The organism is Nocardia sp. NPDC047654, from assembly GCF_043205035.1.
GTDB lineage: Bacteria > Actinomycetota > Actinomycetes > Mycobacteriales > Mycobacteriaceae > Nocardia.
Window position 1 is genome coordinate 771,318 of record NZ_JBIDDF010000002.1, and the last position, 110,978, is coordinate 882,295.

Annotated in this window: 111 protein-coding genes, 1 pseudogene and 2 riboswitches (1 of these 114 only partly in view); of the genes and pseudogenes, 54 read left to right on the top strand and 58 right to left on the bottom strand. The window is 69.4% G+C overall.

The window, feature by feature from the left end:
• The first annotated feature begins 314 nt into the window (after window positions 1–314).
• From ACGF7Y_RS11925 to ACGF7Y_RS11935, 3 genes are all read left to right on the top strand, one after another.
• Window positions 315–764: a hypothetical protein gene (locus ACGF7Y_RS11925; protein WP_393232406.1), complete on the top strand. Its 450-nt coding sequence runs from the start codon at window positions 315–317 to the stop codon at window positions 762–764.
• 63 nt (window positions 765–827) lie between these two features.
• Window positions 828–944: riboswitch (SAM riboswitch) on the top strand.
• Window positions 945–958: 14 nt separating this feature from the next.
• Window positions 959–1,375 (top strand): rhodanese-like domain-containing protein, encoded by a 417-nt coding sequence (locus tag ACGF7Y_RS11930; protein WP_062968324.1) that lies wholly within the window; start codon window positions 959–961, stop codon window positions 1,373–1,375.
• The gene (locus tag ACGF7Y_RS11935) at window positions 1,372–2,586 is read left to right on the top strand and encodes an O-succinylhomoserine sulfhydrylase (protein WP_393232408.1); all 1,215 of its coding nucleotides are present in this window, start codon (window positions 1,372–1,374) and stop codon (window positions 2,584–2,586) included. Before ACGF7Y_RS11930 ends, ACGF7Y_RS11935 begins: the two co-directional genes overlap by 4 nt.
• 23 nt (window positions 2,587–2,609) lie before the next feature.
• On the opposite strand, the gene ACGF7Y_RS11940 is transcribed toward ACGF7Y_RS11935, so the two are convergent.
• On the bottom strand, window positions 2,610–4,142 hold the full coding sequence (locus ACGF7Y_RS11940) for a serine/threonine-protein kinase (protein ID WP_393232410.1): 1,533 nt from the start codon (window positions 4,140–4,142) through the stop codon (window positions 2,610–2,612).
• Window positions 4,143–4,239: 97 nt separating this feature from the next.
• Complete coding sequence (locus tag ACGF7Y_RS11945) at window positions 4,240–4,692, bottom strand: RpiB/LacA/LacB family sugar-phosphate isomerase (RefSeq protein WP_393232411.1); 453 nt, start codon at window positions 4,690–4,692, stop codon at window positions 4,240–4,242.
• Between the two features lie 83 nt (window positions 4,693–4,775).
• On the opposite strand from ACGF7Y_RS11945, the gene ACGF7Y_RS11950 reads away from it, so the two are divergent.
• Window positions 4,776–5,405 carry a type 1 glutamine amidotransferase family protein gene (locus ACGF7Y_RS11950; protein ID WP_393232413.1) on the top strand — a complete coding sequence of 210 codons (630 nt, stop codon included), beginning with the start codon at window positions 4,776–4,778 and terminating at the stop codon, window positions 5,403–5,405.
• A gap of 50 nt (window positions 5,406–5,455) precedes the next feature.
• Window positions 5,456–5,905, top strand: coding sequence for a MarR family winged helix-turn-helix transcriptional regulator (locus ACGF7Y_RS11955; RefSeq protein ID WP_393232416.1), 450 nt, complete (start codon window positions 5,456–5,458; stop codon window positions 5,903–5,905).
• A 115-nt stretch (window positions 5,906–6,020) separates the two neighbouring features.
• Here ACGF7Y_RS11955 and ACGF7Y_RS11960 read toward each other — a convergent pair whose 3' ends face one another.
• Window positions 6,021–6,779, bottom strand: coding sequence for an HAD-IIA family hydrolase (locus tag ACGF7Y_RS11960; RefSeq protein WP_393233148.1), 759 nt, complete (start codon window positions 6,777–6,779; stop codon window positions 6,021–6,023).
• 197 nt (window positions 6,780–6,976) lie between these two features.
• Here ACGF7Y_RS11960 and fgd point away from each other — a divergent pair, with 197 nt between their 5' ends.
• Window positions 6,977–7,987 carry a glucose-6-phosphate dehydrogenase (coenzyme-F420) gene (gene fgd, locus ACGF7Y_RS11965; RefSeq protein ID WP_040870708.1) on the top strand — a complete coding sequence of 337 codons (1,011 nt, stop codon included), beginning with the start codon at window positions 6,977–6,979 and terminating at the stop codon, window positions 7,985–7,987.
• A 68-nt stretch (window positions 7,988–8,055) separates the two neighbouring features.
• On the opposite strand, the gene ACGF7Y_RS11970 is transcribed toward fgd, so the two are convergent.
• Window positions 8,056–8,562: a nitroreductase/quinone reductase family protein gene (locus tag ACGF7Y_RS11970; RefSeq protein ID WP_393232419.1), complete on the bottom strand. Its 507-nt coding sequence runs from the start codon at window positions 8,560–8,562 to the stop codon at window positions 8,056–8,058.
• A 206-nt stretch (window positions 8,563–8,768) separates the two neighbouring features.
• On the opposite strand from ACGF7Y_RS11970, the gene pta reads away from it, so the two are divergent.
• Together pta and ACGF7Y_RS11980 are read left to right on the top strand one after the other, a co-directional pair.
• Window positions 8,769–10,841 (top strand): phosphate acetyltransferase, encoded by a 2,073-nt coding sequence (pta, locus tag ACGF7Y_RS11975; RefSeq protein WP_393232421.1) that lies wholly within the window; start codon window positions 8,769–8,771, stop codon window positions 10,839–10,841.
• A gap of 28 nt (window positions 10,842–10,869) precedes the next feature.
• Window positions 10,870–12,081: an acetate kinase gene (locus ACGF7Y_RS11980; RefSeq protein ID WP_393232423.1), complete on the top strand. Its 1,212-nt coding sequence runs from the start codon at window positions 10,870–10,872 to the stop codon at window positions 12,079–12,081.
• Here the strand turns inward: ACGF7Y_RS11980 and ACGF7Y_RS11985 are convergent.
• From ACGF7Y_RS11985 to ACGF7Y_RS11995, 3 genes are all read right to left on the bottom strand, one after another.
• The gene (locus ACGF7Y_RS11985; protein ID WP_393233151.1) at window positions 12,078–14,369 is read right to left on the bottom strand and encodes a tetratricopeptide repeat protein; all 2,292 of its coding nucleotides are present in this window, start codon (window positions 14,367–14,369) and stop codon (window positions 12,078–12,080) included. The genes ACGF7Y_RS11980 and ACGF7Y_RS11985 overlap by 4 nt on opposite strands.
• Window positions 14,370–15,066: 697 nt before the next feature.
• Window positions 15,067–16,050 carry a glutamate ABC transporter substrate-binding protein gene (locus tag ACGF7Y_RS11990; RefSeq protein WP_357034831.1) on the bottom strand — a complete coding sequence of 328 codons (984 nt, stop codon included), beginning with the start codon at window positions 16,048–16,050 and terminating at the stop codon, window positions 15,067–15,069.
• Window positions 16,047–17,426: a hypothetical protein gene (locus tag ACGF7Y_RS11995; RefSeq protein ID WP_393232425.1), complete on the bottom strand. Its 1,380-nt coding sequence runs from the start codon at window positions 17,424–17,426 to the stop codon at window positions 16,047–16,049. Before ACGF7Y_RS11995 ends, ACGF7Y_RS11990 begins: the two co-directional genes overlap by 4 nt.
• A gap of 184 nt (window positions 17,427–17,610) precedes the next feature.
• On the opposite strand from ACGF7Y_RS11995, the gene ACGF7Y_RS12000 reads away from it, so the two are divergent.
• Window positions 17,611–18,303, top strand: coding sequence for an NUDIX domain-containing protein (locus tag ACGF7Y_RS12000; protein ID WP_393232428.1), 693 nt, complete (start codon window positions 17,611–17,613; stop codon window positions 18,301–18,303).
• Window positions 18,304–18,312: 9 nt separating this feature from the next.
• Here the strand turns inward: ACGF7Y_RS12000 and thiE are convergent, their stop codons facing one another.
• Window positions 18,313–19,011: a thiamine phosphate synthase gene (gene thiE, locus ACGF7Y_RS12005; protein ID WP_393232431.1), complete on the bottom strand. Its 699-nt coding sequence runs from the start codon at window positions 19,009–19,011 to the stop codon at window positions 18,313–18,315.
• Window positions 19,012–19,069: 58 nt separating this feature from the next.
• On the opposite strand from thiE, the gene thiO reads away from it, so the two are divergent.
• The 3 genes from thiO to ACGF7Y_RS12020 are packed head-to-tail and all read left to right on the top strand — an operon-like array spanning window position 19,070 to window position 21,136.
• On the top strand, window positions 19,070–20,143 hold the full coding sequence (thiO, locus tag ACGF7Y_RS12010; RefSeq protein ID WP_393232433.1) for a glycine oxidase ThiO: 1,074 nt from the start codon (window positions 19,070–19,072) through the stop codon (window positions 20,141–20,143).
• Complete coding sequence (thiS, locus tag ACGF7Y_RS12015) at window positions 20,140–20,358, top strand: sulfur carrier protein ThiS (protein ID WP_040870696.1); 219 nt, start codon at window positions 20,140–20,142, stop codon at window positions 20,356–20,358. Before thiO ends, thiS begins: the two co-directional genes overlap by 4 nt.
• A complete protein-coding gene (locus ACGF7Y_RS12020) occupies window positions 20,351–21,136 on the top strand; it encodes a thiazole synthase (protein ID WP_393232436.1) in 786 nt (261 codons plus the stop codon). Before thiS ends, ACGF7Y_RS12020 begins: the two co-directional genes overlap by 8 nt.
• A gap of 235 nt (window positions 21,137–21,371) precedes the next feature.
• On the opposite strand, the gene ACGF7Y_RS12025 is transcribed toward ACGF7Y_RS12020, so the two are convergent.
• Entirely contained in the window at window positions 21,372–22,358 is a 987-nt protein-coding gene (locus ACGF7Y_RS12025) for an aldo/keto reductase (protein ID WP_393232439.1), read from the bottom strand.
• Window positions 22,359–22,507: 149 nt separating this feature from the next.
• Window positions 22,508–22,978, bottom strand: a complete 471-nt coding sequence (locus ACGF7Y_RS12030; protein WP_393232441.1) for a DUF6194 family protein — start codon at window positions 22,976–22,978, stop codon at window positions 22,508–22,510.
• A 63-nt stretch (window positions 22,979–23,041) separates the two neighbouring features.
• Between ACGF7Y_RS12030 and ACGF7Y_RS12035 the strand changes: the two genes are divergently transcribed.
• Entirely contained in the window at window positions 23,042–23,758 is a 717-nt protein-coding gene (locus ACGF7Y_RS12035) for a MerR family transcriptional regulator (protein WP_393232443.1), read from the top strand.
• A gap of 118 nt (window positions 23,759–23,876) precedes the next feature.
• Window positions 23,877–24,569, top strand: coding sequence for a hypothetical protein (locus ACGF7Y_RS12040; RefSeq protein WP_393232445.1), 693 nt, complete (start codon window positions 23,877–23,879; stop codon window positions 24,567–24,569).
• Window positions 24,570–24,811: 242 nt separating this feature from the next.
• Here ACGF7Y_RS12040 and ACGF7Y_RS12045 read toward each other — a convergent pair whose 3' ends face one another.
• The gene (locus ACGF7Y_RS12045) at window positions 24,812–24,979 is read right to left on the bottom strand and encodes a hypothetical protein (RefSeq protein ID WP_393232446.1); all 168 of its coding nucleotides are present in this window, start codon (window positions 24,977–24,979) and stop codon (window positions 24,812–24,814) included.
• Between the two features lie 78 nt (window positions 24,980–25,057).
• On the opposite strand from ACGF7Y_RS12045, the gene ACGF7Y_RS12050 reads away from it, so the two are divergent.
• From ACGF7Y_RS12050 to ACGF7Y_RS12065, 4 genes are all read left to right on the top strand, one after another.
• Window positions 25,058–26,074, top strand: a complete 1,017-nt coding sequence (locus ACGF7Y_RS12050) for a helix-turn-helix domain-containing protein (protein ID WP_393232449.1) — start codon at window positions 25,058–25,060, stop codon at window positions 26,072–26,074.
• A gap of 160 nt (window positions 26,075–26,234) precedes the next feature.
• Window positions 26,235–27,239, top strand: coding sequence for an ABC transporter ATP-binding protein (locus ACGF7Y_RS12055; protein ID WP_393232451.1), 1,005 nt, complete (start codon window positions 26,235–26,237; stop codon window positions 27,237–27,239).
• Window positions 27,239–28,000, top strand: a complete 762-nt coding sequence (locus tag ACGF7Y_RS12060) for an ABC transporter permease (RefSeq protein WP_393232454.1) — start codon at window positions 27,239–27,241, stop codon at window positions 27,998–28,000. Before ACGF7Y_RS12055 ends, ACGF7Y_RS12060 begins: the two co-directional genes overlap by 1 nt.
• 361 nt (window positions 28,001–28,361) lie before the next feature.
• Window positions 28,362–29,282, top strand: coding sequence for an adenylate/guanylate cyclase domain-containing protein (locus ACGF7Y_RS12065; protein WP_393232457.1), 921 nt, complete (start codon window positions 28,362–28,364; stop codon window positions 29,280–29,282).
• Here ACGF7Y_RS12065 and ACGF7Y_RS12070 read toward each other — a convergent pair.
• Entirely contained in the window at window positions 29,279–29,446 is a 168-nt protein-coding gene (locus tag ACGF7Y_RS12070; RefSeq protein WP_393232460.1) for a hypothetical protein, read from the bottom strand. The two genes, ACGF7Y_RS12065 and ACGF7Y_RS12070, sit on opposite strands and share 4 nt — an antisense overlap.
• A gap of 178 nt (window positions 29,447–29,624) precedes the next feature.
• Between ACGF7Y_RS12070 and ACGF7Y_RS12075 the strand changes: the two genes are divergently transcribed.
• The 7 genes from ACGF7Y_RS12075 (at window position 29,625) to ACGF7Y_RS12105 (ending at window position 38,758) form a co-directional block, all read left to right on the top strand.
• On the top strand, window positions 29,625–31,340 hold the full coding sequence (locus ACGF7Y_RS12075) for an acyclic terpene utilization AtuA family protein (RefSeq protein ID WP_393232463.1): 1,716 nt from the start codon (window positions 29,625–29,627) through the stop codon (window positions 31,338–31,340).
• Window positions 31,337–32,488: an acyl-CoA dehydrogenase family protein gene (locus ACGF7Y_RS12080; RefSeq protein WP_040870686.1), complete on the top strand. Its 1,152-nt coding sequence runs from the start codon at window positions 31,337–31,339 to the stop codon at window positions 32,486–32,488. Before ACGF7Y_RS12075 ends, ACGF7Y_RS12080 begins: the two co-directional genes overlap by 4 nt.
• The gene (locus tag ACGF7Y_RS12085; protein WP_393232466.1) at window positions 32,485–34,083 is read left to right on the top strand and encodes an acyl-CoA carboxylase subunit beta; all 1,599 of its coding nucleotides are present in this window, start codon (window positions 32,485–32,487) and stop codon (window positions 34,081–34,083) included. The genes ACGF7Y_RS12080 and ACGF7Y_RS12085 overlap by 4 nt, the downstream gene beginning before the upstream one ends.
• An 8-nt stretch (window positions 34,084–34,091) precedes the next feature.
• Window positions 34,092–36,119 (top strand): acetyl/propionyl/methylcrotonyl-CoA carboxylase subunit alpha, encoded by a 2,028-nt coding sequence (locus ACGF7Y_RS12090; protein ID WP_393232469.1) that lies wholly within the window; start codon window positions 34,092–34,094, stop codon window positions 36,117–36,119.
• A gap of 70 nt (window positions 36,120–36,189) precedes the next feature.
• On the top strand, window positions 36,190–37,350 hold the full coding sequence (locus ACGF7Y_RS12095; RefSeq protein WP_393232471.1) for an acyl-CoA dehydrogenase family protein: 1,161 nt from the start codon (window positions 36,190–36,192) through the stop codon (window positions 37,348–37,350).
• Between the two features lie 11 nt (window positions 37,351–37,361).
• Window positions 37,362–38,138 (top strand): enoyl-CoA hydratase family protein, encoded by a 777-nt coding sequence (locus ACGF7Y_RS12100; protein ID WP_393232474.1) that lies wholly within the window; start codon window positions 37,362–37,364, stop codon window positions 38,136–38,138.
• A gap of 5 nt (window positions 38,139–38,143) precedes the next feature.
• Window positions 38,144–38,758 carry a TetR/AcrR family transcriptional regulator gene (locus ACGF7Y_RS12105; RefSeq protein WP_357122630.1) on the top strand — a complete coding sequence of 205 codons (615 nt, stop codon included), beginning with the start codon at window positions 38,144–38,146 and terminating at the stop codon, window positions 38,756–38,758.
• On the opposite strand, the gene ACGF7Y_RS12110 is transcribed toward ACGF7Y_RS12105, so the two are convergent.
• Window positions 38,731–40,101 (bottom strand): glycosyltransferase 87 family protein, encoded by a 1,371-nt coding sequence (locus tag ACGF7Y_RS12110; protein WP_393232477.1) that lies wholly within the window; start codon window positions 40,099–40,101, stop codon window positions 38,731–38,733. The two genes, ACGF7Y_RS12105 and ACGF7Y_RS12110, sit on opposite strands and share 28 nt — an antisense overlap.
• A 178-nt stretch (window positions 40,102–40,279) precedes the next feature.
• Here ACGF7Y_RS12110 and ACGF7Y_RS12115 point away from each other — a divergent pair, with 178 nt between their 5' ends.
• The gene (locus ACGF7Y_RS12115) at window positions 40,280–40,837 is read left to right on the top strand and encodes a TetR/AcrR family transcriptional regulator (RefSeq protein ID WP_393232480.1); all 558 of its coding nucleotides are present in this window, start codon (window positions 40,280–40,282) and stop codon (window positions 40,835–40,837) included.
• A gap of 53 nt (window positions 40,838–40,890) precedes the next feature.
• Here ACGF7Y_RS12115 and ACGF7Y_RS12120 read toward each other — a convergent pair whose 3' ends face one another.
• The 3 genes from ACGF7Y_RS12120 to ACGF7Y_RS12130 all read right to left on the bottom strand — a co-directional run bounded on the left by ACGF7Y_RS12120 (window position 40,891) and on the right by ACGF7Y_RS12130 (window position 45,092).
• Window positions 40,891–41,256 (bottom strand): hypothetical protein, encoded by a 366-nt coding sequence (locus tag ACGF7Y_RS12120; RefSeq protein ID WP_393232482.1) that lies wholly within the window; start codon window positions 41,254–41,256, stop codon window positions 40,891–40,893.
• Between the two features lie 345 nt (window positions 41,257–41,601).
• A complete protein-coding gene (locus ACGF7Y_RS12125) occupies window positions 41,602–43,815 on the bottom strand; it encodes a glycosyltransferase family 39 protein (protein WP_393232485.1) in 2,214 nt (737 codons plus the stop codon).
• On the bottom strand, window positions 43,815–45,092 hold the full coding sequence (locus ACGF7Y_RS12130) for a glycosyltransferase (protein WP_393232488.1): 1,278 nt from the start codon (window positions 45,090–45,092) through the stop codon (window positions 43,815–43,817). The genes ACGF7Y_RS12125 and ACGF7Y_RS12130 overlap by 1 nt, the downstream gene beginning before the upstream one ends.
• A gap of 156 nt (window positions 45,093–45,248) precedes the next feature.
• Between ACGF7Y_RS12130 and ACGF7Y_RS12135 the strand changes: the two genes are divergently transcribed.
• Window positions 45,249–45,371 carry a hypothetical protein gene (locus ACGF7Y_RS12135; protein ID WP_281032571.1) on the top strand — a complete coding sequence of 41 codons (123 nt, stop codon included), beginning with the start codon at window positions 45,249–45,251 and terminating at the stop codon, window positions 45,369–45,371.
• A 70-nt stretch (window positions 45,372–45,441) separates the two neighbouring features.
• Window positions 45,442–46,164 (top strand): TetR/AcrR family transcriptional regulator, encoded by a 723-nt coding sequence (locus ACGF7Y_RS12140; protein WP_393233154.1) that lies wholly within the window; start codon window positions 45,442–45,444, stop codon window positions 46,162–46,164.
• Window positions 46,165–46,324: 160 nt separating this feature from the next.
• Here ACGF7Y_RS12140 and thiD read toward each other — a convergent pair whose 3' ends face one another.
• Window positions 46,325–47,170: a bifunctional hydroxymethylpyrimidine kinase/phosphomethylpyrimidine kinase gene (gene thiD / locus ACGF7Y_RS12145; RefSeq protein ID WP_393232491.1), complete on the bottom strand. Its 846-nt coding sequence runs from the start codon at window positions 47,168–47,170 to the stop codon at window positions 46,325–46,327.
• 90 nt (window positions 47,171–47,260) lie between these two features.
• Here thiD and ACGF7Y_RS12150 point away from each other — a divergent pair, with 90 nt between their 5' ends.
• Entirely contained in the window at window positions 47,261–48,397 is a 1,137-nt protein-coding gene (locus tag ACGF7Y_RS12150; RefSeq protein WP_393232494.1) for a GTP-binding protein, read from the top strand.
• A 63-nt stretch (window positions 48,398–48,460) separates the two neighbouring features.
• Here the strand turns inward: ACGF7Y_RS12150 and ACGF7Y_RS12155 are convergent, their stop codons facing one another.
• Together ACGF7Y_RS12155 and ACGF7Y_RS12160 are read right to left on the bottom strand one after the other, a co-directional pair.
• Entirely contained in the window at window positions 48,461–49,084 is a 624-nt protein-coding gene (locus tag ACGF7Y_RS12155) for an NAD(P)-dependent oxidoreductase (protein WP_393232497.1), read from the bottom strand.
• A gap of 107 nt (window positions 49,085–49,191) precedes the next feature.
• On the bottom strand, window positions 49,192–50,274 hold the full coding sequence (locus ACGF7Y_RS12160; RefSeq protein ID WP_393232500.1) for an epoxide hydrolase family protein: 1,083 nt from the start codon (window positions 50,272–50,274) through the stop codon (window positions 49,192–49,194).
• An 85-nt stretch (window positions 50,275–50,359) separates the two neighbouring features.
• On the opposite strand from ACGF7Y_RS12160, the gene ACGF7Y_RS12165 reads away from it, so the two are divergent.
• Window positions 50,360–51,004, top strand: a complete 645-nt coding sequence (locus ACGF7Y_RS12165; protein WP_393232503.1) for a TetR/AcrR family transcriptional regulator — start codon at window positions 50,360–50,362, stop codon at window positions 51,002–51,004.
• A gap of 64 nt (window positions 51,005–51,068) precedes the next feature.
• Window positions 51,069–51,476 carry a glyoxalase superfamily protein gene (locus ACGF7Y_RS12170; RefSeq protein WP_393232506.1) on the top strand — a complete coding sequence of 136 codons (408 nt, stop codon included), beginning with the start codon at window positions 51,069–51,071 and terminating at the stop codon, window positions 51,474–51,476.
• Window positions 51,477–51,513: 37 nt separating this feature from the next.
• Here ACGF7Y_RS12170 and ACGF7Y_RS12175 read toward each other — a convergent pair whose 3' ends face one another.
• Both ACGF7Y_RS12175 and ACGF7Y_RS12180 read right to left on the bottom strand, forming a co-directional pair.
• A complete protein-coding gene (locus tag ACGF7Y_RS12175) occupies window positions 51,514–52,353 on the bottom strand; it encodes a thioesterase family protein (protein ID WP_393232509.1) in 840 nt (279 codons plus the stop codon).
• A 105-nt stretch (window positions 52,354–52,458) separates the two neighbouring features.
• A complete protein-coding gene (locus tag ACGF7Y_RS12180; RefSeq protein WP_393232511.1) occupies window positions 52,459–53,703 on the bottom strand; it encodes a KasA/KasB family beta-ketoacyl-ACP synthase in 1,245 nt (414 codons plus the stop codon).
• Window positions 53,704–53,742: 39 nt separating this feature from the next.
• Here ACGF7Y_RS12180 and ACGF7Y_RS12185 point away from each other — a divergent pair, with 39 nt between their 5' ends.
• Window positions 53,743–54,300: a TetR/AcrR family transcriptional regulator gene (locus tag ACGF7Y_RS12185; RefSeq protein WP_393232514.1), complete on the top strand. Its 558-nt coding sequence runs from the start codon at window positions 53,743–53,745 to the stop codon at window positions 54,298–54,300.
• Between the two features lie 151 nt (window positions 54,301–54,451).
• On the opposite strand, the gene ACGF7Y_RS12190 is transcribed toward ACGF7Y_RS12185, so the two are convergent.
• Complete coding sequence (locus tag ACGF7Y_RS12190; RefSeq protein ID WP_393232516.1) at window positions 54,452–54,913, bottom strand: MarR family winged helix-turn-helix transcriptional regulator; 462 nt, start codon at window positions 54,911–54,913, stop codon at window positions 54,452–54,454.
• A gap of 56 nt (window positions 54,914–54,969) precedes the next feature.
• On the opposite strand from ACGF7Y_RS12190, the gene ACGF7Y_RS12195 reads away from it, so the two are divergent.
• A complete protein-coding gene (locus tag ACGF7Y_RS12195) occupies window positions 54,970–55,377 on the top strand; it encodes a VOC family protein (RefSeq protein ID WP_393232519.1) in 408 nt (135 codons plus the stop codon).
• Window positions 55,378–55,640: 263 nt separating this feature from the next.
• Here the strand turns inward: ACGF7Y_RS12195 and ACGF7Y_RS12200 are convergent, their stop codons facing one another.
• The 13 genes from ACGF7Y_RS12200 to ACGF7Y_RS12260 all read right to left on the bottom strand — a co-directional run bounded on the left by ACGF7Y_RS12200 (window position 55,641) and on the right by ACGF7Y_RS12260 (window position 66,932).
• Window positions 55,641–56,054, bottom strand: coding sequence for a VOC family protein (locus ACGF7Y_RS12200; protein WP_393232522.1), 414 nt, complete (start codon window positions 56,052–56,054; stop codon window positions 55,641–55,643).
• Window positions 56,055–56,366: 312 nt separating this feature from the next.
• Window positions 56,367–56,528, bottom strand: coding sequence for a hypothetical protein (locus ACGF7Y_RS12205; protein WP_393232525.1), 162 nt, complete (start codon window positions 56,526–56,528; stop codon window positions 56,367–56,369).
• Window positions 56,529–56,697: 169 nt separating this feature from the next.
• Entirely contained in the window at window positions 56,698–57,075 is a 378-nt protein-coding gene (locus tag ACGF7Y_RS12210) for a hypothetical protein (protein ID WP_393232527.1), read from the bottom strand.
• A gap of 40 nt (window positions 57,076–57,115) precedes the next feature.
• Window positions 57,116–58,006 (bottom strand): hypothetical protein, encoded by an 891-nt coding sequence (locus tag ACGF7Y_RS12215; protein WP_393232530.1) that lies wholly within the window; start codon window positions 58,004–58,006, stop codon window positions 57,116–57,118.
• Window positions 58,007–58,022: 16 nt separating this feature from the next.
• Complete coding sequence (locus ACGF7Y_RS12220; RefSeq protein ID WP_393232533.1) at window positions 58,023–58,340, bottom strand: hypothetical protein; 318 nt, start codon at window positions 58,338–58,340, stop codon at window positions 58,023–58,025.
• A 289-nt stretch (window positions 58,341–58,629) separates the two neighbouring features.
• Window positions 58,630–60,282, bottom strand: a complete 1,653-nt coding sequence (thiC, locus tag ACGF7Y_RS12225) for a phosphomethylpyrimidine synthase ThiC (protein ID WP_393232536.1) — start codon at window positions 60,280–60,282, stop codon at window positions 58,630–58,632.
• Window positions 60,273–60,395, bottom strand: a riboswitch (TPP riboswitch). It overlaps the preceding gene by 10 nt.
• A 300-nt stretch (window positions 60,396–60,695) precedes the next feature.
• A complete protein-coding gene (locus tag ACGF7Y_RS12230) occupies window positions 60,696–61,133 on the bottom strand; it encodes a hypothetical protein (RefSeq protein ID WP_393232538.1) in 438 nt (145 codons plus the stop codon).
• A gap of 217 nt (window positions 61,134–61,350) precedes the next feature.
• Window positions 61,351–62,529, bottom strand: a complete 1,179-nt coding sequence (gene fahA / locus ACGF7Y_RS12235; RefSeq protein WP_393232541.1) for a fumarylacetoacetase — start codon at window positions 62,527–62,529, stop codon at window positions 61,351–61,353.
• On the bottom strand, window positions 62,526–63,722 hold the full coding sequence (locus tag ACGF7Y_RS12240) for a homogentisate 1,2-dioxygenase (RefSeq protein WP_393232544.1): 1,197 nt from the start codon (window positions 63,720–63,722) through the stop codon (window positions 62,526–62,528). Before ACGF7Y_RS12240 ends, fahA begins: the two co-directional genes overlap by 4 nt.
• 65 nt (window positions 63,723–63,787) lie before the next feature.
• The gene (locus ACGF7Y_RS12245) at window positions 63,788–64,414 is read right to left on the bottom strand and encodes a TetR/AcrR family transcriptional regulator (protein ID WP_393232546.1); all 627 of its coding nucleotides are present in this window, start codon (window positions 64,412–64,414) and stop codon (window positions 63,788–63,790) included.
• A gap of 71 nt (window positions 64,415–64,485) precedes the next feature.
• Entirely contained in the window at window positions 64,486–65,316 is an 831-nt protein-coding gene (locus ACGF7Y_RS12250) for an exodeoxyribonuclease III (RefSeq protein ID WP_393232549.1), read from the bottom strand.
• 34 nt (window positions 65,317–65,350) lie between these two features.
• Window positions 65,351–66,352 (bottom strand): GNAT family N-acetyltransferase, encoded by a 1,002-nt coding sequence (locus ACGF7Y_RS12255; protein WP_393232552.1) that lies wholly within the window; start codon window positions 66,350–66,352, stop codon window positions 65,351–65,353.
• Window positions 66,342–66,932 (bottom strand): peptide deformylase, encoded by a 591-nt coding sequence (locus tag ACGF7Y_RS12260; RefSeq protein ID WP_357122565.1) that lies wholly within the window; start codon window positions 66,930–66,932, stop codon window positions 66,342–66,344. The genes ACGF7Y_RS12255 and ACGF7Y_RS12260 overlap by 11 nt, the downstream gene beginning before the upstream one ends.
• Before the next feature lie 170 nt (window positions 66,933–67,102).
• On the opposite strand from ACGF7Y_RS12260, the gene ACGF7Y_RS12265 reads away from it, so the two are divergent.
• Complete coding sequence (locus ACGF7Y_RS12265) at window positions 67,103–67,456, top strand: DUF3263 domain-containing protein (RefSeq protein WP_393232555.1); 354 nt, start codon at window positions 67,103–67,105, stop codon at window positions 67,454–67,456.
• A gap of 53 nt (window positions 67,457–67,509) precedes the next feature.
• Here the strand turns inward: ACGF7Y_RS12265 and ACGF7Y_RS12270 are convergent, their stop codons facing one another.
• On the bottom strand, window positions 67,510–67,833 hold the full coding sequence (locus ACGF7Y_RS12270) for a hypothetical protein (RefSeq protein WP_393232557.1): 324 nt from the start codon (window positions 67,831–67,833) through the stop codon (window positions 67,510–67,512).
• On the opposite strand from ACGF7Y_RS12270, the gene ACGF7Y_RS12275 reads away from it, so the two are divergent.
• The 4 genes from ACGF7Y_RS12275 to ACGF7Y_RS12290 all read left to right on the top strand — a co-directional run bounded on the left by ACGF7Y_RS12275 (window position 67,817) and on the right by ACGF7Y_RS12290 (window position 71,511).
• Complete coding sequence (locus tag ACGF7Y_RS12275; protein ID WP_393232560.1) at window positions 67,817–68,074, top strand: LytR C-terminal domain-containing protein; 258 nt, start codon at window positions 67,817–67,819, stop codon at window positions 68,072–68,074. The two genes, ACGF7Y_RS12270 and ACGF7Y_RS12275, sit on opposite strands and share 17 nt — an antisense overlap.
• 161 nt (window positions 68,075–68,235) lie before the next feature.
• On the top strand, window positions 68,236–68,919 hold the full coding sequence (gene sodC / locus ACGF7Y_RS12280) for a superoxide dismutase[Cu-Zn] (protein ID WP_393232562.1): 684 nt from the start codon (window positions 68,236–68,238) through the stop codon (window positions 68,917–68,919).
• An 11-nt stretch (window positions 68,920–68,930) separates the two neighbouring features.
• Entirely contained in the window at window positions 68,931–70,076 is a 1,146-nt protein-coding gene (locus ACGF7Y_RS12285) for a glutamate--cysteine ligase (RefSeq protein ID WP_393232565.1), read from the top strand.
• A 76-nt stretch (window positions 70,077–70,152) separates the two neighbouring features.
• Window positions 70,153–71,511: a DUF5933 domain-containing protein gene (locus tag ACGF7Y_RS12290; protein ID WP_393232567.1), complete on the top strand. Its 1,359-nt coding sequence runs from the start codon at window positions 70,153–70,155 to the stop codon at window positions 71,509–71,511.
• Window positions 71,512–71,567: 56 nt separating this feature from the next.
• Here ACGF7Y_RS12290 and mnhG read toward each other — a convergent pair whose 3' ends face one another.
• From mnhG to ACGF7Y_RS12355, 13 genes are all read right to left on the bottom strand, one after another.
• Window positions 71,568–71,903 carry a monovalent cation/H(+) antiporter subunit G gene (gene mnhG / locus ACGF7Y_RS12295; protein ID WP_393232570.1) on the bottom strand — a complete coding sequence of 112 codons (336 nt, stop codon included), beginning with the start codon at window positions 71,901–71,903 and terminating at the stop codon, window positions 71,568–71,570.
• Complete coding sequence (locus ACGF7Y_RS12300; RefSeq protein WP_393232573.1) at window positions 71,900–72,160, bottom strand: monovalent cation/H+ antiporter complex subunit F; 261 nt, start codon at window positions 72,158–72,160, stop codon at window positions 71,900–71,902. Before ACGF7Y_RS12300 ends, mnhG begins: the two co-directional genes overlap by 4 nt.
• Entirely contained in the window at window positions 72,157–72,732 is a 576-nt protein-coding gene (locus ACGF7Y_RS12305; RefSeq protein WP_393232575.1) for a Na+/H+ antiporter subunit E, read from the bottom strand. The genes ACGF7Y_RS12300 and ACGF7Y_RS12305 overlap by 4 nt, the downstream gene beginning before the upstream one ends.
• The gene (locus ACGF7Y_RS12310; protein WP_393232578.1) at window positions 72,729–74,342 is read right to left on the bottom strand and encodes a Na+/H+ antiporter subunit D; all 1,614 of its coding nucleotides are present in this window, start codon (window positions 74,340–74,342) and stop codon (window positions 72,729–72,731) included. The genes ACGF7Y_RS12305 and ACGF7Y_RS12310 overlap by 4 nt, the downstream gene beginning before the upstream one ends.
• Window positions 74,339–74,716 (bottom strand): Na(+)/H(+) antiporter subunit C, encoded by a 378-nt coding sequence (locus ACGF7Y_RS12315; protein WP_393232581.1) that lies wholly within the window; start codon window positions 74,714–74,716, stop codon window positions 74,339–74,341. The genes ACGF7Y_RS12310 and ACGF7Y_RS12315 overlap by 4 nt, the downstream gene beginning before the upstream one ends.
• Window positions 74,713–77,607: a Na+/H+ antiporter subunit A gene (locus tag ACGF7Y_RS12320; protein ID WP_393232583.1), complete on the bottom strand. Its 2,895-nt coding sequence runs from the start codon at window positions 77,605–77,607 to the stop codon at window positions 74,713–74,715. Before ACGF7Y_RS12320 ends, ACGF7Y_RS12315 begins: the two co-directional genes overlap by 4 nt.
• Window positions 77,608–77,717: 110 nt before the next feature.
• Complete coding sequence (locus ACGF7Y_RS12325) at window positions 77,718–79,019, bottom strand: hypothetical protein (protein ID WP_393232585.1); 1,302 nt, start codon at window positions 79,017–79,019, stop codon at window positions 77,718–77,720.
• Between the two features lie 135 nt (window positions 79,020–79,154).
• On the bottom strand, window positions 79,155–81,401 hold the full coding sequence (locus tag ACGF7Y_RS12330; RefSeq protein ID WP_393232588.1) for an AAA family ATPase: 2,247 nt from the start codon (window positions 81,399–81,401) through the stop codon (window positions 79,155–79,157).
• 63 nt (window positions 81,402–81,464) lie between these two features.
• On the bottom strand, window positions 81,465–81,905 hold the full coding sequence (locus ACGF7Y_RS12335) for a hypothetical protein (protein WP_393232590.1): 441 nt from the start codon (window positions 81,903–81,905) through the stop codon (window positions 81,465–81,467).
• A 72-nt stretch (window positions 81,906–81,977) separates the two neighbouring features.
• Complete coding sequence (locus ACGF7Y_RS12340) at window positions 81,978–82,331, bottom strand: UBP-type zinc finger domain-containing protein (protein WP_393232592.1); 354 nt, start codon at window positions 82,329–82,331, stop codon at window positions 81,978–81,980.
• On the bottom strand, window positions 82,328–83,821 hold the full coding sequence (locus ACGF7Y_RS12345) for an ATP-binding protein (protein ID WP_393232595.1): 1,494 nt from the start codon (window positions 83,819–83,821) through the stop codon (window positions 82,328–82,330). The genes ACGF7Y_RS12340 and ACGF7Y_RS12345 overlap by 4 nt, the downstream gene beginning before the upstream one ends.
• 14 nt (window positions 83,822–83,835) lie before the next feature.
• On the bottom strand, window positions 83,836–85,503 hold the full coding sequence (locus ACGF7Y_RS12350; protein ID WP_393232598.1) for an FAD-dependent oxidoreductase: 1,668 nt from the start codon (window positions 85,501–85,503) through the stop codon (window positions 83,836–83,838).
• Between the two features lie 53 nt (window positions 85,504–85,556).
• Window positions 85,557–85,754 carry a hypothetical protein gene (locus tag ACGF7Y_RS12355; protein WP_393232600.1) on the bottom strand — a complete coding sequence of 66 codons (198 nt, stop codon included), beginning with the start codon at window positions 85,752–85,754 and terminating at the stop codon, window positions 85,557–85,559.
• A 207-nt stretch (window positions 85,755–85,961) separates the two neighbouring features.
• Between ACGF7Y_RS12355 and ACGF7Y_RS12360 the strand changes: the two genes are divergently transcribed.
• The gene (locus ACGF7Y_RS12360; protein ID WP_393232603.1) at window positions 85,962–86,417 is read left to right on the top strand and encodes an SRPBCC family protein; all 456 of its coding nucleotides are present in this window, start codon (window positions 85,962–85,964) and stop codon (window positions 86,415–86,417) included.
• Between the two features lie 83 nt (window positions 86,418–86,500).
• On the opposite strand, the gene ACGF7Y_RS12365 is transcribed toward ACGF7Y_RS12360, so the two are convergent.
• On the bottom strand, window positions 86,501–87,529 hold the full coding sequence (locus ACGF7Y_RS12365) for a beta-ketoacyl-ACP synthase III (RefSeq protein WP_393232605.1): 1,029 nt from the start codon (window positions 87,527–87,529) through the stop codon (window positions 86,501–86,503).
• 221 nt (window positions 87,530–87,750) lie between these two features.
• Here ACGF7Y_RS12365 and ACGF7Y_RS12370 point away from each other — a divergent pair, with 221 nt between their 5' ends.
• The 7 genes from ACGF7Y_RS12370 (at window position 87,751) to ACGF7Y_RS12400 (ending at window position 93,036) form a co-directional block, all read left to right on the top strand.
• Window positions 87,751–88,023, top strand: coding sequence for a GlsB/YeaQ/YmgE family stress response membrane protein (locus ACGF7Y_RS12370; protein ID WP_393232608.1), 273 nt, complete (start codon window positions 87,751–87,753; stop codon window positions 88,021–88,023).
• A gap of 102 nt (window positions 88,024–88,125) precedes the next feature.
• Complete coding sequence (locus ACGF7Y_RS12375) at window positions 88,126–88,854, top strand: phosphatidylserine decarboxylase (RefSeq protein ID WP_393232611.1); 729 nt, start codon at window positions 88,126–88,128, stop codon at window positions 88,852–88,854.
• Window positions 88,854–89,780, top strand: a complete 927-nt coding sequence (locus tag ACGF7Y_RS12380; protein ID WP_393233157.1) for a CDP-alcohol phosphatidyltransferase family protein — start codon at window positions 88,854–88,856, stop codon at window positions 89,778–89,780. Before ACGF7Y_RS12375 ends, ACGF7Y_RS12380 begins: the two co-directional genes overlap by 1 nt.
• Before the next feature lie 142 nt (window positions 89,781–89,922).
• Window positions 89,923–90,843, top strand: a complete 921-nt coding sequence (locus tag ACGF7Y_RS12385) for an RNA polymerase sigma-70 factor (protein ID WP_393232613.1) — start codon at window positions 89,923–89,925, stop codon at window positions 90,841–90,843.
• 81 nt (window positions 90,844–90,924) lie between these two features.
• Window positions 90,925–92,013: an NAD(P)/FAD-dependent oxidoreductase gene (locus tag ACGF7Y_RS12390; protein WP_393232616.1), complete on the top strand. Its 1,089-nt coding sequence runs from the start codon at window positions 90,925–90,927 to the stop codon at window positions 92,011–92,013.
• A gap of 55 nt (window positions 92,014–92,068) precedes the next feature.
• Window positions 92,069–92,794: a Clp protease N-terminal domain-containing protein gene (locus ACGF7Y_RS12395; RefSeq protein ID WP_393232618.1), complete on the top strand. Its 726-nt coding sequence runs from the start codon at window positions 92,069–92,071 to the stop codon at window positions 92,792–92,794.
• 5 nt (window positions 92,795–92,799) lie between these two features.
• A complete protein-coding gene (locus ACGF7Y_RS12400; protein ID WP_393232620.1) occupies window positions 92,800–93,036 on the top strand; it encodes a hypothetical protein in 237 nt (78 codons plus the stop codon).
• On the opposite strand, the gene ACGF7Y_RS12405 is transcribed toward ACGF7Y_RS12400, so the two are convergent.
• Window positions 93,037–93,711, bottom strand: a complete 675-nt coding sequence (locus ACGF7Y_RS12405) for a suppressor of fused domain protein (protein WP_393232623.1) — start codon at window positions 93,709–93,711, stop codon at window positions 93,037–93,039.
• A 59-nt stretch (window positions 93,712–93,770) separates the two neighbouring features.
• Window positions 93,771–95,828: an NAD(+) synthase gene (locus ACGF7Y_RS12410; protein WP_393232625.1), complete on the bottom strand. Its 2,058-nt coding sequence runs from the start codon at window positions 95,826–95,828 to the stop codon at window positions 93,771–93,773.
• Window positions 95,829–96,017: 189 nt separating this feature from the next.
• Here ACGF7Y_RS12410 and ACGF7Y_RS12415 point away from each other — a divergent pair, with 189 nt between their 5' ends.
• Both ACGF7Y_RS12415 and groL read left to right on the top strand, forming a co-directional pair.
• On the top strand, window positions 96,018–96,311 hold the full coding sequence (locus ACGF7Y_RS12415) for a hypothetical protein (RefSeq protein ID WP_040870612.1): 294 nt from the start codon (window positions 96,018–96,020) through the stop codon (window positions 96,309–96,311).
• A gap of 213 nt (window positions 96,312–96,524) precedes the next feature.
• Complete coding sequence (groL, locus tag ACGF7Y_RS12420; RefSeq protein ID WP_393232628.1) at window positions 96,525–98,150, top strand: chaperonin GroEL; 1,626 nt, start codon at window positions 96,525–96,527, stop codon at window positions 98,148–98,150.
• Window positions 98,151–98,228: 78 nt separating this feature from the next.
• Here groL and ACGF7Y_RS12425 read toward each other — a convergent pair whose 3' ends face one another.
• The gene (locus ACGF7Y_RS12425) at window positions 98,229–99,224 is read right to left on the bottom strand and encodes an SMP-30/gluconolactonase/LRE family protein (RefSeq protein WP_393232631.1); all 996 of its coding nucleotides are present in this window, start codon (window positions 99,222–99,224) and stop codon (window positions 98,229–98,231) included.
• Window positions 99,225–99,347: 123 nt separating this feature from the next.
• Here ACGF7Y_RS12425 and ACGF7Y_RS12430 point away from each other — a divergent pair, with 123 nt between their 5' ends.
• A complete protein-coding gene (locus ACGF7Y_RS12430; protein ID WP_393232634.1) occupies window positions 99,348–99,800 on the top strand; it encodes a MarR family winged helix-turn-helix transcriptional regulator in 453 nt (150 codons plus the stop codon).
• 195 nt (window positions 99,801–99,995) lie between these two features.
• Here ACGF7Y_RS12430 and ACGF7Y_RS12435 read toward each other — a convergent pair whose 3' ends face one another.
• Window positions 99,996–101,141, bottom strand: coding sequence for an MFS transporter (locus tag ACGF7Y_RS12435; RefSeq protein WP_393232637.1), 1,146 nt, complete (start codon window positions 101,139–101,141; stop codon window positions 99,996–99,998).
• A gap of 73 nt (window positions 101,142–101,214) precedes the next feature.
• Here ACGF7Y_RS12435 and ACGF7Y_RS12440 point away from each other — a divergent pair, with 73 nt between their 5' ends.
• The 4 genes from ACGF7Y_RS12440 to ACGF7Y_RS12455 all read left to right on the top strand — a co-directional run bounded on the left by ACGF7Y_RS12440 (window position 101,215) and on the right by ACGF7Y_RS12455 (window position 104,586).
• Window positions 101,215–101,535 (top strand): helix-turn-helix transcriptional regulator, encoded by a 321-nt coding sequence (locus tag ACGF7Y_RS12440; RefSeq protein WP_201298008.1) that lies wholly within the window; start codon window positions 101,215–101,217, stop codon window positions 101,533–101,535.
• Between the two features lie 380 nt (window positions 101,536–101,915).
• Window positions 101,916–102,740, top strand: a complete 825-nt coding sequence (locus ACGF7Y_RS12445; RefSeq protein ID WP_393232641.1) for an HAD-IIA family hydrolase — start codon at window positions 101,916–101,918, stop codon at window positions 102,738–102,740.
• A 307-nt stretch (window positions 102,741–103,047) separates the two neighbouring features.
• Window positions 103,048–103,680, top strand: coding sequence for a TetR/AcrR family transcriptional regulator (locus tag ACGF7Y_RS12450; RefSeq protein ID WP_245659782.1), 633 nt, complete (start codon window positions 103,048–103,050; stop codon window positions 103,678–103,680).
• A 48-nt stretch (window positions 103,681–103,728) separates the two neighbouring features.
• Complete coding sequence (locus ACGF7Y_RS12455) at window positions 103,729–104,586, top strand: alpha/beta fold hydrolase (RefSeq protein ID WP_393232644.1); 858 nt, start codon at window positions 103,729–103,731, stop codon at window positions 104,584–104,586.
• Window positions 104,587–104,756: 170 nt separating this feature from the next.
• Here the strand turns inward: ACGF7Y_RS12455 and ACGF7Y_RS12460 are convergent.
• Together ACGF7Y_RS12460 and ACGF7Y_RS12465 are read right to left on the bottom strand one after the other, a co-directional pair.
• Window positions 104,757–106,826 (bottom strand): annotated as a pseudogene (locus tag ACGF7Y_RS12460) (prolyl oligopeptidase family protein); the annotation flags it as partial.
• 18 nt (window positions 106,827–106,844) lie between these two features.
• A complete protein-coding gene (locus tag ACGF7Y_RS12465; RefSeq protein ID WP_393232646.1) occupies window positions 106,845–107,387 on the bottom strand; it encodes a hypothetical protein in 543 nt (180 codons plus the stop codon).
• Window positions 107,388–107,609: 222 nt separating this feature from the next.
• Between ACGF7Y_RS12465 and ACGF7Y_RS12470 the strand changes: the two genes are divergently transcribed.
• Window positions 107,610–108,602, top strand: coding sequence for a dipeptidase (locus tag ACGF7Y_RS12470; RefSeq protein WP_393232649.1), 993 nt, complete (start codon window positions 107,610–107,612; stop codon window positions 108,600–108,602).
• A gap of 50 nt (window positions 108,603–108,652) precedes the next feature.
• On the opposite strand, the gene ACGF7Y_RS12475 is transcribed toward ACGF7Y_RS12470, so the two are convergent.
• Complete coding sequence (locus tag ACGF7Y_RS12475) at window positions 108,653–109,675, bottom strand: NADP-dependent oxidoreductase (RefSeq protein ID WP_393232652.1); 1,023 nt, start codon at window positions 109,673–109,675, stop codon at window positions 108,653–108,655.
• A gap of 311 nt (window positions 109,676–109,986) precedes the next feature.
• Window positions 109,987–110,978: the 3' portion of an AraC family transcriptional regulator ligand-binding domain-containing protein gene (locus tag ACGF7Y_RS12480; RefSeq protein WP_393232655.1), read on the bottom strand. The gene runs 76 nt beyond the window's last position; the window shows 992 of its 1,068 coding nt (coding positions 77–1,068); the start codon falls outside the window, past its right edge — the gene reads right to left on this strand; the stop codon is at window positions 109,987–109,989.

A 110,978-nucleotide genomic window follows, 5' to 3' on the forward strand; every position in this document is an offset into this window, starting at 1 on the left:
TGACGCACCGGCTCGGTCGCGCCCTCGGGGCGCACGCCTGCGTTGCCGGCTCGTGGCTGCACGGTGCTCCGTTCGCCGCGGCGTGGAGCTGCCGATTCGCTATGACAGCAGGCCGCCGTCCCGCGATTCTATCGGGATGGCCGATGCCACCCCGCGTCGGTGCGTGAACTCGGCGGCTGCCGTCGAAAGCCACAATCGTCGCTTACCCGCTCGCGCGCGGCCTATCGCGGACGCCCGGACCCGGCCGGCGCCACCCCGGTCCGCAGCCGGGGGTCGAGCGCTCGATACCCGCGCCGACCAGGGATCATCGAGCCATGACCGAACAGCAGCCGACCCCGGGCGAGGACGAGATCATCCGGGTCGATCAGACCGACAAGCGCTCGGCGGCCCCGTTCATCGCGGCCGCGGTGGTCGCGGCGATCGTGCTGATCGCGATCGTGCTCGGCGGCGTGCTGTCGCCCGCTGAGAAAAATGTCACAGAAGCCGACCGCATCGCGGCGGCCGTCCGCAACTTCGTCGACGGCTCCAACCGCAGCGACGCCGTGCCGCCGCCCGGCACCGCGTGCCAGGGTTTCGACGCGACCCGCTCGCCGCTGGCGGGGCAGGACGGCGCCGGAAAGCTGGTCGAGATCACGAAAATCGACAGTCCGATCATGGACGGCGACCGAGGGAAGGCGACCGTGACCACGAAGGTGGACGGGCAGGAGCGGACCTCGACCTGGAATCTCACCCGATCCGGCGGTAAGTGGCTGGTCTGCACCTGAGCGTTCGCGCAGTGTGCGCCACCGTTTGACAGGGTGACCCGGGTCGGTGCAATCTCAGTCGAAGGTCATGAGAACCAGTGTCAAGCCCCGGCATTACTGGTCGGCAACCCTCCTCCGCGGTGGGGTGCTCCGGGTGACGACCTGGCGGCGCCCTGGTCCCGGGCGCGGCAAGTGCGGATTCGCAGGAGGTGCACATGAGTTATGCCGGTGACATCACCCCACAGCAGGCTTGGGAGCTGTTGCGGGACGATCCCGAGGCCGTCCTCGTGGACGTGCGGACGGAAGCGGAGTGGAAGTTCGTCGGCGTCCCCGACACCAGTTCGATCGAACGGCCGACCGTGCTGATCGAGTGGGTCGATTCCACGGGCGCGCGCAACGAGACGTTCGTCGAGCAGTTGAAGCAAGCGCTCGACGGCCACGATCCCGAGGCTCCCGTCGTCTTCCTCTGTCGCTCCGGTCAGCGTTCGATCGGTGCGGCGATCGCCGCCACCTCAGCGGGTTACCGCACCTCCTACAACGTGCTCGAGGGCTTCGAAGGCCCGCTCGACGAATTCGGGCATCGCGGCGGCGCGGGCTGGCGTGCCCTCGGATTGCCCTGGCGGCAGTCGTGATCACCGGCGGCGCGTTCGACAAGCCGCTGCCCGACGGCGTCGGTCCCGCGACGCTGGGCGTGCGCGGCGGGCTGCGGCGCTCCGGTTTCGAGGAAACCGCCGAAGCGCTCTATCTGACCTCCGGCTTCGTCTACGAGAGCGCCGAGGCCGCCGAGGCCGCGTTCACCGGCGAGGTCGAGCACTTCGTCTACTCCCGCTACGGCAACCCCACGGTGGCCATGTTCGAGGAGCGGATGCGCCTGATCGACGGCGCCGAGGCGTGCTTCGCCACCGCCAGCGGCATGTCCGCGGTGTTCACCGCGCTGGGCGCGCTGCTGAAGGCGGGTGACCGGCTCGTCGCCGCGCGCAGCCTGTTCGGCTCGTGCTTCGTGGTGTGCAACGAGATCCTGCCGCGCTGGGGCGTGGAGACCGTCTTCGTCGACGGCGAGGATCTCGATCAGTGGGAGCAGGCGCTGTCGGTGCCGACCCAGGCGGTGTTCTTCGAGACGCCCGCCAATCCGATGCAGACCTTGGTCGACGTGCGCCGGGTGACCGAGCTGGCGCACGCGGCGGGTGCGAAAGTGGTGCTGGACAACGTGTTCGCCACTCCGCTGCTGCAACGTGGCTTCGAACTCGGCGCCGACGTGGTGGTCTACTCGGGCACCAAGCACATCGATGGGCAGGGCCGCGTGCTCGGCGGCGCGATCCTCGGCGCCCAGGACTACATCGACGGCCCGGTGAAAACGCTGATGCGCCATACCGGTCCGGCGCTGAGCCCGTTCAACGCGTGGACCCTGCTCAAGGGCCTGGAGACGATGCCGCTGCGGGTACGCCACTCGGCGGAGTCCGCCTTGCGCATCGCCCGTTTCTTGGAGGACAACCCGGCCGTCAGCTGGGTGCGGTACCCGTTCCTGGAATCTCATCCGCAGCACGCGCTGGCCACCAGTCAGATGAGCGCGGGCGGCACCGTGATCACCTTCGAGCTGAGCGCACCCGAGAACGAGGCGAAGAAGCGCGCTTTCGAAGTCCTCAACCGGTTGCGCATCGTCGACATCTCCAACAACCTCGGTGACGCGAAGACCCTGATCACGCACCCGGCCACCACGACCCACCGCGCCATGGGGCCCGAAGGCCGGGCCACCATCGGCCTGACCGACGGCGTCGTGCGTATCTCGGTGGGGCTGGAAGACGTCGAAGACCTCCTCGCCGACTTGGACACCGCCCTCTCCTGAGCCGCGAACGGTCGCACGATCGGTCAGCCGATCGGCACGGTGACGCCGGGTGACGACGGTGCGCCGTGCAGGATCAGATGACTCGGTGCCTCGTCCTTCTTGTCGTTCTTCTTGCCGTTCTTGTTCTTGCCGGGCAGGTCGAAGGCCAGCCGGACGGTGCTGACACGGCCACCGGCGATGCGCGTGAAGTCCTCGCCGGGCGAATTGAGTTTCGCGGTGACCGCCGCGTCGGGTGCGACGGAGCGGCCGCCAGTGGTGACCAGCCGTTGATCGGCGACGGCGAGAACTTGTTCGTCGCCGGACACATTGGTGACCGTCAGCGTCACGACCGTGTGGGAATCGCCGGTGCTCGCCGGGTCGGTGGCGCGTACATCGATCACGGTGAAAGCGAGGTTCCCGTCGCGCACCGCGGGACCCGGCCCGGGTTGCCCGTCGCTCGGCGGCAGCGAAGTATCGGCCGGCGTAGGGGCATCGGTGGTTGTCGGGCCCGCGACGGGTCCGGACCCGATGTCGATGCCGCCGCCGAACAGCCACAGCGCTGCCACCGCGACGAGCGCCGCCCCGGCGGCGACGGGCAGCCACCGGCGCTCGTGTCGGCGAGCGAGTTGCCCGGCCGGAGTGGGTGAACCGGCCTCGGGCGTCGTCCGCGCCGGGAGGGCGGAAGTCATGATCCGGGTGGATGTGCGGCCTGCCGGTGCCGGAGCAGGTGCGACCGGCGGGGTCGGTCGCGCGGACGCGGACCGGAGAAGGGCCGCCGACGCCGCCGCGGCGAATTGTCCCGCGCTGCGGTAGCGCGCGTCCGGCTCTTTGGCCATTCCCCGGGCGATGACGGCGTCGAGTGCGGGCGGGACGTCACGGGCGGCCAGCGAGGCGCGCGGCGGTTCGGTCATGAGGTGGGCCCGCATCTGCTGTGCCGGATCGCCCGCACCATAGGGCGGCTTTCCGGTAAGGGACTCGTAGAGCACGCAGGCAAGCGAATAGACATCGGACCGGGCATCGGCGGCGCCGGTGAATCGCTCCGGCGCCATGTAGCCGAGCGTGCCGACCACCAGCCCGGTGGCGGTGAGCGCGGTGCCGTCGGCGGCGCGGGCGATACCGAAGTCGATCAGATACACGAAACCGCTGGTGTGCAGGAGGATATTGCCCGGCTTCACATCGCGGTGCACGAGCCCGGCCGCGTGGGCGGCATCCAGCGCCTCGGCGGCCTGGGCGATGACGTCCACGGCCCGATCCGGCCGCAGCGCGCCCGATCTCAGCCGCGTGCCGAGGTCTACGCCCTCGATGTAGGCCATCTCCAGGAACAGATGACCGTCGACCTCGCCGAACGTGTGGATGGGCACGATGTGCGGGTTGCGGGCCCGGGTTCCCAGCCGCGCCTCCCGCTCGAAACGCTGCCGATAGAGCGAATCGGCGGTATATGCCGCGGACAGCACCTTCAATGCGACGGCATGCCCGGCGCCGTCGTGCGCCAGCCACACCTCACCCATGCCGCCACGACCCAGCAAGCGTTCGAGGGAATAGTTCCCGAACGTGCCACCTGGCCTCTGCATGGACATGCCTCGACCGTATCGCCGGGTTTCGTCGCCGTCGCGGGCGGGAGGCTGCGCGCTCGCTCTCGACGCCGTGCGCCGCACGGAGTGCGCGGAGGCTTCCTCAGGCGTCGGCGGCGCGTTCGATGTCGGCGAGATGGGTGATGTTCGCCTGGTCGTCCGGGGACGAACTCGGTTCGGTGGTGAACCAGGCGTCGAGGATCTCCCGGAGTTCGGCGCTGGAGGTCGAACGCAGGCTCAGGGCGAGGACGTTGGCGTCGTTCCAGGTGCGGGCGCCCGCCGCGGTCGAAGCGTCGGCGCAGAGCGCGGCGCGCACCCCGGGGACCTTGTTGGCCGCGATCGAGGCGCCGGTGCCGGTCCAGCAGCAGACGATCGCCTGGTCTGCCGCGCCGGAGGCGACGTCCCGGGCCGCCGCCTCGCTGGCCCATGCCCAGTCGTCGCGTTCCGTGTCGCACAGCGCGCCGTGCGGCACGATCTCGTGGCCGCGCTCGCGCAGCTCGTCGATCAGTTCCTGGGCCACTCCGGCCCGCTCGTCCGCCGCCACCGAGATCCGCATGCTCCCAGCGTAGTTGCCGGTTCATCGAGGGGGCCGACTCTTCGCTATTGACAGCATCCTGTCAAACATGACAGCATACTGTCATGCCTACGAAGACCGTGCACATGGCCGTTTACGACACGCTCGCCGATTGGGAGGTGGGCGCGGCCACCGCGCACATCAACAAGCCGAGCTGGCACCGGGAGCCGGGAACATGGCAGGTGAAGACGGTCGGCCCGAGCGCGGAGCCGATCACCACCATGGGCGGCATGCGCATCGTGCCGGACGTCGTGCTCGCCGATCTCACGCCCGCCGACAGCGCGATGCTGATCCTGCCCGGGGCGGAGACCTGGGAAGGGTCGGAGCTGGACCCGTTCACGCACAAGGCGCGCGATTTCGTCGACGCGGGCGTGCCGGTCGCCGCGATCTGCGGCGCGACGTTCGGACTGGCCAAGTCCGGCCTGCTCGACAACCGCAAACACACCAGCAATGTCGCGGAATTCCTGCGCTACAGCGGATATTCGGGCGCGGACCACTATGTCGAGGCCCCGGCCGTCACCGACGGTGACGTGATCACCGCCAGTGCGAGCGCGCCGTTCGAATTCGCCCGCGAGGTGCTCGGCAGGCTCGGCGTGTACGAGCCGCACGTGCTGGACGGCTGGTACCGGTTGTTCGCACACGCCGATCCCGCCGGCTGGGCGGTGCTCGCGGAGTACGACGCGCAGCACGCGTAAGCGAGAATTGCCGGTGATCCGGCCGGATCGCCGACATCGGGAGGTGCCGCATGACCCCTGAACAGGAGTTGTTCGCCACGGCGGCGATCACGTCGTTCCGCCTGAACGGTCAATTCCTGGCGGTGGCCGAGGAACTGGCCCGACCGGCGGGTCTGACCGCCGCTTGGTGGCAGGTGCTCGGTGCGGTGACGCGCGCGCCGCTGCCTGTCGCAGGCATCGCCCGCGAAATGGGCATCACCCGGCAGAGCGTCCAGCGCATCGCGGATCTGTTGGTGGACAAGGGACTCGCCGAATACCGACCCAATCCCGCGCACCGCCGCGCGAAACTCGTCGCCGTCACCGAGGCGGGGCTGGCCGCGGTACGCCGCATCAACCCGCGGCACAAGGTGATGGCCGAACGGCTCGTGGACGAGCTCGGCTACGAGCAGCTCGCGCGCGCGGTCGAGGCGCTCACCGCGTTGTCCGCCGCGATAGAGGCGATCACCACGGACGGCGACTGACTGCGGCAGTCATCGGCGATCGCGTTCGGCGCGCTCGCGGCGATATACGGGGTCCGCCTGCCGAGTCCCTGCGCGCCCTCCGGCAGTGCGTCGTCTGCCCCGGAGACGCACCCTCTCATTCGGTGAACGGGGACCCGGTCTTCCCGATCAGGTCGGCGACGGAGTCCACCACCATCGTTGGGCGGTAGGGGAAGGCTTCGAAGGACCCACGGGTGGAGATGCCGGAAGTGACCAGGATGGTGCGCATGCCCGCCTCCAGGCCGGAGATGACGTCGGTGTCCATCCGGTCGCCGATCATCACCGTCGACTGGGAATGGGCGCCGATGCGACGCAGCGCGGAGCGCATCATCAGCGGGTTCGGCTTGCCGACGTAGTACGGGTCGCGGCCGGTGGCGCGGGTGATCAGCGCGGCCACCGAGCCGGTCGCGGGCAGCGAGCCGTCCCGGGACGGACCGGTCGGGTCCGGATTGGTCGCGATGAAGCGGGCGCCTCGCTCGACCAGCCGGATCGCGGTGGTGATCGCCTCGAAGGAGTACGTGCGGGTCTCGCCGAGCACGACGTAATCGGGATCGCTGTCGGTCAGCACGTAGCCGATCTCGTGCAAGGCGGTGGTGAGCCCGGATTCGCCCACCACGTACGCGGTGCCGTTGGGCCGCTGTTCGTTCAGGAAGGTGGCGGTGGCCAGCGCCGAGGTCCAGATCGCTTCTTCCGGGATGTCGAGCCCGGTGTGCCGCAGCCGCGCCTGTAGATCGCGTGGCGTGCGGATCGAGTTGTTGGTCAATACCAGGAACGGGGTGTCGTTGGCGCGCAGTTCGGCGAGGAACTTGTCGGCGCCCGGGATCAGATGGTCCTCGTGCACCAGCACGCCGTCCATATCGGTCAAGTAGGACAGGATCGGCTCGTCTGCGGTCACGCGGGCCATTATCCGCTATCGCCCCGCGACCGGAACGGCCACGACCGGCAGGCTGCGCAGATCATCCGCGCCAGGCCGTCGGCGCGGCGGCGGCAGCGTTGACTACTGTCGAGAACGGATCGCGATGGCGGCGAAACGAAACGCGAGGAGCGTGGCAGATGAGCGGACTCAAGCTCGGATACAAGGCATCGGCGGAGCAGTTCGGCCCCCGTGAACTCGTCGAGATCGCGGTGCTGGCCGAGCAACACGGCTTGGACAGCGCCACGGTGAGCGACCATTTCCAGCCCTGGCGGCACAAAGGCGGGCACGCGCCCTTCTCGCTGGCCTGGTTGGCCGCGGTCGGCGAGCGCACCCAGCGCATCCAGCTCGGCACCTCGGTGCTCACCCCGACCTTCCGCTACAACCCCGCGGTGATCGCGCAGTCCTTCGCCACTCTGGGCTGTCTGTACCCGGATCGCGTCATGCTGGGGGTCGGCACCGGTGAGGCGCTCAACGAGATCGCCACCGGATACACCGGCGAATGGCCCGAGTTCAAGGAGCGTTTCGCACGGCTGCGCGAGGCGGTCGACCTGATGCGCGCACTGTGGACCGGCGACCGCGTCGACTACGACGGCGAGTACTACAAGACCGTCGGCGCCTCCATCTACGACGTGCCCAAGGGCGGCATCCCGATCTACATCGCCGCGGGCGGCCCGTTGGTCGCGCGGTACGCCGGACGCGCGGGCGACGGCTTCATCTGCACGTCGGGCAAGGGCATGGATCTCTACACCGAGAAGTTGATGCCCGCCGTCGCCGAGGGCGCCGCGAAGGCCGGGCGCAGCGTGGAGGTCATCGACCGGATGATCGAGATCAAGCTGTCCTACGACACCGATCCCGAACTGGCCAGGGAGAACACCCGGTTCTGGGCCCCGCTCTCGCTCACCGCGGAGCAGAAGCACAGCATCACCGACCCGATCGAGATGGAGGCCGCCGCCGACGCGCTGCCCATCGAACAGATCGCCAAGCGCTGGATCGTCGCGAGCGATCCCGACGAGGCGGTTGCCCAGATCAAGCCCTACCTCGACGCCGGCCTCAACCACCTGGTCTTCCACGCCCCCGGCCACGACCAGCGCCGCTTCCTCGACCTCTTCCAGCGCGACCTCGCCCCTCGCCTGCGCGCCCTCGCCTGACGTTCACGAGTGGCACACCACGCCGGAGGTCCTTTCGGCCGAGCCGCGGTGGTGTGCCACTCGCGGCGCTATGCCCGGCGGAGGGCGAAGATGCGGAGGTCGCGGGTGGTGCGGGAGCGGTAGGCCGCGTAGGCGCCGGTGATGTCGACGAAGCGTTGGAAGATGCGGGTTTTGTCGGGGTCTTCGAGAGGCGTGGCGGTTACGGGGATGCGTTCGCCGGCTATCGCTACCGTGGCGGTGGGGTTCGCCAGGAGGTTGGCGGTCCAGGCGGGGTGGTGTGCCTGGCCGAAGTTGCTGCCGATCACGTAGAGCGTGTCGCCGTCGTGCACGTAGAGCAACGGCTGGGTGCGCGGCTGCCCGGATTTGCGTCCGATGGTGGTGAGCAAGATGACCGGCGCGCCGATCGGGCCGAGCACGGTGTACTTGGCGCCGGTGCGCTCCAGGACCGCCCGGTCCAGCGGGGTGAGGGCGCGGACCAGGCGGGAGCCTGGCTTGGTGGCCGCGAATCTGCCTGCCGCGCGGGCGAACAGATTGGTGCGCGAACCCCACTGCCGATCCGGAAATTGCTCAGCCATGCCCGGACTATAGCGGGGCGGAAACCGACCGGCGAGGCGCCACCGATACCGCTGAACCTTCGCTATCGCCGGGCCGGCGGACCGGTTGCCGTCGCGGCCTGGAGTGTTCCGGGACGGCCCTGCGGCGGGCCGCGCTCGCTTGCCCGGCGAGTGATCACCGTCGCGCGGCGCGGCCCGGTTGCCCTCGGTTCACTAAGCTCTCCGGCATGGCCGACAACGCTCTATCCGCCGTGTACATCGCCTCTCCCGAGGGCGACACCGGCAAGTCGACGGTGGCCCTCGGGGTGCTGCAGATGCTGTGTGCGACGACCGCGCGGGTCGGCGTGTTCCGGCCGATCACGCGCTCGACCACCGAGCCCGACTACATCCTCGAACTGCTGCTCGAGCACAGCACGGCGGACATCGACTACGCGCAGGCGATCGGCACCACCTACGAGCAGGTGCACGCCGACCCGGACGCCGCGATCAGCGAGATCGTGCTGCGCTTCCACGAGGTCGCCAAGATGTGCGACGCGGTGGTCGTGGTCGGCAGCGACTACACCGACGTGGCGAGCCCGAGCGAGTTGCGCTTCAACGCCAGGATCGCGGTCAATCTGGGCGCGCCGGTGCTGCTGGTGCTGCGCGGCGCCGGCCGCACCCCGGACGAGGTGAAGCAGCTGGCCGACCTGTGCGCGGCCGAGCTGGCCCACGAGCACGCGCAGCTGGTCGCCGTCATCGCCAATCGCTGCGACCCGCAGGGGCTGGACGAGGTGGCCGCGGCGCTGCGCGGCTTCGGCGTCCCCTCCTGGACACTGCCCGAGGTCCCGCTGTTGATCGCGCCGACCATGGCCGAGCTGTGCGCCGCCATCGGCGGCGAGATGTACAGCGGCGATCCGGAATTGCTGCACCGTGAGGCGCTGAAGATCATGGTCGGCGGCATGACGGCGGAGCACATCCTGGAACGGCTGGTCGAGGGCGTAGTGGTGATCGCGCCGGGCGATCGGTCGGACGTGCTGCTCAGCGTCGTGAACGCGCACGAAGCGGAGGGCTTTCCGTCGCTGTCGGGCATCATCATGAACGGTGGCCTGCTGCCGCATCCCGCGGTGGCGCGGCTGATGACCGGGCTCAAGCCCAAGCTGCCGATCCTCACCACCGAACTCGGCACCTACGACACGGCAGGGGCCGCCTACCGCACCCGCGGCCGGATGTCCGCGGGCAATCCGCGCAAGGTGGACACCGCGCTGGCGCTGATGGAAGAACGCGTGGACGCCGTGGAACTGTTGCGGCGCATCGATGTTCCGCCCAGTCCGGTGGTCACGCCGCAGATGTTCGAATACCAGCTCATCGAGCGCGCACGAGCCGATCGCAAGCGCATCGTGCTGCCCGAGGGCGACGACGACCGTATCCTGCGCGCCGCGGGCCGGGTGTTGCAGCGCAAGATCGCCGACCTGGTCATCCTGGGCGACGAGACGACGGTGCGCGCGCGTGCCGCCGAACTCGGGGTGGACATCTCCGCCGCGCAGGTGCTCGACCCGCGCACCTCCGGTTACCTGGACGAGTTCGCCGCCGAGTACGCCGAACTGCGCAGACACAAGGGCATGACAGTGGAGCGGGCCCGCGAAACCGTCGCCGACATCTCGTATTTCGGCACCATGATGGTGTACAAGGGGATCGCCGACGGCATGGTCTCCGGCGCGGCGCACACCACGGCGCACACCATCCGGCCCTCGCTGGAGATCATCAAGACGGTGGAAGGGGTCTCCACCGTCTCCAGCGTGTTCCTCATGTGCCTGGCCGACCGGGTGCTCGCCTACGGTGACTGCGCGGTCGTGCCGGACCCGACGGCACAACAGCTGGCCGATATCGCGATCTCCTCAGCGGCGACCGCCGAACGCTTCGGCATCGAACCCCGGGTCGCGATGCTGTCGTATTCGACGGGCGAATCGGGCAGCGGGGCCGACGTGGACAAGGTGCGCGTGGCGACCAAGCTGGCGCGTGAACGCGCGCCGGAGCTGCCGGTGGAGGGCCCGATCCAATACGACGCGGCGATCGAACCGACCGTCGCCGACGCCAAGCTGCCCGATTCCGAAGTGGCCGGCCGCGCGACGGTGTTCGTGTTTCCCGACCTCAATACCGGCAACAACACCTACAAGGCGGTGCAGCGCAGCGCGGGGGCGATCGCGATCGGACCGGTGCTGCAAGGTCTGCGCAAGCCGGTCAACGACCTGTCGCGCGGCGCACTGGTGGCCGACATCGTCAACACCGTGGCGATCACCGCCATTCAGGCGCAGGAGAGTTGATGCGGGCGCGCGGGACGCGGGAGGTTCGATGAGCGAGACGGCCGAGAACATGGTGCTGGTGATCAACTCCGGCTCCTCGTCCATCAAATATCAACTGCTGGATCCCGATTCGGGTGTGGTCGCGGCCTCCGGCATGGTGGAGCGGATCGGGGAGGACGAGGGCGGGCTCGAGCACCGCGTCGACGGCGAGACCACCGAGCGCCGCGAGCCGATCGCCGACCACGCCGCCGGGTTGCGGCTGGTCTTCGACACCTTCGCCGCTACGGGCCATGATCTGGTACGCGAGGGCGTGCGGGCGGTCGGGCACCGGGTGGTGCACGGCGGCGAGGTGTTCTACCGGCCCACCCTGATCGACGACGACGTGGTGGCCTCGATCGCCGAACTCGCCGCGCTGGCGCCGCTGCACAATCCGGCCAACGTCGCGGGGATCGAGAGCGCGCGGGCGCTGTTGCCGGGAGTGCCGCAGGTCGCCGTGTTCGACACGGCGTTCTTCCACGGCTTGCCCGCCGCCGCCAAGACCTACGCCATCGACGCCAAGGTGGCCGCCGCGCACGGCATCCGGAAGTACGGCTTCCACGGCACCTCGCACGAGTACGTGTCCGGCCGCGCGGCCGAGCTGCTCGGCCGCGAACCCGCCGAGCTGAACCAGATCGTCTTCCATCTCGGTAACGGCGCGTCGGCGTCGGCCATCCGGGGGGGTCGGCCGGTCGACACCAGCATGGGCCTCACCCCGCTGGAAGGGCTGGTGATGGGTACCAGGTCCGGCGACCTCGATCCCGGCATCGTCGCGCATCTGGCGCGGTCGGCACACCTGGACATCGACCAGATCGACGCCCTGCTCAACCGGGATTCCGGCATCAAGGGTCTGTCCGGCGTGAACGATTTCCGCGAACTGCGGCGCCTCATCGCGAGCGGGGACGAGGCCGCGCGGCTGGCCTACGACGTGTACATCCATCGGCTGCGGCGTTACCTCGGGGCGTATCTGATCGAACTAGGCGGGGTCGACGCGATCACCTTCACCGCCGGAGTCGGGGAGAACAGTCCGCAGGTGCGCGCCGACGCCCTGGCCGGGCTCAGCCGGTTCGGCATCGAAGTCGATCCGGTGGCCAACACCGCGGAAAGCCGTGCCGCGCGACTCATCTCCCCGTCCGGCGCGCCGGTAGCGGTGCTCGTGGTGCCGACCAACGAGGAGCTGGCCATCGCCCGCGCCGCACGGCAACTGGTCGAGCGGCGCGGCTAGATCCAGGTCTTCGCGCGAATAGCGTTCGCCAGGTCGACGAGCGCGTAGCGATGCTTGCGATCGGGCGCTCCGCGGGCCAGCGAGCGCAGCCCCGCCTCGGTGCCGGTCCGCAGTTCGCGTTCGGTGAACGGCGCGCCGAACAGTGTGGCATCGGGACGTTTCGGCGTGTTGCCCGCTTGTAGCCAGGCCAAGGCCGCACCGAGCACCAGCACCCGCATCTGCACCGCCCGACTCTCGCCCGTGGGCAGGCTCAGCACCCGGGACGCCGAGATGTGCAGGGTCGCCTCGTCGAGATCGGCCACCGGCGCGGCCGTGAGCAGGAACAGCACGGCGGTCATCCGCGCGGCGGTGAAATGCCGCGACGCGGCGGGCACGGCGTCCAGCGCCCGCACGGCCTCGTCCACCCGCCCGTCCGCGGCCAGCTGCCTGGCCAGCCCGAAGGCAGCGCTCACCACGGTGCGGTCGGTGCGCCACACGGTCTCGTACGCCTTCTCGGCGTACGCGCGCCATTGCTCGGGATCCGGCGAATCCCAATGCTGGAGAATGAGTTCGGCAGTGGCGGCGAGGGCGAGCTGAGGAGCCAGCTCGCCGGGGAGCACACGGAGGACCTCGTCGAAATTCGAGAAGGCGCGCTCGTACTCCCGATCGAGCAACTCGGCCATACCGCGATACCAGCTCACCCGCCACTCGCGCTCGGGCAACCGCGCGAGCAGGTTCAGGACGGTGGCCGACTCCCGCAGATCGAGCCGCACGCGCGCCTCGGCGAGGGTGAGTTCCAGATCGAGCGTCTCCGGGGCGTTGCCGGGATCGGCCTCGGCTCGTTCGCGGACGGTGCGCAGCGCCTCCAGCGCGTGGTCCGGCTCGGGATGCACCGCGGCCGAGAGCAGGGATGCGGACGGATCGGCTGGATCGAGCAGCGGGATCGGCAACCCGGCCACTACGTCGCGTGCGTCGAGCGTGCTGCTGCGCGGACGGCCGTCGGTGTAGGCGTCGGTCTGGCTGATCAGCTCCTCGGTGCCGAAACTGGTCCGCGGCGGCGCGAAGACGGTGGACAACTGCGGGTGCTCGGTGTCGGTCTCCAACGCGAGGATCTCCCGCAGCACGCCGGACAACTGCGCGGACATCACACGGGCGGAGGGGAAGCGCCGCCCTGGGTCCGGGTCGGTGGCACACAGCAGCAGTCGATGGAAGAACTCGTAGCGCGCCAGCACCGGCTCGTCGGCGGGATCGGGGAGCCCGTCGAGGTAGCGTCCGTGCTCCGAAGGCATGCGCAGGGTCAGCACGGCCAGCGTGCGTCCCACGGTGTAGATGTCGGAGGCGACGGTCGGGCCGGTTCGCGCGATCTCCGGGGCCTGGAAACCCCGGGTGCCATAGAGGTTTCCGTACGCCTCGATGGTGGCGACGGCGCCGAGGTCGATCAGTTTGACCTGGTCCTCGGTGACCATGACGTTGTCGGGCTTGAGGTCGTTGTAGGTCAGGCCGGTCGAGTGCAGATACTCCAGCGCGGGCAGGATCTCCAGCAGATAGGCGATCGCCTCGGCGACCGGCATGCGCTTCGGGCGTTCGTAGGAGTCGAGGATGTCGCGCAGCGACCGGCCGCCCACGTACTCCATGACGATGTAGCCGACCGGTGTGCCATCGGCGCCGGTGTGCTCGACGAAGTTGTAGATCTTGACAATGCTCGGGTGCGCCACCTCGGCCAGGAACTGGCGTTCGGCCATGGCCACCGCCTGCGCTTCGCCGTCACCGCTGTGCAGCAGGCCCTTCAACACGACCCAGCGATCGCTGACATTGCGGTCGATCGCCAGGTAGATCCAGCCGAGTCCGCCGTGGGCGATGCAGCCCTGCACCTCGTACTGCCCCGCCACCATGTCGCCCGCGTGCAGCGTGGGGCGGAAGTCGAAGGGCGCCTCGCAGGTCGCGCACGTGCCCGCCGTGGTCGCGGGCCGGGTCGCCGTCGCCCGGCCGACCGGTTTGCCGCAGCGCCAGCAGAATCGCCTGCCCTCGGAGACCACCGCGTCGGTGAGGACGGCGTCGCGGGGATCGGCGGGCGTCACCGTCGGGATCGGCACCAGTCCCGCGCCGAGCCGCCGCACCGCCGGACGGGTGCGCGCGCTGCGCACGCTGCGTCCGGAGGTGCGCAGCGGCGACGACGTGGGCTCGGATGCGGTGCGGCGCGTTTCGTCGGGTCCCGCCGCCGCGGTCAACGGCTGGTCGCCCACCTTTTCCGTGCCGGGGATTTCGTCCGGCGCGAACGCCGGGGGCTTTTCCGGTCCGGAGTCGCGCATCCACGCGACAGTGCCCGACGGCGTGTCCGGCTGGTCGACCTGTACCCGGTTCGCGATCGAATCGTGCTCGGCCGCTGTTTGTTCCGCCGTGCCCGATGGCGTGTCCGGACGGTTGACCTGCATGCGGGTCGCGTCCGAGTCTTGTTCGGCGGCTGTCTGTGCCGATGTGTCCGGACGGTCGACCTGCGTGCGGGTTGCGTCCGAGTCTTGCTCCGTCGCCGGCTGTGGCGATTTCGCGGACGATGCTTCTCGCCCGGCGCCCGCGGTCGGAGTCGATGCGGCGTGCTGGTCTCCACCGGTGCCGGGCGGTGCTGCGCCGGAGGCGGCTCGCGGGGTGTCCGGAGCGACCGATGGATCCTGCGCCGCACCTGGCGGGTCCGCGTCCTCGGCACGGTGCCAGGCGACCGTGCCCGGCGAGACAGCCGTACGGTCGACCGGCGTGTGGACCGTGTGCTGAAGCTCCTCGGCCACAGGCGATTCCGGATCGATCGAGCCCACCCGCCTACCGGTTGCCGGCGAGTGAGCATCCAGCTGTCGTTGGCCCGCGTGGTCTCCGCGCGGCGGTTTGGCCGCCGCGCCCGGATGACGCCCGGCCGCTCCGGTGCACCCGTCCTCGAACACCTCGGCCGGGCCGGGCCGCCCCGGGGCGGTTTCGTCCGGGTCGGGCTCGGGGGCGGGCCGTGTGCTCATCGGCCGGTCAATCCTGATAGGTAGGGGCGGGTGGGGCGGGAACGGGACCTAGGACGGTGAGATATTTCTGGTACAACCCGACCCACGTGCCGTCGTTACGGATGCGTTCCAGCGTGCCGTTGACGAATCGCACGAGATCGTCGTTGCCTTTGGTGATGCCGATGCCGTACGGCTCTTCGCTGATGCTGCCGCCGACCAGCTCGGTGTACGGGTCCTGCGCGGCCAGGCCTGCGAGGACGGCGTCGTCGGTGCTCACCGCGTCCACCTGGCGCTGTTGCAGGACGACCAGGCAATCGGCCCAGCTCGGTACGGTGAGGATGGTCGCGGCGGGTTGGTCGCGGCGCATGTGCTCCAGCGACGTGGTGCCGGAGACGATGCACACCCGTCGGCCCGCCAGATCGGCCAGACTCCGGATCCCGGAGTTCTTCACCGCGAGCACCCGTTGGTTGGCGTGCAGGTAGACGGTGGAGAACGCGACCTTCTCGCGCCGCTCACAGTTGATCGTCATGGTTTTGGCGACCAGGTCCACGGTGCGGTTCTGCAACGCGGTCTCGCGCTCGGCGGAGCCGAGACTGCGGAATTCGATCAGATCCGGGCTGCCGAGCAGGTCGCGGGCCACCTCCCTGGCGATGTCGGCGTCGAAGCCGACGATGGCGCCGGAGATCGGGTCACGGTAGCTGAACAGATTGCTGCCGGTGTCCAGGCCGACGAGCAGCCTGCCGCGCGCCCGGATCGCATCGATCGTCGGTCCGCGCGCGCCCGCCCCCGCGCCGCTCGGGCGCAGACTGGCGGTCGGGTCTCCGCATCGCGGTGTGCCCGGCGGCGGCGGGACCGGCGAATCGGTCAGCACCGGAACGGCTCTGGCGGGAAACGGGGAATCGGTGTACTTCGGCGTCTTGGTCGACACCGGCGCGCTGGAATCGCTCGCACAGCCGCCCGTCAGCGCGACCACGAGGACGGCGGCCACCAGAATGCCGCGGGCGGATCTCATCGGTACTCCCGAAGCCGGGGCCATATGCCCAGTCCGACATAGCCTGCCGCCAGGACGCCGAGCACCATCGCTCCCGCGCCCAAGAAGTCCAGGACGCGTGCGGCCTGGGAGATCTCGTCGCGCAGCGTGTTCCTGGTCGCGGCGATACCTTGCTCGAGCGAACGATCCAGCGCCTCCACCTGCACGGTGGCGTCGGCGGAGCCGGGACCGGTCGCCACCACGGCCGCGCTGTTGAAATCGCCCTTGGCCAGGGCGTCGTTCATCCGCTGATGCGCCACCCGCCAGCGCGCCAGCGCCGGAACGGCGTTGCGCACCTCGCCCGCCGCGGGCGCGGAGCCGGGATAGTTGCCGATCAGATCGGCCAGCCGTTCGATGTCCGCGTCGTAGGTGCGGTCGTAGTCACCGGTCGCGTCCCGGCGCACCAGCTTCAACGTCTCCGCGGCGCGCGCCTGCTGCGCCAGGATCCGGCTCTCGGTCAGACGCGAGGAAGGTACCGCGCCGTCGTCGCGGGCGCTGATCATCGACGCCGCCGACACCGAACCCGCGATCACCGTCCACGCCAGCAGGATCAGCATGGCCACCGACGCGAGCAGCAGGCCGGGATTGAGCACCCGCCGCCAGCGTCGCGCCAGATCCCGCTGTACCCAGACCAGCACGCCGAGGGTGAGGATCAGCAGGCCGATGGCGGCCCACGGCGGGCGCACGTGGTTGCGCTGCGCGTCGGTCACCGCTGCCGAGCGATGGTTGTGCAGCTCCTCGGCCATCGGTAGCAGCGTCGTCTGCATCTGGTTGGACGCCTCGCTCAAATACGCGGCGCCGACCGGATATCCGCTGCGATTGTTCGTCCGTGCGGTTTCCACCAGACCTGAGTACACCGGCAGGCCGGTGACTATGCCGGTGCGCAGCCTGGCATCCGGATCGATCGCCGCCCCCGGCCCCGCCCGGTCGGATTGGGTCACCAATTCCGCGGCCGCTTCGCCCAGTGCCTGCGTGTAGCGATCCCGCACCGCCTGCGGCTCCAGCCCGCCCGCGATGAAGGCGGTGCTCGCCGCGGCGTCGGCGATCGACAGCGAGGTGTAGAGCCGATGCGCGGAATCGGCGTCCGGTTCGGTGTCGTAGAGCAGCACGTCCAGGCTCTGCTGCCGGTCACCGACCGTCGCGGCGGTCATCGAACCCGCGGCCAGGCACAACCCGATGAGCAGCAGCCCGAGCGCGATCAGCCGTCCGGGTGAGGAATTGGCGAACGAGCGCAGGTTGGCCAGGTCGAGACGTTCGCGCACCACCGCGACGCTCAGCCCGCCCGGATCGTCCCGACCGGCGGGCTCGGGCACGGACGATGGCCGGAGTTCGGCCGTCGTCGGCTCGGAGCTAGCCATGTCCACCTCCCCAGTTTGGGCCGCGTACGCGGATTTCTCGACGGTTGGACCGAAGATCCGATCGACCCGTGCGTGTTGGTGCGGAGTTTATTGTGGTCGTACGGGAGCCGTTGCGTGTGAAACACCCTCGGTTGGGAGGAAACGATGGTGGGCGCTGCCGCAGCTGGACGAGGATGGGTACGAGATGCGTGGTGACGGTGACGGTTGGTCGCTGGGCCCGGACGGGCTGCGGCACTGGGGTCGCTTCGGGGCCGCCGGACTTCTCCTGCGCGCTCCGCTGGCCGAGGGCGGTTCGGCGGTGCTGCTGCAACACCGCGCTCCGTGGAGTCATCAAGGCGGCACCTGGGCATTGCCCGGCGGGGCGCGCGACAGCCACGAGACGCCCATGCACGCGGCGGTCCGCGAGGCGTGGGAGGAGACGGGCATCGACCCCGCCGACGTCCGGGTGCGCGGCGAGCGGGTGACGGCGTCGGCCCTGAGCGGCTGGACCTACACGACGGTCGTCGCCGATGCGGTGATGACGCTCCCGACCACCGGCAATCGCGAAAGCACCGAGCTGGCCTGGGTCCCCGAGGACGAGGTCGACGCCCGCCCGCTGCATCCGGGCTTCGCGGCGTCCTGGCCCACCCTGCGCGCCGCGCCCGCGCGGGTGCTGCTCGCCGAGATCGCGGGCGACCGAGCCGTCGCCGCCGCGCTGCCGCGCACGCTCGACCTCGCCGACCTCGGTTTCGTCTGGCTGCATTCGGATCCGGCCGGGCCCGGCGATTACGCCAGGATCGTCGACGAGCCGGGCGCGCAGGTCACGGAGCCGGCCTCGGCCGGAAGCACGGCGGTGGAGACCGCGCTTTCGTTCACTCGCGGACAGGTGCTTTCCTGACCGCGCCGCTCACGCGTTCGCCAGCAGCGCCGTTTTCAGCTCGCGCGCGGCGGCTTCCGGATCGCGCGCTTCGGTGATCGCGCGCACCACCACCACCCGCTTCGCCCCGGCTTCCAGCACCTGCGCGAGGTTCTCGGCGTTGATCCCGCCGATCGCGAACCAGGGCCGGGTGGGATGGGCTTCCGCGGTGGAGCGGATCAGGTCCGGGCCCGCCGCCTGCCTGCCCGGTTTCGTCGGGGTCACCCAGATCGGTCCGGTGCAGAAGTAATCGATGTGCTCGTCGATCGCGGCGAGCCCGGCCTGCGCGCGATTGTGCGTGGATCGTCCGATCACCACCTCGGGCCCCAGAATCCGGCGCGCGTACCAGGGCGGGAGGTCGCCCTGCCCGAGGTGCAGCACGTCGGCGCTGGAGGCGAGGGCGATGTCGGCGCGATCGTTCACCGCGACCAGCCCACCGTGCCTGCGCGCGACGGATTTCAGTTCGGCCAGCGCGCCGAGTTCGGCCCTGGCCTCGAGCGGACCGAACTTCGCTTCGCCCGGTGATCCCTTATCTCTGAGCTGGATGATGTCGACTCCGCCTGCGAAAGCGGCCTCGGCGAACTTCGCCAGATCGCCCTTCTCCCGGCGTGCGTCGGTGCAGAGATACAGCCGCGCGTTCGCCAGACGCTCCCGCGGCGAGGCGGGTCGATTCGGGTGGGAGGGTTGCACGCCTTCGACCGTAGCCGCGCTACCGTGGGGATGCGAAACAGGAGGCAGGTGGATCGGGATGCGGACTCTGGCCGTCGTCGGTGGCGGCGCCATCGGGCTCGCCGTGGCCTGGCGGGCCGCCGAGGCCGGTTGGTCGGTCACGCTGCTCGATCCGGCGGTCGCGACCGGGGCCTCCTGGGTGGCCGGAGGAATGCTCGCACCGCTGTCGGAAGGCTGGCCCGGCGAGGACCGGGTGCTGGAATTCGGCGCGGCGTCGCTGGCCCGCTGGCCCGGCTTCGCCGCCCGGCTCGAAGCCGCGACCGGCGTGTCGGTCTTCGTGGCGGACGAGACGATGACCGTCGCGCTGGACGCGGCCGACGCGGCCGACCTGCGCACCGTGGCCGACTGGGTCGGCAGCCGCGGGCACGAACTGCGGATGCTGGACCGCGCCGGAGTTCGCGAGCGGGAACCCGGCCTGGCCCGAACGGTGCGCGCCGCACTGCTCGCGCCCGCCGAACCCGCGATCGACAACCGCAAGCTGCTCGCCGCGTTGCGGCAGGCGGCCGAGGCGGCGGGCGTCGTAATGCGCGCCGAGTCCGTAGACTCGCTGACGGAACTTCCACACGACCAGGTCGTGCTCGCCGCGGGAGCCGCGTCGGCGGCGTTGTGGCCGGAACTGCCGGTCCGCCCGGTCAAGGGCGAGATCCTGCGCCTGCGGCACCGGCCGGGCGTCGCGCCCGCGCCGCGCCGGGTGATCCGGGCCCGGGTGCACGGGCGGGCGGTATACCTGGTGCCGCGCGCCGAGGGCATCGTCGTCGGCGCCACGCAGTACGAAGCGGGTTTCGACACCGCGGTCACCGTCGCGGGGGTTCGCGACCTGATCGCCGACGCGGAGGCGGTGTTCCCCGGCATCGGCGAATACGAACTCGCCGAGGCCGGCGCGGGTTCCCGGCCGGGCAGCCCGGACAACCTGCCGCTGATCGGCCGGCTCACCGACCGGATCGTGGTGGCCACCGGGCACGGCCGCAACGGCATGCTGACCGTGCCGCTCACCGTGGACGCGGTGACCGGCCTGCTCGGCGGGGCGGTGCTGCCCGAAGCGGAAGTCGCCGACCCGCAACGCTTTTCGACGACTGTAGGAGGAAGCAGATGACGCTGTCATCCGTCCCCATCGGTGTCACGGTGAACGGCGACGAGCACGAGTTCGCCGAGCCGCTGACCGTACGCGAGCTGCTGGAGCGCCTCGACCTGCCGTGCCGGGGCGTCGCGCTGGCGGTGGACGGCGCGGTGTTCCCCAAGTCGCGCTGGGACGAACCGGTCGGGCGCGGCTGGCAGATCGAGGTGCTGACGGCGGTCCAAGGTGGCTGAGGCTGCGGCGGAATCCGGGCGGGCCGACGCCCCGCTGCGGATCGCGGGCCGCGAGTTCGGTTCCCGCCTGATCATGGGCACCGGCGGCGCGGAGAACCTCGCCGTCCTCGAGGAGGCGCTGATCGCCTCCGGCACCGAGTTGACCACCGTGGCCATGCGGCGCATCGACGCCGCGGGCGGCACCGGCGTGCTCGACCTGCTGAAACGACTGGACATCGCGCCGCTGCCGAACACGGCGGGCTGTCGCACCGCCGCCGAAGCGGTGCTCACCGCGCAGCTGGCGCGCGAGGCGCTGGACACCGACTGGGTGAAGCTCGAGGTGGTCGCCGACGAGCGCACCCTGCTGCCCGACACGATCGAACTGCTCACCGCCGCCGAACAACTCGTCGACGACGGGTTCGTCGTGCTGCCCTACACCAACGACGACCCGGTGCTGGCCCGACGCCTACAGGACGCCGGCTGCGCGGCCGTGATGCCGCTCGGCGCGCCCATCGGCACCGGCCTCGGCATCGGCAACCCGCACAACATCGAGATGATCGTCGCGGACGCCGAGGTCCCGGTCATCCTGGACGCGGGCATCGGCACCGCCAGCGACGCCGCCCTCGCCATGGAACTCGGGTGCTCGGCGGTGCTGCTCGCCACGGCCGTGACCAGGGCGAAGCGCCCCGAACTGATGGCCGCGGCGATGGCGGACGCCGTCCGCGCCGGGTATGCGGCCCGGCTGGCCGGGCGCATCCCGAAGCGGTTCTGGGCACAGGCGTCGTCGCCCGCACTGTGATCGGGTTCGCTCGTGTCGGGGCTGCGGACTTCGGGTGCGCGGCGATGTTGTCCGCCTCGGCCGGACCGGGGCGCCCCGCCCCAGCTGACGGCCGCTGCCGTGGCGGACGTGGCGCCGGTGGATATGCGTCCGGTCGGCCGGGCGCATCCCGAGCGGTTCGGGTGCGGGCGTCGCCATCCCCGGTCCTCGGACACGTGCGGAGGTACGCCGTACCCCCGCACGGTGTTGTCGCGGCTCAGCCGTTGACGAAGGTGAGGTTCGTCGCGTCGTAGCGCGTACCCGCGATCTGCTCCGGTGGCGCGGCGGCCTCGATGGCGGCGAGATCCTCGGGGGACAGTTCGATGGCCAGGGCCGCGAGGTTCTCCTCCAGATAGCGCTGCCGCCGGGTGCCGGGGATCGGCACCACGTCCTCGCCGCGGTGCTGCACCCAGGCCAGCGCGAGCTGGCCCGCCGTGACCCCTTTCGCCGCGGCCAGCTCGGTCAGCTTCGCGACGATCGCGAGGTTCCGTTCGAGGTTGCCCTCGGCGAAACGCGGCTGGCTGCGCCGCACATCGGTCTGCGCCAAACCCTCGACCGAGTTGTAGCGACCGGTCAGGAAACCGCGCCCGAGCGGGGAGAACGGGACAAGGCCGATGCCCAGTTCACGGCAGACCGGCGCGATCTCCGCTTCCAGATCGCGGGTCCACAGCGACCACTCGCTCTGCAACGCGGTGATCGGATGCACGGCGTGCGCGCGCCGGATGGTCTGCGCTCCGGCCTCTGACAGCCCCAGGTGGCGCACCTTTCCCGCCTGTACCAGTTCGGCCATCGCTCCGACCGTCTCCTCGATCGGCACCTTCGGGTCCACCCGGTGCAGGTAGTAGAGGTCGATGTGGTCGACTCCGAGCCTGCGCAGCGACGCCTCGCACGCCTGTCGCACATAGGGGGCGTCGCCGCGGATATGGGTGGGCTCGCCCAAGCGGTTGGCGAAGCCGAATTTCGTCGCCAGCACGACCTCGTCACGCCGCTTCGCGATGGCCCGCCCGACCAATTCCTCGTTGTGCCCGGCGCCGTAGAAGTCGGCGGTGTCCAACAAGGTCACGCCGAGGTCGAGGGCGTGGTGCAACGTGGCGATCGACTGCGCGTCGTCCGCCTCGCCGTAAGCGTGACTCATGCCCATGCACCCCAGACCCTGCGCGGAGACGGCGAGTTCGCCGAGCCGCCGAGTGGAAACGTCGATCATGCTGCAACCTCCTGGGTTCGAATCGGTCGCTCCCGACGCTAGGTGTTGGAGCGCACTCCATGTCAACCGCGCGGGCGTAACCCGCGAGTGGCACACCGTGGAGATCCTTCTCGCACTTCGCCGCGACCATGTGCCACTCGCGGGAGTGGTCAGTCGGGGGTTGGGGTGGTGCGTCGGTTGCGGCGGGAGCGGGCGAGGTCGTATGCGGTGCACAGGAGTTCGCGGGTTGGTTCGGCGGTTTGCGTGCCAGGGTTGATGACCGCGAGCCAAGCGGCGGAGCCGTAGACGGGGTGGGGGATCATCGTGTCCGTCGTGCTCGGATCGTGCGGGGACGGTTCGCGGGGGGTATGGCCGGTCCACTGGATGAAGGCCTCTTTGCCTGCGGCGATGTTGACGCGGAAGGTATTCGGGCGGTCCAAGCGGGATCCCTCGTCGCCGGGATAGTTCTTCGTGACGATTGTCGCGAAGGGCTGGGTCTTCGTCGGCACGACGCCGTCCGGTGCGTAGTAGAAGAACGTGTCGCCCCAGCTGATCTCCGGTGATCCGTCGCCGGGGCCGGGACGCAGAACCAGTACTCCCTCGAGGGCGGAGACGAAGTCGATGATCTCGTCGATGGTCATGTGCTCCAGCGTTTCATTAAGGTGCTTGTAGCGACTTCGGCCCGGATATCGAGGACCAATAGCGTGGAAACTCTCAACTCACGATTGCGAACGGTCGATGTGGCGCGGCGTGCCGGGTACTCGGTGCAGCAGATTCGCAACCTCGAGCGAGACGGTGTGCTGCCGCCCGCGCTGCGCACGGCAGCGGGCTATCGCGAGTACGGGGAGGTCCACGTGCGATCCGCGCTGGCATACCGCGCGCTGGCGGCGGGCGTCGGTCCCGTCGAGGCCAAGCGGATCATCCGCACCGCGCACGACCGCCCGATCTCCGAGGCGCTCGCGCTTGTCGACGCGGCGCACGCGCGGCTGCACCGTGAGCGAACGGACCTCGCGCTGGCGAAGCGGGCGGCAGCGGCGATCTCGGCCGAGCCGATCGGTGACGTCCGGCCATCGGATTCGATGAGCGTCGCCGAACTCGCCGCCGCGCTGGGCGTACGCCCCTCGACACTGCGGCATTGGGACGCCGAGGGACTCGTGGTCCCCGACCGTGCCGCCACACACCGGACGCGGCGGTACTCACCCGCTCAGGTTCGCGACGCGCGGATCGTCCACCAGCTTCGCAGCGCCGGATACCGCGTCGACACCCTTCGGACCTTGATGCCCGACCTGCCGCGCGGCCACCGATCCGCGGACGTCGAAGCCGCCCTCGCGGCCAGGGACGCGAGCATCACCGCTCGCTCCCACGCCCTGCTCGACGCGGCCGCCGCGCTCACCGCCGTCATCGCGCTCGCGGCCTCCTGATCTCGGCAGCCGGGCTCGCTCGAGGCCGCATCGCAACGATCTCTTAAGCGTCTCGGAAGGCTGATTGCCAAGGATATGGAGGGTCCGGCACCGAGCAGCGCGCGAAGGAGGAGCGGCGATGGAAGCGGGAGTCGTCTTCTTGGCGGTGGCAGCGATATTCGTGCTGGTCTGTGTTCTGGTCCTGGCGGTGCGGCACTCGATTCGCGCCGAACGCGCTCGCAAGGCGACGCTGTGGCACTGGGCGACGGCGCAGGGGTGGACGTTCGCGGAGTCGGGCCGCGCCCCCTGGACCGCTTGCTTGCCGGGCCGCAATTCGCGCGGACTCGGTGTGATGGTGAGCGGGCAGTTCGGCGGCCGTTGGGTGGCCGTGGCGGAGTACTCGTATCAGACGACCTCTTCGAGCGATTTCTCGACGACCCGCACAAGGACAACCACCACCAGCACTACCACGACGCATCGCTTCGTCGTAGTGCTGGTGCGGCTGGATCGGGTGTATCCGCCGGTCGCGGTGGTTCCCCGGGGCCTGCTCTCGCAACTGGGCCGCGCGATGTTCGGCGACAAGCCGACCGCGACCGGCAATGCGCTGTTCGACTCCCGGTACCGGATCGTCGCGGCGGATCCGGCCTGCGCCAAGGCGCTGATCGGTCCCGCGTTGATCGACGCGCACATCGCCCGGACGGTGCCGCACTGGAACATCGTCGGGGCCGACCTGCTGACCTGGATCCCGGTATCGAGCGTGCTGCGTGATCCGAGCACGATCCCCGGTTACGTCGCGCCGCTCCTGCACGTCGCCGAACTGCTGGGCCGCTGAGGCTTGACGCTTCGGCGCGCCGGTTGTCGCGACGTAACCGGAAGGACTGAGTTACCCGTCGCCGGCTGTGTTGTCCGGCTGACTGCCCGTGCCGCATTCACGGAGCCACCTCTGAGCGGACAGCTTGCGCGGGCACGCCGGGATGCATGTGGCATGGAGCTTCAGCAGGCCTTGCGCGTGCTGCTCATCGGCGGGCGAATTGCCGTCCTCGCAATAGTCCTGGATCCAGCTGCGCCGCGGCGTCATCGCTGTTCCTCGCGGTTGATGCGGTCCATGACCTCACGGAACGGGACGCGCTCCTCCGGATCGTCACCCAATTCGAGTAGCCAGGGAAGCACCCAGAACAGCAGGATCAGAAGACCGCCGACAGCGGCGATGACGATGAGGACGGCTGCAAGTTCTTCGGTCATTCGATAGACCCCCTGGCACGTTGCGGTGTGGTTGGTGACACCCGGCACCGAGGAGTTCGGGGCTCGACCCGGCGACGGGTGCTGATCTCAGTCTCAGGCGATTCACCTAGTTGTGACCCCGTTGCCGTGTTGACACCTGTTTTCCGTCGCTACCGTGGGGAAATGGACCAGGGGGCATTACTCCGCACGGCACGCGAAGCGGCACGGGTGTCGCTGCGCTCGATGGCGCGGATGACGAATTACAGTCCCGCGTATCTGAGCCTCATCGAGTCCGGGAAACGGCCTGCTTCACATGAGGTTGTCTGTGCCTACGAACGGACGCTGGGCATGGATCTGGAACGGCTGGCGGCAGTTTCGGACTCGCCCGCGAAAACCGATTCGAGCAGCCTCGATGACGTGGCAGTCATGCTCTCGGCAACACGACGCATCGAGGACGCGGTCGGTCCGGCTTCGGTTCTTACTGTCGTGCAAGGCATGTCGACGATGACGGAGCGGTTCGCTGACCAGGCTCGATCACGGCACGCTTCCCGTGCTGCGGCGCTGGCAAGCGAAGTCACCCAGTACCGCGGTTGGCTCGAGCACGCGACCGGCGCTGGGAAAGCCTCCCTGCGCAGCCTGGACCGGTCCATAGCGCTCGCGGAACATGCCTGCGGTAGCGACCAGCTCGCGCACGGGCTCAGCTTCAGCGCGTACGTGCGTCTCGAGCGTGGGCGGCTCGACGAAGCGGCGCAGATGGTCGACGCCGTGCTGTCCGTGCCTCGTTTGCACCCACTGATTCGGGTGTACGAGCGCTATCAGCACGCTCGTGTGCTCGCAGTGGCGGGCGATCGGCACGGTGCCGAGCGTGCCCTCCTACTCGCCGACTCGGCAGCTGACGCAGCCGCCGACGAACCGCCACCAGACGCAGGATATTGGTACACCCCTGGATTCTTCGGTCTGCAACACGCTCGCGTCCTGCGCACCCTGGGAGAAACCGAACGCAGCCGAGAAGTCGTGGCGCAGTCGCTCGAGTCGATGCCGGAGGATCACCGCACCGCAGAGTGGGCGGCGAAGTGGCGACGAGCGGCGGCCGGAGACGACGACGTACCGCACTGACGCGGGCTATCACAACAGCAGTTCGGCATGAGGCCCGCAACCAGGTCGATGCCCGTACGGGCTTGCACCCACCCGGACGCCTCTCCCTCATCCTCGAGGATGATCCAACTCGGCACTATTTACCGACGCGCGCGGCCGCGATTTGCGGAATGCTGGGCGCATGATCGAACTGAGAGGCCTGACCAAGCACTACGGGCAGACCGTAGCGGTGCAGGATCTGTCCTTCACCGTTCGACCCGGCCAGGTGACGGGATTCCTGGGGCCCAACGGCGCGGGCAAGTCGACCACCATGCGGATGATCCTCGGGTTGGACAAGCCCACCGCGGGCACCGCGCTGATCAAGGGCAAGCCGTACCACGAATTGGACCATCCGCTGCGCACCGTCGGCGCGCTGCTGGATGCCAAGTGGGTGCACCCGAACCGGTCGGCGCGCGCCCATCTGGAGTGGATGGCCGCGTCCAACGACATCGCCAAGTCCCGGGTGGAGGAGGTGCTGCGGCTGGTCGGCCTTTCAGAGGTGGCGGGCAAGACGGCGGGCGGTTTCTCGCTGGGCATGTCGCAGCGCCTCGGCCTGGCCGGCGCGCTGCTGGGCGACCCGGAGGTGCTGCTGTTCGACGAGCCGGTGAACGGCCTGGACCCGGAGGGCATCCTGTGGATCCGCCGGTTCATGCAGCGGCTGGCCGCCGAGGGCCGCACGGTACTGGTCTCCAGCCACCTGCTGTCGGAGATGGCGCAGACCGCCGAGCACCTGGTGGTCATCGGGCGCGGCAAGCTCATCTCGGACTCGACCACCCAGGAGTTCATCGAACGCGCCTCCGAGCAGTCGGTGCGGGTGCGCAGCCCGCAGCTCGACCAGCTGCGCAGCGTGCTCACCTCGAACGGGATGACCGTCCGCGAGGACGGGGCGGGAGCCGACGGCCCCGCGCTCATGGTGGCGGGCGTGGCCAGTGACGCGGTGGGCAAGCTGGCCGGCGAGCACAACATCACGCTGTTCGAGCTGGCCCCGCAGCGCGCGTCGCTGGAAGAGGCGTTCATGCGGATGACCGGTGGCGCCGTGCAATACCACGGCGAAGGCTTCGACCCGGCGGGAGCGTCGGGCCCGGAGGCGGCAGCTCGCGTAACGGCGGACGGCGGCTCCTACACAGCGATGGGAGGTGCGCTCTGATGGGCGTGCTGGCAGCGGAACGAATCAAGCTCACCTCCACCAGGTCGCCCTGGTGGTGTTCGGCGATCGTCGTCGCCCTCGCGCTCGGGATGGCCGCGCTGCTCGCGTCGGTGGCGCGCGCGTCCTACGGCAAGGAGGGCGCGATCGACCTGACCGTCTCCACCGCGGTGGCCGGGATCAGCGGCTTCGGCGTGATGGTCCTGATGATCATGGCGACCTTGACCGTGACCAGCGAATATCGCTTCGGCCTCATCCGGACGACGTTCCAGGCGACGCCGCATCGGGCCAAGGTCGTCGCGACCAAGGCCGGGTTGGTCGGCGGCTACGGCGCGGTGCTGACCCTCGTCCTGGTGTTCCTCGCCTACCTGGTGGCCAAGGCGCTGAGCGGACCGGACGCGGGCGCGGCCCTCACGCTGTCCAGCCCGGAGGACTGGCGCGAGGTCTACGGCATCCCGATCTACGCGTTCCTGTGCGTCCTGCTCGCCATCGGCGTCGGCGTGCTGGTGCGGCAGTCCGCCGCCGCGATCTCGCTGATCGTGCTGTGGCCGCTGCTCATCGAGGGGCTGCTCGGAGCGTTCGGCAGCTTCGGCCGCAACGTGACCCCGTTCCTGCCGTTCGCGAACGCGAACCACTTCTTCAGCGCCTCCGCGTCCACGGCGAACTGGCACTGGGGGCCGTGGGGCAGCCTGCTGTACTTCACCGTCTTCGTCGCGATCGTCTTCGGCGCGGCCTTGGTCGTGGTGAACCAGCGCGACGCCTGACGCGCGCGGGCGAGGCCGCTCGACCACCCGAGTCGCCATCCCTCGCCACTCGGGTCGGCGGGGCGCCGACCTTGTCGGGAGGTCCGGCGCTCCGTCCACCGCCCGCCACTGCCCGGCGGACGGTGCGTCGATCGGCCCGGCGCGAATGCTCGCGCCGGGCCGATCGTGCGTGTGAACATCGCGGAAACTATGCCGCATGCCGCTTCCGAGACCCCTTCTCGGCCGAGTAGCCTCGGTTCAGCAACCAGCTCGTTATCCAACGCGGAGCCCGCCGACGTGCTCGCTGTGTTCGTCGCGGAGGTGAGAGATGGCGATGATCGGTAACCTGCCGACGTCAGATCGGCTGAGATACTCTCGGGGCGTGAATGAAACACCTTCCGGCGGCCCCGAGTCGGGGCCGGGGCCGGAGGCCGATGGAGGCGTACCGCCCGAGGTGGTCATTCCGTTGGAGCCGTCCGATGGGATCGATCCTTCCCGCCGTTCCGGCGGATTCCGTCGCGGGCAGCTGTCCGCCCTGGTGAACGCCGCGAATCAGCGGGCTGATCTGATCGGCGCGCTGCGCAGGGCGCGCCAGCAGCTGCCGGGGGACCCGGCTTTCGGCGATCCGCTGTCGGTTTCCGGGCCCGGTGGCGCGCGGGCGGTCGCGCGCGCGGCGGACAAGCTGGTCGGCGACGCCCCCAGCGCGGCGCGCGAAATCGGTTTCGGGGCCTTGCAGGTCTGGCAGGCCGCGCTGGAGCGGATGGGACGCGGCAAAGGTAGCCAAGAAATAACTGTTATGTTCACCGACCTGGTGGCCTTCTCGCGCTGGTCGCTGTCGGCCGGTGACGAGGCCACCCTCGAACTGTTGCGCAAGGTGGCCAAGGCCATCGAGCCGCCGATCGCCGAACGCGGCGGTCAGGTGGTCAAGCGCATGGGCGACGGCGTGATGGCGGTGTTCCCCTCGGCGGACCGGGCGATACGCGCCGCGGTGACCGCCAAGCGCAACCTGGCCGACGTGCAGGTGCGCGGCTACACCCCGAACATGCGGATCGGTTTGCACACCGGTTCCCCGCGCGAGATCGGGGGCGACTGGCTCGGGGTGGACGTCACGATCGCGGCCCGGGTGATGGAGGCCGGTGGCAACGGCAACACCATGCTGTCGGAGGCCACGTTGCTGGGGTTGCGGCCGGAGACGCTGGCGGAGCTGGGTTTGACGGTCAAGCAGTATCGCCGCGGCCTGTTCGCGGCTCCGCTCAGCGGCGTCCCCGATGACCTGCGGATCTTCCGGCTGTCCAGGGGCTAACCGAGCCACCGGGCCAGCGCGCCGCCCGCCGCGAGAACGGCGCAGACGGCCAGCGCGATCGACAGCGGCCGGGCCGTCTTCCATGTGGTGTAGGCGCCGCCGAGCAGGAACCCCGCCAGGGCGAACAGAACGATCACGGTGACGTCGCTGGACACCGTGCCCATCTTGCTCCGGCCCGCTCGACCACCCCCGTGCGGGTGGGGATCGTTCAGGGTGCAATTAACAAGCACGCATGCTTGCTTTTTTCTGGCCCGGGTGTGATGCTGGTCGCGGAACGCGGACTTCACGGGTGCGGCATGCGGCCCATCCTGACGGTTCGCCGTACAGGAGGCATTCCCGCTGATGAGTATGCTGGCCGCCGATCCGGACGTGCTCCGGATCGGCAACTGTTCCGGCTTCTACGGTGATCGGCTCGGCGCCATGCGCGAGATGCTGGACGGTGGCCCGCTCGACGTGCTCACCGGCGACTATCTCGCCGAGCTGACCATGCTGATCCTCGGCCGGGACCGCATGAAGGACCCGGACCTCGGCTACGCCAAGACCTTCGTCAAGCAGATCGAGGACTGCCTCGGGCTCGCACTGGAACGCAACGTGCGCATCGTGACCAACGCGGGCGGCCTGAACCCGGCCGGGCTGGCGGCGAAACTGCGCAAGGTGGCCGCCGACCTCGGACTGGACGCGAAGATCGCACACGTGGAGGGCGACGACCTCCTCGCCCGCGCCGGTGACCTCGGTTTCGGCGCGCCGCTGACCGCCAACGCCTACCTCGGCGCCTGGGGCATCGTCGAATGCCTGAACGCGGGCGCGGACATCGTGGTCACCGGCCGGGTCACCGACGCGTCGGTGATCGTCGGCCCGGCCGCCGCGCATTTCGGCTGGGGCCGAACGGATTACGACCGGCTGGCCGGCGCGGTGGTGGCCGGGCACGTGATCGAGTGCGGCACCCAGGCCACCGGCGGCAACTACGCCTTCTTCACCGAACTCGCCGATCTGGGCAGGCCGGGCTTCCCGATCGCGGAGATCCGCGCCGACGGCAGCAGCGTCATCACCAAGCACGCGGGCACCGGCGGGGCGGTCACGGTCGACACCGTCGAGGCCCAGCTGATGTACGAGATCCAGGGGCCCCGCTACGCCGGACCCGACGTGACCTCCCGCCTGGACACCATCCGGCTCGACCAGGACGGCCCGGACCGGGTGCGGATCAGCGGCGTCACCGGCGAGGCCCCGCCGCCCCGGCTCAAGGTCTCGCTCAACACGCTCGGCGGCTTCCGCAACGAGATGGAGTTCGTGCTCACCGGGCTGGACATCGAGGCGAAAGCCGAACTGGCGCAACGACAGCTGGAATCCTGGCTGCCGACCCGGCCCGCCGAGCTGACCTGGACGCTGGCCCGCCTGGACCGGCCGGACGCGCAGACCGAGGAGCAGGCCAGCGCGCTGCTGCGCTGCGTGGTCCGCGACCCGGACCCGAACAAGGTCGGGCGCGCCTTCTCCAACGTCGCGGTGGAACTGGCGCTGGCCAGCTATCCCGGATGCAGCTTCACGACCCTGCCCGGCAACGGATCGCCCTACGGCGTGTTCACGCCCGGGTTCGTCGACGCCGCGGAGGTCCCGCACACGGCGGTGCTGCCCGACGGCACCCGCGTCGGCGTGCCGCCGTCCGCCGAAACGGCCGAACTCGCCGCGGTCGCCGAGCCGCCCGCCCCGGAAGCGCTGCCCGCCGGGGAGACCCGCCGCGCGCCGCTGGGGACGATCGCGCTGGCCCGCAGCGGCGACAAAGGCGGTGACGCGAATATCGGCGTGTGGGTCCGCACCGACGAACAATGGCGCTGGCTGGTGCACACCCTCACCGTGGCGCGCGTCAAAGAACTTCTGCCGGAGACGGCTTCGCTGACGGTCACCCGGCATGTGCTGCCCAATCTGCGGGCGCTGAACTTCATCATCGAAGGCCTGCTCGGTCAGGGCGTGGCCTATCAGGCCCGCTTCGACCCGCAGGCCAAGGGACTCGGCGAATGGCTGCGGTCTCGTCACCTCGACATTCCAGTGGAGCTGCTGTCATGACGAAACTCTGGGAAACGCCGGAACGGCGCGAATTGCGCGCCACGGTCCGTGGCTTCGTGGAACGCGAGATCCTGCCCTACCTGGACGGCTGGGAGCGCGCCGGGGAGATCCCGCGCGAGCTGCACAAGAAGGCGGGCGCGCTCGGCCTGCTCGGTGTGCAGTTCCCGGAATCCGCGGGCGGTTCCGGCGGCGACGGCGTGGACGCGATGATCGTCTGCGAGGAGATGCATCAGGCCGGTGCGTCCGGCGGACTGTTCGCCTCGCTGTTCACCTGCGGCATCTCCGTTCCGCACATCATCGCCTCGGGCAACGTCGAACAGATCGAGCGCTGGGTGCGGCCGACGCTGGCGGGCGAGAAGATCGGTTCGCTCGCGATCACCGAACCCGGCGGCGGATCGGATGTCGGGCACCTCACCACCACCGCGCGCCGCGACGGCGATCACTACATCGTCAACGGGGCCAAGACCTACATCACCTCCGGCGTCCGGGCCGACTTCGTGGTCACCGCGGTGCGCACCGGCGGGCCGGGCTCGGGCGGCATCTCGTTGCTCATCGTCGACAAGAACACGCCGGGCTTCACGGTCAGCCGCAAGCTGGACAAGATGGGCTGGCTGGCCTCCGACACCGCCGAGTTGTCCTACGTCGACGTCCGGGTGCCGGTGGAGAACCTGGTCGGCCCGGAGAACTCCGGCTTCTTCCAGATCGCGGGCGCGTTCGTCAGCGAGCGCGTCGGCCTCGCGGTGCAGGCGTACTCCAGCGCGCAGCGCTGCCTGGACCTGACCCTGGAGTGGGTGCGCAACCGGGAGACCTTCGGGCGTCCGCTGATCAGTAGGCAGGCGGTGCAGAACACGGTCACCGAGATGGCGCGGCGCATCGACGTCGCCCGCGTCTACACCCGTGATGTGGTGCAGCGCAGCGCCGAAGGCGAGACCGACCTGATCGCCGAGGTGTGCTTCGCGAAGAACACCGCCGTCGAGGCGGGCGAGTGGGTGGCCAACCAGGCCGTCCAGTTGTTCGGCGGTCTCGGCTACATGCGCGAATCGGAGATCGAGCGCCAGTACCGGGATATGCGCATCCTCGGCATCGGCGGCGGCACGACCGAAATCCTCACCGGACTGGCGGCGAAGCGATTGGGGTACCAGAAATGACCGTTCTGCGCAGCGCCCTGGACACCGCGGCGCCCGAGTACGAAGCCGCGGCCGACGCGATGGCGGCCAAGCTCGCTGAGGTGGAGGCCGAGTTCGCCAAGGCCATCGCGGGCGGTGGACCGGACAAGCTGGCCCGGCACCGCAAGCGCGGCAAGCTCACCGCGCGTGAGCGCATCGAACTGCTCGTGGACGAGGACTCGCCGTTCCTGGAACTGTGCCCGCTGGCGGGTTGGGGCAGTGAATTCCACGTCGGCGGCAGCACCATCGCCGGGATCGGCATCGTGGAGGGCGTCGAGTGCATGATCGTCGCGCCCGACCCGACCGTGCGCGGCGGCACCTCCAACCCGTGGACGCTGCGCAAGACGTTGCGCATCAACGACATCGTGCGGGAAAACCGGCTGCCGGTGATCTCGCTGGTGGAATCCGGCGGCGCCGACCTGCCCACGCAGAAGGAGGTGTTCGTGCCCGGCGGCCGGATGTTCCGCGACCTCACCCAGGCGTCGGCGGCGGGCATCCCGACCATCGCGCTGGTGTTCGGCAACTCCACCGCGGGCGGCGCCTACATTCCCGGCATGTCCGACCACGTGGTGATGATCAAGGAGCGCTCCAAGGTGTTCCTCGGCGGTCCGCCGCTGGTCAAGATGGCCACCGGTGAGGAGTCCGACGACGAATCCCTCGGCGGCGCCGACATGCACGCGCGGGTCTCCGGCCTCGCGGATTACTACGCGCTGGACGAGCAGGACGCGATCCGCATCGGCCGCTCCATCGTCAAGCGGCTGAACTGGCGCAAGCAGGGCCCGGCTCCGCGCGCCGAGGTGATCGAGCCGCTGCACGACCCGGAGGATCTGCTCGGCATCGTGCCGTCGGACCTGAAGATCCCGTTCGACCCGCGCGAGGTGATCGCCCGCATCGTGGACGGTTCGGACTTCGACGAGTTCAAGCCGCTCTACGGCAGCAGCCTGGTCACCGGATGGGCCGAACTGCACGGCTATCCGGTGGGCATTCTGGCCAACGCGCGCGGCGTGCTGTTCTCCGAGGAATCGCAGAAGGCCACCCAGTTCATCCAGCTGGCCAACAAGACGAACACGCCACTGTTGTTCCTGCACAACACCACCGGTTACATGGTGGGCAAGGAGTACGAGCAGAAGGGCATCATCAAGCACGGCGCGATGATGATCAACGCGGTCTCCAATTCGAAGGTCCCGCACATCTCGGTGCTGATGGGTTCGTCCTACGGCGCGGGCCACTACGGCATGTGCGGCCGTGCCTACGACCCGCGCTTCGTCTTCGCCTGGCCCAGCGCCAAATCCGCCGTGATGGGCGGCGCGCAGCTGGCGGGCGTCATCTCGATCGTCGGCCGGGCCGCCGCCGAGGCCAAGGGCCTGCCGTTCGACGAGGAGGCCGACGCCGGGATGCGCGCCATGGTGGAGGCGCAGATCGAGGCCGAATCGCTGGCGATGTTCATGTCCGGGCGGCTCTACGACGACGGCGTCATCGACCCGCGCGACACCCGCACCGTGTTGGGAATGTCCCTGTCGGCCATTCACAATGCCCCGATCAAAGGCGCCGACGGCTTCGGCGTCTTCCGAATGTGAGGCCGGATATGACTGCATCGCATGGCGATTCGAATACGGGTGGGCAGATCACGAACGTTCTCGTCGCCAACCGTGGCGAGATCGCCCGCCGGGTCTTCGCCACCTGCCGCCGGATGGGTCTGGGCAGCGTCGCGGTGTACTCCGACGCGGATGCCGCCGCGCCGCACGTCACCGAGGCGGACGCCGCGGTGCGGCTGCCCGGCAACACGCCCGCCGAAACCTATCTGCGCGGTGAACTGATCATCGAGGCCGCGCTGGCCGCGGGCGCCGACGCCATCCACCCCGGCTACGGGTTCCTCTCCGAGAACGCCGATTTCGCCAAGGCCGTGCTCGACGCCGGGCTGGTCTGGATCGGCCCGCCGGTCGAGGCGATCGAGCAGATGGGCTCGAAGGTCGCGTCGAAGAAGATGATGGACGCCGCAGGCGTGCCGGTGCTCGCCGAGCTGGACCCGGCCGAGGTCACCGAGTCCCACCTCCCGGTGCTTATCAAGGCATCCGCGGGCGGCGGCGGGCGCGGTATGCGGGTGGTGCGCGAGCTGGCCGATCTGACCTCGCAGATCGAGGCCGCACGTCGCGAGGCGGAATCCGCCTTCGGCGATCCGACGGTTTTCTGCGAGCGCTACCTGGAGACCGGCAGGCACATCGAGGTCCAGGTGATGGCCGACACGCACGGCGCCATCTGGGCGGTGGGCGAGCGCGAGTGCTCCATCCAGCGCCGCCACCAGAAGGTGATCGAGGAGGCTCCCTCCCCGCTGGTGGAACGCACCGAAGGCATGCGGGAGCGGCTGTTCGAGGCGGCGCGCCTCGCGGCGGGCGCGATCGGCTACACCGGCGCGGGCACCGTGGAGTTCCTCGCCGACGAGCAGGGCGAGTTCTTCTTTCTCGAGATGAACACCCGCCTGCAAGTGGAGCATCCGGTCACCGAGTGCACCACCGGCCTGGACCTGGTCCGGTTGCAACTGGACGTCGCCGTGGGCGCCGCGCTGCCCGCCGAACCGCCCGCGATGCGCGGACACTCGATCGAGGTGCGGCTCTACGCCGAGGACCCGGCGCAGGACTGGCAGCCGCAGAGCGGAACCGTGCACCGGATCGACATCCCCTCGGTGCGCGCGGAATTCGATCTGCTGGACCGGCCGGGCGTGCGCCTGGATACGGGCGTCGTGGACGGCTCGGTGGTCGGCGTGCACTACGACCCGATGCTGGCCAAGGTCATCTCCTACGCCGAGACGCGCGGCGAAGCGGCTCGCTTGCTGGCCGCGGCCCTGCACCGCGCCAAGATCCACGGCCTGGTCACCAACCGCGACCTGCTGGTGCGCGTGCTGCGTCATCCGGCATTCCTGGCCGGTGACACCGACACCGCGTTCTTCGCCACGCACGGGCTCGACGTCCTCGCGGCGCCGCTGGTGTCGGCGTCCGACGAGGCGCTGTCCGTCGTGGCGGCGGCACTGGCCGAGGCCGCCGCCAACCGTGGCCGCGCGCGGGTGGGCGGCGGGCTGCCCAGCGGGTGGCGGAACCTGCCGTCGCAGTCGCAGCGCAAGTCGTACGAGAGCCGCGCGACCGGGACGCACGAAGTGGGATACCGCTTCGGCCGGACCGGCGTCACCGTGGACGGTCACGACGGCCTGGAACTCGTCGAGTCGGCTCCCGATCGGGTCGTGCTGTCGGTTCCGGGCGAACGCGGCCCGGTGCGCAGGCGATTCGAGGTCGCCCGCTACGGCGACCAGGTCTATGTCGACTCGCCGCTCGGCCCGGTGGCGCTGCGCCGGGTGCCGCGCTTCAGCGACCCCGCCGACCAGGTGGCCACCGGCTCGCTGCTGGCGCCCATGCCAGGCAGCGTGATCCGGCTCGGCGCCAAGGTCGGCAGCCAGGTCGAACAGGGTCAGCCGATTCTGTGGCTGGAGGCGATGAAGATGGAGCACACCATCGCCGCGCCCGCCGCGGGCGTGCTCAGCGCCGTGAACGTCACCGTCGGCCAGCAGGTCGACGTCGGCGCCGTGCTCGCGGTCGTCGAACCCGTGGAAACCCAGGAGAACTGATGAGCCACAATCGCGCAGCGCTCATCGAGCCGACGGGGTGCGGGAGCCCCCGCAAGATACAGGAGAACTGATGAGCTTCATCGAAACCGACGAGCAGAAGGCGCTGCGGGCCGCCGTCGCCGCGCTGGCCGCGAAATACAACTATCGCGACTACGTGCTGCCGAAGGCGCGCAAGAACGAGCCGCTGGACGAATTGTGGCAGGAGGCAGGCAAACTCGGCTTCCTCGGCGTGAACCTGCCCGAGGAGTACGGTGGCGGCGGCGCGGGCATGTACGAGCTGTCGCTGGTGATGGAGGAGCTGTCGGCGCAGGGCGCGGGCCTGCTGCTCATGGTGGTCTCCCCGGCCATCTGCGGCACCATCATCACCAAGTACGGCACCGACGAGCAGAAGCAGGAGTGGCTGCCCAAACTCGCCGACGGCTCCGGCAAGATGGTCTTCGGCATCACCGAGCCGGACGCCGGCTCCAACTCCCATCAGATCACCACCACCGCGCGCCGCGACGGCGACGACTGGATCCTCAACGGCCGCAAGATCTTCATCTCCGGCGTGGACCAGGCCGAGGCCGTGCTGATCGTGTCCCGCACCGAAGACCACAAGACCGGCAAACTCAAGCCCGCCCTGTTCATCGTGCCGACCGACGCCGAAGGCTTCACCAAGACGGCGCAGGAGATGGACATCATCGAGCCCGACCACCAGTACAGCCTGTTCCTCGACGACGTCCGGCTGCCCTCCACCGCGCTGGTCGGCAAGGAGGACGCGGCGTTGATGCAGCTGTTCGCGGGCCTCAACCCGGAGCGCATCATGGGCGCGGCCATGGCGATCGGCCTGGCCCGCTACGCCATCGATCGCGCCGTGGAATACGCCAGGGAGCGCACGGTGTGGAAGACGCCGATCGGTGCGCACCAGGGCATCTCGCATCCGCTCGCCCAGGTGAAGGTCGAACTGGAGCTGGCGAAGCTGATGATGCAGAAGGCCGCGACCCTGTACGACACGGGCGACGAGATGGGCGCGGCCGAGGCCGCCAACATGGCGAAATACGCGGCGGCGGAGGCCAGCATCAAGGCGCTCGACCAGGCCATCCAGACCCACGGCGGCTCCGGCCTGACCAGGGACGTCGGGCTGGCCGCGATGCTCGCCGCCGCGCGCATCGGCCGCATCGCGCCGGTCAGCCGGGAAATGGTCCTCAACTTCGTCGCCCAGTACTCGCTGGGCCTGCCGAAGTCGTACTGAGAGGACGCCGCATGACCGAGACGGCTCCGTTCGTCCGCTACGAGGTGAGCGACGGCGTCGCGACGCTCACCTTCGATTCGCCGCACAACCGCAACGCGCTGTCGTCCAAGTTGGTCGCCGAGCTGCTGCGCGGGCTCGACGACGCGGCCGCCGACGACGCGGTGCGCGTCGTCGTGCTCGCGCACACCGGCAACACCTTCTGCGCGGGCGCTGATCTCAGCGAGGCCGCTGACGCCGATCCGGCCGTGGCCGCCGACGAGCGCACCCGGGTCATGATCGGCGTGCTGCGCAGGCTGGTGGAGATTCCGAAGCCGGTGATCGCGCGGATCGACGGCAACGTACGGGCGGGCGGCATGGGCATCGTGGCGGGCTGCGACCTCGTCGTGGCCGGACCGGCCAGCAGTTTCGCGCTCACCGAGGTGCGCATCGGGCTGGCGCCGTTCATGATTTCGCTGACCCTGCTGCCCAGGCTCAGCCCGCGTGCGGCCGGCCGGTACTACCTGACCGGCGAGAAGTTCGACGCCGCCGTGGCCGAGGAGATCGGCCTGGTCACCGTCACCGCCGACGACCCGGCGGCCGAGGTGGCGCGGCTGTGCGCGGAGGTGCGCAAGGGCTCCCCGCAGGGGCTGGCGGAGGCCAAGCGACTGGTCAACGCGGGCATCCTCGCCGAGTTCGACGCCTCCGCCGAGGAACTCGCGCGGCGTTCGGCGAGCTTCTTCGGCACCCCCGAGGTGCACGAGGGCATGCTGGCCTTTTTGCAGCGCCGCCCGCCGAGCTGGGCAGAATGACGACCATGGCGACACCCCACGAACCCAAGCAGGACCGCAGCCGCGCCACCCGGCAGCGCCTGCTCGAGGCGACCATCGACTGCCTGGCCGAGATGGGCTGGGCGGCCGCGACGGTCGCCGTGGTCGCCGAACGGGCCGGCGTGTCGCGTGGCGCGGCGCAGCATCACTTTCCCACCAGGGAGGATCTGATCACCGCCGCGCTGGAGTACATGTTCGACACGCGCAGCGGGCAGGCGGTGCAGGAAGCCGCGACGTTGACGGAGCTGGGTGACGGGCTGGCCCGCACCGAGGCGGTGGTTGCGGGGCTGGTCGAGTCCTACACCAGCCCGTTGTTCAAGGCGGCCCTGCAAGTCTGGACGCACGCCGCCGCCGACCCGGTGTTGCGGGAGCGGATCGTCCCGCTGGAGGCCCGCTTCGGGCGCGCCTCGCACCGCCGCGCGGTCGAAGCCCTGGGTGTGGACGACTCGGACCCGGTGACCCACCATTTGGTGCAGGCGACCCTGGACATGGCGCGCGGTCTCGGCCTCGCCGACGTTCTCACCGACGATTCGGCCCGCCGTAAGCGGATAGTCGAACAGTGGGCGGCCACGCTTCACGCCGCCTTGCACGCCTCCCGCTGAACCGGAGCCCGCGACCGGGCCGGACGCGACGCCTCGAGTGCCGGTCTCGGTGTGCGCGAAAGCAGGACGACGGCGGTGACGAGCGCGGCGAGGGTAAGCAGGGCGTAGGAGTTGCCGTCCAGGAATTGCACCGGATCCCAATGGAATTCGCGGCCGTTGGTCTGCGGCACGAACCAGATCAGCCCTTGCGGCAGCAGCGGAAGGGTTTCATCCCAGGCTCCGATCGAGTCCACCTGCATCGGCCAGGCGAAGGCGAACAGCGTGATCGCGGCGGGCACCGCGATCGCGGCCGCCCGCGATCGGCGGGACAGCGCGTGCCCGGCCCAGACGAGCGCGGGCACCATCCACACCCAGTAGTGGGTCCAGGAGATCGGTGAGCACAGCAGCGTCACACCGGCGGCGAGCAGGATGCCGAGCATCTCGTCTCCTCGTGCGTGCGCGATCCGCGCCGCGGCCAGTCCGGCCAGGCCGAGCGCGCCCGCGCCGAGCAGCCACAGCACGTGGCTGTCCCATGTGGTCCATTGCAGGCGGCCGAGCAGACCGTTGAGCGACTGATTCTGCACGTAGGCGAAGCCGATCCGGTTCTGGGACGCCACGGTCGTTGTCCAGAACTGGGCCGCCTCGGTCGGCCGATACCAGAAACCGGCCGCGACCGTCGCCGCGAAGGCGCCCATGGCGATGGCGGCGGCCTTCAGCTGGCGCGTGACCACCAGATAGACGATGAATACCGCGGGCGTGAGCTTGATCCCGGTGGCGATCCCGATGAGGATGCCGCGACTCCAGTGCTCTTTCGGTATCGCGAAGTCGCCCAGGACCATCGCCATCAGGATCATGCTGATCTGTCCGAAGCGGAAGGTCTGCTGGACGGGCTCGAGCCAGAGCGCGGCGCTGCCGACGGCCAGTGTCACCGCGAGCATGCCGAGCCCGCGCCGATACCGCAGCAGCACGGCGGTGCACCACACGCTGAGATACAAGGCGATCAGTGTCGCGACCACCATGCCGGTGCCGACGTAGTTGATCGGGAACCGCGCCAATTCCGCGCAGATCCACGCCGCGAAGACGGGATAGAGGAACGGCAGGAACAGCGGGCCGCGTGCGGTGTACAACTGGGCCGGGTGCAGCGCGGCGGCGTTGCCGCCCCACATGTAGACCTGCAGATCTATTTGGTGCCAGTACATCTCCCAGTTGGGGCGCAAGAACAGCAACCAGAGCGTGAGCGAGGCGGCGGTGAACACGATGGCCGCGCCCAGCGCGAGCCGGGTTCGCGGACGAGGGCTGCGCGCGACCGGTAGCTCCGTCGCAGGCGCGACAACGACAGTTGTCGCCGGTGCGACAGTCGCCATGCCTTTTCCTTCATCAGATGTCGGTTGAATCAGGCGGGATCTGAGCCGGAGATGGTGACCGGGCCGATCCTGCGGGCAACGCTGAAACCGTAAGCGGGACTAACGATACGGTTACTACTCCTGTAGTACCAGGAGGGGGAACTGTAACCTGTATCACTACCTACGTAGTATTCGAAGGGTGTCCACCAAACGCGACCTCGTCTTGGACGCGGCGATCGACCTGCTGGGATCCCGCGGTACCCGCGCGCTCACCCACCGCGCGGTCGACGAGGCCGCGGGCATGCCCGCCGGATCGGCGTCCAATTACTTCCGCACCCGGGAAGCGCTGCTGATCGGCATCACCGAGCGCCTCGAGGCGCGCGACTACACGGATTGGGAGGTGCTCACCCGGCAGCCCGCGCCCGGCACGATCGACGAACTCGTCGAGGGCATGGCCGCTTTCGTCGTGCACGCGGTGCGCGCCGACCGGGTGCGCACCCTGGCCCGCTATGCCCTGTTCCTGGAGGCGCAGTGCATTCCCGCGCTACGCGAGACCATCCGCCGAGGACATCTGCGGCTGACCGAATGGACCGCGTCGCTGCTGGCGGGTATCGGCGTGGATCGGGCGGTGGCGCGGATCCTGGTCGACCAACTCGACGGGATCATCCTGCATCAGCTGGTGAACCCGGCAGCGGACTTCGATCCACGCCCCGCGCTGGACCGGCTGGTGCGCGCGCTGGCCGCCGGGAGCGATTGACCTGCGGCGCTCGCCGAGCGGCCTGCGCGTCGCGGCGCGCCGCGACGCGCTGCTCAGCACAGACCTTGCTGCTCGAGCCTTCCCGAATCGATGGCGTAGGAGGACGCTCCGATGGCGGCGCCGATCAAGCCGACGATGATCGCGCCGGGAATCGCGCCGACGAAGAAGACGGGCAGGCCGACGAGCGCGCCGATGGCGGCGCCGATCGCCGCGCCGATTCCCGTGCGCAGTTCGATGGTGTCGCCGGGCGGCAGGCATGCCTTGATGTAGGTCACCTGCGGGGGTTCGCCGGTCGCCGCGACGACCGATTCGGCTCGGTCGGCGGGGGCCGCCGACGCGGTGGCGGCGAATCCGACGGTGAGCGCGGTTGCGACCAGTGCGCTGACCACCGTCACGGCCAGCTTCATGAAAGCGTTCAATTGTTTCCCTGAAAGTTCGCGGTGGACACGTCAGCTGATGGTCCCGGCTACCGGCCCGGAGCCGTCACGCGTCCGATCATCATCGCTGGAGTTTTGCGGGATGCCAAGAGCGGGCGCTCGAATCATCGGCGCCGGTCGCATGTTCGACGTTCCACCGCTGTGCGCCCGCGCGCATTCGCGGGATTGTGACCAGGGAAGGTGATTGCCGCACAACGCGATCCGCACCGGCGCCGAGGTATGGCGCCGGTGCGGATGCGGTGTTCAGCGGGCGCAGGGGTCGCGCTGAACACCGGGAGGCGATGCGGCCCCGGGGAATGCAGGGCGACAGGACCGCATCGCGCGGTTTCAGTGGGTGGCGGTCAGGTCGTACAAAGTGACCCCGTCCACCTGGGTGGCGGTGAAGTTCTCCTGGACCCACTGCGTGATCTGGGCGCTGGGGGAGGAGTCGGACGAACCCGGCCCGCCCCGTCCGCCGCCGACGAAGTAATGGATCTTCCCTTCGGCGACATATTGCTTGAACTGCTCCAGCGTCGGCGAGGGGTCGCTGCCGTTGAAGCCGCCGATGGGCATCACGGGCAATTCGGTGGCCAGCTGCAAGCCCGCGGCGCTGTTCGAGCCGATGGCCGCGGCCACCCAGGTGTAGTCGCCGCCGTTCTGCTCGAGCAGGGACACGACCTGGGCGCTGGGTTCGCTCGCCCCGAGCAGGCCGCCGATTCCGCCGCCGTTGGGGCCGGGACCGCCGTCGCCGGGCGCGCCCTGCGTCGCGGCGGTGCCTTGCGGGGCCTGCCCATCGGGCAGCGTTCCCGGCGGGAACATCGTGCCGTCGCCGGGCGGGTTGCCCTGCGGCGCCGCGCCGGGCGGCGTGCCCGCGCCGTCCGGGAGCTGCCCGTCGCCCGGCATCCGGCCGCCGGGTGCGCCGCCCGGTTGAGGAATGCGGCCGTCCGATGTCGTGCCCGCTCCCGGCGAACGCCCATCCGGCGGCGTACCGCCCGGAACCTGTCCGGCTCCATCGCGGCCGGTGGTCCCGGCTCCGTCCGGCATGCGGCGATTCATCCCCGGCATTCCCTCACCCCACGGTGGCCGACCACGCATCGCGACGTTCGGCCCGGCCGAGGGAATCGAACCCGCGTGCGGCGTCGCGATCGTGTCGACGGCGTAGGCGACCGGTCCGGCGAGGAAGGTGAACGCCACGGCCAGCGCCGACGCCACGGCGAGCTTGCGCGGCGCGGGCAAGAGCACGGCGAGCGTCGCGATCACGCCGACGACCAGCACCGTCCAGCGCAGCCACGACTGCCATTCCGGACTGCGGGACAACAGCATCCAGGCGGTCGCCGTGGTGAGGCCCACCGCGAGCGCCGACGCCATCCGCACCCACAGCCGGTGCCGTCCCCGCCACGACAGCACCGCACCCGCGCCGACGAGCGCGGCGATGGCCGGAGCCAGGGCCACGGTGTAGTACTGGTGGAAGATGCCGGCCATGAAGCTGAAGACCAGCCCGGTCCCCAGCAGCCATCCGCCCCAGAGGACGAGCGAGGCGCGCTGCGGATCGGTGCGAGCGGCTCTGCCGCGCAGCAGTATTCCCACGACGAGCGCGACCAGCGCGGCGGGGATCAGCCACGCGATCTGACCGCCCTGCGCCGGTTCGAACATCCGCGTGATGCCGGTGCTTCCCCACATGCCGTTGCCGCCCGGCGGAAGGTCGCCGCCCGGTCCGACGCTGCCACGCTCGTTGCCGTTGAGCCTGCCGAGCCCGTTGTAGCCGAGGGTGAGTTCCAGGATCGAGTTGTCGTGCGAGCCGCCGATCCACGGACGTGACGAGGCGGGCCACAGTTCGACCGCCAGCAACCACCAGCCCGCGGCCACCACCATCGCGGCCGCTGCGGCGAAGAGTTGCAGGATGCGCTTGCCGAGTTTCGGCGGGCCCGCGATCGAGTAGGTCAGCGCCAGCGCCGGAACCACCAGCAGCACCTGCAATTGCTTGGTGAGGAAACCGAAGCCGATCAGCGCGCCGGTCGAGACCAGCCAGCGCCAGCGGCCGTCCTCCACCGCCCGCGTCATCGCCCAGGCGGCCGCGACCATCAGGAACACCAGCAGCGCCTCGGGATTGTTGAACCGGAACATCAGCGCCGCGACGGGCGTCACCGCCAGCGCCAACCCGGCGAGCAATCCGGCCGCGGGCCCGAACGGCCTGCGCACCGTCGCCCACAGCAGTGCCACACTGGCCACCCCGAGCAGCACCTCCGGCACCAGGATGCTCCAGCTGCTCAGCCCGAAGGCCCGCACCGACAGCTCCATCAGCCACAGTGAGGCGGGCGGTTTGTCCACGGTGATCGAGTTCGCCGCGTCGGAGGACCCGAAGAAGAACGCCTTCCACGAGACCGAACCCGCCTGTACCGCAGCCGAGTAGAACGAATTCGCCCATCCGTTGGCGCTCAGGTTGCACAGATACGCCACCGCCGTGCCGATCAGTAGTGCCGCCAGCGCCGGATACTCCCAGTTCCGGCGCGGCCTCGGCCGCGGTTCGGTCGCGGCGGGTCGCGCGGTGAGCGTCGCCGTCATCAACGGTCTCCCTCGGCGGCGCTTCCGGCGGCGGCGAGAGCCGGTGCGTTCCGCGCGCCCTCGCCTCCGCTGTCGCGAAACACCCAGCGCAGCCCGACGAACCGCAACAGCGTCGCCACCAGATTGGCCACCACGAGAACGAACAGCTCCAGGTGCACCGAGGCGTCCGGCGCCCACCGATGCAGCGCGAACAACGATCCGCTGGTGAGCGCCAATCCGATGCCGAAGATCACCAGTCCTTGGAACTGATGCGACACGGCTCTGTTCGAGCCGCGCACGCCGAAGGTGAAGGCCCGGTTGGCGGCGGTATTGCCCACCGCCGTGATCAGCAGCGCAGCGAAGTTCGCCACCTGCGCGCCGGCGAGCGGCTGCAACAGCACGTAGAGCAGCAGATAGGCCAGCGTGCTCAGCACGCCGACGATCGCGAACCGCACGAGTTGCCCGACCATGCCCAGCGGCACCCCCGGCACCAGCGGTTCCCGGCCCACCGACCGGCGTAGTTCGTCGAGCGGCAGCGTGCCGGTGGCCAGTGCCCGCCCGAGCCGCCAGATACCGAGCAGGTCCTTGCGCGCGGTGTCGATGATGTCGACGCGGCTGTCCGGATCATCGATCCAGTCCACCGGAACCTCGTGGATGCGCAGCCCCGCCCGCTCGGCGAGCACCAGCAATTCGGTGTCGAAGAACCACTCGCCGTCGTGCACCAGCGGCAGCAGGCGGCGCGCCACGTCGGTGCGCATGGCCTTGAAGCCGCACTGGGCGTCGGAGAAGTGCGCGCGCAGCGAGGCTTTCAGCAGGAGGTTGTAGCAGCGCGAGATGATCTCGCGCTTGGGCCCGCGCACCACCCGGGACGCGGCGTCGAGCCGGGTGCCGACGGCCAGGTCGGAATGCCCGGTGATCAGCGGTGCGACCAGGGGCAGCAGCGCGTTCAAGTCGGTGGACAGGTCGACGTCCATATAGGCGACCACCTGCGCGTCGGAGCGTTCCCACACCGCTCGCAGCGCCCGCCCGCGTCCCTTGGCGGACAGGTGCACCACCCGTACGTCGTCCAGTTCTTCGGCGAGCAGTTGGGCGACCTGTAGCGTGTCGTCGGTGCTCGCGTTGTCGGCGACCGTGATGCGCGCCGGGAAGGGGAACCCGTCGCGCAGGTAGGCGTGCAGTCTGCGGACGCACACGCCGAGGTCGGCCTCTTCGTTGTAGACGGGTATCACCACGTCCAGCACGGGCGCACCCGTGGTCTCGGTCCGTTCCGCCGCCGCGACGGTCAAGGTCTCGGTCATGCGAACAACATTCGACGGCTACGCTGCCACGGTGCTGGGCCTCAGCTGTGAGGTTCCTGGGGGTGCCGCCCGAGCCGGATCACGCCATGGGCAGGCCCCGTAGCGTACGGTCGATGACAGCGGGACCATTCAGGTTCTCCGAGCAAAGGACCACGTTTGTCCGACAAATCTCCGCGCAGTTCGATGTCCAAGAAATCCGGGAAGTCCCTGAAGGAAAAGCGAGCGGAGAAGAAGGCCAAGACCGCGGGTGACAGCGGCGCTGGTTCCAGCAAACACTGACCGGTGGGACGGGACCCGGCAGACGGCCGGGTCTCCGTACCCGGGCCGACAGGTAGCATCCGGATTCGTGATGCTCAGCGGCCGGACGGAAGACGACCCGCCGCGCAAACGTGTGGACGCGCGCACCGAGCGTTGGCGCGAGCATCGCAGGAAGGTGCGCGAAGAATTCGTCGACGCGGCTTTCCGCGCGCTCGACAAGTTCGGCCCCGCGGTCAGCATGGGCGATATCGCCAAGGAGGCGGGCGCGGCCAAACCGAAGCTGTATCGCCATTTCGAAGACAAGACCGACCTCTACAACGCGATCGTCGACCGGGTGCGCGACATGCTCTGGGAACAGATCATGACCAGTTTCGACCTGACCGGCGACTCGGCCGCTGACCTGGTGCGCCGCGCCGCGTCCGAATACGCGCAGGTGGTGTCGCGGCAACCGAACGTCTTCCGGTTCATGCTGCACAGCCACTTCACGCAACGCTCCGACGACGCCGACCGCGCGCTGCAATCGGCCCGGCAGTCCGCCCACCGCGCCGCCGAACTGTTCGCCGGTGTCGTGGACGAGGAGTCGGTGCAGGTCGCGAGCGCGGAACTGGTGATCTATTCGATCTTCGGTGCGGTGGCCTCGGCCACCGATTGGTGGCTGGGGGTGAACCGGGTGGAGCCGCCCGCCATGCCGGTCGAGCAGTTCGCCGCCTATCTGAGCGAGATCATCTTCGCGCTCGTGGCGGCCAGCGCTCGGCTGCACGGCATCGCGATCGCAGCCGATCTTCCACTGCACCGCGCCTTTTCCGCTATGTGACCGCCAGCGCCCCCCGGGCCGGGCGCCGAGGTCTTCGCCGCATCCACGCCGAACGTCGTTGTTCCGATCGCCTCGCCGTTGAAGCCATCCGTGTCGGCGACGTCTTCAGTATCGCAGCGCCCACCGACAGGAAATGGCGTGCGCCGAGCGGTTGCCCCGCTCAGTTTCCATGCAATCGCCACAGCGGGGAGACCGGCCCGTGGCCCGCGCCCAGATCGTAGGACGCGGCCAGGCAGCGATAGGTCCACTCCTTGGCGAACTCGATCGCTTCGGGCACCGAATAGCCGTGGGCCAGCGCGCAGGCGGTCGCGGCGGCCAGCGTGTCGCCGCCGCCGTGGTCGTTGCCGGTCGCGATGCGCGGGGCGGTGAACTCGAGGAACCGCTCGCCGTCGAACAGCAGGTCGGTGCTGTACTCGGAGGAACGCAGGTGCCCGCCCTTCACGATCGCCCACCGCGGCCCCAGCTTGTGCAGCGCCTCGGCGGCGCGCCGCGCCGAATCATCGTCGTCGACGTCGATACCCGTGAGCAGGCGAACCTCGTCCAGGTTCGGTGTCACCACGGTGGCGAGCGGGATCAGGGTGCTGCGTAGTGCGTCGAGCGCCTCGGCATGCAGCAGCGGATCGCCGTGCATCGAGGCCGCGACCGGATCGACGACCAGCGGAATGTCGCCGTCGCGACCGATGCCGACCTCCTGGCACACCGCCGCGACCGCCTCGATGATCGCGGTGGAGGCGAGCATGCCGGTCTTCGCGGCGCCGACGCCGATGTCCGTGGTCACCGAGCGCACCTGATCGGCGACGACCTGCGGCGGAATCTCGTGAAAGCCGCTGACGCCCACCGTGTTCTGCACGGTCACCGCCGCGACGGCCACCAGTGCGTGCACACCGCACAGCGCCATGGTGCGGGTATCGGCTTGGATTCCGGCGCCTCCGCCGGAATCGGTACCGGCGATGGTGAGCGCCCGGACGGGGGTCTGCCCCTCGGCGGGCAATGGCAGCAGTTTCACGACACAAACCCTACGGCGACCCGGTCCGGTGGCCACCGGCAACCGGAACCCGCTCGCGGATAGCAAATGAAAATCGTTATCATTAATGTCATGGACTCCGACCTGCTTCCCGTCACCGTGCTGTCCGGCTTCCTCGGTGCGGGCAAGACGACGCTGCTCAACTACATCCTGGCCAACCGGGAGGGTCGCCGGGTGGCGGTCATCGTCAACGACATGAGCGAGGTCAACATCGACGCCGCGCTGGTCGCCGGCCATGGCCACCTGGACCGCACCGAGGAGAAGCTGGTCGAGCTGACCAACGGCTGCATCTGCTGCACCCTGCGCGAGGACCTGATCGAAGCCGTGGCCCGGCTCGCTCGCGAAGGCCGCTTCGATCAATTGGTGATCGAATCGACCGGCATCTCCGAGCCGATGCCGGTGGCCGCGACGTTCGACTGGGAATTCGAGGACGGCTTCCGGCTCGGTGACGTCGCTCGGCTGGACACCATGGTGACCGTGGTCGACGCTTCGACCTTCCTCGCGGAGGTGGCGCGCGGGCAGGCGCTGGCGGAGCGGAACCTGCAAGCGGGCGACGGCGACGCGCGCACCATCGCCGACCTGCTGGTGGATCAGGTCGAGTTCGCCGACGTCCTGCTGGTCAACAAGACCGACCTGGTCGGCGCGGCCGCGGCGGGGGCGGTGGAGGCGACGGTGCGCCGCATGAACCCGCGCGCCCACGTGCTGCGCACCAGCAACGGCGTGGTCGATCTGGCCGAGGTCCTGGACACCGGCCGCTACGACCCGGTGGTCGCCGCGGAGGCCGAGGGCTGGGCGGAGGAGCTCGCCGGTGGGCACACGCCGGAGACCGAGGAGTACGGCATTCGCAGCCTCACCTACACCGCGGATCGGCCGTTCCATCCGCTGCGCCTCTCCGACGCGCTGGAGCAGTTGCGAGGGCTCCTGCGCAGCAAAGGATTCTGCTGGATCGCGAGCCGGTCGACGCTGGCCGCGGTGTGGTCGCAAGCGGGGCCGAACCTGGTCTTCGAACCCGCCGCCTGGTGGTCGTCGCTGGAAGTGCCGCCGGGGCAGGAGATCGTCTTCATCGGGATAAAGCTGGATTGCGACAAGGTGCGCTCGCTACTGGATGGCGCCCTGCTCACCGACGCGGAGTTCGCCGAGGGGCCGGGCGCTTGGGCTGAGTATCCCGATCCCTTCCCGGCGTGGGGTGAACTGCACGAGCACGCCTGAAGATTGCGGCCCGTGCTCCCGGTTCCGGGGCACGGGCCGCTGCCGCGCCACCGCATGGCGCGCTCAGTTCGAGATTCCAGGCGCCTGGCGGAGGTAAGTCGTGTCGGTCAGTTGCTCGATCATGAAGTCGGCGATGTCGGCACGGGCGATCTTCAGGCTCAGACCGCGCTCGCCCGCCGGGAATCCGCGCCGGTAGCTGCCGGTGGCCGGTCCGTCGGTGAACGCGCTCGGCCGCACTATCGTCCAGTCCAGGTCGCTGGCCAGGACGTATTCCTCCTGCCGGACGTGATCGGCATAAGCGGGGCGCAGCAGCAACCCGAACATCACGTACTTCCACAGGAAGTTCAGGTTGCCCCGGCTGTCGCCGACGCCGAGCGTCGTCTGGCAGATCAGCCGCTTGACGCCAGTGTGATTCATCGCGTCGATGACCGCTGCGGTGCCGCCCGCCCGGACCACGCCCTTGCGCCCGTTGCCGAGCGAGATCAGCACCGCGTCCTGCCCCTGCACCGCTCGCCGCACCGAATTCGTGTCCAGCACATCGCCTTCCATCACGCGCAGCCGCTCGTGCCGCTGCGTGACGCTCGCGGCGCTGCGGGTGAAGGCCGTCACCTCGTGGCCCTCCCGCAGCGCCCGCTCGACGACGAGACGGCCGACGGTCCCGGTGGCTCCGAAGACTGCGATTTTCATGGTTTTCTCTCCTGTTTCGAAAGCTGCTGTGTCGTTGATGAATCCAGTACATCAGCCGGAAACGAGACGAACCATGGCCACAAGTCTCGATGCCATAAGCGACAGTCTCAGCGCAGCTTCGCGAAGAACTCCGTGATCTCCTCCGCCATCAACGCGGGCGCCACGTGGTGCAGGTAGTGGGTGAACACGTCGTGCGTGCGCCACGACACGATGTTGTGGTCGCGCTCGGCGAAGCGGCGGATGCCGTGGAAGTCCCCGGTGGAGCCGCACAGCGCGAGCGGAACCGTGGTCGGCGCCGTGGGGTGCTCGGCCTTGTCCTTCTCGAAGTAGTGCCGGATCGCCGAACCCGCGGTGCCGGTGAGCCAGTGGATCGCGATGTTGGTCAGCACGAAGTCGTCGTCGAGGTCCGCACCGAGCAACTGGCCGTTCCAGCCGACCAGCCCGGCGGGCGAGTCCGTGATCGCGTGCGCCAGCGTCTGCGGTTGCTGCGATTGCAGCACGTTGAAGCCCATCTTGTTCTTCGCGAACCAGTCCAGGGTGGCCAACGACCGCTGCTCGTCCTCATCGAGATCGGCCAGCTCCGCCGGATCGCCGGACGGGAACGAGTACACCTGCGTCACGTGCACGCCGACCACCTGGTCCGGCGCCACCCGCCCGAGTTCCGGCGAGATCTGCGAACCGCCGTCGTTGCCCACCGCGCCGTAGCGGGTGTAGCCGAGCCGCCGCATCAGCTCCGCCCAGGCGCGCGCGATCCGGCTGTCGTTCCAGCCCGCTTCGGTGGTGGGGCCGGAGAAGCCGTATCCCGGCACGGAGGGGATCACCAGATCGAACCCGGCGGCGGTGAGCGGCTCGATGACGCCGACGAACTCGACGAAGGTACCGGGCCAGCCGTGCGTGAGGATCAGCGGAAACGCGTTCTCCCGGGTGGACTTCACGTGCAGGAAATGGATGTTCTGGCCGTCGATCTCGGTGGTGAACTGCGGGTAGGCGTTCAACGAATTCTCCACCCCGCGCCAGTCGAACCCGTCGCGCCAGTAGTCGACGAGGTGGCGCACGCGCTCGACGCTCACCCCGTAGGTATCGCCCGAGCCCGGGATCTGCTCGGCCCAGCGGGTGCGGGCGAGGCGGTCGCGCAGGTCGTCCAGGTCGGCCTGGTCGACGTCGATGCGGAAGGGGGTGATCGCGGACATTTCCTGCTCCTTTTGAAACGGAATGCTCTGTTCTGATTGAACCGTAGCAGAACGGATCATTCCGTTCAAGTGCTATCCTGGTGTCATGCCGAAGACATCCGACGCCCCAGCTCAGAAGGGTCTACCTGGCCGTAAGGCGCAGGCCGCCCGCAACGACGGCTTGATTCTGGAGGCCGCCCGAGCCGTGTTCCTCGCCGACGCCACGGCCCCGATCTCCGCCGTCGCGGAACGCGCGGGCGTCGGGATCAGTGCGCTGTATCGCCGCTATCCGAGCAAGGAGGTGCTGCTGCGCACGCTCTGCCACGACGGTCTGCGCCGGTACAACGCGGAAGCCGATGCGGCGCTGGAAGATCCGGACGGCTGGCACGGCCTGGTCGGCTTTCTCGAGCGAGTGGTGGACGCCGACGTGCACTCGCTGGCAGTGCATCTCGCGGGCACTTTCACCCCCGACGAATCGATGCTGCCCGATGTGCAGCACTCCGCGAAGGTCACGGAGGATCTCGTGCGCCGCGCCCACGCCACCGGCGAACTGCGTTCGGACGTCACCCCGCAGGATCTCGGCCTGATCCTGGAGTCCTGCGCGGCCGTCGCGGTGCCTGATCCGCAGCGCACGGTCCAGCTGCGCCGCCGCGTGCTCGCGATGCTCCTGGCCGGGCTGAGCGCGGACGGCGAACTCCCCGGCCCCCCGCCCGCGCCGGACGAGTTCAACTGGCGCTGGGCTCGGCGATGATTTCTCCCGCGCCCACCGGTCCGCACTGGTAGGAATACCGCTGTCCGCCCCGAAAGGATGCGCCGTGAACTGGACACTCGAGGTCGTCATCGTGCCCGTGTCGGATATCGACCGGGCCAAGAACTTCTACGCGGAGCGACTCGGCTTCGCCGTCGACCACGATACGAAGATCGACGACAACGTCCGCATCGTGCAACTGACCCCACCCGGCTCGGGTTGTTCGATCGTCATCGGCAAGGGCGCGGTGCCCGACATGACACCCGGCTCCCAGCAAGGCCTGCAACTCGTGGTCAACGACCTGCGCAAAGCCCACGAGGAGCTCACCGCCCGAGGCGTCGAGGTCACCGAAATCCAAGTCTTCGGCGAGAACCCCACCCCCATGCCCGACCCACTCGACAACGTCGGATTCTTCTTCTTCACCGACCCGGACGGGAACGGCTGGGGCGTCCAGCAGATCTCGACCCGTCCGTGAGCGTTGTCGCGACGAACGCCGAGTGGGTCTGCCTCGGCTATCGGTTGCCGAGTAGGAGGGTTTGCGTGCTGCGGCCCAAGGGGCCCTTTTCGTCGTAGAGCGCCGATTCGGCCATACCTATGCCATGGGGTTGGGGGTAGGTGACGGCGTCGAGGCAGACCCATTCACCTGCGGGCTGGCGGTGCAGGGTGACCGTCAGGTCGGTGTTGATGAACAGGTACTTCGACCAGTCCATGACCGCGCTGACGCCGTTTCCGGAATCCGCCGCCGCGAGGGTGCGTTCCAGCGGACTCGGGTCGGTGCCCGCGACGATCGGATATTTGATCCTGATCCAGCACACCGCCGGGCCGGGCTCGGTGAAGGAGCCGCTGACGAAGCGGTATTCGATGGCGGTGTGGAAGCCCACCGGTTGGGTGGAGGGGAACGGCGCGGGCACGTCCGCGTGTTCGGGACCGGGACGTGTGCCGGTGGGCAGGAAACGTTCCGGCAGCGGCAATTCCGGTTCGGACAGCTTGAACCGCCAGGCATTCGCGCGCATCACCGGCCCGCGCTCGGTGGACAGCGTCGCCTCGATGAGTTCGACGCTGCGGCCGGGGCGGACGACCCGCGCCGCGGCGGTCAGCGGTGCCAGCGGCACCGGGCCGAGGATTTCGACCGCGACCCGGCCGACCTGGAACCCCGGGCGCGGCTCGCACCGCTCGATCACGTGCCCGAGCAGCGCCGAGGGCGGACCCGCGTGCTGGGCGTCCGGCGACCAGGGGCCGCGGGTCAACTCGGTGGACAGAAAGCGATCCGGCCGGTCGGGGTCGGGAAGGTAGAAGGCGTCGCTCACAGCGCCCCGCCCGCGCTCGATTCCGTCGTGCGCGCCCGCGCGCACGGTCCTCGGTTCCTTCGCCGGTGCTCGCTCACGTCGCTGTCCGTCCTTCGGGCCGATCGGTCGGTTGTACAACGACGGTAGCCCGCTCCGGAACGGAACTCGAGGTCAGACCCGGCCGAACGCCAGCGCGACGTTGTGCCCCCCGAAGCCGAACGAATTGTTCAGCGCGAAATCGATGCGCTGGGTGCGCGGCGCGCCCGCCACGATGTCCAGGTCGATCGCCGGGTCGAGATTGTCGAGATTCAACGTGGGCGGGACGACCTGATCCCGCAGGGTGAGCATGGTGACCAGCGACTCCAACGCGCCGACCGCCCCGATGGAATGCCCGAGCGCGGATTTCGGCGCGTAGACCGAGGCATCGGGCACGACGGAGGCGATCGCGTTGGCCTCCGACGCGTCGCCGATGGAGGTCGACGTGGCGTGCGCGTTCACATGCTGGATGTCCGAAGCTCGCAGTCCCGCGGTCTCGATGGCCTTGCGCATCGCGCGAGCGGCGCCGATGCCCTCCGGCTCGGACGCGACGATGTGATAGGCGTCGGAGGTGATGCCCGCGCCCAGCACCCGCCCGTGCACGGTGGCCCCGCGCGCGCGAGCGTGCCGCTCGGACTCGAGCACCAGCAGCGCGCCCGCCTCGCCGAAGACGAATCCGTCGCGGTCCCGGTCGAACGGGCGCGACGCGCGTTCCGGGTCGTCGTTGCGGGTGCTCATGGCGCGCATCATGGCGAAACTCGCGATGGGCACGGCGTCGATATGCCCTTCGACGCCGCCCGCCACCACCACGTCCGCCTCGCCGGTGGTGATCAGCCGCCACGCGTGCGCGATCGCCTCCGAACCCGAGGAGCAGGCCGACACCGGAGCGAAAACGCCGGCCCGCGCTCCGATCTCGAGCCCGACGGTGGCGGCGGGACCGTTCGGCATCACCATCGGCACCGACATCGGCGACACCTTGCGATAGCCGCCCGCGCGCATCGCGTCGACCGCCGAGATCAGCGCGTCGCCGCCCCCGAGTCCGGTGCCGATAGCCACCGCCAATCGGTCGCAGTCCACCTCGGGCGCGCCGGCGGAACGCCAGACCCGGCGGCCGAGCACCAGCGCCATCTGCTCGACGTAGGAATGCCTGCGCTGTTCGACCCGGGTGAGTTCGGCGCCGGGCTGTGACTTCAGCTTGCCGCCGATGCGGACCGGCAGGTCGTACTCGGCGACGAAATCGTCCTCGAGCGCGCCGATTCCGCTTCGGCCCGCCAGTAATCCGGACCAGGTCGTGTCCATGTCGTCGGCCAGCGACGTGGTCGCCGCGTACCCGGTGACGACCACCGAATCCCGAGTTTCTGAAGCGATTGTTACAGTCACGATGTCATGAATACCTGTACCAATCGCTACAGTCAACCCATGGCCCGCCCCCTAGACCACGCCAAACGCGCCGAACTGCTCGCCGCCGTGGTGCGCTACATCGCCGACCACGGTCTCGCGGACCTGTCGCTGCGCCCGCTGGCCGCCGAACTCGGCACCAGCTCGCGCATGCTGATCTACTACTTCACGACCAAAGAAGAGCTGCTGGTCCAAGCGCTGGCGACGCAGCGACCCGACATCGCGGCCTTCTTCGCCGACATCGGTGACGCGTCCGAACTTCGCGACCGGTTGTGGGACTTCTGGACCGCCAACACCTCGGGCGAGGGCCGGACGAGCGTCCGGGTGATGCTCCAGGTTCTCGGCGCGGCGTGCGCGCCACGGAGTCCGTATGCCGACTACGCCGTTTCGGCCATCGCCGTGTTCGTGTCGGCGCTGGCGGACGGGCTGCGCACCCTTCAGTCCATTGAGGACCCTGAAGTCGTCGCGACTCTGCTTGTGTCGGGCCTGCGCGGGATTTTGCAAGACAGGATGATCACCGGCGAGGTCGAGCGCACCGATCGCGCGGCTCGCCGCCTGATCGAGCAGACGGTGCTCTGATCTCGCGTATCGGCGCACCCAGGCCGGGCGGCGGTGTAGCCGGTCATGGTACGACGGTGACCGTGCATCCGACTCGTAGGAGCGACAAAACAAGGTTGTCGTGACTCGCCCGATGCCGCCGGAGATCCTCGCGCAGCGGGTCGTCGCGGAGTCACTCGATAGCGGACTCCGGATGCGCATGCGCGAAGACGCGTTCCAGCATCGCATGTAGTCGATCGCGCTCGGCCGGGTCCAACGGGGCGAGGATTTCGTCGCCGACCCGACCGGCCTCGCGATCGAGGGATCGCAATGCGGCGCGGCCGGTGCGGGTGATGCGCACTGTGATTCGGCGACGGTCGCGGTCGTCGCGCGCGCGTTCGACCTGACCGGCGGCTTCCAGTTCGTCGACGATCTTGGCGACGTCGCTGGGGTGGATGGCCAGGCGCTCGGCGAGATCCCGTTGGGCGTGCGGGCCGAAATCGGCCAGCGCCGCGAGGATCGCCATGTGCCACAGCCGCAGGCCGCGGGCGGCCAGCCGGTCGGCGAATCGGCCGCGCGCGGTCTTGCCCACCCGGGACAGGAGGTAGATGTCGAGGCCGAGCAGGCTCGGCGGCAGTGCGCGTCCGGAGTCCATCGATCTATTGTAGGTGCCGACCTACAATAGGTCCGCACCAACTAGTTGGAGACGCCGTGGACGCACTTCATCCGAGACTCCTGGTCACCCGATTCGCCGAATGCTTCGAGTTCTACGCGGCCGTGCTGCCCGAGCTGATCGGGGCGACCCTGATCAAGGGAACCGCTGCGGGTCCCTATGCGAACTGGGACGTCGGGGACCAAGGTGCGCTTGTGCTCTTCGATCGCTCCGCGATGGCGGAGGTCGTCGCGACGTCGGCGCTGTCGGAGCGAGCCGCGCCGTCGCAGGACGCGGTCATGTTCGTCTGCCGGGTCCGCGATGTCGACGCGGGTGCGAAACTGTGCGCCGAGCACGGCGCGACGGTTGTCGCAGGTCCGGCCGATCGGCCGCAGTGGGGCCCCGGGCTGCGCACCGCCCACCTGCGTGACCCGGAGGGCACGCTGATCGAACTCCAGTCCTACTGATCGCCGAGCGGTTCTGATCGGAAAAGCGCCGGCCATGTGTGGACGGACGCTTTCGATCCGCACCTCTTCCCGGATCAAGCTGACCCTATGGAGGGGTGGACGTATCCGTGGTCAGCGACGCGGAGCCGTGAAGAACGGCTCCGCGTCGCTCGACCGACCTGACCGCTGTCAGCGCTCCGGCTTCACAGCCTGTCAACCGTGAAGCCGGGCAACGGTGTTCGATCTCCCAGTGCTCCTAGGACATCGCAGGCTCGTCTCGGCAGCTACTCGGCGTATGGCTGATCCTCGCCCTGAGCGCTGTAGCCGATGCTCCAGATGTAGCCGTCCGGGTCCGCGAAGGTGCCGCCGTACCCACCCCACTGCGTGGCGGCGGCCGGCTTGAGGACCGTGGCACCGGCCTTCTCGGCTTCGTCGAGAATCTCATCGACCCGCGCCTCACTGCGGACCACGTAGGTCAGGGCCAGCCCGCCGAAACCGCTCCCTTCCGGACTCGTGCCCATCTCGGCGGCCAGACCCTCGCGACCGTAGAAGCCGATGAGCGGCCCGTCCTCGGCCGAGAAGAACACCGACACGCCGTAGTCCCGATCGACCTTCCAACCGAGCCCGTCCACGTAGAAACGCTTGGACCGATCCATGTCCTGGACGCCGAGCAGGATCGAGCTGATATTCGCTTTCATTCCGTTTCTCCTTAGGTCATAGAGGCCGGGGACGCACACGACGGTCACGCTATTGGTGGCCCGCTGGGCAGCGCTTCTTGAATCCTGACCGGTTCGGCCGCCGGGCCGGTTGGGCAAGGAAGCCCAGTAGCGGCGCTCGTGCACGAGTACCTGGATCGGCAAGCGCTGGGTCGCGGTCAGATCGCCGAGCACCTTTTCCAGCGTGGCGATTGCACGCCCTACTGCTGGGGATCGGACGCTTCGCAGAAAGGTTGTAGAACCTCGAAGGGCCGTCCCGGAACTTGGGGACGGCCCTTCGCTGCGCTGGTTCCCTCAGTCAGGGAGATAGGTTGAATTAATCGAATCGATGACCGCGTTCTCCGCCTCCCGCAGTAGGAGTTCCGGGATATCGGTCGCGGAAGTGACCTCCACCAGGAAGTATGTGCGGTCGGCGGCGTCCCGTCCTGGGTGCTGGGCAGCCCAGTCCAGGTGCATTTCGGATCGTCTCCGTTTCAAGGGCGTGCCGTTGACCGATATCCGGTAGTCGTACCCGCCTGCTACATAGGCTATATATCAGGCAGCCGGGTGTCTCGATCGGCTGTCTCGTGTATGCCGGTTGATTATTTCGGCGCCGCTTCGAACTGCCCCATCCTGCGATTCGGATTTACTCGGGTGCGTAGAGATCGGGCTCGAACAGTGCTTTGGCACCGGCGCGGGTATGGAGCTTCCGTTGCAGGGAGCGCAAGATCTGGATCGCTTCGGTATCGCGGATCGCGTTGACGAGTTGGAATTCGACGCCCGCGCCGAAGAGGTCACTGCCGAAGGCCAGTTCGCTCAAGAACAGCACCCTCGCGGTCTCGACCTCGGTCAGTATGGCTCCATCGCGGACCGCGCGACGGAGCCTGGAGGCTTCGTCATCGAACCGGTCACGGTCGGCGAACCCCAGTGCCCGCACTGGGATCGGTGCGTTCGTCGACACTCCGACCCAGCTGGCCAGAGCTCCGTCCACGAACTCGCGTTCCGGGGGTGTCAGCTTCGACATATCGAATTCCAATAGTCTCTCCTGAAGTCGTTGTCACTGCCTACCGATTTCCGCCGGGTTTTCCGGGGGGCGTCCCTCCGGTGCCGCCGGGGACCCTTGAAGGGTCCAGCGATGGATCCGTGGTCTGGTTGGTGAGGCGGATGAATTCGCCCAAGGGGTCCTTGGGCCGGTAGACGGTACCGTGATCAGTAGTGCTGGGGTCGACGATAACGATGAACCCGTCGTAGCTCATCATGACGGGATTGCCGATTTTGTCCTTGCCCAGACGCTCCATTTGTGGACCCTGAATGATTTGGTAAACCTTCTCCGCGAGTTCGTCCTGCGTCATACCCTTGAAGTCGTCGCGGTGCTTGGTCCAGGCGTGACCGTAGGCGATCTCCTGAGCCATCCTCATGCCCGGATCCTTGCTCCACCCGCCCGGCGGTTGTACCAGCCCGTCGTTGGCGGCCTGGAACAGAATCTCTGTCGAGTCGAGCAGTTGGAGTTTCTCGTTGGCCTCGGCGATCTTCGCGCCCCACTTGGCATCGGCCGTCGCCAGAGTCAACACCAGGCCGTTAAACCGCGAGAGTTGCGTGCCCGCTTCCGAACTCCAGTCATCGACCCCGGTGATGCTCCAGTCGTGGGCAACGGTGACCGGTGCGATGACGTAGTGCTGGAAAATCGTCTTGATCTCCGCCAGCGGGTATTCCATGTCGCGGGCAGCGCCAGCACAGGCGGTACCGAGGTCATAAAACGCGGTGGCGATCGTGCGCATCTGATCTTGCTCGCGGTCGGCCTCGACCTCGGCCGCGTCGCGAGCTTGTCCCTGCCATGCGAGGTCGTGGATCACGGTGTGCATCGAGTTCGATGTCTTCAAGATCAGGTCCGCGATCTGGTCAGACCTGTCTGCGATGCCGGCCAGCGCCGAGACGTCCCAGTTCAGCACCTCCACCGGGGTGGGTGTCGCTCTAGTTACCATCGTGGACACCTGTCGGGACCGAATCGGTCACAGCAGCCAGTTGGGCGGCGGCGGCCATATCGTCATCGTGGTAGATACTCGCCGCATGCTCGAGGAGTTCTGAGAATCGGGTGAACCTAGCCTTCAAAGCATCTCGCGCTTGGGCCGCCAATTGGGTCGTCTGCTCCAGGCTGTGCCCGACTGCGGATCCATTCAACTTACCGTCGACCTGATCGGCGCCCAGGGGCGCAGCTCCATCTATCTCGGTCGGCAACACGGCCAACGCTTGCGCTGCCGTCCGCAGGTTCTCCGGATTGACGTCGAACACAACGATTCCCCCTCCAACTCGCCCCTCGTCCGGCACGATCCAGCCTAGTTCACCGTCTCAGCCGCTCATCGTGAACGATTGGCCGTGGACTCCTCGACAATGGTGAGCACCTCCGAAGCCGCTCTGGTCGCTGCGCCGGGCGCGTCCTTCCCGATGCTGAGCATGCAGATGGAGCCGTGCTCGAGGTGTTCAACCGGCTGCACGAGACATCGTTGCGGGACCGCGCTGCTGCGGGACGCAGGCAATGGAATCCCGCCGCCCGCCGGATCGCGGCGGGCGGCGGTGGTCGTTACGAGACGACGGGCAGGTAGACGGCGTTGCCTTTGCCTGCGAATTCGGCGGACTTCTCCGCCATGCCCGCTTCCAGCGCCTCGACCTCGTTCAGGCCGTGGCGCTCGGCGTATTCGCGCACGTCCGCCGAGATTCGCATCGAGCAGAACTTCGGGCCGCACATCGAGCAGAAGTGCGCGGTCTTGGCGGGTTCGGCGGGCAACGTTTCGTCGTGGTACTCGCGTGCGGTGTCCGGGTCGAGGGACAGGGCGAACTGGTCACGCCAGCGGAATTCGAAACGGGCCTTGGACAGTTCGTCGTCCCGCTGCTGGGCGTGCGGGTGTCCCTTGGCCAGGTCGGCGGCGTGCGCGGCGATCTTGTAGGTGATCACGCCGACTTTCACGTCGTCGCGGTTGGGCAGGCCCAGGTGTTCCTTCGGCGTGACGTAGCAGAGCATGGCGGTGCCCGCCTGCGCGATGATGGCCGCGCCGATGGCCGAGGTGATGTGGTCGTAGGCCGGTGCGATGTCGGTGGCGAGCGGGCCGAGCGTGTAGAACGGCGCCTCCTCACACCACTCCTCCTCGAGCCGGACGTTCTCCACGATCTTGTGCATCGGCACGTGACCGGGGCCCTCGATCATCACCTGCACGCCATGGGATTTCGCGATCTTGGTCAGCTCGCCCAGGGTGCGCAGCTCGGCGAATTGCGCCTCGTCGTTGGCGTCGGCGATGGAGCCGGGCCGAAGGCCGTCGCCGAGGGAGAAGGTGACGTCGTAGCGCGCGAGGATCTCGCAGAGTTCCTCGAAGTGCGTGTACAGGAACGATTCCTGGTGATGCGCCAGGCACCAGGCCGCCATGATCGACCCGCCGCGCGAGACGATGCCGGTCACCCGCTTCGCGGTCAGCGGGATGTAGCGCAGCAGCACGCCCGCGTGCACGGTCATGTAGTCGACGCCCTGCTCGCACTGCTCGATCACGGTGTCGCGGTAGATCTCCCAGGTGAGCGCGGTCGGGTCGCCGTTCACCTTCTCCAGCGCCTGGTAGATCGGCACGGTGCCGACCGGGACGGGGGAGTTGCGCAGAATCCACTCGCGCGTCTCATGGATGTTCTTGCCGGTGGACAGGTCCATGATGGTGTCCGCGCCCCAGCGGGTCGCCCACACCATCTTCTCCACCTCCTCGGCGATCGAGGAGGAGACGGCCGAGTTGCCGATGTTCGCGTTGATCTTGACCAGGAATTTCTTGCCGATGATGGTCGGCTCGAGTTCCGGATGCTTATGGTTGGCCGGGATCACCGCGCGGCCGGCGGCGACCTCCTCGCGCACCAGCTCCGCCGCGACGCCTTCGCGCGCGGCGATGAAGCGCATCTCGGGCGTGACGATGCCCTCGCGGGCCCAGGCGAGTTGGGTGCGCGGGCCCGACCCCTCGGATCTGGTCCAGGTGTCACGCAGCTTCGGTAGACCGCCTTCGAGATCGATCGTCGCAGTCTCGTCGGTGTACGGCCCCGACGTGTCGTAGACGTCGAAGTGTTCGCCATTGGTCAGATTGATCCGGCGCACCGGTATGCGCAGGTCTTCGACTTCGAGATAGTGCTTGACGCTGCCCTCGATGGGGCCGGTTGTGACGCTGTCGACGGGTGTGGTTGCGCCGTCGGACGCAGCGGCGGGTGCCATCTTTTCCTCCCTACGCCGGCATTACCCGGTCAGGTTCATACGGTCGACGGCCCTGACGCCTCTCGGCTAGCCGTCCTCTCAGCCCACTGGTGCGAGCCCCCGTTGGTTGTGAAATTTTCCCGCCCGACCATACCCGGACCGCCCGGCCGCGTGCCCGGCGATTCGCCGCGATCGAGCGAACTCCCAGGCAGCGGCATCGGGGGCGAGTGCCGAGGCGCGGTCGAAAGTCGCGTGCGGGGACGAGGCGCTGCTGAATACCCGGGCGACCGGTCAGGCGCTCGGGAAGGTGTGGCGGCGGACTCCGCGCGCCGAACAGGCGGTGGAATCGGCCTGGCAGCATGCGTGTCCGGTCGGTGTGCCGCCGACGGCGAGGGTGCCCGACCAGGCGGCATGCCCGGGATTTTCGGTCGAGATCACGAGTCTTCCGGCTCGGCCGAATGGCCGGGCGCGCCGCGGGTGCGGCGGGCTTCTTTCATCTCGGCTTCGTAGAGGTGGCGGCGGCCGTCGAGCAATTCGTCCCGGGCGGCCCGTTCGATGTCGCGGAACAGGGCGTAGTAGCCGTCGTCGTATTCCTCGATGATCTGGAACGTCCATCGTCCGGCGAGCACGTTGCGACCGATCAACTCGGTGGATATCCGGTCGGCGATGTGGGCGTGGCCCGCCTCGCGGAACAGCTCCACGGCATCGTCGAGCGCCAGGTCGGCGCCGCCGGTCAGCTGGTGGAAGGCGTACAGGTGACCGCGGGCGCGTTCGATGATCTCCAGGGCCTCCGAGAGTTTGCCGGTGGCGGCGACGGTGGTGTCGTCGACGCCATCGGGCCTGCGGTGCGCTACGTCCGGGCGATCGGTCATGACCTCGCTCCTTGTCTGGCGGATGCAACCGTAGCCGCGGCGTACCCGGAAGGGGGCGAGCTCAAGCGCTGGAAGATTGCTGCTGCGCTCGGCGGAGCGGGGGACTTTCGCCGCCGTCGGCGCGTTCCACGCGGATCGGTGGCGAGTCTTCAGCGACGGCCGAACCGCTGCCGAACGGCCGACGACAGACCGCGGCACTACCGCTCGGCAGCGGGACTCAGCGCGGATGCGCGGGACCGATGCGGCCGGTGACCTCGCCAAATCCGATGCGGGACGTGCGGGGACCGGGAGCCGATGCCGTGATCGTCACTTCGTCGCCGTCTTCGAGGAAGGTGCGTTGCCCGTCGTTCACCGGAATCGGTCGACTCCCACCCCAGGACAACTCGATGAACGACCCGCGCTGGTCCGGTTCGGGGCCGGAGATGGTGCCCGAGGCGTACAGATCACCGGGACGGGTGGAAGCTCCGTTCGCGGTGAGATGAGCGAGCATCTGGGCCGGTGACCAGTACATCCGGGCATAGGGCGGGTGCGCGACCGGTTGCCCGTTCCACGCCACGGTGAGATCGATGTCCAGGCCCCACGCCTCGTTACCCAGCAGGTAGGGCAGTGGCGGGGGCGACTGCTCGGGCAGCGGTATGCGCGCGGGCTCCAGGGCGGCCAGCGGGGTGATCCACGGTGAGAGCGAGGTCGCGAACGACTTACCGAGGAAAGGCCCGAGCGGTTGATACTCCCAGGCCTGGATATCGCGTGCGGACCAATCGTTGACCAGCGCGACGCCGAAGACCCGGTCGGCGAACTCGTCGATGCCGACCGGCACGCCGAGCCGCGAGCCGACACCGATCACGAAGCCGAGTTCGGCCTCGATGTCCAGCCGCCGCGAGGGGCCGAACTCCGGCGCGCCGGATTCGGATCGGCGCTGCCCGCACGGCCGCGCCACCTCGGTGCCGGACACCACCACGGTCCCCGCCCGCCCGTGATAGCCCACCGGCAGGTGGCGCCAGTTCGGCAGCAACGGGTCACCGTCCGGCCGGAACAGGCGGCCGAGGTTCGTCGCGTGATCGATGCTCGCGTAGAAGTCCACGTAGTCGCCGATCCGTACGGGCAGCCGCAGTTCCACGTCGGACAGGGGATGGACGGCGGCGCTGTCCAGCTCGCCTTCGACCGCCTCGCGAATCCGGTCGCGGACCGCGCGCCAGCGTACGGGGCCCTGCGCCAGGAAGGCGTTCAGGCTCGGTTCGGCGAACACCGGATCATCCAGGAGCGCGAGCACATCGATGACGTGTTCGCCGAGCCGCACACCCACCCGGTGGCTTCTTCCGCGCGGCGCGAACACCCCGTACGGCAGGTTGTCCGGACCGAACAAGGACTCCGGGGGTACCTCGACCCTGGTCCTCACGCGGGGCCCCGCCCCGACCAGGTCCACGCGTAGGTCGGGTCCTCGCAGGCCAGGGCGCATTCACCGAGTTCCAGCGGGCGGAAGGTGTCCACCATGACGGCCAGCTCGTCGAAGTACTCGATGCCGATGCTGTTCTCGTAGGCGCCGGGTTGCGGACCGTGGGCGTAACCGCCGGGGTGCACCGACACCGATCCCTGGGTGATCCCGGAACCCTTGCGCGCTTCGTAATTGCCGCCGCAATAGAACATGACCTCGTCGGAATCCACGTTGGAGTGGTAGTACGGCACGGGGATCGACAGCGGGTGATAGTCCACCTTGCGCGGCACGAAATTGCAGATGACGAAGTTGCCGCCCTCGAATGCCTGATGGACGGGCGGCGGCTGATGGATGCGCCCGGTGATCGGCTCGAAGTCGGCGATATTGAATATGAACGGATACAGGCAGCCGTCCCAGCCGACCACGTCGAACGGGTGGGTGGCGTAGACCATCCGGGTGCCGACGACCTGCCCGCTTGTCCGGTGCTTGACCAGCACTTCCACCTCGGTGCCGGTCGCGGTGATCGTCTCGGCCGGTCCGTGCAGGTCGCGCTCGCAGTACGGGGCGTGCTCGAGCAGCTGACCGAACTTCGACAGGTAGCGCTTCGGCGGAGTGATGTGGCCGGTCGCCTCGATCACATACGCCCGCAACGGTTCCGGGCCGGTGGGCCGCCAGCGATGCGTGGTGGCTCGCGGAATGAGCACTTGATCGCCCTGCCGCGCGGGCAGTGCGCCGAACACGGTCTCGACCACCGCCGCGCCGGACTCCACGTACACCAGTTCGTCGCCGATCGCGTTGCGGTACAACGGCGATCCGCCCTTGGCGACGACGTAGGAGATGCGCACGTCGGCGTTGCCGAGCAGCAACCGCCGCCCGGTGACCGGATCCGTCTCCGACGGCGTGTCGCCGGGAAACAGGTTGTGCAGCCGCAGATGACGATGGCGCAGTGGATGATTCGGCGTGGTCCGCTGATCGGGCAACTCCCAGACCGTCGAATCGACCAGCGCAGGCGGCAGGCCGCGGTGATAGAGCAGCGAGGAGTCGCCGGAGAAGCCCTCCTCGCCCATCAGCTCCTCGTAGTAGAGCCGGCCCTGCTCATCCCGATGCTGGGTGTGCCGCTTCGGCGGTACCGCACCCACTTGCCGATAGAACGCCATGACCGTTCCTCCGCCAGCCGGTGGTCGGATAGTTGATCACCATCGTAGTGCGGCCGCGCCGCCTATCAGGCGTTTCGCAGGGCGCGGTAGACCGCAGCCCCGACGAACGCGCCGAGATCCGCCGGTGTCCAGCCGTCCTGGTCCGCGAGCAGCGCGCGCACCGCCCCCTCGCCCGCGGAGACCCACTGCTCCACCAGCACGGGCAGCTTGCGCTCGGCGTCGGCGGTGCCCCAGGCGCGCAGCGTCGGTCGCAGAAGCTTGGCGCAGCGCTCGATGACCAGCTTCCGGCCGCGACCGAACGAGTTCGCCACGGCGGGGTCGGGGTTGCCGTAGACCAGCCGCCAGGCGTCGGGGCGGCTCGCGGCCTTCGTCAGCAGCGCGCGGAACCCCTCGACGAACACGGTCTCGTCCGCGTCCACGTCGCGCGGCGTCACCACCTCCAGCACGCCGCTGACCAGGTAGCCCTCCTCGCGTTGGATCAGCGCCTCGATCAGCTCGACCCGATCGGCGAAGCAGGCGTAGACCACCGGCCTGGTCACGTTCATCCGCTCCGCGATCGCGGCCATGGTGACCGCGGCGATGCCGTTGTCCACGGCGATGGCGAGCGCGGTGTCGAGTACCTGCGGGCGGCGGCGCTCCGGGCCGAGGTGCTGCGCCCGCTGCCGTTGCCCCATGGCCGAGTCGCTGTTCACTGCGCCCAGCCGGGCGCCGGTTGCCCTGTTCCCGCTGCTGCGGCGGGGGAAGGGCGGCTGCGCCGGGCGGGTCACGAGGGCCCGGATCCGTCGGCGAATTCGGCGATCACCGGAGCGTGGTCGCTGGCGCCCTTGCCCTTTCGTGCCTCGCGATCGACCATCGCGTCCGTCACGGTGGCGGCGAGCGCGGGGGAGGCGAGGATGAAATCGATGCGCATCCCCTCTTTGCGCGGGAAGCGCAGCTGGGTGTAGTCCCAGTAGGTGTAGACGCCCGGCCCGGGCGCGAACGGACGCATGACGTCCGCGTACCCGGCGTCCACGACGGCCTGGAAGGCGTCGCGTTCCGGTTTCGACGTGTGCGTCTTGTCGGCGAAGTACTCCACGGACCAGACATCGTCGTCGGTCGGCGCGATGTTCCAGTCGCCCACCAGCGCGATCTCGGCCTGCGGGTCCTCGGCCAGCCAGCGTGCGCCGTTGTCCCGCAGCGCGGCAAGCCATTCCAGCTTGTATGCGTAGTGTGGGTCGGCCAAGTTGCGGCCGTTGGGCACGTACAGGCTCCACACCCGCACGCCACCGCAGGTGGCCCCGATCGCGCGGGACTCGACGACCGGCGTGCTGATCAGCGACTCGCCCGCGTCCTTGTCGAAACCGGGTTGATCGGGGAAGGCGAATTCCACGTCGGTGAGGCCGACTCGGGAGGCGATCGCCACTCCGTTCCACTGGTTGATGCCCAGGTGGGCCACTTCGTAGCCCAGTTCGTCGAAGCGCTCGAACGGGAACTGGTCGTCCCGGCACTTGGTCTCCTGAAGGGCCAGCACGTCGATGTCCTGGCGGTCGAGCCAGTCCGCGACACGGTCGAGCCGGGAGCGGATCGAGTTGACATTCCAGGTGGCGAGACGCACGGCGGCCTTCCTTCGCGCGGGTGACAGGTCTGTTCTACCGCAGGCCGCCGGGCCCGGCGAGTGGCTCCGGCGCGGCGTAGCGGTAGGCGTGGTGTTCGACGAAGCCCAGTTCGCGATACATCGCTCGGGCCGCCTCGTTGGTGGCCTCCACCTGGATGTAGGCGTGGGTCGCGCCGCGGTCGTGGCCCCAGCGCACCAGTTCGGCGCAGACCAGCGAACCGAGCCCGTGCCTGCGATGCGCGGCGGCGACGGCCACACAGGTGAGGCCGACCCAGCGGCGTCCGTCCGGGGCGGTGGTGAGCGCGCCGCGGCCGATCGCGATGGGACGCGGCAGGCCGAGCGAGGCGAAGCCGAGTTGGCCGTCGAGGACCGCGGTCAGCACCTCGGGATCCGGTGCGGCAATCGCCTGCCCGGTGTGAACTTCGCCGCCGTAACGGTGCGTCTCCAGCCAGTCGGCGTCGGGGGCGGCGGCGATCCGCACCATCGAAGGACCCTGAGGCAGCACGAAATTGTCGATGTCGATGGCGAGCATGAGCGTTTCTCGCCAGCTGTGCCAGCCGGGCGGCACGGGGGCCAGCCGATCGGGCAGCGCGAGCTGCAACGGCAGGCCGTGCGCGGTGTACCACTCGCCGATACGGTGCAGCGTCTCCGCGGACACGGTGGCGGGCGCCTCGGAACTGCCCAGCGGCACAGCGGAGTTCGCCCGCCCGGTGTACCCACCGCCCGCACGCGCCAGCCAGCCGTCGATCCACGCGTGTTCCACGCCCGGCCAGGCGTAGGCGGCCGCGGCCTCCAGTGCGCGGATCTCCTTGGTGCGAATCGGCCTTGGACCGAGCGCTTTCAGCGCCACCACGCGCTCCGGCGCCACCGAGACGACCGTGCCGTCGGCGCCGCGCACGGTCGGCGGATCCAGCGCGACGAGTTCGCCGATCACGTCGGTCAACGGTTGGGGATAACCCGCGGGCAACCGATAGCGCAGCACCACGCGGCGGCCCAGCGGAATATCGGGCAGGCCGGCGGCGGGGTCAGTCGTCATGCCCGAACGGGTCGGGATCGGTGCCGGGCAGCCAGCTCAAACCCGGTGTGCCCCAGCCGTTGCGTTTGATCGCCTTCTTGGCGGCCCGTGCGTTGCGGCCGATCAGCACGTCCACATAGAGGAACCCGTCCAGGTGCCCGACCTCGTGCTGGAGCATGCGGGCGAAGAAACCCTTGCCCTCCACCTCGACCGGCTCGCCGTGCTCGTCGGTGCCGGTCACCTTCGCCCATTCGGCGCGGCCGGTGGGGAACTGCTCGCCGGGTACCGACAGACAGCCCTCCTCGTCGTCGTCCGGGTCGGGCATCGACTCCGGGATCTGCGAGGTCTCCAGTACCGGGTTGACCACCACGCCGCGGCGCCGGGTCGCGGCGCCGTCCGCGCCCAGGTCGGGACAGTCGTAGACGAACAGGCGCAGCGGAACACCGACCTGGTTGGCCGCGAGACCGACGCCGTGCGCCGCGTCGAGCGTCTCGTACATGTCCGCGATGAGCGGAGCCAATTCCTCCGGCGATCGGGTGACCCGTTCGGTCGGGTTGTGCAGAACCGGGTCGCCGACGATCACGATCGGGAGGATTGCCATGGGCCAATTATTGCCGTGGGTGCCACGTCACAGCGCTCCGGGTACCGCAGCTACCGGCAGGTAGGGAACACGCCGCGTCGTGGCCCGGGCGATTCCCGGGCTGCGTGGTTGAATGTTCCGCGACGTACAAGCACCATTTTCGTCTGGTGGTCACTCGGCGAGGGAGCGAGATGGACGGCGCAGCGGCACGGAATCTTTCCGAGAGCCAGGACGACCCTTCCGCGAGCGAAGATGTCACGACAGGGCAGGCTCCGGCCGACCAGGCGGACGGCTCCGGGTTGAGCCGTCGCGAACTAGACATCCTGGCTTTCGAGCGGCAGTGGTGGAAGTACGCGGGGGCCAAGGAGGAGGCGATCCGCGAGCTGTTCGCCATGTCGCCGACCCGCTACTACCAAGTGCTCAACGCGGTGGTCGACCGGCCGGAGTCGCTGGCCGCCGACCCGATGCTGGTGAAGCGGCTGCGCAGGCTGCGCGCGAGCAGGCAGAAGGCGCGTGCGGCGCGGCGGCTGGGATTCCAGGTCTGACCCGGCGATGCGGACCCGGACCCGCCCCGTGCGACTAGGCTCGCGAGGGTGAGCTACCCGAATCCCACCTCCGGTGGGCCACCGTTGCGCGCCCTTGCGATGGTGCTGATCGCGTTGGCCATCGTCTTCGCCGGTCTGGGCGCGATGTCGTTGTCGAGTTCCGACGCCGACAGCGACGCCTCGGGGACCAGCGAATCGCCCACCTCGAGCGCGACGGCCGCGCCCCAGATCCCGGCGAGCACGACCACGCCCAAGGCGGCGACCTCGGTCGCGTCCTCGTCCACCGCGGTGGCGACGGTCACGCCGACCACGACCGCCGCGCCGACCACCTCCACGGCGGCCCGTTCGGTCCCGGTGCGCGTGCTGAACAACAGCATGGTGCCCGGACTCGCCGCCAAGACGGCGGGCCAGCTCTCGGCGAGCGGGTGGACGATCGCGGAAACGGGTAACTACCCCGGCGCGAGCATCTCGAAAACCACCGTGTACTACGGCACTTCGCCCGGCGACAAGGAGGCGGCGCAGGCCGTCGCGGACGAGCTCGGCGCGTCGGTGGCGCCGAAGACGGACGGAATCGGGGACACCGGACCGGGTGTAACGGTGATCGTCACGGGTAACTGACCCGTGAGGCCGCTGTTCGCACGCTCGGACCGGCGAACGTGAGGTGAGGGCGCGCCGCCCTGTCGGGGACACGGCATGGCGGCGTGGCATCATCTTGTCCGGTAACGAACGTGTCCACCCAGCTTTACTCGTAAACTCGGTACTCGTAAAGGAGTTCCCCGATGGCCCCGTCCACAACTCGCCGCCCGTCCTGGCGGACTGTGACCCCGGTGCTCGCGGTCGCGGTGTTCGGCCTCGCCGCCTGCTCGAACAGCCAGGAGTCGAGTGACGTCCAGGGAACCACCCCGCCGGTGTGGACCGGGTCCGCCGCCCCCGCCGGGCAGTCGAGCACCGAGCACGGCGCGCCGAGCACGGAGCAGGGGGTGAACGTGCAGTTGAAAGACCCCTCGGGCGCCTCGGTCGGCACCGCGAACTTCGCCAAGGACGGCAACCACCTGCAGGTCACCGTCGAGGCCCACGGGCTGCGCCCCGGCTTCCACGGCCTGCATGTGCACCAGGCGGGCAAGTGCGAGCCGAACTCCGTCGCACCGACCGGCGGCCCGGCGGGCGATTTCCTGTCCGCCGGTGGCCATCTGCAGGTGGGCAGCGCCAACGCGCACCCGGCCAGCGGTGATCTGACCTCGCTGGAGGTGCGTGGCGACGGCGTCGCCAAGCTGGTCACCACCACCGACGCGGTGACGTTGGACGACGTGAAGGGCAAGGCCCTGATCATCCACGCCGACGCCGACAACTTCGGCAACATCCCCAATCGTTACAACCGCGCCGATGGCGTCGCGGGTCCGGACGAGACGACCCTAGCGACGGGTGACGCGGGCGGCCGTGTCGCCTGTGGCGTGATCCAGTAGCGCGGTGGTATATGGCCGGGGCAGGAATCGAGCACGTTCCCTTCGAAGGTTCGCCCCGGCCCACGATCGGGGTCGAATGGGAGATCGCCTTGGTGGACAAGGTGACCCGCGACCTGTCGAATACCGCCGCCGCGGTGTTCGATTCACTCGGTGAGCTGCGGGCCCACGACGGCACACCGCAGGTGACCAAGGAGTTGCTGCGCAACACCGTCGAGTTCGTCACCGGCGTGCACGACACCGTGGGGGCGGCGGTGGAGGACCTGACCGGCACCATGAACACGGTGCGGCGCGCGGCCGACCCGCTCGGCGTCGACCTGTTCTGCGCGGGCACCCATCCGTTCGCGCAGTGGTCGGCCCAGCAGCTCACCCGGTCGGAGCACTACGACGAGCTGATCGAGCGCACGCAGTGGTGGGGGCGCCAGATGATGATCTGGGGCGTGCACGTGCACGTCGGAGTATCTCACCGCGACAAGGTGTTTCCGATCCTCAACTCGTTGCTGCTGTCGTATCCGCATCTGCTCGCGCTGTCGGCGGGCTCGCCGATGTGGTCCGGATCGGACACCGGCTACGCCAGCAACCGGACGCTGATGTTCCAGCAGCTGCCGACCGCGGGCCTCCCGTTCCAGTTCGAGAACTGGACCCAGTTCGAGCATTTCGTGCACGACGAGGTCAAGACCGGTGTGTTCACCCAGCTGGGCGGCATGCACTGGGATATCCGCCCGGCGCCCAAATGGGGCACCATCGAGGTGCGGGTCTGCGACGGCATCTCCACGCGCGCCGAACTCGCCGCGCTGGCCGCGCTCATCCATTGCCTGATCGTCGACCTGGATCAGCGAGTCGAGAACGGCGAAACCCTGCCCACCCTGCCGCCGTGGCATGTCCAGGAGAACAAGTGGCGGGCCGCCCGGTACGGGCTGGACGCGATCATCATCACCGATGCCGACAGCAACGAGCGCTTGGTCACCGACGACCTGGACGATCTGCTGAACCGGCTGGAGCCGACGGCGGCGCGACTGCACTGCGCGGACGAGCTCGCGATGGTCGCCGAGATCCCCAAGCGGGGCGCGTCCTATCAACGGCAGCGCCGCGTCGCCGCGGCGTCGCAGGGCGACCTGATCGCGGTGGTGGACGCGCTGGTCGAGGAGCTGAGACAGTAACGTCCGGGCGCGGATAGGTCGGCTGTCGTTCAGCTGGCCAGGGGGATGGCGTTCATCCCCCGTTTACTATGGTCGGATGCTAGTCGAAGACCCGGGTGCCAAAGCAGGAAGCGCGGTATCGCGCCGTCCCGTACCGCGGACCCGGGTCCGTGTCGCCGCGGCGGTGGCCGCGGTGCCTGTCCTGCTGATCGTGTTGCAGGTCGTCGCTGTCCGGCAGGGGTTCGACGGCCCGCTGGAGAGCGTGGCGCGGGACTACATCGGCACCCCCAAGTCCATGTCGGTGCCCTGGGCCGGGCTGGTCCTCGCGCTGGTGGGCATCTCGGCCCGCCGCAGGCTGGTCGCGGTGGGCGCCGCGGTCGCCGTCGACGTGGTGTGGGCGGGCGCCCGCTTGCTGGCCGGAGAGCCGTTCGTGATCGGGAACGGACCGGTGATCGTGCTGACCGGCCTGGCGCTGGTGGCCTGGCTGCGCTGGTCGGGCGCCGAACGGCGGAACGCGCTGCACGCGGCCGCGCTCGGCGCGCTGCTCATCCTGGCCACCAAGGTCGGCGATGTCTGGCTGCACGTCACCGTGATCGGCAGGCCGACGGTGCTCGACGAATACGTGATCCTGGCCGACCACGCGCTGGGCGATCCGTCGTGGGTGCTCGGCCGGGCGGTCGACGCGCTCGGGCCGGTGGTCTACGCGGTGCTGCACTGGGTCTACATCGAGCTGCCCGTAGCGGCCATCGTCGTGGCGGTGTGGCAGCTGCGCGGGGTGGTGTCGTCGGGCCGGTGGCCGTCGCACTATCTGGTGCGGACCTTCCTGGTGCTCGGGCTGATCGGTCCCCTGGTGTACGTGCTGTTCCCGGTGGTCGGGCCGATGTTCGCGTTCGGACCGGACGGAAACGGGCTGCAATTGGGCAACTACTGGCCGGGTGTGGTGCCGCCGATCGACCGGAATCCGCTGCCGCTGCCGTTCGACGCGGCGATTCCGCGCAACTGCATGCCCTCGATGCACACGGCCTGGGCGCTGTCGGTGTTCCTGCACACCCGCCGCGACAGCGACGGCGAGCCGGCCCCGGCCTGGCTGCGCTGGGGCGGCGCGTTCTGGCTGCTGGCCACCCTCACCGCCACCCTCGGTTTCGGCTACCACTACGGCGTCGACCTGGTCGCGGGCGCGGTGCTGTGCCTCACCGTCGAATCGGCGCTGCGCGAGCCGGAGCGCGGCTGGGGATGGTTCCGGGTCCGGCTGATCGGCTCCGGTGTGGTCGTCTTGGCCGCGCTACTGCTGGCCTACCGCTACCTCGCGGTGCCGATGGCCGAGTACCCGGTGCTCGCGGGCACGGTGGTGCTCGGGCTGCTGGCCGGACTGGCGGCGGCGTTCCACGCGACGTGGTTCGTGACCGTGCGGCAACCGCTGCGGGCCGAACGAGAGGTCGAGCCCGCCACGCCCTGAGCGGGGTCCGGCCGAGCCGGCCTGCGCGGGGTCGAGCCCGCCACGCGCTGAGCGGGCTATTCCACGTCGTCGTCGCGCAAAGCGTTGACGCGCAACAGACCGTCACGGTAGCGCTGCTCGCGGTAGGCGGTGCGGCCGATGAGGTGGGCGATCACCGGGGCCGTGAGCAGGGTGAACAGCCCGACCAGCACCAGCGTCCAGACGTTGCCGTGCCCGCGCAGCTGGATCGCGGCGCCGGCCAGCACCAGGATCAGCCCGATGACCTGCGGTTTGGTGGCGGCGTGCATCCGGGTGAGCGTGTCGGGGAAGCGCACGATCCCGATCGCCGCGGTCAGCGCCAGCGTCGAGCCGAACAGGATCAGGGCGCCCGCGAGCGTGTGCCAGAGGTTCATTTGTCGTCCCGCACGCGGAATCGGGACACCGCGGCCGAGCCGAGGAATCCGACCAGCGCCAGCGCGACGATCGCCGGCACCACGGTGGTGTCGGCGCTGTAGGCCGCCCACACGGCCAGGCCGGAGGCGGCGATGGCCATCAGCGAGTCGACCGCGACTACCCGGTCCAGCGTGCTGGGCCCCATGACGACACGGTATGTGGTGAGCAGCCCGGCCGCGGTCAGGATGACGGCGGCGATCACGGCGACGACGGTCACGATGGCACCTCCGGGAGCGCGGCGGTCCGGGAGCGCGGCCAGCCGGTCGGACGCTCGAACGCATCGATCAGCAGGCGTTCCAGCCGCCGGGTGATCCGGTGGAACTCGTCCACGGCGGCGTCGCTGCCGACGTCGAGGACGTGGACGTAGACGACCCAGCGCTTGCGATCGATCTCCAGCACCATCGTGCCGGGGATCAGGTTGAGCACATCGGTCCACAGCACCAGCACCAGATCCGATCTCGTGCGGGCGTATACCCGCAGCACCCCGGACACCGGCATCGGAGCCGGGCGGATCGCGAACCAGGCGACCTGGAGGCTCGACTCCAGCGCGTAATACGCGCTCGACACGATCAATGCGACCAGCGGAAGCGGGTTCAACCGGCCGGACACCGGCACGCGCGGCAACGGCAGCGCCAGCATGATCAGCGCGGCGACCACCAGCCCGCCCAGCAGGTTCGCGACGCTGAGATCGCCCCACAGGGCGAGCCAGACCATGGTGAGCCACGCGAGTACGCCGATTCGGACGACCGTCTCGCGCTGTCGGCCGCGTCCGCTCTGCTCGACGCTCATCGCGGGCCTCCCGGATCGCCGCGCGAATCACCCAGTACCGCACCGATGTACACGCCGGGGTCGCGCAGGTCGGCCGCGGCCCGGTCGGCGATCGTGAGAATCGGGCCGGCCAGCACGGTCAGGCACAACCCGACCGTCACGAGCGCCGCGGTGGACAACACCATCAGCGGCGGCATCCGGCCGGGGTCGGTGCGCTCGTCGTAGTGCACGTCGGTCGCATCCTCGATGAGCGTCGGAGGCTTCGCCGCCGTGAGATGGCCCTCCGGCGCGTCCGCGCGGGGCCGCCAGAACGCTTTGCTCCACACCCGGGCCACGGTATAGAGCGTGAGCAGGCTGGTGAGCACGGCGCCCCCGACCAGCACCCAGGCCAGCGCGCTGCCGCGCTCGGCGCCCGCCTGCAAGAGCGCGACCTTGCCGATGAACCCGGAGAACGGCGGTATTCCGCCGAGATTCAGCGCGGGGATCAGGAACAGTACCGCGAGCAGCGGGCTGGCGGCGGCGAGCCCGCCCAGTCTGCGCAGCGAGGTCGATCCGGCTTGCCGCTCGATCAGGCCGGCCACCAGGAACAGCGCCGTCTGCACCAGGATGTGGTGCGCCACGTAGAACACCGCGCCCGCCAGCCCGGACGCGGTGGCCAGTCCGACCCCGAACACCATGTATCCGATGTGGCTGACCAGCGTGAACGACAGCAGACGGCGGATGTCGCTCTGCGCTATGGCGCCGAGGATGCCCACGAGCATGGTGAGCAGGCCGCACACCAGCAGCACCGAGTCGAAGCCGCCGTCGGGGAACAACAGCGAGTGGGTCCGGATGATCGCGTACACACCGACCTTGGTGAGCAGGCCGGCGAACACGGCGGTGACCGGAGCCGGGGCGGTCGGGTAGGAGTCGGGCAGCCAGTTCGACAGCGGGAAGACGGCCGCCTTGATGCCGAACGCCACCAGCAGCACCGCGAAGATCGCCGTGCGGGTGCCGTCCGGCACGGCGCCGAACCGGACGGCGAGCTGGGCGAGATTCAGCGTTCCGGTGGCCGCGTAGGTCAGCCCGATGCCGGTGAGGAAGATCAGCGACGAGACCATCGACACCATCACGTACGCCACGCCCGCCCGGATGCGCTCGGTGGTCGCGCCCACCGTCAGCAGCACGAACGAGGCCGCGAGCAGGATCTCGAAGCCCACGAAGAGGTTGAACAGGTCACCGGCGAGGAAGGCGGCCGAGACACCGGCGGTCAGCACCAGATACGTGGGCCGGTAGATGGAGGTGGGCTGCCGTTCGTCGCCGTCGCGGATGTTCTGGCCAGCGCCGTAGAGGGCGACCGAGAGCAGCACGATGGACGAGACGACCAGCATCGCCGCGGAGAGCCGGTCCACCACCAGCGTGATGCCGATCGGGGCGGCCCAATTGCCGACCTGCAACGCGGTGGTTCCGTCCCGGTCGGCCAGATACAGCAGCAACCCGCAGATCACCACGACGGCGGTGAGCGCGCCGACGATGACCACGCTCTGGATGCGGGGCCTGCGACCGAACACGAGGGTGGCGGCGGCGCCCAGCAGCGGAACGAGCACCGGCAGCGGCGCGAGGATCGGCAGCAGGCCGGGCGAGAGGTTCACGTCTCCGGATCCTCTCCGGCACGCCGCCGGGCGACATCCTCGTCTTCCTGGTCGTTGGCGACATCGTCGCTGGTGGTGAGCATGTAGGCGCGGTAGGCGAGGGCGAGCACGAATGCCGCGATGCCCATGGTGATCACGATGGCGGTGAGCACCATCGCCTGGGCGAGCGGGTCGGCCATCTCCTCGGTCTCGGCCGTGCCGCGGATGGGCGGCTTGCCGTTGCCGCCGCCCGCGGTGAGGATCAGCAGGTTCACCGCGTTGCCGAACAGGATCAGCCCGAGCAGCATCTTCGACACCGCGCGTTCCAGGAGCAGATACACCCCGCACGCGACCAGGATGCCGATCACGATCAGCAGGGTCAGATTCGCCGTCATGCGCCGGAACCGCCCTTCGTGGCCGGGGTATCGGCGTCGGCCAGCTCGCTGTCCAGCCTCGCGCCGAGGCTGCGCAGGACGTCCAGCACCAGGCCGACCACGATGAGATAGACGCCGAGATCGAACAGCAGCGCGGTGACTACTTTGACGTGGCCGATCACCGGCAGCGAGACCTCGATGATCGCCGAGGACAGCGGCGGCGCGCCGAGCAGCAGCGACGAGACCGCGGTGCCCGCGGCCAAGGTGAGGCCCGCGCCGAGAACATGGCCCGCGTCGACGGGGAGCGCCTCGCCCAGTTCGTAGCGGCCGCCCGCGAGATACCGCAGGGTCAGCGCGAGCCCCGCGGTGAGTCCGCCCGCGAACCCGCCGCCGGGCGCGTTGTGGCCGGAGAAGAAGAAGTAGACCGACAGCACCATGATGGTCGGGAACACCAGCCGCGTGGTGATCTGCAGGACCATCGACCGATCGGCCCGGTCGACCAACCGGCCCGCGGGCAGCCAGCTCACCAGTTCCGGGTCGTAGTCGGGGGAGTCCGCCGCGCGCGGGGCGCTGCCGAAACGCCTGCTGCGGAACACCAGGGAGGCGACGCCGGTGGCGGCGACGACGAGCACCGAGATCTCGCCGAGGGTGTCCCACGCCCGCAGGTCTACGAGCAGGACGTTCAGGGCGTTCTTTCCACCACCGAATGTGTAGGCGGCTTCGGGAATCCTGGGCCAGACGGGTTCGGCGGTGCGCGCCGCGACGGCGAATCCGGCCAGGACCGCGACCACCGTTCCGGTCCCCGCGGCCAGAATCGCCCTGCGGATCTTGAACGCGGTCCTGCGGCGGGCCTCGATCCGCGCGGGGAAGGCGCGCAGGACGAGGACGAAGATCACCAGTGTCAGCGTCTCCACCAGGAATTGGGTCAGCGCGAGGTCGGGCGCGCCGTGCAGCGCGAAGATCACGCCGCTGCCGTATCCGGTCACGCCCACCACCAGCACGCTCGCCAATCGGTTGCGCAGCACCGTCGCGGCGAGCGCGGTCACCGCCATGATCACGCCGACGGCCGCTTGCAGCGGCGAATCCCACAGGCGCAGCGTGACGCCGGTGCGGGTGCCGAGGGCGAGCAGGACGGTCGGCAGGATGATCAGGGTGACCAGGATCGCCGCCTGGCTCAGCGGCAGCGACCCGCGTTGCACGGCGCCGGTCATTCGCAGCGAGAGCGTATCCATCGCGCGCAGCGTGGCGTCGTAGGCGCGGTCGGCGTTGCCCAGGCGCGGGTGCGCCGATTCGGTGAAGCGGGCGCGCAGCCGGTACAGCCCGACACCGACCGCGACGATCAGCAGCGTCCACGCGAGCGCGGGGGTGAAGCCGTGCCACAGCGCCAGATGGGAAAGCGGGGGTCCGGCAAGCGTTTCGGCATAGGGGCGCAACCGTGCGTCCAGCCAGGACGGCGCGAGACCGGCCGCGAGGCTCGCGGCGGCGAGGATCACCGGTGCCGCCAGGAAAAGCGCGCCCGGCGGGTGCCAGCGGAGGCGATCCTCGGATTCCCGCCCGACGACGGGCACTTCGCTCGGATGGTGGGCCAGGGGCGCGGCGCCGGGAGCGGGTTCCGGCTCGACACGCTTGTCCGCGAAGGCGCCCCAGACGAACCTGATGCTGTAGCCCACGGTCAGCATCGAGCCGAGCACCACCCCGGCGAACACCGCGCCGCGGGCGGGCGCGGCGAGTATGTCCGCGTCCAGCACGGCGCTCAGTGCGCTCTCCTTACCGACGAAGCCGAGCAGCGGCGGAATGCCCGCCATGCTGAGCGCGGCGAGGATCGCGGTGGCGCACAGCACCGGCGCCCGGCGGCCGAGACCGGACAACCGGCGTAGGTCGCGGGTTCCCGCACCGTGATCGATGATCCCGACCACCAGGAAAAGGCTCGCCTTGAACAGCGCGTGCGCGACGATCATCGTCACTCCGGCCAGCGCTGCGGCGGGCGTGCCGAGGCCGACCAGCACGATCAGGAAGCCCAGCTGGCTCACCGTGCCGAAGGCAAGCACCAATTTCAGATCCACGACCTGCAGTGCGCGCAGCCCGGCCAACAGCATCGACGCCAGGCCGAGGGTGAGCACCAGCGGGTGCCACACCGGGTTGTGCGCGAACGCCGGTGCGAGCCGGGCGATCAAGTACACACCGGCCTTCACCATGGCCGCGGCGTGCAGGTACGCGCTCACCGGCGTCGGCGCGGCCATCGCGCCGGGCAGCCAGAAATGCAAGGGCACCACGGCGGATTTGGTGAGCGCACCCACCAGCAGCAGCGCCACCGCCACGTCGACGGCCGTCCCGCTCGGGGCGCCGGACAGCAGATCCGACAGCAGATAGCTGCCGTTCGCGGTGCCGAGCACGACGATGCCGGCCAGCATCGCCAATCCGCCGGCCCCGGTCACCAGCAGCGCCTGGATCGCGGCTCGTCTGCTGGCCGCCTGCTCGGCGTTGTGGCCGATCAGCAGGAACGACAGCACCGTTGTCGCTTCCCAGAACACGTAGAGCAGCACCATGTTGTCGCTGGTGACCAGCCCGAACATGGCCCCGGCGAACGCGACGAGCTCGGCGGCGAACACCCCCAGCCGCGGCTCGTCGTTGGCGAAGTACCTGGCGCAGTACACCAGCACCAGCGCTCCGATGCCCAGCACGAGCAGGCACAGGATGGCAGCGAGGGTGTCGAAACGCAGATCGATGTTCAGGCCGATGCTCGGCGCCCAGGTCAGCCGGACGCGCTGCGGCTCGGACCAATTCGCGATCACCCAGGCCGAACTGCCGAGCGGGACCGCGGCCAGCAGGTAGAAAGCATTGCGCCCCAGTGCCCGCACCCCCAGCGGAGCCACCAGGGCGGCTGCGGCGTGCACGAGCAGGATTGCGAGCAAACTTCACTCCGTCGAGTCGGGGCGGCGGGGTGTTCGGGACAAGCCTACGGAAAGCCTGCGTCTTTCGCGGCAGGGGTGAGTATGGCGTCCGCCATCCCCGCGAATCGGGGCTATATATCCGCTAACGATTCGCTTTCCGGTTGCCCTTTCGGTTGCGGCTTGCAGCGCGGCCGCAATTTCCGCAGCATGATCAGCCCGATCGCACTGCCGATGACGATGGCCAGCGCGGTGCGCCCCGGCGTCGCGTCGTGTACCGCCACGTCCTCGCGCCAGTCGTTGACCCGGTCCGGCATCACCGACACCGCCGAAGGAAGGTAGAGCGCGGTGAGCGCGAGCACACCGCCGGGCGGGTAACGCGGCCGCACCGTCCCGCAGCAGTAACCCGCGGTCAACGCGATGATCGCGCTGATCACGGCGAAGGCGACGGTACCCGAGGACGTCGAGGTGACCTGGGCGAAGACCGTGATGCCGATGAGGAACAGAATGGCGAGAGCGGTCGAGGGCATCCGGGAGCCGATGAACAGTCCGGCGGCGGTCAACGCGATGAGCACCGCCGAGGTCCAGCCGGGCCGGACGGCGTAGCCGACGGCGTCGACCGCCGCGGTGAGGCTCACGGCCAGGTACACGCCGGTGCCGTCGCGGCCGGGCAGCAGCATCGCCGCGGCGGTGGCGCTGACGATGGTCGCGGCGACGACGATCCCGATCTCGATCGCGTGACTCTCGGCGGGCAGTTTGCTGTACTGGCGACCCAGCCATTCCGTGCCGGCCAGTACCACCAGCGCGAGCACCATGGCGGCGAGGATCGGGGTCACCGGCAGAGCGATCGCCATCCGCGGCGTCTCGGGCTCCTCGGTGCGCTTCCAGTTGTGCAGGGTGCTGATCACCAGCAGGGCCAGTGCGGCGCCGATCATCCAGCGGGTCGGGGTCTCCAGGACCGCGTACGGACCCGCGTTGACGTCGAGCAGGTTCGCCAGATCGCCGAAGCCGAAGAATCCGACGCCGCCCACCGCGAACGCGGCGCCCGGCCACGGTCTGCGCAGCACCACGGCGCCCAGCGCGCCGAGCAGCACGGCGGCGCAGATCGAGTCGATGTAGTTCTGCGTGGTGAGCATCTCGGCCGTCGCCACGTGGCGTCCGGCGAAGTGATTGATCAGCTGGGCCAGCGCGGCGGCCGTCGCCGTGGCCCACCCGATCAACGGCCGCTTGGTCGTGGTGACCAGTACCGCGACCGCCACGGCGACGATCACTCCCAGCGCCGCGCTGCGCGGCACGCTGTCGAGCAGACCGGCGATCCGGTACGACGTGGACTGGCCTCGGGTGCTGACGGTGACCGGCAGGAACAGCGTGACACCCGCGACCGCGGCTCCCGTGAAGGCCGTGGTCGCGTCGACAATGTCGCCGACCCTGCGCACGGTTGTCGAACATACCCGTGGTGCGTGTGCGATCTAGCGATTGCCAGATATTCGCTCGAAAATGTCTCCCGTGGGAAAAGCGCGGATCACGCTAATTTGCCAGAGATTGACTGAGGTGCGCTGACTGCTCGTCGCCTACCCCCGGCTGTCCGCATAGCGGCGCAGCGTGTCGATCTGCGACGGATCCAGCGAGGGCCGGACCACCGTCTGGGCGGCCAGCACGTCCGCGGCGCTGACATCGGCGGCACGCATGTCCCGGCGCATCGCCGTGAGCGCGGACTCGCGCAGCAGCGCGGCGCAGTCGGCGGCGGAGTAACCCTCCAGTTCCTCCGCGAGGGCGTCGAGATCGACGTCGGCGGCCAGCGGCACCGCACGCCCCGCGGTGCGCAGGATTTCCCGTCGGGCGGCGGCGTCCGGCGGCGGTACGAAGACCAGCCGTTCGAGCCTGCCGGGGCGAAGCAACGCCGGATCGATCAGCTCCGGCCGGTTGGTCGCGCCCAGCACCACCACGTCGCGCAGCGGCTCCACGCCGTCGAGTTCGGTGAGCAGCGCCGCGACCACCCGGTCGCCGACACCCGCGTCAGCACTTTGCCCGCGGCGTGGCGCCAGCGCGTCCACCTCGTCCAGGAAGATCAGCGACGGCGCGGAATCGCGTGCGCGCTGGAACAGTTCCCGCACCGCTCGTTCCGACGAGCCGACCCACCGGTCCAGCAGTTCGGCGCCCTTGACCGCGTGCACACTGAGCTGACCGGTACCGGCCAGCGCGCGCACCAGGAAGGTCTTGCCGCAGCCGGGCGGGCCGTAGAGCAGCACCCCGCGCGGGGGCTCGATGCCGAGGCGGGCGAAGGAGTCGGGGTGCCGCAGCGGCCACAGCACCGCCTCGGTGAGCGCCTGCTTGGTTTCCGCCATGTCGCCGACGTCGTCGAGGTGCAGGCTGCCGATGGCGAGTTCCTCCGTGCCCGAGCGCGACAGCGGCCGGATGACCTCCAGCGCGCCGACCAGGTCGGGTTGGGTGAGCTGTGGATTGCCGTGCTCCCTGGCCCGCGACGCCGCGCGCAGCGCCGCCTCCCGGCACAGCGCCGCCAGATCGGACACCACGAATCCGGGTGTACGGGCCGCGATCTCCTCGAGTTTCAGACCCGCGGTCGGCACCCGGCGCAGCAGCTGCTCCAGCAGCGCCTTGCGCACGGCGGCGGTGGGCAGCGGCAGCGCGAGTTCGCGGTCGCACAGGTCCGGCGCCCGCAACCGCGGGTCGATGTCGGCGGGATGCGCGGTGGTGGCGATGAACGCGACGCAGGGTTCGGCGATCGCGGCGCGCAACTGGTCCAGGATGAGCGTGGCGACCGGCTCGGCGTCGGCGGGCAGCAGCGCGTCGATGTCGGTGATCAGCAGGACCCCGCCTTTGCCGCAGCCGATGTCGGCCACCGCCTCGGCGACCTCGCGCAGCCGCGCACCGCTCTCGGCCGCGCCGATGGTGGGGCCGTCCAGTTCCACTATGCGCCGCGGCGCCGCGACCGCGCGGGCCAACGTGGCCTTGCCGACGCCTGCCGGGCCGGTGATCAGCACACCGAGATGCGGTCGTGCGCCGAGGGTGCGCAACAGCTCCGGCTCGTCCAAGGCGAGGCTGAGCCACTCCTGGAGCTTCGCGGCTTGGGTGCGCGCGCCCGCCAGGTCTTCGACCGAGATGCTCGGTGTGACATCGCCTGCCACCGCGACGCCGTCGGCGTCCGTGACCACACCCGGGGCGACGGCTCCGCCCACGCCGCGGGATGCCGCGTCCACCGTGAGCGGTGCTCCGGCCGAAGCCGGGATATCCCACCCGCCGACCGCGCCCGCACCCCAGGTCACCGCGGTATTCGGCTGCACGCTCACCGGGCCGCGCGGATCGGTGGCGGTGACGGTGAGCAGCTCTGTGGTCCAGGCGATGCCGAAGGTGCGCGACAGCGCCTGGGTGGCCGCCGCGGAGCTGATGTCGGGACCGAGGTCGCGCGGTAACAGGGAGACCGCGTCGCCGATCGTGACGACCTTCCCGAGCAACGCCTGCCGCAGCGTGGCGGCCGGAATCGTGCGGGTGGCGTGCAGCGAGCCGCTCACCGTGATCTGTTTCGCGCCGTAGACGGTCGCGGGGGAGACCACCACGGTCGCGTCCTCGCGCAGCCCGGCGTTGGACAGCGTCACGTCGTCGAGCAGGGCGACTCCGGCGGGCGTTCCCGGACGGGCGACGCCGACCACCGCGGCCGTGCGGCGGGAGCCGACCAGCATGATTCCGTCCCACTCGCGCAACCCGAGCGCGGTCAGCGCCTCCGGATGCAGCCGGACCACCCCGCGACGGGCATCGGCGGCCGAGGGATTCAGGCGGGCGGTGAGTGCCAGTTCTGCCACTGTGCCATTCTGCCGCGCGGCCCGCGATCGGTCACGGTTCGTCGTCCCGCAATACGTGGACGGCTACTTCTTCACGATTCCGGCCGCGACCGCGACCGAGGTGTCGGCAACGCTCGGCGCCAGGCAGACCAGCTTGGCGGTGCCCAGCGCGACGTTCGGGCTGCCGTCGAACGGGCCGCCGGGGTTCTCCGCCAGGATCTGCTCGATCAGCGCTTTCTCCTGGTCGGTGTCGAGCTTGCGGAACTCACCGCAGGTGGTGCTCGACGCGGGACCGAGGGAGGAGTCGCGCTGCTTGGTCGTGACCGGGGCGGCGGTGTCCGACGGGGAACTCGGCGTCGCGGTGCCGGGAGCGGTCGTGGTGTGCGCGACCGAGGCGGAGGTGCTCGTGCTCGCGGCGCCTTTGCGCAATCCGTTCGCGTCGGCGGATTCGTCCCCTCCGCCGCAGCCTGCCAGCAGGAAACCCACCGTCCCGGCGATCAGGACGATGGCGGAAGTTCGTTTCATACCGTGCTTTCCCGGGTGGATCGTGGTGCCGGAGGCCCCGGCGTTCGCAGCAGCGTACCGGTTGCGGCGGGGTCAGTGGATGTGTGCCTGCCAATCCGCGGGAACCCGTTCGCGCGGGCCCGGCACGCCCTGATCCGCAGGATGACTGCGCGGTGGCGCCAATTCCGGTCCGCCGCTGTACATCTCTTCGGTCTCGAAGTTGTAGAACCACTCCTCGCCCGGTTCGAAACTCTGGATGAACGGATGGCCGGTGCTCTCGGCGTGCGCTGAGGCGTGCTGCGCGGGCGAGGTATCGCAGCACCCGATGTGCCCGCACTGCGCGCAGCGGCGCAGATGCACCCACCAGCCGGAGGTCTGCTCGCACTCCAGGCAACCCGGCCCGCTGGGGGGTATCGCGGGGTCGATGCCTGCGAATTGCTCGGTCATGACTGCCCTTCCGTGTCGGTTGCGGCGACAGGTTCCTGTTCGGGGCGGCGCAGCGGCAGCCAGACGGTGAACCTGGTATCGCCCGGCTCGGAGTCCACCCGGATGTCGCCGTTGTGCTTGTTGACCACGATGCGGAACGAGATGTCCAGCCCGAGGCCGGTGCCCTCGCCCATCGGCTTGGTGGTGAAGAACGGTTCGAAGATCCGGTTGCGGGCCTCCGGCGCGATGCCAGGCCCGGTGTCGCCGATCTCCACGACGGCGCAGTCGTTCTCGTGCCTGGTGCGGATGGTCAGCGTACCGGCGCCGTTCATCGCGTATACCGCGTTGTCGATCAGGTTGGTCCACACCTGGTTGAGCTCGGCCGCGTAGCACGGCACCTGCGGCAGGGTCCGGTCGTATTCCTTGACCACGCGGACGCCGTCGCCGATCTTGCGGCTGAGCATCACCAGCGTGCTGTCCAGCAGGTCGTGGATGTCGACCACCTGGAACGGCGCACGGTCCATCTGCGAGTACTGCTTCGCGGCGCCGACCAGCGAGGAGATGCGCGTCGTCGAGTCGGCGATCTCGTTCATCAGCAGCTCGGTCTCGATGGTGTAGTTCAGCCAGCGGATCGCCCCTTGGAACACCTGTTCCGGAGCGCCATCCAGGGTGGCGGCCACCCGCTCGAGCCAGTCGGTGTCGAATCCGGCCTGCACGAAGTTCGGCGCGAGGTTCCAGCCGTCGGTGATCCCGTGCTCCTCGAGCCATTCGCCGAGCATGTCCTCGCGGTCGGCGGCCTCCATCGGCGTCAGTTCCGGCGCCTTCGCGACTTGGGCCGCCGCCTCCTCCTGCAGGCGCACCAAGGCTCCCAGCGACGCCGGGTCGAACTTGCCGTCCGCCATCATCGCCAGCTTGTGCCGCATGCCCGCGACCCGCTCGCGCAGGCCCGAGGTGGCGCGCACCGCGGCGGCGGCCGGGTTGTTCAGCTCGTGGGTGAGGCCCGCCGACAGCGAGCCGAGCGCCAGCAGCCGTTCCCGCTCACCGATGCGGGCGTTGGTGTTGCGGTTGCCGAAGAACACGCCCTCCAGCAGGTGCACGGCCATCGGGAACCACTCGTGCATCATCCGGGAGAAGATCTCGGCGTCGAGCACGTAGAACCGCGACGGCCGCGTCACCTGCATGGTCCCGCTATAGGTCTGGTCCACCTTCTCGCCGATATAGGACATCCAGGCGCCCGCGTAGGAACCCCGGTGCTCGGTGCGGACCAGCTCGATCTCCGCGCCGCCCGACTGTTTGGTGAGCACCACCTCGCCGTCCATCAGCACGTACAGGCAGGTGGCCGGATCGCCCTCGCGGAAGACGACGCCCGGTTCGATGGTCTCGATCCGCCCATCGGCGCACAGCCATGCCAGCTGCTCGTCGGTCAGCTTCTCGAACAGGAACAAACCGCGCAGCTCGGCGGGGTCGCACACCGACCGGCTGCTGCGGTCGGCGGTCTGGTTCGAAGTCATCTGCGGCCTCCTGGTTACGCGAGATAGCGGTGCACGAGCATGACGGCCATGGCGCCCTCGCCGACGGCGGAGGCGACGCGCTTGGCGGATTCGGCGTGCACGTCGCCCGCCACGAACACGCCGGGCACGCTCGTCTCGAGATGATGCGGTGGCCGCGACAGCTCCCAGCCCGCGGGGCGCGCGCCGTCCACCATCAGGTCCGGACCGGCGAGCACGTACCCGGCGCTGTCGCGGATGATCACTCCGTCGAGCCAATCGGTCTGCGGCGCGGCGCCGATGAACAGGAACAGCCGCTCCGCGTCGGCCTTCTCCTCGGCGCCGGTCTTGTTGTCGCGCAGCACGATCTGCTGCAGGTGATCGTCCCCGTCGGCGGCGATCACCTCGGTGTTGGTGTGCACCTCGATGTTCGCGATCTGCGCGATCTGCTGGATGAGGTAGTGCGACATGGACTGTTCCAGCGAATCCGCCCGGACCACCAGGTGCACGGCGCGCGCGTTGCGGGACAAGAACACCGCCGCCTGGCCCGCGGAGTTCGCGCCGCCCACGATGTAGACGTCGTGATCGGCGCACTCGGACGCCTCGGTCATCGCCGAACCGTAGTAGACGCCGCGCCCGGTGAAGTCGTCGACGCCAGGCGCCGGGTGGCGGCGGTAGTCGACACCGGTCGCGATGATCACGGTGTGCGCGCACAGGCTGCCGCCGTCGGCGAACCGCACGGTGCGCGCGGACCCATTGACCTCGAGCCCGACCACCTCGCGCGTCGTGATCACCTCGGCGCCGAACTTCGCCGCCTGCCGCCGGGCCCGATCGGCCAGCTGCGCGCCGGACAGGCCGTCGGGGAAACCGAGGTAGTTCTCGATGCGCGAACTCTGCCCCGCTTGCCCGCCGGTGGCGGTCCGCTCGACGAGCACGGTGCGCAGACCCTCGGACGCGCCGTAGACCGCCGCGCCGAGACCGGCGGGGCCGCCGCCGACCACGATCAGGTCGTAGAACTCGCCCGCCGGATCGACGGTCAGGCCGACGTTCTGGGCCAGTTCGCTGTCGGAGGGCTGCACGAGCGCCTCGCCCGCCGAAGTGATCACCACCGGACAGCGCTCGGGGTCGGCACCCGCCGCTTCCAGCAGTCGCGCACCCTCGGGCTCGTCGGCCAGGTACCACCGGTAGGGCAGCTGGTTGCGAGCGAGGAACTCGCGCACCTGCGAGGATCGCGGCGACCAGCGATTGCCGATCACCTTGGTCTCGGTGACCGGCCGGTGCTCGCTGCTGCGCCAGGCGTCCAGCAGGCCGTCCAGCACCGGGTAGAGCTTCTCCTCCGGCGGGTCCCACGGCTTGAGCAGGTAATGGTCCAGGTCGACGACGTTGATCGCGTTGATCGCGGCGTTGGTGTCGGCATAGGCGGTCAGCAGCACGCGGCGCGCGTACGGGTGCAGGTCCATCGCCTGCTCCAAGAATTCGATGCCGTCCATGCCGGGCATCCGGTAGTCGGCGATCAGCACCGCGACGGGCTGGCCGCGAAGCTTCATCTCGCGCAGCGCGTCGAGTGCCTGAGCCCCCGATTCCGCGCGCAGAATCCGGTAATCGGCGCCGTAACGGCGGCGCAGGTCGCGCACGACCGCCCGGGAAACCCCCGGGTCGTCGTCGACGCTCAGGATGGCCGGTTTCGTAGCAGCGGGTGAAGTCACCTGACGAGTATGGAGCCTGTCGGCCCGGTCTGTCGTGGGCGTTCGCGCAGGGCTCAGAGCCGATGACGCAAGACGAGATCCAGCTCACTCGGCGTGAGCAGACGCTCCAGGCGTTCTTCCGGGGCCGCGGCGCGAGCGCCGTGGGGGAACGCCGACCCGGCGCGCGCTGTCCGCCCGTCCTCGGGCTCGACAGCGGGAAGCAGCGGAACCTGGTCCGCCGGTTGCCGATGCAGCAGGGAGCGCAGTTTCACGGCCGATCACCTCACGTTGGTACGCCGAAATGTTGGAGGCAGTGTCTGTGCTTCGTGTATCTGCGATTGTGCGCCGTTCATTACAGCGGCCGGGGCGCGAGTGGCGGAAATGTGACGCAACTGCCCGTCCGTTTAAAATGTGCGTGACCAGTACCACCGCGGTCGGACGGATGGCCGTCGGTCCGTCACTCGTATCCGGAGGCAGCGTTGCCGAAAAACCTCGAAGCCAGCATCGACATCTCCGCGCCCCCGGAGCGGGTGTGGGCGGTGGTCTCCGATCTGAAGCGGATGCCGGAGTTCAGCCCGCAGTGCGTGCGCATGCTGACGCTCGGCTCGCCCAAGGCGGGCGCCTGGACGCTCAACTTCAATCGCGACGGCAAGAAATACTGGCCGACCACCTCGCGGATCGTGCGATTCGAGCCGAACCGGGCGTTCGCCTTCCGGGTCAACGAGAACCGGACGGTGTGGAGCTACACCCTGGAACCGACCGAGTCCGGCACGCGGCTGATCGAGCGGCGGGACGTGCCCAACGGCACCACCTGGTTCTCCCGCAAGGCGATCGAGGCCGCGCTCGGCGGCGAGGCCCCCTTCGAGGAAGTGCTGGTGCGCGGCATGAACGAGACGCTGGGCAAGATCAAGACGGCGGTGGAAGCCGGCGCCTGAGCACGGGTCGCGCCAGGCGACCGGAATGCGCGTCACGCGGCGCTCGCCGCGGTGGTGTCACCGCGGCGAGCGCCGCGAGCGGCCTACTTCCAATGGGGCAGGTTCACGACCTGAGCCGCGTAGGACAGGCCGGCGCCGAACGCGATCAGCAGCGCGGTGTCGCCCGGCTTCGACTCGCCCTTGCGCAGCAGCGCCTCCATGGCCAGCGGGATCGAGGCGGCCGAGGTGTTGCCCGCCTCCTCGATGTCGTTGGCCAGCGCGCAGTGCTCCGGCAACTTCAGCACCCGGGCCATGATCTCGATGATCCGGCCGTTGGCCTGGTGCGGGATCATCGCGTCCAGGTCCTCGGGGGACAGGCCCGCGCGGTCGATGGCGTCACGGCAGACCTTCTCCAGCGAGTGGGCGGCCCAGCGGAACACCGCGGTGCCCTCCATGGCCAGATAGGGCCGCACCGCGTCCAGGCCCTTCTCGTCGATCTCGTGGAAGTACTCCATCCAGTCCTTGTCCTGCCGGATGGCGTGGTGCTGGGTGCCGTCCGAGCCCCAGACGGTGGGGCCGATGCCCGGCTCGTCGGAGGGGCCGACGATCACCGCGCCCGCGCCGTCGGCGAAGAGGAAGGCGGTGGAGCGATCGGTCGGATTGACCGTGTTCGTCAGTTTCTCCACGCCGATCACCAGCACATGGGCTGCGGTGCCTGCCCGGACCAGGTCCGACGCCAGCGCGATCGAATGGCAGAAGCCCGCGCAGCCTGCCGAGACGTCGAAGGCGGCGGCGCCGTTCATGCCGAGTTCGGTGGCGATGCGCGGGGCGGCGGCCGGCGTCAGCAACAGATGGGTCGACGTAGCAACGATCACGCAATCGACTTGGTCCACCGCGATGCCCGAGGACTCCAGCGCGCCGCGCGCGGCCGCGACGCTCATGCTCTGAATGGTCTCCGATTCGTCGGCGAACCGCCGGGTCTTGATGCCCGACCTGGTCCGGATCCACTCGTCGCTCGAGTTGATCGGACCCGCCACCTCGTCGTTGGTGACCACTCGAGCAGGGCGGTAAACGCCGAGCCCGAGGATCGCCGTGTGCTCTGCCCCGGTGGTCTGGGCGATTCGAGCAGCCATCTGCGTCTCCTATGTACCTGCGGCGGCGCCGCCGGGGATTCCCCGAAGCATCGAAATCGGTCCCTCATCAGCCACTGCCCATCAGCGAGATAGACATGAGGCTTCCTCATATTAGCTTGAAAGTCGCTCATCTGCCGCGCGTATTCCGACAATCGGTGGGTATCTCGTCCTCGCACGCCACCGCTGTACGAGGCGTGGCCCAACTAGGATGCGAGGACACCATGCTCGGTCTCGGGATTATCGGATGGATCATCATCGGCGGTCTTGCCGGATGGATCGCCAGCAAGATCATGAAGACGGACGCCCAGCAGGGCATTCTGCTCAACATCGTCGTCGGCATTGTCGGCGGCCTGCTCGGTGGGTTCCTTCTGAAGTTGTTCGGAGTCGACGTCGAGGGCGGCGGGCTCTGGTTCAGCTTCTTCACTTGCCTGGCTGGGGCGGTCATCCTGCTGCTCCTGGTGCGACTGGTCACGGGGTCCCGGGTCAGGTCGTGACCGCGCGTGCCACAGGCTCCTTCCCGTAAGGTGTGAACGCTTGCGCCCGGCCTATCGTTGGGTAGGCGCAACCCGTTTGCATCGAGCACGAAAGAGGAGCCTGTGGCCCGCCGTCCCACCCCGCCCGGCACGCCTGAAACGACCGGAGTCGGCCATGTCGTCGACCTGGTCCGCAACGCGATCCCTCCGTTGCATCCCGCCGGGCTCCCGTTCGTCGCCGCACCTCTCGCCGTCGCCGTAGTCGGCGGCAAGCGCAAATGGGTGCGGCGCACGGGTCTGTTCGCCGCGGCGGCCTGCGCGACCTTCTTCCGTCACCCGCATCGCGTGCCGCCGAACCGGCCGGGCGTCGTGGTCGCCCCCGCCGACGGCGAGATCGCGCTGGTCGACACCGCCGCTCCCCCCGCCGAGCTGGGTCTCGGTGACGCGCCGCTGCCGCGGGTGAGCATCTTCTTGTCCGTGCTGGACGTCCACGTGCAGCGCACGCCGGTCTCCGGCGTCGTGCGCACGGTGCTGCACCAGCCGGGACAATTCCATTCCGCTGACCTGCCCGAGGCGAGTTCGGTGAACGAGCGCAACAGCATGGTGCTGGAGACGCCGGAGGGCAGTCAGGTCGTGGTGGTGCAGATCGCCGGACTGCTCGCGCGCCGGATCGTCTGCGACGCCCAGGCCGGCGACGTGCTGACCATCGCGGACACCTACGGCCTGATCCGCTTCGGCTCGCGGGTCGACACCTACTTCCCGGCGGGCACCGAACTACTCGTCCAGCCCGGCCAGCGCACTATCGGCGGCGAGACCGTGCTCGCTGTGCTCGGCTCACCCGCCGACGCGTGATGGAAGCGGCGGTACCCACCCAGCGGCGCAGGCGGCGGAGCATCCGGCTGCTGCCCAGCATCGTCACCATCCTGGCGCTGTGCTCCGGGCTGTCCGCGGTGAAGTTCGGCCTGGACGGCAAACTCGGTATCGCGCTGGCCATGATCGGTGCGGCGGCCGTACTGGACACCCTCGACGGCAGGCTGGCCAGGATGCTCGACGCCACCACGAAGATGGGCGCCGAGCTGGACTCGCTGTCGGACGCCATCTCCTTCGGCGTCGCTCCCGCGCTCGTCCTGTATGTGACGCTGCTCAGCAGCAATAGCGTGGGATGGATCGTCGCGCTGCTGTTCGCGGTCAGCATCGTGCTGCGCCTGGCGCGGTTCAACACCCTGATGGACGAGGACAACCGGCCGGACTGGGCACGGGAGTACTTCGTCGGTGTGCCCGCCCCGGCGGGCGCGCTCATCGCGATGGTTCCGGTGGCGCTGTTCGTGCAGTTCGGCGACGGCTGGTGGGTCGGCTTCTACGAGGTCGCCGCGTGGACGGTGTTCGCGGCCGCACTGGCGGTCAGCACCATCCCGACGCTGGCCATGAAATCGGTGTCGGTGGCGCCGCAGGCCGCGGCCGGGCTGCTGGTGCTGGTCGCGCTCGCCGCGGCGGCGCTGGTCACCTATCCGATCGTGCTGCTGCTGGTGCTGGTCGTGCTGTACCTGGGACATATCCCGTTCGCCTGGCATTCCCAGCGCTGGGTGGCCGCGCGTCCGGAGACGTGGACGCACAAACCCGCCGAGCGGCGTGCGCAACGGCGGGCGAACCGGCGGCTGCCCGCGATCCGGCGTCCAGCCATCCCGCGTCCGGCGATCCGCGGCTCGGCGCGTCTGCGCCTGCGCCGACCCGGGGCGAAGCAACGCGAGAACGGCCATCCGCCGCGGGATGCCGATTAGTCGGACGGACAATCGATCTCGTGAGCACATGGGGAACTCGTCGGGTACGCCCGAAGCCCGAGCGGCGCCGAACGCGGGACCTGCACGCGGATCTCGCGGCACCGACAGGTACGGCCTGAATACTCGGAGAGGCGGGACAGCGATGGAGTCCGACGGGTTGCGGGAATTCGAACTGCATCGGCCGCGCCTGTTCGCGCTCGCCTACCGGATGCTCGGCTCGGCGAGTGAGGCCGAGGACGCGGTGCAGGAGACCTACCTGCGCTGGGACGGCGTCGACCGAGCCGGTATCCGCTCCCCTGAGGCGTGGTTGACCACCGCGCTGGTGAATCTCTGCCGCACCTGGCTCGTTTCGGCGCGGGCGCGGCGGGAGAGCTACGTCGGGCCGTGGCTGCCCGAGCCGGTGCCGACCGCGCGCGGCGAACTCGGCCCGCTGGAGACCGTCGAGGAGCGCGAACAGGTCTCGCTCGCGCTGCTGACGGCACTGGAGCGGCTGACCCCGGTCGAGCGCGCCGTCTTCGTGCTGCGCGAGGCATTCGGATACGCGCATCGCGAGATCGCCGACATGCTCGACGTCACCGAGTCGAACTCGCAACAGATCTTCCGCCGGGCGGCCCAGCGCGTGCGAGAAGGCCGGGCCCGCTTCGGCATTCCGCCGGAGCACGCCCGCGAGCTGATCGAACGATTCCTGAAGGCGGCGCGCGACGGTGACATCGCGTCGCTGGAGCGGATGCTCGCCGCCGACGTGATCGCGACGGCCGACGGCGGCGGCAAGATCACCGCGGCGCGGCGGCCGATACACGGCGCGAATCAGGTGGCGCGGTACCTGGCGGGTCTGTTGCGCTGGGAGGTGCCGGGGACGCGGTTGCTCGTGGAAGAGGTCAACGGCGCGCCCGCCGTCGTCGCGCGGGTAAACGGTGCGCCGCTGGTCGTGCTGGGAATCGATGCGGCCGACGGCTTGGTCACCGCCCTGCGGTTGATCCTCAACCCGGACAAGCTGGCCTATTTCGCCGGCTCGGGTGGTTCGGTGGGCACGCTGCCGGACCGGCCGCGCCGTCCGCTGTGACGCGCTTCACGGCGCGGGACTGTCAGCAATCGGGGGGCTGTCCGGTCTGAAGGGTGATGGCCGATCGAAAGGAGCCACATCATGACCGGACAGCATCGGATCGTCGTCCTCGGCGCCGGGTACGCGGGGCTGGCGGCGGCACGCAGGCTCGCTCGCACGGCGGGGAACGCCCGGATCACCGTGGTGGACGCCCACGCGTCGTTCGTCGAGCGAGTGCGACTGCACCAGCGGGCGGCCGGGCAGCGGATCGCCGCGTTGGACCTGCGGGAATCACTGGAACGCAGGGATATCGACTTCGTGCGCGCCCTGGCGACGGAGATCGACACGGTCGCGAAGCGCGTAGTGCTCGACGCGGGGCCCGCGGTCGAGTACGACGCCTTGGTCTACGCCCTCGGCAGCATCGCCGATGTCCAGAGCGTCCCGGGCGTCGCCGAACACGCGTATTCCATTGCGACGCAGGACGACGTGCGCGACCTGTCCGACCTCGGCGGGCCGGTGGCGATCGTCGGTGCCGGAGCGACCGGCATCGAACTGGCGGCGGAACTCGCCGAATCCCGGCCGGGGACCCGGGTGCTGCTGCTCGGGTCGGAGGAGCCCGGCGCCTGGCTCTCGCCGCGGGCGCAGGCGCACATCAGGCGGACGTTGGAGCGGCTCGGCGTCGAGATCGTGTCCGGCGCCAAGGTGATCGAAGTGACGTCCGAGGGGCCGCGCTTGGCCGACGGTTCGCTGGTCGAGGCCGCGGCGACGGTGTGGACCACGGGTTTCCGGGTGCCCGACCTGGCCGCCCGCTCCGGTCTGGCGGTCGATTCCGACGGCCGGGTGCGCACCGACGCCACCCTGCGTTCGATGTCGCACCCGGACATCTTCGCCGCGGGTGACGCCGCCGTCATCGCGGGACCTGGCGGGCGAGATCTGCGCATGGCATGCGCCACGGCGCTGCCCACCGGCAAACACGCGGCCGATGCCGTCGTCGCGCGGATGCGTGGTCGCGAGCCGAAGGAGCTCCGGTTCCGCTATGTGCTCCATTGCCTCAGCCTCGGCCGCGGAGACGGAGTCGTGCAGGCCGTGCGCGCCGACGACGCACCGGCTCGGACGGTGCTGACCGGGCGGACGGCGGCGTGGGTCAAGGAGCGCATCGTGCGCTTCGCGGCGGGGGCGGCGCGCCCATGAATCCAATCGTCAACTAACGGTTGACGGTGGATCATCGTCAACTTATGGTTGACGTATGACCGCACAATTCCGCCTCGACGACCTGATCGACGGCATCAAGAAAGCCCGTCCCGACAACGTGCTCGAGCAACTGTCCGATGCCGTTGTCGTGGCGAATCACCTCGACGAAGTGGCCGACCACCTGATCGGCCACTTCGTGGACCAGGCCCGGCGCTCCGGCGCCTCGTGGACCGACATCGGCGCCAGCATGGGCGTCACCAAGCAGGCCGCCCAGAAGCGGTTCGTGCCCAAGGTGCCCGAGCCGGGCGCGGCGGCGGCCATGGACCCGAACGCGGGCTTCGCGCGCTTCACTCCGCGGGCGCGGGCGGTAGTGATGGCGGCGCAGGAGGCGGCGCGCGCGGCGGGCAACCGCGAGATCTCGGTCGGGCACGTCGTGCTGGGGCTGCTCACCGAACCGCAGGGCCTCGCGGTGCACGAACTCGTTCACCAAGGCGTCGCCGTCGACGCGATCTCCGCCGCCGCCTCCGCGTCCCTGCCGCCGGGTGAGGGGGACGTCCCCGCACTGGTGCCGTTCGGCGCGGAGGCCAAGAAGGTCCTCGAGCTCACCTTCCGGGAGGCACTCCGGCTGGGGCACAACTACATCGGCACCGAGCACATCCTGCTCGCCCTGCTCGAGCAGGAGAACGGTGCCGGTCTGCTCAGCGATCTCGGCGTCGACAAGGCAAAGGCCGAAACGCATCTGGGCGAACTGCTGGCGTCCATCATCTCCGAGAAATCCTGATCCTCATGGGTGGCGGGAAGTTCCGTGCGCGGATCGCACTCGCCCTCGCGGTGGGCTTACCGATGTCCGCCGTGGTCCGGCGATCGGCTGCCGGTCACCGCATCCGCGACGTCCTCAACGGGGTGCGCGGCGCGCACGCCGCGCGGGCGCGTCATCGCCGGGCGTTGCGCACCCGGGGAGCCGGTATCCGCGGGCCGGGCCGGGCCGCTTCGGTCGAGCACCACACGACCCGAGCGGCCTGATCACCCGCGCCCGGCCAGGCCGCCGCCCCACCGGGGCCACCGGGCCTGCGGTTTCGGCTCGGCGACCAGCGGCTCGCGGTGGATGTCGGTGATGTAGAGAGGTAGTCGCGGTTCCAGCTCGGCGAGCAGGGACAGTCCGCGTCCTCCTTGTGCCGCACGGTATTCCGGCATGGTCAGCCCGACGATCTGCAAGAACCGCACGCGGCCGTTCGTGCTGTCGACGGCGCCCAGTTCGGGGTCGGTCGTGAAGCAGACGGCGTGACAGGTGCAGTCGGGGTGGTCGGCCGCGATCGGCCCGTTCGTTTTGATGGTGTGTCCCGGTTCGAACCACTTGCCGGACTGGAAGACGTAATGGGCCAGGTTCTGCATGAAATTCGCCGGCCACGCGGGCGGTTCGGTGTCCTCGGGCCCGCGCGCCAGCCGGAAGGTGAATTCGAAGCCCCAGCCGGACTCCGCCGGGTCGTCCCACTCCTTCTCGTGCAGCTCGGTCATCCCGTAGCTGATGTAATGCCAGTGCGGCACCGGGTCGGCGCGGGAGTACGCGCTGATCCCGTCGAGCGGGTCGGACCCGCCGAGGGACCACGGGTGGTCGGATGCCCAGTGGAAGGGCTCGATATCGCCGTACAGCGGCCGCAACGCATCATCGATCGCATCCCAGCCGGGTCGTTCACTCACGCAGCCACCATAGGCAGGGCGCATCCGGCCGTAGTCGGGGCGTCGAGCGCCGCGACGCCTCAGGCATCCGGCACGTCGCGGGCGAGTTCCTCGAGCCAGGCCGCCGCGGACGCGTCGCTGGGCGCGCGCCAGTCGCCGCGCGGCGAGAGCGAACCGCCGGAGCCGACCTTCGGCGCGTTCGGCAGCGTCGAGCGCTTGAACTGGCTGGTCTGCACGAAGCGCAGCAGGAACTCACCCAGCCAGTGCTTGATCGTGGCGAGGTCGTAGACGTTGCGCTGATCGGCGGGGACGAGGTCGGGCCAGCGGCCGGTGGCGGCATCGGACCAGGCGTGCCTGGCCAGATAGGCCACGCGGCTGGGGCGGTAGCCGAAACGCAACAGGTAATAGAGGTGGAAGTCCTGTAATTCGTACGGGCCGACGGTTGCCTCCGAGCTCTGGCCCGGTGCGGAGGAGTCGGCGTTCGGGATCAGCTCGGGGGAGATCTCGGTGCGCAGGATCGACGAAAGCACCTCGCCCGCTTCCGCGCCGAGCTGCTCGGTGTCCACCGCCCAGGCGATCAGGTATTTGATCAGCGTCTTGGGCACCGACGCGTTGACGCTGTAGTGCGCCATATGGTCCCCGACGCCGAATGTGCACCAGCCCAGCGCCAGTTCGCTGAGGTCGCCGGTGCCCACCACCAGCGCGCCGTGCATATTGGCCAGCCGGAACAGGTGCGAGGTCCGCTCACCGGCCTGCACGTTCTCGTAGGTGATGTCGTACTGCGGCGCGCCGTCGGCGGCCGGGTGGCCGAGATCGCGCAGCATCTGTGTGGCCGAGGGGCGGATGTCGATCTCGCGCGCCGTGACGCCGAGGGCGGCCATCAGCCGGTGCGCGTCGGTCTTGGTCCTGGTACTGGTCGCGAAGCCGGGCATGGTGTAGGCCAGCACGTTCGCCCGCGGCAGGCCGAGCCGGTCCATCGTCTTGGCCGCGACGATCAGCGCCTGGGTGGAGTCCAAGCCGCCGGATACCCCGATCACCACGCGTTGCGTGCCGGTCGCGCGCAACCGCGTGCTCAGGCCCTCGACCTGGATGTGGTGCACCTCGGCGCAGCGCTCGTTGCGCAGCGCCGGGTCGGCGGGAACGTAGGGGAAGCGCTCGATCTCGCGCTCCAGTGCGACCGGGTTCTCGGGGATCGGCAGCCGCACGTCGATGCGTCGCAGCGCGGCCAGCCGGTCGCGGTGGTCGTGCACGTTGTCGGCGAAGCTGGTGGTGCGCAGACGATCCGCGGCGAGGCGGCGCAGGTCCAGGTCGGCGGTGACCAGCTGGGGATGATCGCAGAACCGCTCGCCCTCCGCGAGCAGGTCGCCGTTCTCGCAGATCAGCGCCTGCCCGTCCCAGGCGAGATCGGTCGTCGACTCCCCGGTTCCGGCGGCGGAGTACAGATACGCCGCGAGGTAGCGCGCCGAATGCGAGGTGCACAGCGATCGCCGGTAGTCCGCCTTGCCGATCACGATATTGCTCGCGGACAGGTTGATCAGCACGGTCGCCCCGGCCAGCGCGGCGAAGCCGCTGGGCGGCAACGGAACCCACCCGTCCTCGCAGATCTCCAGGTGGAAGACGAAGTCGTCCAGATTGCTCGCCCGGAACAGCAGATCGGAGCCGAACGGCGCCCGGTGCCCGGCGACGGTGACGTGATCCTCCAGCACCTCCCGCGCCGCCGCGAACTGGCGTTTCTCGTAGAACTCCCGATAGTTCGGCAGGTAGCTCTTCGGCGCGACGCCCAGCACGATGCCACGGCAGATCGCGATCGCGCAGTTGAACAACCGGTGGTGAGCGCGCACCGGGGCGCCCACCACGAGCACCGTGTCGATATCCGTGCTCGCCGCGACGAGCCGGGCCAGCGCCGCCTCGACCGCGGCGTCCAGCGCGTCCTGGTGGAACAGGTCGTCGGCGGTGTACGAGGAGAGTCCCAGCTCGGGGAACACCGTCAGCACGGCACCGGCCGCCGCGGCCCGCCCGGCCAGCTCCACGGTCTGCTCGACGTTGTAGGCGGGGTCGGCCACCCGTACCCGGGGGACCGCGACCGCCACCCGCGCGAAGCCGTGCCGGTACAGCGAATCGAACGGCAGGTCGGTCACCCGCGTCCCCTTCCGGGCTGAGGTCGATCATGATCCCCTCGGAATCTACGCCGCCACGGGCGAGGGGGCGCGGCGGCGATTCTGCGGATGACCCGGCAGCGGCCTCGTGACCTGCACTTCTGCTGACGGGGGCGGGAGGCGCGAATCGTCCGGCCGGAGATGTGAACCGCCGGCGGCTAAGCTATAGCAATGGCGGATGAAACGGATTCCGACCTAATAGCGGGGGAACGGCGCGCAGATCTGCTGCGCGCGCTTTCGTATGTGTCCACCGAGTCCCAACCGGACGGCAGCTACGTGCTGAACGGCGACCTTCCGCCGGACGTCGCCCCGCCGTTCATTCGCGCCATCATGCGGGTGGAGGCGGAGTTGCTGCTGCACGATGCCGAGCTCGTCACCGTCGAGGGCGGAGAGCCCCGCACGCCGGAGGAACGGCGCACCGACGCGTTCGTCGCGCTGGTCTTTCGCGTGGACGACCGGCGCTAGCCCGGCGCGGACCTTGCACTCGCCACCCTCGAGTGCTAAAAATGCTTTTGGCACTCCCTATCGGTGAGTGCCAGGTCGGGACGGTGAGACCGGGTTCCGTAGACACCCTCGGTCGTCCGTCGCGGGCACCGAACCTGGCCAGCGTAACTGGGGCGACCCGACCAGCGGTCGTCCTGTGTGTCAGCCATCCACATGGAGGATCTCAACAACGCCATGGCCAAGACAATTGCGTATGACGAAGAGGCCCGCCGCGGCCTCGAGCGGGGCCTCAACAGCCTCGCCGACGCGGTCAAGGTGACGCTGGGCCCCAAGGGTCGCAACGTTGTCCTGGAGAAGAAGTGGGGCGCTCCCACGATCACCAACGATGGTGTGTCCATCGCCAAGGAGATCGAGCTGGAGGACCCGTACGAGAAGATCGGCGCCGAGCTGGTCAAGGAAGTCGCCAAGAAGACCGACGACGTCGCGGGCGACGGCACCACCACCGCGACCGTGCTCGCCCAGGCGCTGGTGCGCGAGGGTCTGCGCAACGTCGCGGCCGGCGCGAACCCGCTGGGCCTGAAGCGCGGCATCGAGAAGGCCGTCGAGGCCGTCACCGCCAAGCTGCTCGACACCGCCAAGGAGGTCGAGACCAAGGAGCAGATCGCCGCCACCGCCGGTATCTCGGCAGGCGACGCGTCCATCGGTGAGCTGATCGCCGAGGCCATGGACAAGGTCGGCAAGGAAGGCGTCATCACCGTCGAGGAGAGCAACACCTTCGGGCTCCAGCTGGAGCTCACCGAAGGTATGCGCTTCGACAAGGGCTACATCTCCGGCTACTTCGTCACCGACCCGGAGCGTCAGGAAGCGGTCCTCGAGGACCCGTACATCCTGCTGGTCGGCTCGAAGATCTCGACCGTCAAGGACCTGCTGCCGCTGCTGGAGAAGGTCATCCAGGCGGGCAAGCCGCTGCTGATCATCGCCGAGGACGTCGAGGGCGAGGCCCTGTCGACCCTGGTCGTGAACAAGATCCGCGGTACCTTCAAGTCCGTCGCCGTCAAGGCGCCCGGCTTCGGCGACCGCCGCAAGGCGCAGCTGGCCGACATCGCCATCCTGACCGGTGGCGAGGTCATCAGCGAAGAGGTCGGCCTCTCGCTGGAGAGCGCGGGCGTCGAGCTGCTCGGCCAGGCGCGCAAGGTCGTCGTCACCAAGGACGAGACCACCATCGTCGAGGGCGCGGGCGACCCGGAGGCCATCAAGGGCCGGGTTCAGCAGATCCGCACCGAGATCGAGAACTCCGACTCGGACTACGACCGCGAGAAGCTGCAGGAGCGTCTGGCCAAGCTGGCCGGCGGTGTCGCGGTGATCAAGGCGGGCGCGGCCACCGAGGTGGAACTCAAGGAGCGCAAGCACCGCATCGAGGACGCCGTTCGCAACGCGAAGGCGGCCGTCGAGGAGGGCATCGTCGCCGGTGGTGGCGTGGCCCTGCTGCAGTCGGCTCCGGCGCTGGAGGAGCTGAAGCTCTCCGGTGACGAGGCCACCGGCGCGAACATCGTGCGGGTCGCGCTGTCGGCTCCGCTGAAGCAGATCGCGTTCAACGCGGGCCTCGAGCCCGGTGTGGTCGCGGAGAAGGTGTCGAACCTGCCCGCGGGTCACGGCCTGAACGCCGACTCGGGCGAGTACGAGGACCTGCTGGCCGCCGGCGTTGCCGACCCGGTCAAGGTCACCCGTTCGGCGCTGCAGAACGCGGCTTCGATCGCGGCCCTGTTCCTGACCACGGAGGCCGTTGTCGCCGACAAGCCGGAGAAGTCCGCCGCTCCCGCCGGCGACCCGACCGGTGGCATGGGCGGCATGGACTTCTGAGTCCGGCCACCCGGCAACACAGTTCGAACCGGAAGCCGGTCCACCGCGAGGTGGGCCGGCTTCCGGCGTTTCGGCGCGTCAGATTCCGTCGAGGGTGACGACGGCGAACGGCGTCCTCGGGCTGCCGGGCCCCATCGGGCCGCCCTTGTCGAATTGGGAGGAGACGATCAGGGTTCGGTCACCGGCGCGGGCCAGCGTCGTCGGGATGGCCAGCGCCTCGTCGGTGCGCTGCTGAGCCAGCGTCACGGTGGCGCCGTCGTCGGAGACGGTCCAGCGGCTGATCGTGTTGGTCGTGTTGTGGACGGCCCACAGCGTGCCCTCGCGCAGTTCCAGCCCGTCGCCCTGCCGGAGATCGCCGCCACGCAGGGCGACCTTGCTGATCGGATTCGCTTCCGGCGTCAACGCGATGCGGTACAGGTCGCCGCGCGGCATGTCGACCGTGAGCAGGTAACGGCCCGCCGGATCGGCGACGATGCCGTTGAGGCTGAAGCCGCCCGGCTCGATCGGCGGCAGGATGGAGCGCAGGTCGAACTGCGGAGTCAGTTCCCCGCGCCCGCCCTGTGCTCTGGCGACGGCCAGTTGATCGGGAGTGACGCGATAGACCACCGCTCGCGTGCTGTCGGTCAGATACGCCGTGCCGTCCGGGGTGATGGCGAGATCGTTCACGAAGCGGGGGTCGCTTCCGGGCACGGTGAACTCGGCGAGCAGGGCGCGGGTCGCGACGTCGTACACCGCGACGCCCGTGGTCGAGTCCGTCACCCACAGCCGCCCGGCCGGGTCGACTTTCAAGCCGTTGGCGGTCTTGTGGTTGTTGGCGCCTTCGGGCAGGAAGACCTCGGCGCGATGGGCATCCGGTGTCGCGCGGTAGACGGCGCCGGTGGTGTAGGACCCGACGTAACTGTCTCCGGTGCGTGCGTCGACCGCGATCCCCTCCGGGTAGACGTGGTCGCCCGGCAGTTCGTAGGCGGTGTGGACGGGGCTGCTCGGCGTATCGCCGGTGCCGCAGGCCATGAGCGTGATGCAGGCGCTTCCTGCGGCCAGGCTCGACAGCAGGCGGGACAGGGCATGGGACATCGGACTACCTCTTAGGGTTCGCTCTGACGAATATGTTCACACTTAAGAACGTGTCCAAATTTAAGTTAGAACTCTAATGATCGTCAAGGCTGGAATGGCAAGTTGTGCGGATACCATGCGCTTATGACGTCCTTGCCCGCCGCCGAACGGATCGGTTCGTATCTCAAGCGTGCCGAGCAGTCCCTCAACACGGCGAAGAACGCCGCGTTGAAGCCGGCGGGCGTCACCGTGCCGCAGTACGCCGCACTGTTGTTCCTCGCGGAGAATCCCGGCATCTCGGCCGCCGCCCTGGCCCGGCTCTGCGGCGTCACCCCGCCCTCGATGAACACCGTGCTGAGCAACCTTCAAGACCGCGGGCTGATCGAGCGCACGCCGCACCCGTGGCACAAGAACGTCCTGGAGACCACGCTGACCGAGAAGGGCGCGGCGGTGATGCGCGACGCGGACGCTCGCGCGGTCCGCGTCGAACGCGCGTTGGCCGAGGAGTTCACCGACGACGAACGAGCTACCTTGCGGGACTTGCTGATTCGATGCGCTGATCGGCTCGACTCGATCCGGCCCGATCCGGCCGCTTAACCATCCGCGGGCGGAAATCGGACGCACCCGCGACCGGATCGGCCGCGCACGGCCATGGAGTCACCGAACGACGATGCTCGGCGCCCTCCGCTCGGTGTGGCGATGGGGCGACCGGCCGCTGTGGTGCAACCGTGGGAGTGGATGGGATCGACTCACCGGCGGCGCGAGTCGTGGTCGCGTCGCTGCTGGACAGGGCTAGGCGGGAACCGGAGTTCGGACGACGGGCCGAGCCTTCCGGAGCGCGAGTGCGAGCGCCAGGCACGCGATGAGCGCGGATGTCCACGGCAGCCACTGGCTACCGGCGGAATCCAGCACGGTCGCACCGACGATGGACCCGATGCCCGCGCCGAGGTAGATGGCCGATCCGTTCAGGCCGAGGGCGACGGTGGGCGCGTCGTGGGCGATGCCGAACAGGCGATGCTGCTGCGGTACCAGGATCGCCGCACCGAACACCCCGGTGACGGCGAGCACGACGAACACCGCCCACGCGGCATGGACGGCCATGCCGAGCAGGGCCAGACCCGCCAGTGCGCCGAGCAGCCCCACCGTCAGCGTGCGCTGCGGGCCGTACCGGTCGACCGCGCGCCCGGCCTGCGCGTTGCCGATCACCTGGCCGATGCCCATGGCCAGCAGCAACCAGGCGAGCATGCTCTGCGGCACCGAGGTCGCGACCACCACCGGCAGGTAGACGACGGTGGTGTAGACGGCGGTGATCTGCGTGGTCGTCACGATCAGCACGCGCAGCACCGCCGGGCGGGTCAGCACGCGGATCCGGTCGCGCAGGCCGGTGCTCGGCAGCGTCACCCGGGGCAGCAGGAGGACCAGCGCCGCCGCGACGGCTCCGCTGACCGCGATTCCCCACAGCACGCCGCGCCAGCCGATCCAGCGCTCGGCGAAGATGCCGATCGGCACGCCCGCGACGCTGGACAGCGTGATGCCCGCGGTCACGATCGACAGCGCCCGTCCTCTATGGGCGTCATCGGCGACGACGCCGGCGACGGCGAACGCGTTGGCCTGGAAAGCCGCCGCTCCGATGGCCGCCACCACACGCGCCGCCGCCATGACGCCGAAGCTCTCCGCGGCGGCCTGCCCGATCATGCCGAGCACGAAAAGCGCGGCGCCGCCGCCGAGGAGCCCGCGGCGGTCCCAGGAGCCGGTCGCGGCGGCGATCAGGGGTGAGGCGATGGCGTAGGTCCAGGCGAACATCGTGGTCAGCTGGCCCGCGGTGGACACGGAGACGTGCAGGTCGGCGGCGATCAGCGGGAGCAGTCCGCTGAGCACGAAGCCGTCGGTGCCGAGCACGAAAGTGCCCACGGCGAGCGGTAGGAGCGAACGATACAAATTGTTCGATGATTGTCGAAGCATCATAGGATGAGAGTGGGATATGATTCGATTGTTGTCAAATGATCGGAGAATGGAGATGCGCCCGCTGCCGCAGCCGAGTACCGCCGACATCGACCTGGTCCGGGTGCTCAGCGCCCTCGCCGACCCGGTCCGGCTCGAACTGGTGCGCGCGCTCGCCGGCGAGCGCGAACCGCTGAGCTGCAATGTCCGGGAGTTCGACGTGGAGATCACGGCGGCGACCGCCTCGCACCACTGGAAGGTGCTGCGGGACGCGGGCATTACGACGACCTTCGTCTCCGGCCGCAACCGGCTGGTCGAATTACGGCGCGACGATCTGGAGCAGCGCTTCCCCGGCCTGCTGGACGCGGTCATCACCGGCGCCCAGCGCTGAACCGGCCGCCGGGCGCGTGCTCCACCCAGCACGAAGGCCGCGAGAACCGTGCCGCCGTTGGCATTCCGAGCGTCGACCACCTCCACGGCGAGCCGTCTGTCATCGCGATCGTCGCGCTGCCGGCGAACGCCTGCCTGCGCGGAGTTCGAGGACATCGCCCCGGCCATCGCGCCCGCGCCCCCAGCGAACAGCCTCCGGTCGAGATCGAGTGACCGTGCGACGGCCCGGCAGCGCGAGCGGCGGGTTCGGGCAATCGTGTGCGCAGGCGGCGTCCAGGATCAGCGGCGACGGCCCGCCTCGAGTTCGTAGCGCGGCGCATTCGGCATGGGATCACTCTGAGTCCGTGTGCCCGGCGGGCGCGCCGGTCGTACGCTGAACCCATGCCTGACCGCGGTCGGATCCGAGGCGTGCTCTACGACATCGACGGCGTCCTGGTGACCTCCTGGCAGGAGATCGAGGGCGCCGCCGCCGCGGTGCGCCGGATCGGTGAGAGTGGGCTGCGCCGCGCTTTCCTGACCAACACCACCTCGCGCACTTGCGCCGAGATCGCGCAGCGCCTGTACGACACCGGTATCGAGGTCGAGCAGGCCGAGATCGTCACCGCCGCAAGGCTCACCGCCGAGTTCGTGCGCGGACGCTACCCCGATGCCGCCGTCTGGGTGCTCAACCACGGCGACATCACGGCGGATCTCACCGGTCTGACGCTCGACGACGATCATCCGGACGTGGTCGTGATCGGCGGAGCGGGACCGGAATTCGATCACGCCGCGCTGAGCCGGGTGGTGGAACTGATGCTGGACGGTGTGCCCGTCGTCGCCATGCACAGCGGATTGACCTGGGCGACAGCGGAAGGGCTCCGCGTCGACGCGGGCGCCTACCTGCCCGGCCTGGAGGCGGCGGGCAATGCGCGCATCGAGGTGGTCGGCAAGCCCGCCGCGGCCGGTTTCCGGACCGCCGCCGCGCTGATGCGGCTGGACCCTTCGGAGGTCATGATGATCGGTGACGATCTGTATTCGGATGTACTCGCGGCGCAGGACGCCGGGTTGACCGGAGTTCTGGTACGTACCGGTAAATTCCGTCCCGGCGTACTGGCGTCGGCCGGCCGCGCGCCCGATCACGTCATCGATTCCGTGGCCGCGCTGCCGGAATTACTGGCCGGGTCGGCGGAGTCGGGCGAACTTGCCGTAACCGACGAATCGGAATGAAACAAAAAATTCTACAGTTTCCCTCTAAAATTGCCCGCAAACGCGACGCCGCTAGGTATCGTCTGTTCCGGCAAATGGCCAGTGACAAGGAATGTCTCACGGACAGATCGGAGTTGCCGGATGCTCGATTCGCTGATGAGCGTGCTTGTGCGCAAACTACTATGGTCGCCGGGCTTCGGCTCGGCGACCGATCAATGAGGTAGCAACTGCTCAGCCAACTTTCGGCTAACGCGATGTAGGCCGCAGGTTGTAACGAAGGGCCCGATCGATGACGATGAGTTCGGGCCCTTCTGTATTGTCTGCCCCAATGTCACAGGATGCGAATACGGGTCGAATGTATGCCGGGCAACCCGTGGAGGACCGGCAGCGTCAGCGGCGTGCGCGTTTTCTGGAGTCAGGCCTGACGGTCTTCGCGCGGGACGGCTACGCCAACAGTTCGGTCGGCGCCATCTGTAAGGACGCCGGCCTGTCCTCGCGACAGTTCTACGAGGAGTTCACCGGTCGCGAGTCCCTGCTCCTAGAGCTGTACGAGCAGATCGACCGGGAGTCGCGCGATGCCGTGAAGAAGGCGTTGGACGCGAAGTCCGGCGCCAAGTCGCTGGACGTCATCGATGCCGCGGTTCGCGCGTATGTCGAATCCATCGGATCCGATCCGCGCAAGGCGCGCGTCGCCTTGGTCGAAGTGGTCGGCGCGGGCCCGAAGGTGGAGAAGTTCCGTCTCGCGGTGCGCCGGGAGTGGGGTTCGCTGCTGGCCGGCGCGGCCGAAGACGCGGCGCTGCACGGCGAGATACCCGCGGGCGACTACGAGATGCGGATGCTCGCCATCATCGGCGCCGTCAACTACGTGGTGGACTCGTGGAGCGGTGCGGAGCCGCGTCCGCCGCTCGACGACGTGATCCGGGTGCTGAGCAGAGTGATCATCGGCGCGGTCCGCGCATAGCGTCCCGGCCTGCGGGACCGGCAGCGACGAGCGCGGTAGCGTGCGGGGATGCAGACAGTTCCGATCCAGATGCCGGACGGCACCACGGTTCCGGTGCGGTTGATCCCCGCCGGGGGCGTGCACCGGCACCCGGTCACACCGGACGCGCCGCGTCCGGTGCTGGTGATCGTGCCCGGACTCGGTGTTCCGGGGGGTTACTACGAACTGTTCGCCTCGAGCCTGGCGGCGCGCGGGTTCGACGTGGCCATCGGTGAGCTGCGCGGCAACGGCGACAGCAGGCCGAAGCCGAGTTCCACCAGCACTTTCGGCTACCACGAGCTGGTCTCGGTGGACTTCCCGGCGATCTTCGAGGTGGTCCGCGAACACTTCCCGGACAGCACGCCGTACCTGCTCGGCCACAGCATGGGCGGCCAGCTCGGCGTCATGTACGCCGCGCGCATCCGCGGCAGGCTCGGCGGACTCGTCCTGGTCGCGTCCGGAACGCCGTATTACCGGGGCTATCGCGGACTTTCGGGCCCGGGCATGCTGGTGGGCACCGCGGCGATCTCGCTGACGGCCAACTTGGCGGGCTTCTGGCCCGGCGACCGGGTCTCGATGGGCTTCGGTCGCCAGTCCAAAGTGCTGATCTCCGACTGGGCCCGGCTCGCGCGCACCGGCCGGTTCGTCCCGGTCGGCGCGGACATCGACTACGAGGAGCGCATCGCGCGGCTGCGGCTTCCGGTGCTGTCCATCACGATGACCGGCGACGACCTCACCCCGCCCAGCTCCGCCGAGCATCTGCTGGAGAAACTGCCCAACGCCGAGGTGACGCGCTGGCGACAGCCGGAACCGCTGGGCCACAACGGCTGGATCCGGCAGTGCGCAGGCACCGTCGACCAGATCGAGAAGTGGCTGCGCGACCGCTGAGGCGTACCTCCGCGTTCGCTGCGGCCGTGCGCGGGCTGAGGACGGACTGCGTCCGCCGTGTCTGTTGGGCGTACCTCCGCGTTCGCTGCGGCCATGCGCGGGCTGAGGACGGACTGCGTCCGCCGCGTCTGTTGGGCGTACCTCCGCCTTCGCTGCGGCCCGGCCATTAGTCAAGCGCGTCGCTCGATCAGCATCTGGGTGAAGAACTCGTAGATCAGCGCCGCCTGGAATGCCGACTGCTTGTTGTCGGCGGCGCCGCCGTGGCCACCCTCGATGTTCTCGTGGTACCAGAACTCGTGGCCCTGCTCCTCCAGCAGCGCGGCCATCTTGCGGGCGTGGCCGGGATGCACCCGGTCGTCCCTGGTCGAGGTGGTGAGCAGGATCGGCGGGTAGGCGCGGTCGGCGCGCACGTTCTGGTAAGGCGAGTACTTGCCGATGTACTCCCATTCCTCCGGCTTGTCGGGGTCGCCGTACTCGGCCATCCACGAGGCGCCGGCCAGCAGCAGGTGGTAGCGCTTCATGTCCAGCAGCGGCACCTGGCAGACGATCGCGCCGAACAATTCGGGGTAGCGGGTCAGCATCACGCCCATGAGCAGTCCGCCGTTGCTGCCACCGACCGCGCCGAGCTGATCCGCGGTGGTGATACCGCGCCCGACGAGGTCTTTCGCGATCGAGGAGAAGTCCTCGTACACCTTGTGCCGGTTGGCTTTCTGCACCGAGGTGTGCCATTGCGGCCCGTACTCGCCGCCACCGCGGATGTTCGTCATCACCCAGGTGCCGCCGCGCTCCAGCCAGCCCATCCCCGATGCGCCGCTGTAACCCGGAGTGCGCGACACTTCGAAACCGCCGTAGCCGGACATGACCGTCGGCCCAGGCTGGTCCTTGCGGTCGCGATGACGGATCACGAAGTACGGCACCGGCGTGCCGTCATCGGATGTGGCGAAGAACTGCTCGGTCTCCACGCCGGCGGCGTCGAAGAATCCGGGCTCCTGCTTGAGCCGCTCGGTGCGCCCGCCGACCGCACTGGCCAGCAGCGTGGCCGGAGTGGTGAACCCGCTGGTGCTGAGCATGAACTCGTCGCCGCCCTCCAGTGGGTCGAGATTCAGCACGCTGGTGGTGGCCATCGGCGGAGTGTCGGTCAGCGGCCGGCGACGCCAGCCGTCCGGCGCCGGGGTGAGCACGTGCAGCTTGGTCTGCACGTCCTCGAGCGTGACCAGCAGCAGGTGATTCTCGGTCCAGCCGTAGCCGTGCAGCGAGGTGTGCGCGTCCGGGGTGAAGAGGACCTCGAAATCCCGTTCGCCGCCGAGGAACTTCTCGAAATCGGTGGCCAGCAGCGCGCCCGCGGGATAGCTCGCGCCGCCGATCTCCCACGGTGACTTCAGCCGCACCAGCAGCCAGTCCTTGTACCAGGACTCACTGGCGTCGGTGGGGATGTCCAGGTGCCGCAGGGTGCCGTCGTCCTCGAGCAGATAGACCTCTTCGTTGAAGAAGTCGGTGGCGCGGCCGACGTAGTGCCGTTCGTAACCCGGCGTGCGGTCGTAGCCCGCCGAGACCGCGACATCCTCGGTCTCTCCCTCGAAAACGGTGGTCGCCTCGTCCAGGGCGGTGCCGCGCCGCCAGCGTTTCGCGACCCGCGGATACCCCGAATCGGTCAGCGAGCCGGGGCCGAAGTCGGTGCCGACGTACACCGAGTCGATATCGATCCAGCGGATCTCCGACTTCGCCTCGGGCAGGAAGAAGCCGCCGTCGGCCGGGTCGAGGAACACCCGCCGCTCGAGGTCGAATTCGCGGACCACCTTCGCGTCCGCGCCGCCGCGCGACAGGCTGATCAGCGCGCGGGACTGTTCCGGGCGCAGCACCGCGGCTCCGCCCCACACCCAGTTCTCGTCCTCGGCGGCGGCCAGTGCGTCGAGATCGATCAGCACGTCCCAGTCCGGCGAGTCCTCGGCGTACTCGGCGAACGTGGTGCGCCGCCAGAGGCCGCGCGGGTGCTCGGCGTCTCGCCAGAAGTTGTAGAGCCAGGGGCCGCGGCGAGACGGGTAGGCGATCTTCGTATCGGTGTCGAGCATGTCGAGGATGCGCCGCTCCAGCTCGCGAAAGCGATCGGAGTCGGCGAACCGGGAGTGCACGACGGCGTTGTGCGCGCGTGCCCAGTCCAGGGGCCGCTCGCCGGTCACTTCTTCCAGCCAGAGGTAGGGGTCGGTCACATTCTCCACACCGCTCATCCCCACATTGTGGACGAGCCGCCCGGCGCGGGGTTACCAGGAGTGCGCTACGTCGACCACGATGCGCGATCCGCTGCCCGGTCCGTCGAGGGTGTAGGTCTGGAACGGCAGCCGGGCGCGGGTGCCGAGACCGACCGTGGTCTGGCCTTCGAAAGAGCCCGCCCAGGCCACCTGACGGAAAGTCCGGTAGTCCCGCACCTCGGTGAGCTCGGCCCGGTTCGCAGGGTTGTAGGTGGGGATGAACGAGTCGTCGTAGGCGGGGGCGTTGACGGTGATGCTCAGGTACGCCTCGCCGCGCAGCGGGACGGGTGCGCCGGAGCCGTCCATGGTCACCCGCTCGACGTAGCCGACGTGGTAACCCGTCACGGGCCCGGCGACGTCGAACACCAAGCGGTCGAAGCAGTCGTGCCGCCCGGCGCGGACCCCGGTCAGCGGCGTGAGCGTGCGGGCCTGGCTCGTCTTGGGCATCGAGCCCCAACCGGACGCGCACGCCGGGGCGGCGGAGGCCGGAGCGGGCGCGATCCAGAGACCGGCGACGGTCAGGAAGGAGAAGAAAAGGGGAAGCAAGCGACGCATGGTCGCACCGCCTTCGGGGCACGGGGGATTGATGTACTACGTGCATCGGTCGAGGTGAGCGCGCTGTTACCGGCGATTGCGGCGAAAAGTGTTGGCGAACGGGACAACTCGTCCACCGCAGCCGAGTAGCGGCGGCTCGCCGTTCGCTGGGGGCCGATGCCCGCTCGGCGTGGACAAGTAGGATCGCTGCTGGCGAGGCCGATCCGAACAGGAGGTTCGAGGTTGCCACCGTTTCTCTGGGAGCAGCACTGCTGCCTGCCGCTCTCGCCCGCCGCGCGCATCGGCGACCTCGCGCGCTACCCGGCCGGATCGTACTTGTCGGTGAACGTGGGCTACTCCCGGCAATCGACCGCGGACTCTCTGGCGTTGCTGGACCGATTCCGCCGCGAGGCGTCGGCGGACGGCCGGTTTCGCCTGGTCCGCGGCATCGATGACATCGGGGCGCCCGGCGCCATCGCGCTCGCGTTCGATCTGGAGGACTCCGGCCCGCTGGGCGGCGACCTGGACAACGTCGGGCGGTTCTACGACCTCGGCGTGCGGTCGTTGCTGCCCACCTACAACCACGCCAACGCCGCGGGCTGCGGATGCCTGGACACCGAGGACACCGGACTCACCGGGTACGGCCGCGATCTCGTCCATGCGCTCAACGAAGTCGGCATGTTCGCCGACGGCTCGCATTGTTCCCGGCGCACCGGGCTGGAAGTGGCCGAGTTGAGCGTCGTCCCGATGATCTACAGCCACTCGAACTTCGCGGCCCTGTGGGACCATCCGCGCAACATCACCGACGAGCAGGCGCTGGCCTGCGCCGCGACCGGCGGCGTGATCGGAATCAACGGCGTCGGAATCTTCCTGGGCCGCAACGCCGCCGACGAACGCGCCGAGCGGATCGCGGCGATGGCGCGGCACATCGAATACGGCGCCGAACTGGTCGGCATCGAGCACATCGGAATCGGCTCGGACTACTCCTTCGACGCCGAGGACTTCAACGCCGAACTGGCGAACAATCCGGACGCCTTCTCCGAGGCGTACACCACATGGGGCGCGCTGCAATGGGTGCCGCCCGAGGATCTGACCGGGGCCGCCGACGTACCCGGCCTCGACGAGGTGCTTGCCGGTCGTGGTTTCACCACAGCGGACCGGGCAGCGGTCTTCGGCGAGAACTTCCGCCGCGTCGCCCGCCAGGTCTGGCGAACCCAGCCCACGAGTGGCACATAGCCGAGAGGTCTACTCGCGTTCGCCACAGCCATGTGCCACTTACGAAAACTTCACAGGCGGACGAGCATTTTGCCGGTGTTGGCGCCGGAGAGGACGCCGAGGAAGGCGGTGGGGGCCTGGTCCAGGCCGGTGTAGACGGTTTCCTTGGTGCGCAGGGTGCCGTTCGCGAGCCAGTCGGCGGCCTTGGCGATGTATTCGCCGAAGAGCGGGAAGTGGCTGGTGACCAGCATGCCGCGCAGGGAGAGTTCCTTCGTCGCGGCGAGGTAGAGATCCGGGCCCGGCTCGGCGGTGGCGCCGTTGTAGCCGCTGATCGCACCGACCAGCGCGATGCGGCCGCCCGGGCGCATGGCCTCCACCGCGACGCGCAGGTGTTCGCCGCCGACGCTGTCGAGGTACACGTCGATGCCCTCGGGCGCGGCCGCCGCCAACTGCCCCGCGAGGTCGCCTTTCCGGTAGTCGACGGCGGCGTCGAAGCCGAACTCGTCGAGCAGCAGTTCCGTCTTGGCCGCGCCGCCCGCCGACCCGATGACCCGCGCCGCGCCGAGCTTTTCGGCGATCTGCCCAGCGACGCTGCCGACCGCGCCCGCCGCCGCGGAGATGAACACCGTATCGCCCGGCTCGACCCGCGCCACGTTCGTCAGCGCCGCGTACGCGGTCAAGCCGGTGGTGCCGAGCACGCCGAGGTAGTGCTGCGGTGCGGCGAGCGAGGTGTCGACGGGTGTGGCGGTGGCGGCGTCGATCACCGCGTAGTCGCGCCAGCCGGCGAAGTGGGTGACGGTGGTTCCCACCGGAAGATCCGGCGCGGCCGACGCGATCACCTCGCCGAGCGCCGAACCCTCCAGAGCCTCGCCCACTCGGAACGGTGGAATGTAGGACGGACGATCGTCCATCCGTCCGCGCATGTACGGGTCCACCGACATCCAGGTGTTACGCACCAGGACCTGTCCGTCGGAGAGCTCGGGGACCGGCCGCTCGACCAGCGCGAAGTTCGCGGCGGTCGGTGCGCCGACCGGCCGTGCGGCGAGTTGGAACTCACGCGAGGTGATCGGGAGGGTCGAGGTGGTCTCGGTCATGACGATGCCTTTCCGAAGCTCCGTGGAGCGACTTTCTTCGGGACTCGCACGGGTGCGATCCGGTACCGATGACGCTATGAGCGCTCCGCTTCCGTTCCCAGGTCCTGCGCCGCCACCAACCGGTCCTTGCGCGCCGAACCGCTGCGCGACGTGGCAGGTCTGTCGCGGGACCCAGTGCCGCGACCGGTGTCCGTGACTACGGGCTGGTACGTCTCTCGGCCGACATACAGAACCCCGGATGGTCCCCGCGATGCCGGGGCGGACCGCCTGCTCCACCGCACTGGTCGCGGTTGCCGGTTTCGATGCGGGCGCTATCGCCCTCTGGCCTGAGAGGGCGGCGAGCCGCTCCACCGTCGATAGGCCTTGCGCAATGCGCGGTCGTCGGTGAACCCGAGCCGCCCCGCGATCGCGGCGGTGGTCAATCGTCCTTCGGCGAGCAAGGTACGCGCGTGCTCGTAGCGGGCGCGGTCGTATTCCTCGCGCCACGTGGTGCTCTGCTCGGCAAGGTGGCGTTGCAAAGTGCGGGTGCTCACCGCCAGTCGGCGGGCCACGGCCCCGAGCGAGGCTTCGCCGTCGGCGAGCGCCGAGGCGAGCGCGAGCCGGAACGATTCCAGTGGTCCCGGGATCGGTCGGGCGGTGGCCAGTACCAGATCGGCGTGGCTGCGCAGCAGGTCCGCCAGCAGGGGATCGGCGCGGACCAGCGGCGCGGTGGCGTCGGCCTCGGTGAAGGTGATCTCGTCGACCGGGGCGCCGAAGTCGATGCGGTCGGTGCCGAAGGCGTCGGCGAGGACGCGGTGGTCGGGCGGCGCGGGGCGACTGAAGGCGACCCGTTCGGGGATGACGGGGCGACCGGTGGCTTCGCGGGCCCTGCGCAGGTAGTAGGCGAGCACGTATTCGTTGATCACCGCGACCGCCTCCGGGTCCGGCGCGGTGGTGCGGAAGCCGACGGTCAGGGCGCGGTCGTGCGTCAGGTCGAAGCCCTCCTCGGCCGCGGTGACCAGGCGGTGATACGGCTGTGCCGTGCGCAGCGAATCCGCCAGCGTCGAACCATTGGCGAGCAGGTAGTCCCAGGTGGTGAGGGTGCCGAGCGGTGCGGCGGCGGCGACGGCCAAACCGGCGCCCGGCCCGGTTCTCGTCCGGGCCAGCAAGTCCCACAACCGCGCCAGAGAGTGCAGGGGTATCCGGTTCAGTTCGCTCGCCAGCGCTGCGTCGTCGGTACCGGGGACGGCGGCCAGCCGGTCGGCGGAGACTCCGGCGGCTCGGGCGGCGTCGCGGACCAACCGGGTCAGGTGGGTGGAGGCCG

Coding starts and splice junctions, on each gene's coding strand:
- ACGF7Y_RS11925 (WP_393232406.1), top strand. CDS start 315: ATGACCGAACAGCAGCCGACCCCGGGCGAGGACGAGATCATCCGGGTC.
- ACGF7Y_RS11930 (WP_062968324.1), top strand. CDS start 959: ATGAGTTATGCCGGTGACATCACCCCACAGCAGGCTTGGGAGCTGTTG.
- ACGF7Y_RS11940 (WP_393232410.1), bottom strand. CDS start 4,142: ATGTCCATGCAGAGGCCAGGTGGCACGTTCGGGAACTATTCCCTCGAA.
- ACGF7Y_RS11945 (WP_393232411.1), bottom strand. CDS start 4,692: ATGCGGATCTCGGTGGCGGCGGACGAGCGGGCCGGAGTGGCCCAGGAA.
- ACGF7Y_RS11950 (WP_393232413.1), top strand. CDS start 4,776: ATGCCTACGAAGACCGTGCACATGGCCGTTTACGACACGCTCGCCGAT.
- ACGF7Y_RS11955 (WP_393232416.1), top strand. CDS start 5,456: ATGACCCCTGAACAGGAGTTGTTCGCCACGGCGGCGATCACGTCGTTC.
- ACGF7Y_RS11960 (WP_393233148.1), bottom strand. CDS start 6,779: ATGGACGGCGTGCTGGTGCACGAGGACCATCTGATCCCGGGCGCCGAC.
- fgd (WP_040870708.1), top strand. CDS start 6,977: ATGAGCGGACTCAAGCTCGGATACAAGGCATCGGCGGAGCAGTTCGGC.
- ACGF7Y_RS11970 (WP_393232419.1), bottom strand. CDS start 8,562: ATGGCTGAGCAATTTCCGGATCGGCAGTGGGGTTCGCGCACCAATCTG.
- pta (WP_393232421.1), top strand. CDS start 8,769: ATGGCCGACAACGCTCTATCCGCCGTGTACATCGCCTCTCCCGAGGGC.
- ACGF7Y_RS11980 (WP_393232423.1), top strand. CDS start 10,870: ATGAGCGAGACGGCCGAGAACATGGTGCTGGTGATCAACTCCGGCTCC.
- ACGF7Y_RS11985 (WP_393233151.1), bottom strand. CDS start 14,369: ATGCGCGACTCCGGACCGGAAAAGCCCCCGGCGTTCGCGCCGGACGAA.
- ACGF7Y_RS11990 (WP_357034831.1), bottom strand. CDS start 16,050: ATGAGATCCGCCCGCGGCATTCTGGTGGCCGCCGTCCTCGTGGTCGCG.
- ACGF7Y_RS11995 (WP_393232425.1), bottom strand. CDS start 17,426: ATGGCTAGCTCCGAGCCGACGACGGCCGAACTCCGGCCATCGTCCGTG.
- ACGF7Y_RS12000 (WP_393232428.1), top strand. CDS start 17,611: ATGCGTGGTGACGGTGACGGTTGGTCGCTGGGCCCGGACGGGCTGCGG.
- thiO (WP_393232433.1), top strand. CDS start 19,070: ATGCGGACTCTGGCCGTCGTCGGTGGCGGCGCCATCGGGCTCGCCGTG.
- thiS (WP_040870696.1), top strand. CDS start 20,140: ATGACGCTGTCATCCGTCCCCATCGGTGTCACGGTGAACGGCGACGAG.
- ACGF7Y_RS12025 (WP_393232439.1), bottom strand. CDS start 22,358: ATGATCGACGTTTCCACTCGGCGGCTCGGCGAACTCGCCGTCTCCGCG.
- ACGF7Y_RS12030 (WP_393232441.1), bottom strand. CDS start 22,978: ATGACCATCGACGAGATCATCGACTTCGTCTCCGCCCTCGAGGGAGTA.
- ACGF7Y_RS12040 (WP_393232445.1), top strand. CDS start 23,877: ATGGAAGCGGGAGTCGTCTTCTTGGCGGTGGCAGCGATATTCGTGCTG.
- ACGF7Y_RS12045 (WP_393232446.1), bottom strand. CDS start 24,979: ATGACCGAAGAACTTGCAGCCGTCCTCATCGTCATCGCCGCTGTCGGC.
- ACGF7Y_RS12055 (WP_393232451.1), top strand. CDS start 26,235: ATGATCGAACTGAGAGGCCTGACCAAGCACTACGGGCAGACCGTAGCG.
- ACGF7Y_RS12060 (WP_393232454.1), top strand. CDS start 27,239: ATGGGCGTGCTGGCAGCGGAACGAATCAAGCTCACCTCCACCAGGTCG.
- ACGF7Y_RS12070 (WP_393232460.1), bottom strand. CDS start 29,446: ATGGGCACGGTGTCCAGCGACGTCACCGTGATCGTTCTGTTCGCCCTG.
- ACGF7Y_RS12075 (WP_393232463.1), top strand. CDS start 29,625: ATGAGTATGCTGGCCGCCGATCCGGACGTGCTCCGGATCGGCAACTGT.
- ACGF7Y_RS12080 (WP_040870686.1), top strand. CDS start 31,337: ATGACGAAACTCTGGGAAACGCCGGAACGGCGCGAATTGCGCGCCACG.
- ACGF7Y_RS12085 (WP_393232466.1), top strand. CDS start 32,485: ATGACCGTTCTGCGCAGCGCCCTGGACACCGCGGCGCCCGAGTACGAA.
- ACGF7Y_RS12090 (WP_393232469.1), top strand. CDS start 34,092: ATGACTGCATCGCATGGCGATTCGAATACGGGTGGGCAGATCACGAAC.
- ACGF7Y_RS12095 (WP_393232471.1), top strand. CDS start 36,190: ATGAGCTTCATCGAAACCGACGAGCAGAAGGCGCTGCGGGCCGCCGTC.
- ACGF7Y_RS12100 (WP_393232474.1), top strand. CDS start 37,362: ATGACCGAGACGGCTCCGTTCGTCCGCTACGAGGTGAGCGACGGCGTC.
- ACGF7Y_RS12105 (WP_357122630.1), top strand. CDS start 38,144: ATGGCGACACCCCACGAACCCAAGCAGGACCGCAGCCGCGCCACCCGG.
- ACGF7Y_RS12110 (WP_393232477.1), bottom strand. CDS start 40,101: ATGGCGACTGTCGCACCGGCGACAACTGTCGTTGTCGCGCCTGCGACG.
- ACGF7Y_RS12125 (WP_393232485.1), bottom strand. CDS start 43,815: ATGACGGCGACGCTCACCGCGCGACCCGCCGCGACCGAACCGCGGCCG.
- ACGF7Y_RS12130 (WP_393232488.1), bottom strand. CDS start 45,092: ATGACCGAGACCTTGACCGTCGCGGCGGCGGAACGGACCGAGACCACG.
- ACGF7Y_RS12140 (WP_393233154.1), top strand. CDS start 45,442: ATGCTCAGCGGCCGGACGGAAGACGACCCGCCGCGCAAACGTGTGGAC.
- ACGF7Y_RS12150 (WP_393232494.1), top strand. CDS start 47,261: ATGGACTCCGACCTGCTTCCCGTCACCGTGCTGTCCGGCTTCCTCGGT.
- ACGF7Y_RS12155 (WP_393232497.1), bottom strand. CDS start 49,084: ATGAAAATCGCAGTCTTCGGAGCCACCGGGACCGTCGGCCGTCTCGTC.
- ACGF7Y_RS12160 (WP_393232500.1), bottom strand. CDS start 50,274: ATGTCCGCGATCACCCCCTTCCGCATCGACGTCGACCAGGCCGACCTG.
- ACGF7Y_RS12165 (WP_393232503.1), top strand. CDS start 50,360: ATGCCGAAGACATCCGACGCCCCAGCTCAGAAGGGTCTACCTGGCCGT.
- ACGF7Y_RS12185 (WP_393232514.1), top strand. CDS start 53,743: ATGGCCCGCCCCCTAGACCACGCCAAACGCGCCGAACTGCTCGCCGCC.
- ACGF7Y_RS12190 (WP_393232516.1), bottom strand. CDS start 54,913: ATGGACTCCGGACGCGCACTGCCGCCGAGCCTGCTCGGCCTCGACATC.
- ACGF7Y_RS12200 (WP_393232522.1), bottom strand. CDS start 56,054: ATGAAAGCGAATATCAGCTCGATCCTGCTCGGCGTCCAGGACATGGAT.
- ACGF7Y_RS12205 (WP_393232525.1), bottom strand. CDS start 56,528: ATGCACCTGGACTGGGCTGCCCAGCACCCAGGACGGGACGCCGCCGAC.
- ACGF7Y_RS12210 (WP_393232527.1), bottom strand. CDS start 57,075: ATGTCGAAGCTGACACCCCCGGAACGCGAGTTCGTGGACGGAGCTCTG.
- thiC (WP_393232536.1), bottom strand. CDS start 60,282: ATGGCACCCGCCGCTGCGTCCGACGGCGCAACCACACCCGTCGACAGC.
- ACGF7Y_RS12230 (WP_393232538.1), bottom strand. CDS start 61,133: ATGACCGATCGCCCGGACGTAGCGCACCGCAGGCCCGATGGCGTCGAC.
- ACGF7Y_RS12240 (WP_393232544.1), bottom strand. CDS start 63,722: ATGGCGTTCTATCGGCAAGTGGGTGCGGTACCGCCGAAGCGGCACACC.
- ACGF7Y_RS12255 (WP_393232552.1), bottom strand. CDS start 66,352: ATGACGACTGACCCCGCCGCCGGCCTGCCCGATATTCCGCTGGGCCGC.
- ACGF7Y_RS12260 (WP_357122565.1), bottom strand. CDS start 66,932: ATGGCAATCCTCCCGATCGTGATCGTCGGCGACCCGGTTCTGCACAAC.
- ACGF7Y_RS12265 (WP_393232555.1), top strand. CDS start 67,103: ATGGACGGCGCAGCGGCACGGAATCTTTCCGAGAGCCAGGACGACCCT.
- ACGF7Y_RS12270 (WP_393232557.1), bottom strand. CDS start 67,833: ATGCTGTTGTTCAGCACGCGCACCGGGACCGAACGGGCCGCCGTGGAG.
- sodC (WP_393232562.1), top strand. CDS start 68,236: ATGGCCCCGTCCACAACTCGCCGCCCGTCCTGGCGGACTGTGACCCCG.
- ACGF7Y_RS12285 (WP_393232565.1), top strand. CDS start 68,931: ATGGCCGGGGCAGGAATCGAGCACGTTCCCTTCGAAGGTTCGCCCCGG.
- ACGF7Y_RS12290 (WP_393232567.1), top strand. CDS start 70,153: ATGCTAGTCGAAGACCCGGGTGCCAAAGCAGGAAGCGCGGTATCGCGC.
- mnhG (WP_393232570.1), bottom strand. CDS start 71,903: ATGAACCTCTGGCACACGCTCGCGGGCGCCCTGATCCTGTTCGGCTCG.
- ACGF7Y_RS12305 (WP_393232575.1), bottom strand. CDS start 72,732: ATGAGCGTCGAGCAGAGCGGACGCGGCCGACAGCGCGAGACGGTCGTC.
- ACGF7Y_RS12315 (WP_393232581.1), bottom strand. CDS start 74,716: ATGACGGCGAATCTGACCCTGCTGATCGTGATCGGCATCCTGGTCGCG.
- ACGF7Y_RS12335 (WP_393232590.1), bottom strand. CDS start 81,905: ATGAAACGAACTTCCGCCATCGTCCTGATCGCCGGGACGGTGGGTTTC.
- ACGF7Y_RS12340 (WP_393232592.1), bottom strand. CDS start 82,331: ATGACCGAGCAATTCGCAGGCATCGACCCCGCGATACCCCCCAGCGGG.
- ACGF7Y_RS12345 (WP_393232595.1), bottom strand. CDS start 83,821: ATGACTTCGAACCAGACCGCCGACCGCAGCAGCCGGTCGGTGTGCGAC.
- ACGF7Y_RS12365 (WP_393232605.1), bottom strand. CDS start 87,529: ATGGCTGCTCGAATCGCCCAGACCACCGGGGCAGAGCACACGGCGATC.
- ACGF7Y_RS12370 (WP_393232608.1), top strand. CDS start 87,751: ATGCTCGGTCTCGGGATTATCGGATGGATCATCATCGGCGGTCTTGCC.
- ACGF7Y_RS12380 (WP_393233157.1), top strand. CDS start 88,854: ATGGAAGCGGCGGTACCCACCCAGCGGCGCAGGCGGCGGAGCATCCGG.
- ACGF7Y_RS12385 (WP_393232613.1), top strand. CDS start 89,923: ATGGAGTCCGACGGGTTGCGGGAATTCGAACTGCATCGGCCGCGCCTG.
- ACGF7Y_RS12390 (WP_393232616.1), top strand. CDS start 90,925: ATGACCGGACAGCATCGGATCGTCGTCCTCGGCGCCGGGTACGCGGGG.
- ACGF7Y_RS12395 (WP_393232618.1), top strand. CDS start 92,069: ATGACCGCACAATTCCGCCTCGACGACCTGATCGACGGCATCAAGAAA.
- ACGF7Y_RS12400 (WP_393232620.1), top strand. CDS start 92,800: ATGGGTGGCGGGAAGTTCCGTGCGCGGATCGCACTCGCCCTCGCGGTG.
- ACGF7Y_RS12415 (WP_040870612.1), top strand. CDS start 96,018: ATGGCGGATGAAACGGATTCCGACCTAATAGCGGGGGAACGGCGCGCA.
- groL (WP_393232628.1), top strand. CDS start 96,525: ATGGCCAAGACAATTGCGTATGACGAAGAGGCCCGCCGCGGCCTCGAG.
- ACGF7Y_RS12425 (WP_393232631.1), bottom strand. CDS start 99,224: ATGTCCCATGCCCTGTCCCGCCTGCTGTCGAGCCTGGCCGCAGGAAGC.
- ACGF7Y_RS12430 (WP_393232634.1), top strand. CDS start 99,348: ATGACGTCCTTGCCCGCCGCCGAACGGATCGGTTCGTATCTCAAGCGT.
- ACGF7Y_RS12440 (WP_201298008.1), top strand. CDS start 101,215: ATGGAGATGCGCCCGCTGCCGCAGCCGAGTACCGCCGACATCGACCTG.
- ACGF7Y_RS12445 (WP_393232641.1), top strand. CDS start 101,916: ATGCCTGACCGCGGTCGGATCCGAGGCGTGCTCTACGACATCGACGGC.
- ACGF7Y_RS12450 (WP_245659782.1), top strand. CDS start 103,048: ATGTCACAGGATGCGAATACGGGTCGAATGTATGCCGGGCAACCCGTG.
- ACGF7Y_RS12455 (WP_393232644.1), top strand. CDS start 103,729: ATGCAGACAGTTCCGATCCAGATGCCGGACGGCACCACGGTTCCGGTG.
- ACGF7Y_RS12465 (WP_393232646.1), bottom strand. CDS start 107,387: ATGCGTCGCTTGCTTCCCCTTTTCTTCTCCTTCCTGACCGTCGCCGGT.
- ACGF7Y_RS12475 (WP_393232652.1), bottom strand. CDS start 109,675: ATGACCGAGACCACCTCGACCCTCCCGATCACCTCGCGTGAGTTCCAA.